The organism is Methylobacterium sp. NPDC080182 (genome assembly GCF_050281105.1).
GTDB lineage: Bacteria > Pseudomonadota > Alphaproteobacteria > Rhizobiales > Beijerinckiaceae > Methylobacterium.
The window spans coordinates 167,942-279,177 of the sequence record NZ_JBNNWO010000009.1 but is presented as its reverse complement, the minus strand read 5'-3'; the positions used below and the strand labels follow the sequence as shown (position 1 = coordinate 279,177).

Annotated in this window: 95 protein-coding genes (1 of these 95 cut by a window edge); 40 read left to right on the top strand and 55 right to left on the bottom strand. The window is 72.0% G+C overall.

Annotated elements, in window-relative coordinates:
• Positions 1–727: 727 nt before the first annotated feature.
• The 3 genes from ACQKQD_RS17655 to metB are packed head-to-tail and all read left to right on the top strand — an operon-like array spanning position 728 to position 3,647.
• Entirely contained in the window at positions 728–1,828 is a 1,101-nt protein-coding gene (locus tag ACQKQD_RS17655; protein ID WP_427509012.1) for a catalase family peroxidase, read from the top strand.
• Positions 1,825–2,427: a cytochrome b gene (locus ACQKQD_RS17650; RefSeq protein WP_427509011.1), complete on the top strand. Its 603-nt coding sequence runs from the start codon at positions 1,825–1,827 to the stop codon at positions 2,425–2,427. The genes ACQKQD_RS17655 and ACQKQD_RS17650 overlap by 4 nt, the downstream gene beginning before the upstream one ends.
• Before the next feature lie 59 nt (positions 2,428–2,486).
• Positions 2,487–3,647, top strand: coding sequence for a cystathionine gamma-synthase (gene metB / locus ACQKQD_RS17645; protein WP_427509010.1), 1,161 nt, complete (start codon positions 2,487–2,489; stop codon positions 3,645–3,647).
• Positions 3,648–3,656: 9 nt separating this feature from the next.
• Here metB and ACQKQD_RS17640 read toward each other — a convergent pair whose 3' ends face one another.
• On the bottom strand, positions 3,657–4,412 hold the full coding sequence (locus tag ACQKQD_RS17640; protein ID WP_427509009.1) for a hypothetical protein: 756 nt from the start codon (positions 4,410–4,412) through the stop codon (positions 3,657–3,659).
• A 153-nt stretch (positions 4,413–4,565) separates the two neighbouring features.
• Positions 4,566–6,695: a TonB-dependent receptor gene (locus ACQKQD_RS17635; RefSeq protein ID WP_427509008.1), complete on the bottom strand. Its 2,130-nt coding sequence runs from the start codon at positions 6,693–6,695 to the stop codon at positions 4,566–4,568.
• A 512-nt stretch (positions 6,696–7,207) separates the two neighbouring features.
• On the opposite strand from ACQKQD_RS17635, the gene ACQKQD_RS17630 reads away from it, so the two are divergent.
• The 3 genes from ACQKQD_RS17630 to ACQKQD_RS17620 all read left to right on the top strand — a co-directional run bounded on the left by ACQKQD_RS17630 (position 7,208) and on the right by ACQKQD_RS17620 (position 11,409).
• Positions 7,208–8,188: a hydroxyacid dehydrogenase gene (locus ACQKQD_RS17630; protein WP_427509007.1), complete on the top strand. Its 981-nt coding sequence runs from the start codon at positions 7,208–7,210 to the stop codon at positions 8,186–8,188.
• 297 nt (positions 8,189–8,485) lie between these two features.
• Positions 8,486–10,831, top strand: coding sequence for an Orn/Lys/Arg decarboxylase N-terminal domain-containing protein (locus ACQKQD_RS17625; protein WP_427509006.1), 2,346 nt, complete (start codon positions 8,486–8,488; stop codon positions 10,829–10,831).
• Positions 10,831–11,409, top strand: a complete 579-nt coding sequence (locus ACQKQD_RS17620; protein WP_020093947.1) for a GNAT family N-acetyltransferase — start codon at positions 10,831–10,833, stop codon at positions 11,407–11,409. The genes ACQKQD_RS17625 and ACQKQD_RS17620 overlap by 1 nt, the downstream gene beginning before the upstream one ends.
• Before the next feature lie 164 nt (positions 11,410–11,573).
• Here ACQKQD_RS17620 and ACQKQD_RS17615 read toward each other — a convergent pair whose 3' ends face one another.
• From ACQKQD_RS17615 to ACQKQD_RS17605, 3 genes are read right to left on the bottom strand one after another with little or no spacing between them, the layout of a single operon-like run.
• On the bottom strand, positions 11,574–12,146 hold the full coding sequence (locus ACQKQD_RS17615; protein WP_427509005.1) for a YceI family protein: 573 nt from the start codon (positions 12,144–12,146) through the stop codon (positions 11,574–11,576).
• Positions 12,143–12,748 (bottom strand): cytochrome b, encoded by a 606-nt coding sequence (locus tag ACQKQD_RS17610; protein WP_427509004.1) that lies wholly within the window; start codon positions 12,746–12,748, stop codon positions 12,143–12,145. The genes ACQKQD_RS17615 and ACQKQD_RS17610 overlap by 4 nt, the downstream gene beginning before the upstream one ends.
• Before the next feature lie 16 nt (positions 12,749–12,764).
• The gene (locus ACQKQD_RS17605) at positions 12,765–13,385 is read right to left on the bottom strand and encodes a YceI family protein (protein ID WP_056533770.1); all 621 of its coding nucleotides are present in this window, start codon (positions 13,383–13,385) and stop codon (positions 12,765–12,767) included.
• Positions 13,386–13,486: 101 nt separating this feature from the next.
• Here ACQKQD_RS17605 and ACQKQD_RS17600 point away from each other — a divergent pair, with 101 nt between their 5' ends.
• Entirely contained in the window at positions 13,487–14,443 is a 957-nt protein-coding gene (locus tag ACQKQD_RS17600) for a LysR family transcriptional regulator (protein WP_427509003.1), read from the top strand.
• A gap of 176 nt (positions 14,444–14,619) precedes the next feature.
• A complete protein-coding gene (locus tag ACQKQD_RS17595) occupies positions 14,620–14,982 on the top strand; it encodes a hypothetical protein (protein ID WP_427509002.1) in 363 nt (120 codons plus the stop codon).
• Positions 14,983–14,997: 15 nt separating this feature from the next.
• On the opposite strand, the gene ACQKQD_RS17590 is transcribed toward ACQKQD_RS17595, so the two are convergent.
• From ACQKQD_RS17590 to ACQKQD_RS17580, 3 genes are all read right to left on the bottom strand, one after another.
• Positions 14,998–15,537, bottom strand: coding sequence for a hypothetical protein (locus ACQKQD_RS17590; protein WP_042670104.1), 540 nt, complete (start codon positions 15,535–15,537; stop codon positions 14,998–15,000).
• Positions 15,538–15,900: 363 nt separating this feature from the next.
• Positions 15,901–16,107 (bottom strand): hypothetical protein, encoded by a 207-nt coding sequence (locus ACQKQD_RS17585; RefSeq protein ID WP_042670101.1) that lies wholly within the window; start codon positions 16,105–16,107, stop codon positions 15,901–15,903.
• Positions 16,108–16,204: 97 nt separating this feature from the next.
• Entirely contained in the window at positions 16,205–16,990 is a 786-nt protein-coding gene (locus tag ACQKQD_RS17580) for a spermidine synthase (protein WP_427509001.1), read from the bottom strand.
• A gap of 152 nt (positions 16,991–17,142) precedes the next feature.
• Between ACQKQD_RS17580 and ACQKQD_RS17575 the strand changes: the two genes are divergently transcribed.
• Positions 17,143–17,394 carry a hypothetical protein gene (locus ACQKQD_RS17575; protein ID WP_020093955.1) on the top strand — a complete coding sequence of 84 codons (252 nt, stop codon included), beginning with the start codon at positions 17,143–17,145 and terminating at the stop codon, positions 17,392–17,394.
• Between the two features lie 32 nt (positions 17,395–17,426).
• Here ACQKQD_RS17575 and ACQKQD_RS17570 read toward each other — a convergent pair whose 3' ends face one another.
• The 3 genes from ACQKQD_RS17570 to ACQKQD_RS17560 form a co-directional block, all read right to left on the bottom strand.
• Positions 17,427–17,882, bottom strand: a complete 456-nt coding sequence (locus ACQKQD_RS17570; RefSeq protein WP_042670097.1) for an SRPBCC domain-containing protein — start codon at positions 17,880–17,882, stop codon at positions 17,427–17,429.
• Positions 17,883–18,010: 128 nt separating this feature from the next.
• Entirely contained in the window at positions 18,011–18,304 is a 294-nt protein-coding gene (locus ACQKQD_RS17565) for a hypothetical protein (RefSeq protein WP_020093957.1), read from the bottom strand.
• A 42-nt stretch (positions 18,305–18,346) separates the two neighbouring features.
• Complete coding sequence (locus ACQKQD_RS17560; protein WP_042670095.1) at positions 18,347–19,633, bottom strand: Zn-dependent hydrolase; 1,287 nt, start codon at positions 19,631–19,633, stop codon at positions 18,347–18,349.
• A 461-nt stretch (positions 19,634–20,094) separates the two neighbouring features.
• On the opposite strand from ACQKQD_RS17560, the gene ACQKQD_RS17555 reads away from it, so the two are divergent.
• Positions 20,095–20,685: a PAS domain-containing protein gene (locus tag ACQKQD_RS17555; protein WP_091681025.1), complete on the top strand. Its 591-nt coding sequence runs from the start codon at positions 20,095–20,097 to the stop codon at positions 20,683–20,685.
• 54 nt (positions 20,686–20,739) lie between these two features.
• Here the strand turns inward: ACQKQD_RS17555 and ACQKQD_RS17550 are convergent, their stop codons facing one another.
• Both ACQKQD_RS17550 and ACQKQD_RS17545 read right to left on the bottom strand, forming a co-directional pair.
• Entirely contained in the window at positions 20,740–21,174 is a 435-nt protein-coding gene (locus ACQKQD_RS17550; protein ID WP_020093960.1) for a GlcG/HbpS family heme-binding protein, read from the bottom strand.
• A 112-nt stretch (positions 21,175–21,286) separates the two neighbouring features.
• Positions 21,287–24,592 (bottom strand): DEAD/DEAH box helicase, encoded by a 3,306-nt coding sequence (locus ACQKQD_RS17545; protein WP_427509000.1) that lies wholly within the window; start codon positions 24,590–24,592, stop codon positions 21,287–21,289.
• A 321-nt stretch (positions 24,593–24,913) separates the two neighbouring features.
• Here ACQKQD_RS17545 and ACQKQD_RS17540 point away from each other — a divergent pair, with 321 nt between their 5' ends.
• Together ACQKQD_RS17540 and ACQKQD_RS17535 are read left to right on the top strand one after the other, a co-directional pair.
• Positions 24,914–27,772: a PAS domain-containing protein gene (locus ACQKQD_RS17540; protein WP_427508999.1), complete on the top strand. Its 2,859-nt coding sequence runs from the start codon at positions 24,914–24,916 to the stop codon at positions 27,770–27,772.
• Between the two features lie 100 nt (positions 27,773–27,872).
• On the top strand, positions 27,873–28,178 hold the full coding sequence (locus tag ACQKQD_RS17535) for a hypothetical protein (protein ID WP_042669606.1): 306 nt from the start codon (positions 27,873–27,875) through the stop codon (positions 28,176–28,178).
• 171 nt (positions 28,179–28,349) lie between these two features.
• Here the strand turns inward: ACQKQD_RS17535 and ACQKQD_RS17530 are convergent, their stop codons facing one another.
• Positions 28,350–29,405, bottom strand: a complete 1,056-nt coding sequence (locus tag ACQKQD_RS17530; RefSeq protein WP_042669609.1) for a DUF2891 domain-containing protein — start codon at positions 29,403–29,405, stop codon at positions 28,350–28,352.
• 159 nt (positions 29,406–29,564) lie between these two features.
• Between ACQKQD_RS17530 and ACQKQD_RS17525 the strand changes: the two genes are divergently transcribed.
• Positions 29,565–30,344, top strand: a complete 780-nt coding sequence (locus tag ACQKQD_RS17525) for a CDP-diacylglycerol diphosphatase (RefSeq protein WP_042669605.1) — start codon at positions 29,565–29,567, stop codon at positions 30,342–30,344.
• 10 nt (positions 30,345–30,354) lie between these two features.
• Here the strand turns inward: ACQKQD_RS17525 and ACQKQD_RS17520 are convergent, their stop codons facing one another.
• Together ACQKQD_RS17520 and ACQKQD_RS17515 are read right to left on the bottom strand one after the other, a co-directional pair.
• Positions 30,355–30,882, bottom strand: coding sequence for an ATPase AAA (locus ACQKQD_RS17520; protein WP_042669604.1), 528 nt, complete (start codon positions 30,880–30,882; stop codon positions 30,355–30,357).
• On the bottom strand, positions 30,879–31,781 hold the full coding sequence (locus ACQKQD_RS17515; protein WP_042669603.1) for a LysR family transcriptional regulator: 903 nt from the start codon (positions 31,779–31,781) through the stop codon (positions 30,879–30,881). Before ACQKQD_RS17515 ends, ACQKQD_RS17520 begins: the two co-directional genes overlap by 4 nt.
• A 170-nt stretch (positions 31,782–31,951) precedes the next feature.
• On the opposite strand from ACQKQD_RS17515, the gene ACQKQD_RS17510 reads away from it, so the two are divergent.
• From ACQKQD_RS17510 to ACQKQD_RS17485, 6 genes are all read left to right on the top strand, one after another.
• On the top strand, positions 31,952–33,484 hold the full coding sequence (locus ACQKQD_RS17510) for an ABC transporter substrate-binding protein (protein WP_427508998.1): 1,533 nt from the start codon (positions 31,952–31,954) through the stop codon (positions 33,482–33,484).
• A 119-nt stretch (positions 33,485–33,603) separates the two neighbouring features.
• On the top strand, positions 33,604–34,521 hold the full coding sequence (locus tag ACQKQD_RS17505) for an ABC transporter permease (RefSeq protein ID WP_042669601.1): 918 nt from the start codon (positions 33,604–33,606) through the stop codon (positions 34,519–34,521).
• Between the two features lie 10 nt (positions 34,522–34,531).
• Positions 34,532–35,467, top strand: coding sequence for an ABC transporter permease (locus ACQKQD_RS17500; protein ID WP_427508997.1), 936 nt, complete (start codon positions 34,532–34,534; stop codon positions 35,465–35,467).
• A 155-nt stretch (positions 35,468–35,622) separates the two neighbouring features.
• The gene (locus ACQKQD_RS17495; RefSeq protein WP_427508996.1) at positions 35,623–37,044 is read left to right on the top strand and encodes a M20 family metallopeptidase; all 1,422 of its coding nucleotides are present in this window, start codon (positions 35,623–35,625) and stop codon (positions 37,042–37,044) included.
• Between the two features lie 4 nt (positions 37,045–37,048).
• Positions 37,049–38,653 carry an ABC transporter ATP-binding protein gene (locus tag ACQKQD_RS17490; protein WP_427508995.1) on the top strand — a complete coding sequence of 535 codons (1,605 nt, stop codon included), beginning with the start codon at positions 37,049–37,051 and terminating at the stop codon, positions 38,651–38,653.
• A gap of 188 nt (positions 38,654–38,841) precedes the next feature.
• On the top strand, positions 38,842–39,186 hold the full coding sequence (locus ACQKQD_RS17485; RefSeq protein WP_091681011.1) for a hypothetical protein: 345 nt from the start codon (positions 38,842–38,844) through the stop codon (positions 39,184–39,186).
• On the opposite strand, the gene ACQKQD_RS17480 is transcribed toward ACQKQD_RS17485, so the two are convergent.
• From ACQKQD_RS17480 to ACQKQD_RS17430, 11 genes are all read right to left on the bottom strand, one after another.
• Positions 39,159–39,611 carry a MucR family transcriptional regulator gene (locus tag ACQKQD_RS17480; protein WP_026605051.1) on the bottom strand — a complete coding sequence of 151 codons (453 nt, stop codon included), beginning with the start codon at positions 39,609–39,611 and terminating at the stop codon, positions 39,159–39,161. The genes ACQKQD_RS17485 and ACQKQD_RS17480 overlap by 28 nt on opposite strands.
• 227 nt (positions 39,612–39,838) lie before the next feature.
• Positions 39,839–40,927 carry a YeiH family protein gene (locus ACQKQD_RS17475; RefSeq protein ID WP_427508994.1) on the bottom strand — a complete coding sequence of 363 codons (1,089 nt, stop codon included), beginning with the start codon at positions 40,925–40,927 and terminating at the stop codon, positions 39,839–39,841.
• Between the two features lie 177 nt (positions 40,928–41,104).
• On the bottom strand, positions 41,105–42,037 hold the full coding sequence (locus tag ACQKQD_RS17470) for an ABC transporter permease (RefSeq protein ID WP_427508993.1): 933 nt from the start codon (positions 42,035–42,037) through the stop codon (positions 41,105–41,107).
• Positions 42,030–42,800, bottom strand: coding sequence for an ABC transporter ATP-binding protein (locus ACQKQD_RS17465; protein WP_020093977.1), 771 nt, complete (start codon positions 42,798–42,800; stop codon positions 42,030–42,032). Before ACQKQD_RS17465 ends, ACQKQD_RS17470 begins: the two co-directional genes overlap by 8 nt.
• 155 nt (positions 42,801–42,955) lie before the next feature.
• Positions 42,956–44,095, bottom strand: coding sequence for an amidohydrolase/deacetylase family metallohydrolase (locus tag ACQKQD_RS17460; RefSeq protein WP_427508992.1), 1,140 nt, complete (start codon positions 44,093–44,095; stop codon positions 42,956–42,958).
• Positions 44,096–44,227: 132 nt separating this feature from the next.
• Positions 44,228–45,244 carry an ABC transporter ATP-binding protein gene (locus ACQKQD_RS17455; RefSeq protein WP_042674806.1) on the bottom strand — a complete coding sequence of 339 codons (1,017 nt, stop codon included), beginning with the start codon at positions 45,242–45,244 and terminating at the stop codon, positions 44,228–44,230.
• Positions 45,241–46,254, bottom strand: coding sequence for an ABC transporter ATP-binding protein (locus tag ACQKQD_RS17450; protein ID WP_100252516.1), 1,014 nt, complete (start codon positions 46,252–46,254; stop codon positions 45,241–45,243). The genes ACQKQD_RS17455 and ACQKQD_RS17450 overlap by 4 nt, the downstream gene beginning before the upstream one ends.
• Positions 46,254–47,228 carry an ABC transporter permease gene (locus ACQKQD_RS17445; RefSeq protein ID WP_427508991.1) on the bottom strand — a complete coding sequence of 325 codons (975 nt, stop codon included), beginning with the start codon at positions 47,226–47,228 and terminating at the stop codon, positions 46,254–46,256. Before ACQKQD_RS17445 ends, ACQKQD_RS17450 begins: the two co-directional genes overlap by 1 nt.
• The gene (locus ACQKQD_RS17440; RefSeq protein ID WP_020093982.1) at positions 47,225–48,166 is read right to left on the bottom strand and encodes an ABC transporter permease; all 942 of its coding nucleotides are present in this window, start codon (positions 48,164–48,166) and stop codon (positions 47,225–47,227) included. Before ACQKQD_RS17440 ends, ACQKQD_RS17445 begins: the two co-directional genes overlap by 4 nt.
• 266 nt (positions 48,167–48,432) lie before the next feature.
• Positions 48,433–50,019 carry an ABC transporter substrate-binding protein gene (locus ACQKQD_RS17435; protein WP_042674812.1) on the bottom strand — a complete coding sequence of 529 codons (1,587 nt, stop codon included), beginning with the start codon at positions 50,017–50,019 and terminating at the stop codon, positions 48,433–48,435.
• Positions 50,020–50,498: 479 nt separating this feature from the next.
• A complete protein-coding gene (locus tag ACQKQD_RS17430) occupies positions 50,499–51,776 on the bottom strand; it encodes a polyhydroxyalkanoate depolymerase (RefSeq protein WP_020093984.1) in 1,278 nt (425 codons plus the stop codon).
• Positions 51,777–52,058: 282 nt separating this feature from the next.
• Here ACQKQD_RS17430 and ACQKQD_RS17425 point away from each other — a divergent pair, with 282 nt between their 5' ends.
• The 5 genes from ACQKQD_RS17425 (at position 52,059) to purQ (ending at position 55,546) form a co-directional block, all read left to right on the top strand.
• Positions 52,059–53,450: an ActS/PrrB/RegB family redox-sensitive histidine kinase gene (locus tag ACQKQD_RS17425; protein WP_020093985.1), complete on the top strand. Its 1,392-nt coding sequence runs from the start codon at positions 52,059–52,061 to the stop codon at positions 53,448–53,450.
• A gap of 46 nt (positions 53,451–53,496) precedes the next feature.
• Complete coding sequence (locus ACQKQD_RS17420) at positions 53,497–54,096, top strand: ActR/PrrA/RegA family redox response regulator transcription factor (RefSeq protein WP_012321283.1); 600 nt, start codon at positions 53,497–53,499, stop codon at positions 54,094–54,096.
• Positions 54,097–54,210: 114 nt separating this feature from the next.
• Positions 54,211–54,450 (top strand): hypothetical protein, encoded by a 240-nt coding sequence (locus tag ACQKQD_RS17415; protein WP_012321282.1) that lies wholly within the window; start codon positions 54,211–54,213, stop codon positions 54,448–54,450.
• Positions 54,451–54,626: 176 nt separating this feature from the next.
• The gene (gene purS / locus ACQKQD_RS17410; RefSeq protein ID WP_091681001.1) at positions 54,627–54,866 is read left to right on the top strand and encodes a phosphoribosylformylglycinamidine synthase subunit PurS; all 240 of its coding nucleotides are present in this window, start codon (positions 54,627–54,629) and stop codon (positions 54,864–54,866) included.
• Positions 54,866–55,546, top strand: coding sequence for a phosphoribosylformylglycinamidine synthase subunit PurQ (gene purQ / locus ACQKQD_RS17405; RefSeq protein ID WP_091681000.1), 681 nt, complete (start codon positions 54,866–54,868; stop codon positions 55,544–55,546). Before purS ends, purQ begins: the two co-directional genes overlap by 1 nt.
• A 425-nt stretch (positions 55,547–55,971) precedes the next feature.
• On the opposite strand, the gene ACQKQD_RS17400 is transcribed toward purQ, so the two are convergent.
• The 5 genes from ACQKQD_RS17400 to ACQKQD_RS17380 all read right to left on the bottom strand — a co-directional run bounded on the left by ACQKQD_RS17400 (position 55,972) and on the right by ACQKQD_RS17380 (position 62,776).
• Positions 55,972–58,407, bottom strand: coding sequence for a penicillin-binding protein 1A (locus tag ACQKQD_RS17400; protein ID WP_056533724.1), 2,436 nt, complete (start codon positions 58,405–58,407; stop codon positions 55,972–55,974).
• A gap of 170 nt (positions 58,408–58,577) precedes the next feature.
• Positions 58,578–59,837 carry an N-acetylmuramoyl-L-alanine amidase gene (locus tag ACQKQD_RS17395; RefSeq protein ID WP_427508990.1) on the bottom strand — a complete coding sequence of 420 codons (1,260 nt, stop codon included), beginning with the start codon at positions 59,835–59,837 and terminating at the stop codon, positions 58,578–58,580.
• A 136-nt stretch (positions 59,838–59,973) separates the two neighbouring features.
• Complete coding sequence (locus ACQKQD_RS17390) at positions 59,974–60,420, bottom strand: hypothetical protein (protein ID WP_427508989.1); 447 nt, start codon at positions 60,418–60,420, stop codon at positions 59,974–59,976.
• 397 nt (positions 60,421–60,817) lie between these two features.
• Positions 60,818–61,174 carry a phasin gene (locus ACQKQD_RS17385; RefSeq protein WP_026605054.1) on the bottom strand — a complete coding sequence of 119 codons (357 nt, stop codon included), beginning with the start codon at positions 61,172–61,174 and terminating at the stop codon, positions 60,818–60,820.
• A 330-nt stretch (positions 61,175–61,504) separates the two neighbouring features.
• On the bottom strand, positions 61,505–62,776 hold the full coding sequence (locus tag ACQKQD_RS17380; protein ID WP_427508988.1) for a glycosyltransferase: 1,272 nt from the start codon (positions 62,774–62,776) through the stop codon (positions 61,505–61,507).
• Between the two features lie 145 nt (positions 62,777–62,921).
• On the opposite strand from ACQKQD_RS17380, the gene ACQKQD_RS17375 reads away from it, so the two are divergent.
• Together ACQKQD_RS17375 and ACQKQD_RS17370 are read left to right on the top strand one after the other, a co-directional pair.
• Positions 62,922–64,187, top strand: coding sequence for a glycosyltransferase family 4 protein (locus tag ACQKQD_RS17375; RefSeq protein WP_427508987.1), 1,266 nt, complete (start codon positions 62,922–62,924; stop codon positions 64,185–64,187).
• Between the two features lie 211 nt (positions 64,188–64,398).
• Positions 64,399–64,575, top strand: coding sequence for a hypothetical protein (locus ACQKQD_RS17370; RefSeq protein ID WP_165923182.1), 177 nt, complete (start codon positions 64,399–64,401; stop codon positions 64,573–64,575).
• A 20-nt stretch (positions 64,576–64,595) separates the two neighbouring features.
• On the opposite strand, the gene ACQKQD_RS17365 is transcribed toward ACQKQD_RS17370, so the two are convergent.
• From ACQKQD_RS17365 to ACQKQD_RS17345, 5 genes are all read right to left on the bottom strand, one after another.
• A complete protein-coding gene (locus ACQKQD_RS17365) occupies positions 64,596–67,115 on the bottom strand; it encodes a putative bifunctional diguanylate cyclase/phosphodiesterase (RefSeq protein ID WP_427508986.1) in 2,520 nt (839 codons plus the stop codon).
• A 94-nt stretch (positions 67,116–67,209) separates the two neighbouring features.
• Positions 67,210–68,892: an acyl-CoA dehydrogenase family protein gene (locus ACQKQD_RS17360; RefSeq protein ID WP_100252510.1), complete on the bottom strand. Its 1,683-nt coding sequence runs from the start codon at positions 68,890–68,892 to the stop codon at positions 67,210–67,212.
• 232 nt (positions 68,893–69,124) lie between these two features.
• On the bottom strand, positions 69,125–69,331 hold the full coding sequence (locus tag ACQKQD_RS17355) for a hypothetical protein (RefSeq protein WP_012321270.1): 207 nt from the start codon (positions 69,329–69,331) through the stop codon (positions 69,125–69,127).
• Between the two features lie 116 nt (positions 69,332–69,447).
• The gene (locus ACQKQD_RS17350) at positions 69,448–71,010 is read right to left on the bottom strand and encodes an FAD-dependent oxidoreductase (RefSeq protein WP_427508985.1); all 1,563 of its coding nucleotides are present in this window, start codon (positions 71,008–71,010) and stop codon (positions 69,448–69,450) included.
• A gap of 126 nt (positions 71,011–71,136) precedes the next feature.
• Entirely contained in the window at positions 71,137–72,045 is a 909-nt protein-coding gene (locus tag ACQKQD_RS17345; protein WP_042675836.1) for a DMT family transporter, read from the bottom strand.
• Between the two features lie 229 nt (positions 72,046–72,274).
• On the opposite strand from ACQKQD_RS17345, the gene ACQKQD_RS17340 reads away from it, so the two are divergent.
• Positions 72,275–73,162, top strand: a complete 888-nt coding sequence (locus ACQKQD_RS17340; protein ID WP_020093999.1) for a YihY/virulence factor BrkB family protein — start codon at positions 72,275–72,277, stop codon at positions 73,160–73,162.
• 90 nt (positions 73,163–73,252) lie between these two features.
• Here the strand turns inward: ACQKQD_RS17340 and ACQKQD_RS17335 are convergent, their stop codons facing one another.
• Positions 73,253–75,028, bottom strand: a complete 1,776-nt coding sequence (locus ACQKQD_RS17335; protein WP_427508984.1) for a glucan ABC transporter ATP-binding protein/ permease — start codon at positions 75,026–75,028, stop codon at positions 73,253–73,255.
• A gap of 377 nt (positions 75,029–75,405) precedes the next feature.
• On the bottom strand, positions 75,406–75,885 hold the full coding sequence (locus ACQKQD_RS17330; protein ID WP_091926984.1) for a CAP domain-containing protein: 480 nt from the start codon (positions 75,883–75,885) through the stop codon (positions 75,406–75,408).
• A gap of 279 nt (positions 75,886–76,164) precedes the next feature.
• Between ACQKQD_RS17330 and ACQKQD_RS17325 the strand changes: the two genes are divergently transcribed.
• Positions 76,165–77,184, top strand: a complete 1,020-nt coding sequence (locus tag ACQKQD_RS17325) for a diguanylate cyclase domain-containing protein (RefSeq protein WP_427508983.1) — start codon at positions 76,165–76,167, stop codon at positions 77,182–77,184.
• Here ACQKQD_RS17325 and ACQKQD_RS17320 read toward each other — a convergent pair.
• Positions 77,137–79,854, bottom strand: coding sequence for a DUF3772 domain-containing protein (locus ACQKQD_RS17320; RefSeq protein ID WP_427508982.1), 2,718 nt, complete (start codon positions 79,852–79,854; stop codon positions 77,137–77,139). The genes ACQKQD_RS17325 and ACQKQD_RS17320 overlap by 48 nt on opposite strands.
• A gap of 521 nt (positions 79,855–80,375) precedes the next feature.
• On the opposite strand from ACQKQD_RS17320, the gene ACQKQD_RS17315 reads away from it, so the two are divergent.
• A complete protein-coding gene (locus tag ACQKQD_RS17315; RefSeq protein ID WP_020094004.1) occupies positions 80,376–80,924 on the top strand; it encodes an HNH endonuclease in 549 nt (182 codons plus the stop codon).
• A 16-nt stretch (positions 80,925–80,940) separates the two neighbouring features.
• On the opposite strand, the gene ACQKQD_RS17310 is transcribed toward ACQKQD_RS17315, so the two are convergent.
• From ACQKQD_RS17310 to ACQKQD_RS17300, 3 genes are all read right to left on the bottom strand, one after another.
• Positions 80,941–81,180, bottom strand: a complete 240-nt coding sequence (locus ACQKQD_RS17310) for a hypothetical protein (protein ID WP_427508981.1) — start codon at positions 81,178–81,180, stop codon at positions 80,941–80,943.
• A 26-nt stretch (positions 81,181–81,206) separates the two neighbouring features.
• On the bottom strand, positions 81,207–82,106 hold the full coding sequence (locus tag ACQKQD_RS17305) for an outer membrane protein (protein ID WP_427508980.1): 900 nt from the start codon (positions 82,104–82,106) through the stop codon (positions 81,207–81,209).
• Between the two features lie 275 nt (positions 82,107–82,381).
• Positions 82,382–83,356: an outer membrane protein gene (locus tag ACQKQD_RS17300; protein ID WP_427508979.1), complete on the bottom strand. Its 975-nt coding sequence runs from the start codon at positions 83,354–83,356 to the stop codon at positions 82,382–82,384.
• Positions 83,357–83,592: 236 nt separating this feature from the next.
• Between ACQKQD_RS17300 and ACQKQD_RS17295 the strand changes: the two genes are divergently transcribed.
• A complete protein-coding gene (locus ACQKQD_RS17295) occupies positions 83,593–83,934 on the top strand; it encodes an MmcQ/YjbR family DNA-binding protein (protein ID WP_056533693.1) in 342 nt (113 codons plus the stop codon).
• A gap of 50 nt (positions 83,935–83,984) precedes the next feature.
• Here the strand turns inward: ACQKQD_RS17295 and glmM are convergent, their stop codons facing one another.
• Both glmM and ACQKQD_RS17285 read right to left on the bottom strand, forming a co-directional pair.
• Positions 83,985–85,325, bottom strand: coding sequence for a phosphoglucosamine mutase (glmM, locus tag ACQKQD_RS17290; protein WP_026605059.1), 1,341 nt, complete (start codon positions 85,323–85,325; stop codon positions 83,985–83,987).
• A gap of 69 nt (positions 85,326–85,394) precedes the next feature.
• A complete protein-coding gene (locus tag ACQKQD_RS17285; RefSeq protein ID WP_427508978.1) occupies positions 85,395–86,207 on the bottom strand; it encodes a sulfite exporter TauE/SafE family protein in 813 nt (270 codons plus the stop codon).
• A 126-nt stretch (positions 86,208–86,333) separates the two neighbouring features.
• On the opposite strand from ACQKQD_RS17285, the gene ACQKQD_RS17280 reads away from it, so the two are divergent.
• A complete protein-coding gene (locus ACQKQD_RS17280; RefSeq protein WP_427508977.1) occupies positions 86,334–86,579 on the top strand; it encodes a hypothetical protein in 246 nt (81 codons plus the stop codon).
• Between the two features lie 207 nt (positions 86,580–86,786).
• Here ACQKQD_RS17280 and ftsH read toward each other — a convergent pair whose 3' ends face one another.
• The 4 genes from ftsH to pal all read right to left on the bottom strand — a co-directional run bounded on the left by ftsH (position 86,787) and on the right by pal (position 91,537).
• Positions 86,787–88,709 (bottom strand): ATP-dependent zinc metalloprotease FtsH, encoded by a 1,923-nt coding sequence (ftsH, locus tag ACQKQD_RS17275; protein WP_012321255.1) that lies wholly within the window; start codon positions 88,707–88,709, stop codon positions 86,787–86,789.
• Positions 88,710–88,757: 48 nt separating this feature from the next.
• Positions 88,758–89,795 (bottom strand): tRNA lysidine(34) synthetase TilS, encoded by a 1,038-nt coding sequence (tilS, locus tag ACQKQD_RS17270; protein ID WP_427509016.1) that lies wholly within the window; start codon positions 89,793–89,795, stop codon positions 88,758–88,760.
• A gap of 98 nt (positions 89,796–89,893) precedes the next feature.
• Positions 89,894–90,883, bottom strand: coding sequence for a tol-pal system protein YbgF (gene ybgF, locus ACQKQD_RS17265; protein WP_020094012.1), 990 nt, complete (start codon positions 90,881–90,883; stop codon positions 89,894–89,896).
• Between the two features lie 159 nt (positions 90,884–91,042).
• A complete protein-coding gene (gene pal, locus ACQKQD_RS17260) occupies positions 91,043–91,537 on the bottom strand; it encodes a peptidoglycan-associated lipoprotein Pal (protein WP_012321252.1) in 495 nt (164 codons plus the stop codon).
• A 349-nt stretch (positions 91,538–91,886) separates the two neighbouring features.
• On the opposite strand from pal, the gene ACQKQD_RS17255 reads away from it, so the two are divergent.
• Entirely contained in the window at positions 91,887–92,291 is a 405-nt protein-coding gene (locus tag ACQKQD_RS17255) for a response regulator (RefSeq protein WP_056533685.1), read from the top strand.
• 77 nt (positions 92,292–92,368) lie between these two features.
• Here the strand turns inward: ACQKQD_RS17255 and ACQKQD_RS17250 are convergent, their stop codons facing one another.
• A complete protein-coding gene (locus tag ACQKQD_RS17250) occupies positions 92,369–93,418 on the bottom strand; it encodes a WcbI family polysaccharide biosynthesis putative acetyltransferase (RefSeq protein WP_042675849.1) in 1,050 nt (349 codons plus the stop codon).
• A gap of 74 nt (positions 93,419–93,492) precedes the next feature.
• Here ACQKQD_RS17250 and ACQKQD_RS17245 point away from each other — a divergent pair, with 74 nt between their 5' ends.
• The 3 genes from ACQKQD_RS17245 to ACQKQD_RS17235 all read left to right on the top strand — a co-directional run bounded on the left by ACQKQD_RS17245 (position 93,493) and on the right by ACQKQD_RS17235 (position 96,416).
• The gene (locus ACQKQD_RS17245) at positions 93,493–94,560 is read left to right on the top strand and encodes a GSCFA domain-containing protein (protein ID WP_042675851.1); all 1,068 of its coding nucleotides are present in this window, start codon (positions 93,493–93,495) and stop codon (positions 94,558–94,560) included.
• Between the two features lie 288 nt (positions 94,561–94,848).
• Positions 94,849–95,448, top strand: coding sequence for a nitroreductase family protein (locus ACQKQD_RS17240; protein ID WP_020094016.1), 600 nt, complete (start codon positions 94,849–94,851; stop codon positions 95,446–95,448).
• Between the two features lie 155 nt (positions 95,449–95,603).
• Complete coding sequence (locus ACQKQD_RS17235; protein ID WP_427508976.1) at positions 95,604–96,416, top strand: SHOCT domain-containing protein; 813 nt, start codon at positions 95,604–95,606, stop codon at positions 96,414–96,416.
• A gap of 96 nt (positions 96,417–96,512) precedes the next feature.
• On the opposite strand, the gene ACQKQD_RS17230 is transcribed toward ACQKQD_RS17235, so the two are convergent.
• On the bottom strand, positions 96,513–97,538 hold the full coding sequence (locus tag ACQKQD_RS17230) for a KpsF/GutQ family sugar-phosphate isomerase (protein ID WP_056533680.1): 1,026 nt from the start codon (positions 97,536–97,538) through the stop codon (positions 96,513–96,515).
• 228 nt (positions 97,539–97,766) lie between these two features.
• Here ACQKQD_RS17230 and ACQKQD_RS17225 point away from each other — a divergent pair, with 228 nt between their 5' ends.
• Positions 97,767–99,200, top strand: coding sequence for an FAD-linked oxidase C-terminal domain-containing protein (locus ACQKQD_RS17225; protein ID WP_020094019.1), 1,434 nt, complete (start codon positions 97,767–97,769; stop codon positions 99,198–99,200).
• Positions 99,201–99,332: 132 nt separating this feature from the next.
• Here the strand turns inward: ACQKQD_RS17225 and ACQKQD_RS17220 are convergent, their stop codons facing one another.
• From ACQKQD_RS17220 to ACQKQD_RS17205, 4 genes are all read right to left on the bottom strand, one after another.
• Positions 99,333–99,872 (bottom strand): MucR family transcriptional regulator, encoded by a 540-nt coding sequence (locus tag ACQKQD_RS17220; RefSeq protein ID WP_091926972.1) that lies wholly within the window; start codon positions 99,870–99,872, stop codon positions 99,333–99,335.
• A 390-nt stretch (positions 99,873–100,262) separates the two neighbouring features.
• Complete coding sequence (locus ACQKQD_RS17215) at positions 100,263–101,483, bottom strand: ABC transporter permease (RefSeq protein ID WP_427508975.1); 1,221 nt, start codon at positions 101,481–101,483, stop codon at positions 100,263–100,265.
• 97 nt (positions 101,484–101,580) lie between these two features.
• On the bottom strand, positions 101,581–102,075 hold the full coding sequence (locus tag ACQKQD_RS17210; RefSeq protein ID WP_020094022.1) for a DUF4112 domain-containing protein: 495 nt from the start codon (positions 102,073–102,075) through the stop codon (positions 101,581–101,583).
• 177 nt (positions 102,076–102,252) lie between these two features.
• Positions 102,253–103,422, bottom strand: coding sequence for an aminotransferase (locus ACQKQD_RS17205; protein ID WP_427509015.1), 1,170 nt, complete (start codon positions 103,420–103,422; stop codon positions 102,253–102,255).
• A 366-nt stretch (positions 103,423–103,788) separates the two neighbouring features.
• Here ACQKQD_RS17205 and ACQKQD_RS17200 point away from each other — a divergent pair, with 366 nt between their 5' ends.
• From ACQKQD_RS17200 to ACQKQD_RS17185, 4 genes are all read left to right on the top strand, one after another.
• A complete protein-coding gene (locus ACQKQD_RS17200; protein WP_165923183.1) occupies positions 103,789–103,965 on the top strand; it encodes a hypothetical protein in 177 nt (58 codons plus the stop codon).
• 298 nt (positions 103,966–104,263) lie between these two features.
• The gene (locus ACQKQD_RS17195) at positions 104,264–105,670 is read left to right on the top strand and encodes an MdtA/MuxA family multidrug efflux RND transporter periplasmic adaptor subunit (RefSeq protein ID WP_427508974.1); all 1,407 of its coding nucleotides are present in this window, start codon (positions 104,264–104,266) and stop codon (positions 105,668–105,670) included.
• Positions 105,671–105,734: 64 nt separating this feature from the next.
• Positions 105,735–108,860, top strand: coding sequence for an MdtB/MuxB family multidrug efflux RND transporter permease subunit (locus ACQKQD_RS17190; protein WP_427508973.1), 3,126 nt, complete (start codon positions 105,735–105,737; stop codon positions 108,858–108,860).
• Positions 108,857–111,236: the 5' portion of an efflux RND transporter permease subunit gene (locus tag ACQKQD_RS17185; RefSeq protein ID WP_020094027.1), read on the top strand. Its footprint extends 1,088 nt past the window's final position; only the first 2,380 of its 3,468 coding nucleotides appear in the window; its start codon is at positions 108,857–108,859; the stop codon falls past the right edge of the window. The genes ACQKQD_RS17190 and ACQKQD_RS17185 overlap by 4 nt, the downstream gene beginning before the upstream one ends.

Here is a 111,236-nt window from a genome sequence, read left to right as displayed (position 1 = left end):
AGATCGGCACAAGTCTACTCACGCCAGGTCCTAAGACCCAGCCGCAAGGACAAACGCCGCCCGCGTCTCCCTTCCTCATTCCAACTTGTCAAAGATCAGTAATCACTCTCGTAATTACCGGTTGAGAAGAAGTCAAGTACCTCGGCTTTCGCCAGATCTACTTTTCTAAATCTCGGTAAGTCCGTCCAACCCGCCCCGTTTTTCTTCCGGACCGCGTCGGGAGGCGCCGTATAAGCTGCCCCGGACTTTCCTGTCAACCACCCTTTTCCCCGGCGACGGAACCGACCCGGCCGAACCGGATTTCAGTGCCTCCGTCGACAGGGCGCGACGCGGAACGGCCCGGAGGCCCTTCGGTGCGGCGCTGGACGATGGACGCTCCCTCACGCACCCGGTCCGGGTCGAGCCTGCGCTCGCGCCCGACAGCGTCGCGATCCGGAAGGATCGGTGCTGGCCGGTAATGCTGAGGAAGTTCCGGCGGACGGCGTGCCGTCGTGCCCGGTGAAGCGGATCTAAGGGTCCGAACCGCCTTGCGCAAGGGGCCGAGCGCGGGGCGGCCCCGACCGGGACGCACGGCTCGCGGATCGCGGCCGGCCGGCCCGCTCGCCGGCCCCCACCCCCACCGGTCGACGCGAGTGCTCCCCCCGGCGCTGCGCGCGACCCACACCGCCTGAAACCATCGCGGCGGGTGCGCGAAGAGGCGTGATCGCGGTTGATCCTGAGGGACTCGGTGACGCTGCTGCATGATCTCACGGGTGCGTCCCCCGGCATGACCGGGACCGCCCTGCTCCTGCGCGTCTCCGCCATCGGCGCGGCCCTGGCCGGGACCGCCGGCACCTTCGCGTATGCCGGCGGCTGGCTCTCGCTCGGCCAGCTCACGCCGGCCCGGATCATCGACCGGTTCGAGCAGGTGAACGGACCGCATCCCGGCTTCCGGCGCAACCACGCCAAGGGGATGTGCGTCGCGGGCCGCTTCACGGGCAACGGCGCGGGCGCGCGCCTCTCGAAGGCGGGCGTGTTCGCGGCGGGACGCGTGACGCCGGTCGAGGGGCGGGTGGCGCTGGCCGGCGGCCAGCCCTACGCGGCCGACGCCGCCGCCACCGTGCGCAGCCTCGCCCTGCGCTTCCGGCTGCCGGACGGCGAAGAGTGGCGCACCGGCATGAACAACATCCCGGTCTTTCCGGTGCGCACACTCGAGGCCTTCTACGCGCAGCTCCTCGCGGCCAAGCCCGATCCGGCCACCGGAAAGCCGGATCCGGAGCGCCTGAAGGCATTCTTCGCGGACCATCCGGAGAGCGCGAAGGCCGCCGCGCTGATCAGGGCGCGGACCGTGACCGCGGGCTTCGCCGACAGCACGTACTGGAGCCTCAACGCCTTCCGGTTCGTCGCCGCGGACGGCGCCGCCCGGCCGGTGCGCTGGGCCCTCGTCCCAGACCCGGCGCCGGCGGTCGAGGCCGCGCCGGGCGGCGCGAACGCCCTGTTCGACGCGCTCGCCGCGCAGCTGGCCCAGGGCCCCCGGCACTGGCACCTGATCGTCACGCTCGGCCAGGCCGGCGACCCGACCGCCGACGCGACGCGGCCCTGGCCGGCCGGCCGCGAGACGGTGGATGTCGGCACCCTGACGCTCACGGCGGCGACGCCGGAGGCCGCCGCCACCTGCCGCGACGTCAACTTCGATCCGCTGGTGCTGCCGGACGGCATCGCGCCGAGCGACGACCCGCTGCTGAGCGCCCGGTCGGCGGCCTACGCGCGATCCGTCACCCGCCGGTCCGGCGAGGCCAAGACCCCGAGCGCGGTCACCGGCGCCGCGATCCACGGAGCCGCCCTGTGACCGAGCCCGACCGCTTCGAACGGCCCGCCCGCCTGCTCCACTGGACCATGGCGGCGCTGATCCTGGCCATGCTGCTGATCGGCGTCGCCATGGTGGCGTCGCTCGCCGAGTACGGCGCCCTCGTGGCCCTGCACCGGCCGCTCGGGATCCTGATCCTGGTCCTCGCCGGGCTCCGACTCGCCTATCGCTGGCGCCACGCGCCGCCGCCCCTGCCGGCCGATCTTCCGAGTTGGCAGAAGCGCGCGGCCCACACCTCGCACATCCTGCTCTACAGCCTGATGCTGGCCATGCCGCTGATCGGCTGGGCGATGCTGTCGGCGGCGCGCTACCCCGTTATCCTTGCCGGTTCGGTGGTCCTGCCGCCGATCCTGCCGCAGGACCCGATGCTGTACGCGGCCCTGCGCCGGCTCCACACCGCGCTGGCCTACGGGCTGTTCGCCCTGATCCTCGCGCATCTGGCGGCGGCGCTGCTGCACGCGCTGATCCGCCGGGACGGTGTCTTCGCCAGCATGGCGCCCTGGCGGTCGACGCTGGCGAGGACCACCGAGGCGCCGAAACGACCCTCTCGTTCTCTTGAAAGTCTGATCCGTTCTCCATAAAGAACGCTCGCCCGCCTCGGTCGAACGGTGCGGGCGATCTCTGCGTGGAGGACGAGGCGATGTCAGAGGGATTAGCGGCGCGTACCGTCGCGGCGGCCAACGGCGTGGCCCAGGACGCGGCCTTCGGTGCGGTGATCGCGCCGATCCACCTGTCGACGACCTTCAAGTTCCCGGCCTTCGAGCAGCCCGGCCCCTACGATTACTCGCGCCTGGGCAACCCGACCCGGGACGCGCTGGCCGACACGATCGCCAAGCTCGAGGGCGGCGCCCGCGCCGTCCTGGTGGCGAGCGGCATGGCGGCCCTCGACCTCGCCCTGTCGAGCCTGCGGCCCGGCGATCTCCTGGTCGCGCCGCACGATTGCTACGGCGGAACGCACCGCCTGCTCAGCTTCCGCGCGGAGCGGGGCCATTACCGCGTCGCCTTCGTCGACCAGACCGATCCGGACGCGCTGGCGGCGGCCCTGGCCCAGGGACCGAAGGTCGTGCTGATCGAGACCCCGAGCAACCCGCTGATGCGCGTGGTCGATGTCCGGCGGATCACCGCGGACGCGAAGGCGGCCGGCGCGCTGGCGGTGGTGGACAACACCTTCCTATCGCCCGCCCTGCAGCAGCCGATCGCTCTCGGGGCGGATCTCGTCGTCCACTCCACCACCAAGTTCCTGAACGGCCATTCCGACGTGATCGGCGGGGTCGTGATCGCCGCCGACAAGGCGATGGGTGAGGACTTCGCCGCCTGGGCGAACACGATCGGCATCACCGGCTCGCCCCTCGACGCCTACCTGACGCTTCGGGGCCTGCGCACCCTGTTCGTCCGTGTGGAGCAGCAGCAGCGCAACGCCGCGGCCCTGGCGGCCTTCCTCGACGCCCATCCGGCGGTGGCGCGGGTCCACTATCCGGGCCTGCCGACGCATCCGGGGCACGCCCTGGCCAAGGCGCAGCAGGCGGGCTTCGGGGCGATGCTGAGCTTCGAGCTGGCCGGCGGCCGCGACGCGGTGAGGACCTTCGTGGAGGCCCTGCGGGTGTTCACGCTGGCCGAGTCGCTCGGCGGCGTCGAGAGCCTGATCGCCCATCCGCCGACCATGACGCACGCGGCGATGGACCCGGAGGCCCGCGCCATCGCGGGCATCACCGACGGGCTGCTGCGCCTGTCGGTCGGCCTGGAGGCGGAGGCCGACCTGCTGGCCGACCTGTCGCGGGCCTTCCGGGCCCTGGACAGCTGAGCCGGCCGGTCACTCCTCCTCGACCACGCTGAACCCGGACTCGTCCTCGACCACCCGGAAACGGGCGAGCTGCACGGTCCGGGAGCGCTCGGCCGCCTCGTCGCGGCACTTGTCGAGATGGGCGGCGCGGTTGACCACCCGCAGGTTCGGCGCGCCCCAGTAGCCGAGAAGCTCCGGCCAGGGCGCGTCGCGGTGCTCGCGCCAGACCCGGTAGAGCGGCAGCAGGTGGTCGACCTCGGCCGTCCTCAGCAGGCGCTTGCCGGTGGTGGTGCAGCGGTGGCGCTGGCGGAGCTTGAGCGCCCGGACCTGGGCGTGCGGCGCGATCCAGAACTTCCACGCCGCGACACAGGCCGCGTGCCAGCCGGCATTGGTGTTGGGCGCGCCGCGCCCCCAGAGATCCCGGTGCCAGCCAAACCGGAAGACCGACTGGCCGCAGATGCAGCAGGCGCCGCGGCCGCGGGCGAAGGCCGGATCGCGGAACGGCGCGGGCGGCGTGCGGAAGCTCCCGGCCCGCCCCTCGGCCCCGATCTGCCACGCCCAGCCCTCGGGCGTGCCGGAGCGGGTCGCCAGCGCCCGGGCGAGCCGGTCGGCCCGGAGGATGTGGTTGCGCCAGTAGCTCTCGACGGCGAGCCGCGGCGTCGGCGGGATCAGGGGCCGCGCGAGGGCGTGCTGCAGGACCGGCGCCGGGAAGATGGCCGGCAGGGCCTTCTCCAGCCGCGCCCGGGCCTGCACGTTGCGGAGGGTGCGCCAGCTCGATGTGGTCATGGTGGACCGGTGGTAACCCGGCCGGCGCCGCGCCGCGACGGCGCCGCTGCAACAGCTCGCCGGTCCCGCGCGGCCGCCCCTCAGGGTTAAGAAAATGTTTCCCGTGAAACATCGCGCCGTCCGACGGATCCGGCGCCGCCGCGCCGGCCCGGCTCAGAGATCCACCGCCATCGACAGCAGGTAGGTGCGCGGCGCGCCCTGGAAGAAGGTGCCGAACGAGGCGACCCCGGTCCAGTACCGCGCGTCGGTCACGTTGAGGATGCTGGCCCGGAAGGTCGTCGGCCGCTCGGCGACGCGCGTCGTGTAGCGCAGGCCGAGGTCGAGGCGGGCCCAGTCCGGCAGGGCCTGGGTGTTCGCGAGGTCGACGAACTGCCGCCCGGTATAGATGACCGCTCCGTTGAGCGTCAGGCCGGGCAACCCGGGCAGGTCCCACTCGGCCCCCAGGCTCGCCTGGACCTCCGGCACGCCGATCGGCCGATTCCCGCGATTGGCCGCGAGCGCCGTCCTGACGAGGCGTCCGTCGAGCAGGGTCACGCCGCCGACCACCCGCACCTGCGGGGTGATCTCGCCGAACAGGCTCAGCTCGAGCCCGCCGACCCGCTGCTCGGCGGTCGCCGCGAAGCGCCCCTGCGGGCCAAGCTCGCCCGCGGGCTTCGTGATCCGGAAGGCGCCGAGCGTGGCGCCGAACCGGCCGAGATCGAGCTTCACCCCCGCCTCGACCTGTCGGGCCACGTAGGGCTCCAGGATCGTACCGGAATTGGTCGCCACCGCCGGGGCCACGTCGCCGCGGCTCAGGCCCTCGATATAGTTGCCGTAGAGCGAGACCGAGTCCCAGGGTCGCACCACGAGGCCGACCATCGGGGTCGTGGCGCTCTTGTCGTAGGACGAGGTGAGCGTGCCGACATTCGATAGGTAGTTGTGCGCCTCCACGCGCTGGCGGCGTACGCCCAGGGTCAGCAGGATCCGCTCGTCGAGGGCCGACAGCGTGTCGGCCACCGCGATCCCCGACAGGGTGCTGTCGGACAGGCGGGGCCGGCCCACGCCGTAGATCGGCGCGATGTACGGGACGAGGGCCGGCGCGTAGAGGTTCGACAGGTAGGCGCCCCGGCCGGGCGAGAACCGCCGTCCCGTCGCCTCGTCGTACACGGAGCCCTGCACCGTCAGGGCGTGCCGGATGAAGCCGGTCTCGAACCGGGCCCGGACGCCACCGTCGTAGGTGAGCCGGTCGACGCCCAGCGCGTAGAATTGCGGCGTGCTGGTCGTGTCGCCGCGGCCATTGAGGATCGTCGGCGCCGACTGGAAGTAGCGCTCTACGCCGGTCTGCCCGCCACCGACATCCGCGAACAGCGTGACTTGATCGGTCAGGTCGTACTCGGTGCGCAGCAGACCGCCGCGATCGTCGACGTCCGAGTATTCCCAGGGCTGAGTCAGGTTCAGGCGGCCGTCGGGCGCCCGCGGCACGGGCACGCCGGCCCGCAGGAGGAACGGGCGCAGCGGCGCGTTGAAGCGGTCGGTCTGTGCCAGCAGGTAGAGCCACGCGCGGAACCGGTCACCCTGGTAGTCGAGGGCCAGGGCCCCGACGCCGGTCGTCTCGGTCTGGCGGTCGAAGGGCGTGGCGCCGCCGTGCAGGCTGCCGACGACGCGGGCGCCCCATTCCCGGCCCGGCCCCCAGCGGCGGGCGACGTCGACCTGGCTGCCGCCCCAGGCGGTCGAGCCGTAATCCAGGGTGACGCGGGTCAGGTCCGCGCCGGCGCGCTTGGGGACGATGTTGACCACGCCGCCGACCGCGCCGTTCGGCGACACCCCCGTGAGGGCGGCGGACGGGCCCTTCAGGACCTCGATGCGCTCCACGTAGTCGGTGAAGATGCGGAAGCTCGGGGCGACGCCGTAGAGCCCGTCGAAGGCGACCTCGCCGCTGGTGTTCTCGTTGGACGGGAAGCCCCGGATGGAGAAGGAGTCGAACGGCGCCCCCGTGGTCTGGGTGGCGCGCACCGACGGGTCGAGGACCAGGGTCTCGGACACCGTCCGCGCCTGCCGGTCTCGGATGAGCGTGTCGGTGTAGCTGGCGATGCTGAAGGGCGCCTTCTGGGTCTCGGTATCGCCGAGGAGGCCGAGGCGCCCGCCCCGCGCCACCTGACCACCGGCATAGGCCGGGACTGGGCCGCGCGGCGCGGCCGCGCCCTCGACCGAGAGCTCGTCGAGCTGGACGTCCCGGCCGGCCCCGGCCTCCTCCGCGCGGGCGGCGTGCAGCCCGGACCCGACGAAGCCCAGCAGGACGGCCATCGGGAGAATCGGCCGGGCCGCGCGCCGCCGGCGCCGGTTCCGCGTGGAAACAGGTACTGAGAAGTCGTGGGACCGCATTGTCGTGACGAAGGCTCCGAATCACGGAGCAAGGCAGCAAATATCTCTACATGTGTCAAAAATGCATTTGGAGTAATTACAATTCTATTTGGCGAAGGCAGGACGGATCTGCGGGATCGCTATTGATAACGCTCTAAACTGACTTTACACGCCGAACGATATCTTTGTCAGTGTCTCGACCATCATCGCACGGTCGAGCCGGCGCTTTCGCGAAAGGCCGGACCGGATTTCGGCCGAGGCGCGCGGCCGGGATCGTCGGGCCGGGCGGGGGCGCGGGGCTCGACCCGGCCGCGATCGGGTGTGGATCGTGCGCGTCCGATCGGGTCGCCGCGGCGGAGACCGGGGCGCCCGGTTGCCAGGGTTGCCCACCCCGCCTAGACGGGCCCGGCGCGAAACGTGCCTGTCACCCCTCCTCTAGTGCAGAGGTTTTCCCCGTGATCACCGGTCCGTGCCTCATCGTCCAGCCGATCCACGCGGCGGGCCTCGACCGGTTACGCGCGGCCGGGCTGGAGCCGCGCCCGGCGAGCGGGACCGATCCCGAGACGCTGGCGCGCGAGGTCGCCGACTGCGTCGCCGTCATCACCCGCAACACCGGCTTCCCGGCCCGCGCCATCGCGGCGGCGCCGGCCCTGCGGGTGATCGGGGTGCACGGCACCGGCACCGACCACGTCGCCACGGCCGAGGCGACCGGGGCCGGGATCGTGGTGGTGAACACGCCAGGCGCCAACGCCGTCTCGGTGGCCGAGCAGACGCTGGCGCTGATCTTCGCCCTGGCCAAGGCCCTGCCGGAGGCCGACCGCTCGGTCCGGGCCGGCGACGACAGCTTCAAGTTCACCGCCCGGCTGATCGAGCTCGCCGGCCTGACGCTGGGCCTCGTCGGCTTCGGGGCGATCGGGCAGGCGACCGCCCGGCTCGGCGCCGCCCTGGGCCTGCGGGTGCTGGCCTACGGCCCGAGCCGCCCGGACGCGGACTTCGCCAACGCCGGCGCCCTGCGGGCCGCCTCGGTCGACGCGCTCCTGGCGGAATCCGACATCGTCTCCCTGCACGTGCCGCTGACCCCGGGCACACGCGGCCTGATCGGCCGGGACCAGCTCGCCCGGATGAAGCGGGAGGCCTTCCTGATCAACACCAGCCGCGGCGGCCTGATCGACGAGGCGGCCCTGGTGGAGGCGCTGGCGGCGGGCACGATCGCGGGCGCCGGGCTCGACGTCTTCGCCCAGGAACCGCTGCCGGTCGACCACCCGCTGGCCCGCCAGCCCCGGGCGATCCTGACGCCCCATGTCGGCGGCTCCACCGGGGCGGCCCTGATCCGCACCGCCGAGACCGCCGCGACCCGCGTGGTCGACGTCCTCGCCGGCCGGCGGCCGGGCGGGCTGGTCAACCCGGACGTCTGGGAGCGGCGCCGCGGGGTGTGAGGGTCCCCCTCTCCCGCACGGGAGAGGGTTGGGGTGAGGGACGAGAGGCTTCGGGATCAAGCACCCGATCGACGCGATTCGAGGGGGAGCCTCGTCCGGTAAGGTCTCACCCCTCACCCTGTCCCTCTCCCGCACGGGAGAGGGGACCCGCGGCCGATCCTGACGGCGCGGCGGTCGTGGCCGGCCCGGTTCACGGTGTTTCGTCCGGACCGCGACCGCCCGCCGCGCGCCGTGTCATGCAATCGTCGCAGACGGGCCGGAAAGCCACCCGCTGCATCCGAGGCCAGAGAGGGCTCCATGGACTTCCACCGTCGCTTCACGGTCCTGATGTGCGCCCCGGCCTTCGACCCGGACGATCTCGAGGGCGCGCGCGTCAACCAGATCGTGGCGGCCGTGGAGCAGCGCGGCTTCGAGGTGGTGCGCGCCCGGCGCGTCGAGGACGCGGCCATCGCGGTCCAGACCGACGCGGCGGTCGGCTGCCTCGTGGTCGACTGGGGCAAGCGCGGCCTCGACGGCAAGGCCGCCGCCCTCATCGACATGATGCGCCGGCGCGGCCTGGAGATGCCGATCGTCATCATGGTCCGCCGCAAGCGGCTGGAGGACATCCCGGTCGAGCTCCTCGACTTCATCGACGGCTACATCTTCCTCGCCGAGGAGACGCCGGAATTCATCGCCCGCGGCCTCGTCAGCCGGGTCACGCAGTACGCCGAGACCCTCAAGACCCCGTTCTTCGGCGCGCTCGTCGACTACGCCGAGAAGGGCAACCAGCTCTGGACCTGCCCGGGCCACAACGGCGGCATCTTCTACAACCGCTCGCCGATCGGCCGGATCTTCGTGGAGCACCTGGGCGAGGCGATCTTCCGCGACGACCTCGACAACTCGGTCCTCGACCTCGGCGACCTCCTGACCCACGAGGGTCCGGCGCTGAAGGCCCAGAAGGAGGCCGCCAAGATCTTCGGGGCGGAGAAGACCTACTTCGTCCTCAACGGCACCTCCGCCTCCAACAAGATCGTCCTGTCCTCCCTGGTGGCCGAGGACGACCTCGTCCTGTTCGACCGCAACAACCACAAGGCGGCCCACCACGGCGCCCTGTTCCTCGGCGGCGGCATCCCGATCTTCCTGGAGACCGACCGCAACGCCTACGGACTGATCGGGCCGATCTTCCACGAAGCTCTCGACGAGACCCGGATCCGGGAGAAGATCCGCCGCAACCCGCTGGTGACCGACCCGGAGGCGTGGCGCCGGGAGCGGCCGTTCCGCGTCGCGGTGATCGAGCAGTGCACCTACGACGGCACAATCTACGACGCCCAGGAGATCCTGGAGAAGATCGGCCACCTCTGCGACTACATCCTGTTCGACGAGGCCTGGGCGGGCTTCATGAAGTTCCACCCGCTCTACGCAAGGCGCTTCGCCATGGGGCTGACCGGCCTCGACGAGACCTCGCCGGGCATCGTCGCCACGCAATCGACCCACAAGCAGCTCGCGAGCTTCTCCCAGGCCTCGCAGATCCACACCCGGGACGGCCATATCCGCGGCCAGACCCGGCGGGTCGAGCACAAGCGGCTCAACGAGAGCTTCCTGGTCCACGCCTCGACCTCGCCCTTCTACCCGCTCTTCGCCTCCCTCGACGTCGGCGCCCAGATGATGAAGGGCCGCTCCGGGATGATCCTGTGGGACGACACGATCCGGCTCGGGATCGAGTGGCGCAAGAAGGTCCGGGCGATCCGGCGCGAGTTCGAGGAGAACGAGCGCGATCCCGCGCGGCGCTGGTTCTTCGACCCCTTCGTGCCGGACGTGACGGTGAACGTCGACGGCGCGGAGGTGCCGTGGGAGAGCGTGCCGACGGACGAGCTCGCCGCGACGCCGCGCCACTGGGAGCTGAAGCCGGGCGCGCGCTGGCACGGCTTCAGCCACGTGGCGCCGGGCTACGCCATCACCGACCCGAACAAGCTCACCGTGCTGACCCCCGGCTTCGACCGGCACACGGGGGCCTACGCCCAGCACGGCGTGCCGGCGCCGATCGTGGCGCAATACCTGCGTGAGAACCGGATCGTCGCCGAGAAGAACGACCTGAACTCGCTGCTCTTCCTGCTGACCCCGGGGGTGGAATCCTCCAAGGCCGGCACGCTGATCTCGGGCCTCGTCGCCTTCAAGCGGCTCCACGACGACAACGTCCCGCTGGAGGAGGCCATGCCGGAATTCGTCAACCGCCGGCCGAACCGCTACCGGGGCGTGCGCCTGCGCGACCTCTGCGGCGAGTTCCACGCGTTCCACCGGGAGGCCGGCACCTCGACGCTGCAGCGGCGGCAGTTCGCCCCCGAGCACCTGCCCGAGATGGTGATGCCGCCCAAGCGGGCCGCCCAGCTGCTGACGCGCAACAAGGTCGACTACGTGCCGATCGCCGAGGCCGAGGGGCGGATCGCCACCACGCTGATGCTGGTCTATCCCCCGGGCATCGGCACGGTGCTGCCCGGCGAGCGCCTGGACGACCGAGCCAAGCCCATGCTCGACTATTTCAAGATGTTCGAGGCGTCCGCCAACCTGTTCCCGGGCTTCGAGGCCGAGATCCAGGGCGTCTACCGCGAGGTCGACCCGGACGGGCGGATCCGCTTCCACACCTACGTGGCGCGGGAGGGCGCCTGATGGAGATCGAGGCCGAGACGCCCGGCCTGCTCCCGGCCCGGTCCTGCCCCGACATCGTCATCCGCGCCTCCTCGGACGCCGATGTCGAGGCGATGGTGGCGATCTACGAGCACCATATCGGCAAGGGCGTGACCGATGTCAGCGTCGCCGAGGAGGACCGGCTGCTCCCCGACGACCTGAAGCGGCGGCGCAAGACCATGCGCAAGAAGCGCCTGCCGCACCTCGTGGCCGACCGGGACGGCGCGGTGGCGGGCTACGCCTACGCGGTGCCGTTCCGGAAGCGGCCGGCCTACCGCTACACCCTCAAGCACTCGATCTACGTGCATCCCGACCACCTGCACGCGGGGATCGGCCGGCGGCTGCTGCCGGCCCTGATCGAGGCTTGCGCGGCGGGCGGCTACCGCCAGATGATCGGCTACATCGACGCCGAGAACGCGGCCTCCCTGCGGCTCCACGAGGCCTGCGGGTTCGAGCGGGTCGGCTACCTGCGGGCGGTGGGGTTCAAGTACGGCCACTGGTCGGACAGCGTCATGGTCCAGCGCGCGCTGGGAACCGGGTCGGAGGACAGGCCGGGGTAGCGGGCCGGGACCGGGCAGCCTCCGACGCCCGGCCGCCGTCATCGCGAGCGAAGCGAAGCGATCCAGTCGCGCCACACTTACGGAGGGCGCGCTGCCCTGGGTCGCTTCGCTGCGCTCGCGATGACGGAGCGCGCGACGTCCGAAGGATCCGACCCGAGCCAACCTCAGTGGCCGGCCGCCGGGTTCGGCGTGGCGATGAGGTCGACCTCGACGCCGACCTCGAGCGCCACCCACTGGCCCGAGGCCCAGGCCCCCTGCCCGACGCCGAACTCGGTGCGGACCAGACCGACGCGCCCCGCGGCGTGCGCCGCGCCGCCCTCGAGGGTCAGGTGGAACGGCAGCGTCACGGGCCGGCTCGTGCCGCGGATCGTCAGAGTCCCGACCGCCACGTAATCGCCCTGCCCCTTGTCGACGAAGCGGGTCGCCTCGAAGCGCGCCTCGCTTCCCGCCTTGACGTCGAACCAGTCCTTCTGCGGCAGGGCCTCGTCGCGCTGGACGTCCCCGGTCCGCGCGCTGGCGAGGTCGACCAGCACGAGCGCGCGCCCCGCCTCGGGCTTGGCGGGGTCGAAATCGATGTCGGCCTTGAACCGCTCGAACCGCCCGGTGAACGGGACGCCGACCTGCACGCCGGAGAACCGGATCGCGCTCCTGGCCGGATCAACCGCCCACTCGGCGGCGGCGGCCGGCAGGGTGACGGCCTGGAGAGCCGCCAGCAGGCACAGGTGACGCGCGTTCATCGGGGCGGCTCCACATTGGGGGCAGTCGACGCCCGGCGCCCCGGCAGCATGCGGCGCAGCACGTCGTCGCGCAGGAGGAGGTGGTGGCGCAGGGCCGCCGCTACGTGGACCGCGAGAAGGGCCGCCAGGAACCACGCCCCCAGGGCGTGGACCCGCTTCAGGACGGCCTCGGCGGAGCCCGGGTCGGGGACGATGGCCGCCAGCGGCAGGTGCGGCCAGGGCACGATCCCGTACAGCACCGTCGGGATGTTGAACGGCGACAGCGAAACCACGGCCCAGCCGGTCAGGGGCAGCCCGACGAGCAGCAGGTACAGCAGGTGATGGGCTGCCGCGGCCGCCCGGCGCTCCCGCGCCGGCATCCCGGCCGGGTGCGGCGGCGGCCGGTGGGTCAGGCGCCAGAGGACCCGCAGGGCCGTCAGCGCCAGCACGGTGATCCCGACCGACTTGTGCCACTGGTAGAGCTGGAACTGGCGCAGCGGCGCCAGGGCCGCGTGCGTCATGGTCAGGCCGAGGCCGATCAGGACGAGCACGCCCAGCGCGCTCGCCCAATGCAGCAGGATCGCCACGGCGGAGTACCGCCGCGCGGAAACCCCTCGCGCCATGGCGGATTCTCCCAGGTCAGTCCTGCTTCTCGAAGGCGCCCGCGATGGTGAGGTGCAACTCGTCGCCGATCAGCGGCACGTAGGTCTTCACCCCGAACTCGGAGCGCTTGAGCGTGCCGGTGGCCTCGAAGCCGACCGTGTACTTCTTGCTCAGCGGGTTCACGCCGGCGCCGACCAGGGTGACGTCGAGGGTCACTGGCTTGGTCACGCCGTGGAGCGTCAGGTCGCCCGTCACCTTCGCGTGGTCCTTGCCGGCCGGCACGACCTTGGTGGACACGAAGGTCATGTCGGGGAACTTGGCGGCGTCGAGCCACTGGTCGCCCTTGAGCTCGTCGGTGAGCTTGGCGCTGGTGGTCGTCACCGAGGCGACCGGGATCTTCACCGAGAGCTTGGCGGCGGCCGGGCTCTTCGGCTGCAGCTCCAGCGTGCCGGACACGTCCGAGAAGCCGCCGGCGTAGTTCGAGAAGCCCATGTGGGAGACGCGCCAGCCGACCTGGGTGTGGCCGGGATCGACCGCGTAGGTGCCGGCCTGGATCTGGGCCGGATCGCGGGTCGGTGGGGTCTGGGCCAGCGCGGGGGTGGCGACCGGGGCGGCGACCAGCAGGGCCAGCAGGCCAGAGGCGAGAATCGACTTCAAAGGTGTCTCCTGCAGAGCAGACGGCCGAGCGCGATTCGCTGCGCCGCAGCCGCCGTGTAGACCCGTTCACGGCACTGGTTGAGCCTGCTATCCGGCACCGCATGGTTGCGAGAACGGAAACCTTCCGGGGCGGGCTCGACGACGTGCGGGCCTTCTGCGCCGTCGTGGATCTCGGCACGGTGACGGCCGCGGCCACGACGCTGCAGGAGACCAAGGGCAGCGTCAGCCGTCGGATCTCCCGCTTGGAGCGGGCTCTGGGCGTCCGGCTGATGGCCCGGACCTCCCGGGCGGTCTCGCCGACCGCCGAGGGCCTCGCCTTCTACGCTAAGGCCCAGGAGAGCCTGACGCTCCTCGACGAGGCGACCGAGACCGCCCGCGACGCCCGCACGGTGCCGGCCGGGCACCTGCGGATCACGACCTCGATCGATTTCGGGATCGAGGTGATGCCCGAGATCGTCGCGAGCTTCCGGGCCGCCTACCCGCAGATCACCGTGGAGATGCTCAACACCGACGCGCGCCTCGACCTCGCGGCCAACCGGATCGACCTCGCCCTGCGGTTGGGCGGCGCGGAGGAGACCGGCTACCGCGCGATGGTCCTCGCGACCCTGGCGCTCGCCCTCTACGCCGCCCCCGCCTACCTGGAGCGCCGCCCGGCCCCGACGTACCTCGCGGGCCTGCGCGACCACGACCTGATCCTCGCCCGGGAACGGATCGGCACGGCCGGGCTCACCCTCTCCGACGGGCAGGGCCGCACGGAGCCGCTCACGCTGAGCCCGGCGATCCGGGTCAGCGACTTCGCGACCGCGCTCCGCCTCACCCTCGCGGGCGCCGGGATCGGCCATCTCCCGAGCCTCGTGGCCGCCCGGGCCGTGGAGGCCGGGCAGATCGTGCGCGTGCTCGGGCCCTGGGCGACCCGCAGCAGCACCTTGCGCGCCGTCACCCTGGCCGGGCGCGAGCTGCCGGCCCGCGTCCAGGTCTTCCGCGAGCATGTCCGGACCGTCCTGGCCTCGCGTGGATGCCCCCGCGACAGCGCGGGATCAGACGGCGAATACAGATAAATAGATTTTTTTATCTGTATATGCGCTCTACAGCGGCCCAACTCGATAAATTTTTACCGAATATCGTAGCCCCCGGTTGAGAGGCTGCGCGCATGCTGCGACGCGGCGGCAAGCTCGGCCGCACGGCCAGGGCCCCGAGGGTCCGGCCCGCAGCGCGTCACGTCTGGATCTCGGTCATGTCCCTCCGCAGCCGGTGCCTGCGCGCCCTCGTGTTCGCCGGGATCCTGGCGCTGATCGGGACAACCATCGGTCTCGGGACGGCCCGGGCCTCGCTGCCGGCCACGACCCGGATCGTGCTGCAGAAGGCGGGCCGGTACATGCCGACCGACCTGTACCTGCGCCGCGGCGACACCATCGCCCTGCGCAACGGCGACGCGCGCCTGACTCACTACGCCTTCATCGAGGCGGACCGGTTCTCGTTCGACGCCGGCACTCAAGAGCCCGGCACCGAGACGCGGTTGACCCTGGCCGAGCCGGGCGATTTCGTCATCCAGTGCGGCATTCATCCGAAGATGAAGCTCACCCTCCACGTCGAGTAGGGCTCCGGGAGCCCTTCAGCCGTCGCGGCCGAATCCGAGACCGCGGATGATGTCGCCGATGGGATCGATCTTCTGCGACGGGGCAGCTGCCGGCGCGGGCTGCGGCGCCGCGGCGGTGACGGTCGGCCGGTCGGATTCGGCGGTGCGGACGAGGGCGGCGTGGCGGAGGCGGGCCGCCCGGTGGACGCCGCGCTCCGTCCCCTTCGCGCGGTGCGCCGCGGTCCTGCGCGGCGGCCCGGCCGGGCGCGCCATCTCGGCGGGGAGCGGGGCAGCCGGCATCGCGGTGTCCGGGACCGTCGCCGCGACCCGCGGCGCCGGGGCGGCTGCCAGGGCACCCGTGGTCTCCGGCGCGGCGAGCTTGGCCGGCGGGTCGACCCAGGCGCTCCGCGTGACCGGTGCAGCGGCCGGCTTCGAGACCGGCGCGGCGTCCGTCACGGCAGGACGCGCGGGACGCGTCTGCACCTCGTAATTGCCCGGATGCAGAATATGCGCGGCCGCCACCAGCCCGAATACGGCAACGGCAGTCGTCCCAAGTGTGGAGCGATAGTGTTCCATGGCGGAAAAACGTACCGCCAAGCTCCGGGTTCCGCGCGGTCGAGACGTCGGGGCGCGGTCCGCGCGGCGTGTCGGCCGGCGGAAAGAAAAAAGGCCACTCCCGAAGGAGCGGCCCGAAGTCTAGGGAGGAAACGCCCAAGAAGGGCAGCGGGATCGCGACGCCATCGCCATCCCGCAGTGCAAAGATAGGATACCGCATTGCGGCATGCAATGGATCGGGCGCCGCGGAGGCATGCATATGTACCCGGGTCCGACCGCACACCCATGCGAACTACGCATGGCGCCGCGCCGGCCCACGAGCGGGCCGGGATCACGAGACGCGATGCCCTTCGGGCGGACCTGAAATCGCCCCACGCGGCGGGTCTAGGCGCCGCCGGACCGGCCGTCCTGGCCGATCAGGCGCTCGACCTCGGCTTCCGCGACGGCGCGCGCCGCGTGCTCGGAGGTGTGCGGGCGGTACGACCCCCGGACCAGCTTGCCGCGGTCGCGGATCGCCCAGGTGAAGTGACCGGGATCATGCCGGCTCGGCCTGACCTCGACCGTGTAGAGATGCCCGCCCGTCGCACCCATGCCGGGAATGTGCGGAGGCGTCCGGCGCCGGGACAGGGGGTGCGACCGTGCGCGGCAGCCCCGTCCTCCGGACCGCCGCAGCCCGCGCTGAAGCCGCCTAGCGTCCCGGCCGGCGTCGGCCCTGGGCCGGTCCGCGCGGTCTCGGGCCGCCCGCCGCCCGGTCGTCGCTCGGCCTCCCGTCGCTCTGACCCGGGCCCTCGACCCGGCCCTCGGTCCGGGTCCCGAGCCAGACCACGTGCTTCGGGCCGCTGCCCCGGCCGCTCGCGTGGACGCGCTGCTCGTCGACCGCGAAGCCGGAGCGCTGCAGGCGGCTCTTGAACTTCCGGTCCGGGGCGCCCGACCAGACGCCCAGGATGCCGCCCGGCCGCAGGGCCCAGCGGGCGCGCTTCAGCCCCCAATTGTCGTAGAGCCGGTCGTTCTCCTTGCGCATCAGCCCCTCCGGGCCGTTGTCGACGTCGAGCAGGATCGCGTCGTAGCGCTCCGGTCCGGCCTGGATCAGGCGGTTGACGTCGGCCTCCTGCAGGTCGACCCGCGGATCGTCCAGGCAGCCGGCGAAGACGTGGGCGAGCGGCCCCCGGGCCCAGGCGACCACGGCGGGCACCAGCTCGGCGACCACCACCTGCGCCTGCGGCCCGAGGCCCTCGAGCGCCGCCCGCAGGGTGAAGCCCATGCCGAGGCCACCGATCAGGACCCGGGCGCGGGGCCGGTCCTGGAGCCGCGCGCAGGTCATCGCCGCGAGCGCCACCTCCGAGCCGCTGCGCCGGTTGTTCATCAGCTCGATCGTGTCGGCCATGATGGCGAACTCGTCGCCGCGCCGCATCAGGCGCAGGTCGGTGCCGCCGCCGGGCACGGATCCGGTATCGAGATGAACCCAGGGTATCACGCGCGCGTCCTCGTTTGCCGGCGCCCTGTCATGCGGGCGGCGGAGGGATCGCGGCGGGAGCGGGGCGGCGCGCGGGCCCGGCCGTGCGCGCCGCGCACCCCCGCCCGGCACCGCGCCTTGCCGCGACCGATTCCGGCGGCGTATCAGCACCTATGGCCAAGCGCATCAAGTCGAGACCGCAGGAGCGGGGCTCCGTTCTGTTCGATATCGTCTTCGCGGACGGGTCCCGGGCCTCGAACCGGCGCGTGCCGGCCGAGATCCTCGGCGGCCTCGACGGCGACGAGCCCGCCCGGCAGCTCATCGCCGAGCAGGAGGAGGAGATCGCCCGCAAGGCCGGGCGGCCGGGGCGCGCGATTGAGAGCCTGACCCGCTCGCCGATCGTCAAGCCGAAGCCGGTCGCCTGACCGCGTCGGCCCGGAGCGGCCGAGACCGGCCCTCAGGCGCTCTCGGCCAGCCGGCGCGCGACCTCCTCGCGCAGGGCCTCGTTCATCGCGGCGAACCGGGCCTGCATGCGCGTCCGCAGCCACGGGAACAGACCGGGGGCGAGCAGGCCCGCGACGGTCTCGGCCTGGACGAGGCGGACGCCGTCGGCGGTCTCGGTGATCCGGATCTCGTGCTCACCGATGAGCAGGGGCGGCGTCGGGATGCCGCCGCGCCACGTGAGCCGCCGGCCGGGCTCCCAGCAGGTCACCGTCACCTGGCGCGCCCGGTAGGCGCGGCCGTTCAGGGTCCGCTCCAGGCGCCAGCGCGCGCCCTCGCGCAGGCGGCCCTCGGCCTTGCGGATGTACGGGTTCCAGGCCGGGTAGGAATCGAGGTCCGTCAGCACGGACCAGACCAGTCCGGCCCGCGCGGGGATCGCGATCTCCGTGCTGCTGATCCGAGCGCCCGTCATCCGTCCCTCCCGGCGATCCGGCGACCGTTCGCGCCGGCCGCTCCCGCTTTCCGAGAACGCGCACCGCCCGCTCCGCGGTCCAGACCGCAGCGCAGACCGCGGTTCAGCCGGCGAATCCAGCGCGCGGCTCAGACCGCGCCCTCGACCACCTCCAGCGCCCGCAGGATGGCGAAGCCGATCCGCTCGGCCTCGGCCTCCGCGTCGGCGGGGAGCAGCGCCACGGTCTCGACCCCCGGCTCGTCCTCGGGCCCGACCACGATGCGGATGACGTCGCCCTCGACCGCCGACGGGTCATGGATCAGGCCGACCCGGTGGCCGGCCCCCGTGCCGAAGACGCGCAGGGGCGCCTGGGCCGGATCGGGCTCCGGCGCCGGGTTGCGGGGGACGCCGAAGGCGGGGCGGATGACGTTGTCGTCGGACATGCGGGAACCCGGTCTCCGTTCGTGCGCGGCCGGCGGCGCGGCTCATTCCGGCCCGGTCCGGGGGCCGGCGAGGCCCGCCGTCGCCAGCACGGCGTCGGCCAGAACCTCCAGGCCGGCCCCGGCCCAGGCCGGCGTGATGCTCTCGGCCTCGTTGTGGCTGATCCCGCCGTGGCAGGGGCAGAACACCAGGGCCGCCGGCACCGCGCGGGCGCAGTAGACGGCGTCGTGGTAGATCGCGGTCGGCATCCGCGTCCAGGCATGGCCCCGCGCCTCGGCCGCCGCCTGGACGCGGTCCACCAGGACCGGGTCGAACGGGGTCGGGGGGGCGCGCCAGAACTCCGCGACCTGGACGGTGACGCCGCGCTCCGCCGCCAGGGCGTCGGCCCGGGCCCGGATCCGCGCCCCCATCGCCTCCAGCTGCGCGGTGTCGCCGTGGCGGGTGTCGAGGCTGAACCAGACCCGGCCGGGCGTGATGTTGCGGCTCGCCGGCTCCGCCCGCAGCACGCCGACGGTGGCGCGGCCGCGCTCGCCGCCGGCGCCGACCGCCGCCTCCGCGATGCCCTCGAGCGACGCGATCAGCGCCGCCGCGGCCATCATCGCGTCGCGCCGGCCCGCCATGGGGCTGCCGGCATGGGCCTCCTCGCCCAGCACGGTGATCTCGTACCAGATCTGGGCGAGGGCCCGGTCGACCACCCCGACGGTGAGCCCGGCCTCCTCCAGACGCTTGCCCTGCTCGATGTGAAGCTCGAAATAGGCGCCGATCTCCCGCAGGGCGGCCGGGTCCGCCGTCCCCTGCCAGCCGATGCGCCGCAGCTCGTCGCCGAAGGCGTGGCCCGCGAGGTCCCGGGTCGCCAGGATGTCGGCCTCCGGGACGATGCCCATGGCGACGCCGCTGCCGCTCATCGGTGGCGCGAAGCGCGCGCCCTCCTCGTTGCACCAGTTGATCAGCAGGAGCGGGGCCTCGGTCTCGATCCCGGCCTCCTGCAGGGCGCGCATGATCTCCAGCCCGGCGAGGACGCCCAGCGGCCCGTCGAACTTGCCCCCGGTGGGCTGGGTGTCGAGGTGGCTGCCGACGGCGACCGGCTTCCGGCCCGGATCGCGCCCGGGCCGGTGGAAGACCATGGTGCCGACCCGGTCCACGGTGAGCGTCAGCCCCGCCGCCTCGCCCCAGCGCTGGAACAGGGCGCGCCCCTCGGCGTCGCGGTCGGTCAGGGCCTGCCGGTCGTTGCCGCCGTTGGGCAGCGCGCCGATCCGGGCGAGCTCCATCAGGCTGTCCCAGAGCCGCTCCCGCGAGAGCGGGAGGTTGGTGCGGTTCACCGTGCGGTCCATGGCGTCTCTGCTGCTGGCCTCCCGGCGGGATGCCTACCGGAAGGTGCAGGTTACGGCGCAGCGGCAACCCGCACCAGGGCGGGCCCGGCGCGAGCCACGGGCTTCGCGGGCCGGCGGCGCCCGATGGCGCCCGACGGTGGAGCGATCCACGGGCCGAAGTGCGGATTTCCGCCGGATCGCGGCGTCTACCGATCATTTGTGATCGAACTGTCCGCGCGGCGGCGCTGTGAATCCGGTCTTTGCGCCGCACCGGAGCGGCCCTGCATTGTCGAGAACGGGATTGTCCGGAACCGAAGTCTTGATCATCCGCAATGCAACCCGGTGGCGGGGGGCCGCGACGCCGTGTCAAAAGCCGTTCGCGCAGCCGATACTGGACTTCGGGCTCGCGGACAGCATGTGTTGCGGATCAGTCTGTCCGCCATCGTACAATCGTCGATTGTAGCCAGTTCGGAGGGGATTCCATGGTGCTGGCTTCCACGACAGCCTCGGCCCTGCAGGCCGCCGGATTCATCGGGATCTGGGACACGGACGTCCGGGCCGGCCGGTCGATGCTGGATTCGGGCGCGGCCTCGCTGATGGCGGGGGATCCGGGGCTCGCCGGGACGCCGCTGCCGCTGGACACGGCCCTCGGCCGGATCCACCCGGCCGACCGGGACTGGGTGTTCGGCCGGATCCGCCACGTCCGCCAGACCGGCGGCCCGGTCTCCCTCGAGTTCCGCGTCGTGACCGGGGCGGGCGAGATCCGCTGGATCCTCAACCGCGGCTGCCTGACGCCCGATTCGGACGGCCTGCTGCGCGGGCGCGGCGCCTACATCGACGTCACGGACCTCCACCGGCACGGGATCCAGTCCGGGGCCATGAACGGAGCCGTGAACAGCCCTATGAACGGCGTCACGCACGGCACCACCGACGGGGCGGACCTGAACACCGCGGCCGACCACGGCATCCAGATCCACGCGGCGCTGGAGCGCCACGGCGACCCCTATCTCCGCTCGGTCTCGGGGATGCTGCTCCACGGGATCGGCCGCGCGCTGGCGCGGCGCGACCCCTGACGCGCGCCCCGGGAAGAGGCCCTGGGAAGAGCTCTCGGGAATAGCCCCGGCGGCTCAGGTCCGCCAGGGATGGGCCGGCAGCTCGGTCCGGCCGATGGCCTTGGCGCCGGCCTCCGCGACGGTGTGGTCGTTCTCGACCGTCGAGCCGCTGACCCCGATGGCGCCCGACATGACGCCGTCGGCGTCGACGATCGGGATCCCGCCCGGGAAGGTGATCAGCCCGTCGTTGGAGTGCTCGATCCCGTAGAGCGGCCCGCCCGGCTGCGACAGCTGGCCGATCTGGCCGGTCATCATGCCGAAGAACACCGAGGTCTTGGCCTTCTTTTGGGCGATGTCGATCGACCCGACCCAGGCATCGTCCATGCGGTGGAACGCCTTGAGATTCCCGCCGGAATCGACCACCGCGATGCACATCTGGGTGCCGAGCTCCACGGCCTTGGCGCGGGCGGCCGCGATCGCCTTCTCGGCCTGCTCGATCGTCACGTGCATGGGTCACTCCCCTTCGCGTTGTTGGCGCGACAGCCTGTGACGGTTTGAAGCGGTCGATGCAAGATCAACCGCAGATCGGCATCATGCTCGACTGGCGCGCTCGGGCCTTTGCTCAGGCCTCACGTTCCCGGGCGGCGCGGATCCGCTCCAAGAGGTCGGTCGCGAGCGCCGCGCAGGCGGCGGAATCCGGGCAGGGCCGCTTCCACACCACCCGCCCGTCGCGGAGCACGATCCCCGCCTCGGCGGCCATCGCGGTCAGCGGCCGGTCGGGCCTCAGGTCGGCCGCGACGCCCTGCGGCCCGCCCCGGAGCCGGGCGACGCCCAGCGCGCAGCAGGACGCGCGCAGCCGCGCGAGGTCGAACAGGGCGAGCACCGGCGCGGGGGCCGCGCCGAACCGGTCCTCGACCTCGCCGGCGAGCGCCTCGATCGCCTCGGGCTCGCGGAGGCGCAGCAGGCGCGTGTAGAGGCTGAGGCGGATCTCCGGCTCGGGGACGTAGTCTTCGGGGATCCGGCTCGGCAGGCCGAGCTCGATCTCGGGGCTCCAGTCCTCGGCGCGCTCGCCCTTGGCGGCGGTGAGCGCCAGCTGCAGCAGGTGCTGGTAGAGGCCGAGCCCGACGAGCTTGGCGTGCCCCGCCTGATCCTCGCCGACGAGGTCGCCGGCGCCGCGCAGGTCGAGGTCCCGGGCGCTGACCGCGAAGCCGGCGCCGAGGCGGTCGAGGGCCTCCAGGGCGCGCAGGCGCTGCAGCGCCGCCGCTGGCGGGGGCGCGGCCGGGTCGCTGAGCAGGTGGACGGTGCCGCGGCGCTGGCCGCGGCCGACGCGGCCCCGGAGCTGGTGGAGCTGTGCCAGCCCGAACCGGGCGGCCTCCCAGACCAGCATGGTGTTGGCCCGCGGCACGTCGAGGCCGCTCTCAACGATGGCGGTGGCGAGCAGGACGTCGCCGTCGCCCTCCGCGAACCGGACCATGACCTCGTCCATGGCGGAGGGCTTGAGGTCCCCGTGCGCCACCAGGATGTCGAGGCCCGGCACGAGGGCGCGCAGGCGCTCGGCCATGGGGCCGATGTCCTCGATCCGCGGGCAGACCACGAAGCTCTGGCCGCCCCGGCGGTGCTCGCGGACGAGGGCCTCGCGGACCGCCTCGGCGTCGAAGGGCGCCACCACGGTCCGGACCGGCTGGCGCAGAGCCGGCGGCGTGGCGAGCACGCTGAGACTCTGGAGGCCGACGAGGGCCGCCTGGAGGGTGCGGGGGATCGGCGTCGCGGTGAGCGTCAGCACGTGGCCGCCATCCGCGAGGCGGCGCAGGTCGGCCTTCATCTTCGCGCCGAAGCGCTGCTCCTCGTCGATCACGGTCAGGCCGAGATCCGCGAACGCCACCCCGCTGCCGGCGAGCGCGTGGGTGCCGACCACCAGCCGGATCGAGCCGTCCGCGAGCCCCGCCCTGACGCGCTTGGCCTCGGCCGGCGCCACGAGGCGCGAGAGCTGCGCCACCTCGACGCCGAACCGGCCGAAGCGGCGGCGCAGCGTCTCGGCGTGCTGGCGCGCCAGCACGGTGGTGGGGGCGATCAGCGCCGCCTGCCGGCCGGAGAAGATCGCGGCCGCGAGGGCCCGGAGCGCCACCTCGGTCTTGCCGAAGCCGACATCGCCGCAGACCAAGCGGTCCATCGGCCGGCCGGAGGCGAGGTCGGCCATCAGCGCGTCGACCGCCGCCGCCTGATCGGGGGTCGGCGCGAAGCCGAAGCCGGCGGCGAACCGCTCCATCTCGCGGGCCGGCGGCGCCAGGACCGGCGCCTCGGTCTCCCGGCGGGCCCGGGCGGCCTCCAGCATCAGGCGGGCCGTCCGCGCCATGGTGGCCTCGGCCTCCAGGCGGCGCCGCGGCCACGTGCCGCCGTCGAGCTTGTCCAGGGTGACGGCGTCGGGCTCCGACCCGTAGCGCCAGATCCGGTCGGCCTGGGTGACCGGCACCATCAGGATCGCGTCGCCGGCGAAGCGCAGGCGCAGGGCCTCGGAGGGCTCCCCGTCCTGCGCGGCACCCGGCGCGGAGACCGGCTCAAGCCCCTCGAACACGCACAGGCCGTGGTCCCGGTCGACCGCCACGTCGCCGGGGCGCAGGTCGACCTCGCCCATCGGCAGGATCGCACGGGCGGCCCCGGTCACGGCGGCCTCCGGGCCGAACAGGTCGGCCGCCGCGATCACGGTGGCGCCCTGCTCGGGCACCCGGAAGCCGGCCGCCAGCGGGGCCTCCAGGGCGAGGACGTCGCCGGGCGCCGCCTCGGCGACGTCGGCCCAGGCGTCGATCAGGCGGATCGGGCGCTCGGCGATCTTGCCCGCTTGGCGCACGAGGCGTCGGAGCGGCCGGACCGAGCCGGCGAGCACGACGACGTCACCGGCCTTCAGACGGGCGCGCAGGACCTTGGCGAAGGCCGTGCCGGGCCGGCGCTCCCCGGCGAAGCGCGGCATGGCGCGGGGTTCGCCGGCCGCCTCGGTGGCGGCGAGCCGGCCGCGATCCGCCACGACGGCGCGCCACGCCTCCGGCGTCAGGTAGAGGCCGGTGCCGGGCCCCGCCGGCGCGTCGCGGGTCTTCAGCCGGCCCCGGGCCTCGTCCATCTGCTCGAAGAAGGCGTCGATCCGGGCCTGCGTGCCGTCCTCGACCGCGAGGCGTGCCTCGGGCACGTAGTCGAGGAGCGTGACGAGGCGCGGGTAGTAGCGGTCCAGGCGATGCTCCTGGCCGGTGAACGGCTCGAAGCTCTGGCCGGAGCCGGGCTCCAGGACGATCTCGGTGGCCGGGTCGATGACGAGTTCGTCGGCCTCCGCCACCGAGCGCTGCGAGATCGGGTCGTAGGAGCGGATCGCCGTGACGCGGCCCGCCGCGTGCTCGATCCGGCAGGGCCGCGGCGCGGCGGCGGGGAACACCTCCACGGTGCGCCCGCGGACGGCGATCTCGCCGGGCTCGTCGACCCGCTCGTCGAGGATGTAGCCGAGGCGCTTGAGGTCGGCGGTCGCGGCCGCGACGTCGAGGGGATCGCCGACCCGGAGCGTCACGCGGGCCGACGCCCAGGTTTCCGGCGGCGGCACGCGCTGCACGAGGGCGGGGGCGGTCGTCAGCACGAAGTCCGGCAGCGCGTCCCTGTCGGTCAGCCAGCGCATCACGGCGGCCCGGGCGCCCATCGTGGCCCGCGACGGCGAGGCGTGATCGAAGGGCAGGCAGTCCCACTCGGGATAGACCGCGACCCGGGCGTCGGGATCGAGCGCCCGCAGGGTCGCGGCGAGGTCCTCGAGGCGGCGGGCGTCCCGGGCGACGTGCACCACCGGCCCGGGCCCCTCGGCGAAGGCCAGGAGCGCCACCGCCAGGGCGCCGGTGGGCATCAGCGGTGCGTCCTCCAGCCCCTGTCGGGCGCCCGCCTTCGTCCTGCGCTTGGCCATGCCTGATCCGAACCCATCCCTCGTGAGCCGGCAACGCCGCACCGGCCCCGCGGGCTCCCGGCCGCGGCGATCCGATCCACAGCCGCCGCGCGGGGCCCGCCCGAGCTCTTCGCGCGGCCCGCGACGGGCGAGGCAGGAAGAGATCCCGGCGGGCGCCCGAAGCCCGGCCGGCCGGACCAGCAAGACTTGAACGGCGCGCGTGAAATCGCACCCCCACCGATGATCCGGCGGGAATGTCTAGTATTGAACGATCGCGGAATGCTTGCCCTGGTCCCGCCGCCGGACGCGCGATGCAGAGTTTCACTAGGGAGAAGCGAAAGCTTGAGCTATGACGGCTCCGTGTCGCCGAACGAGACAGTATCCCGACCGTCGGGTTTCGAGCCCCAGCATCCCCAGCGGCTCGCCGCCCTGCGCGCCTACGCGATCCTCGACACGCCGCCCGAGCGCGCGTTCGACGAGATCGCCGAGATGGCCGCCCAGGCCTGCGGCACGCCGATGGCCCACATCAACTTCGTCGACGCCGACCGGCAGTGGATCAAGGCCGCGTTCGGCCACGCCGCGCGGGCGATGCCGCTCGCGTTCGGCTTCTGCACCGAGGCCATGCGCGCGGACGGCGCCCTCGTGCTGCCCGACCTGACCGCGGAGCCGGAGAGCGCCGCCAACCCCCTCGTGACCGGCGACCCGCACCTGCGCTTCTACGCCGGCGTGCCCCTGGTGACGCCGGACGGCTGGGCCATCGGGACGCTCTGCGTCCTCGACCGCGTCCCGCGCACGCTGACCGACCAGCAGCTCTTCATCCTGAAGGCGCTCGCCCGGACGGTGATGACGCAGCTGGAATCCCGGAACGCCGAGGCGGCCCTGCGCCGGAACGAGGAGCGCTACCGCTCGCTGTTCACCTTCATCGATGCCGGCTTCTGCCTGATCGAGGTGGAGTTCGCCGACGGCGACCGGCCCGTCGACTACCGCTTCCTGGAGGTCAACCCCGCCTTCGAGCGGCAGACCGGCCTGCGGGCCCCGGTGGGCCGCCGGATGCGGGACCTCGCCCCCGACCTCGAGCAGCACTGGTTCGACCTCTACGGCCGGGTCGCCCTGACCGGCGAGCCGGTCCGATTCGAGCAGGCCGCCGCGGCGCTGGGCCGCTGGTACGACGTGCACGCCTACCGGGTGGACGGGCCAGCGCGGAACCGCGTCGCGATCCTGTTCAACGACATCACCGAGCGCCGCCGGAGCGAGAACGCGCTCCGGGCCCGGGAGGCGGAACTCCGGCTGGTCGCGGACGCGATGCCGGTCCTGATCGCCTTCATCGACCGCGACCTGACCTACCGGTTCGCGAACGCCGCCTACGAGACCTGGACCGGCCAGGCGCCCGACGCCGTCGTCGGGCGGACCGTCGGCGACCTCCTCGGCCCCGGCGCGTTCGAGGCCCGGCGCGCCGGCATCGAGCGGGCGCTCGCCGGTCAGGAGGTCCGCGAGGAATGGGCCTGGACCTTCCCGAACGGCCAGGCCCGGATCGCCGACACCCGCTACCTCCCGCGCCGCGGCCCGGACGGACGCGTCGACGGGTTCTACGTCTTCGCCCACGACGTCTCCGAGCGGAAGCGGAACGAGGTCCTGCTCCAGTCCCGGGCGGAGCACTTGGAGGCGCAGGTCGCCGCCCAGACCCGCGACCGCGACCGGGTCTGGACGCTGTCGCCGGTGCTGAAGCTCGTCTCGGACCGGACCGGGCGGGTCCAGTCGGTGAACCCCTCGTGGAGCCGAGCGCTGGGCTGGTCGGAGGCCGAGACGGTCGGCCGGCCGGCCCTGGACTTCCTCGCCCCCACCGAGCGCGCGGCGGCCGAGGCGGCGCTGCGCCCGCTCTGCGCGGACAGCCGGGTCGAGGATGTCGAACTGGCCTGCCTGACCCGCGCCGGCGACCGGCGGCGGGTGCTCTGGACCGTCGTTCCGGAGGACGGGCTGTTCTACGGCTTCGGGCGCGACATCACCGAGCAGCGCCAGGCCGAGGAGGCGCTGCGCCAGTCGCAGAAGCTCGAGGCCATCGGCCAGCTCACCGGCGGGGTGGCGCACGACTTCAACAACCTCCTGACCATCATCCGGTCGTCCGTGGAGTTCCTGCGCCGGCCGGACCTGGCCGAGACGCGCCGGCGCCGCTACCTCGACGCCGTCTCCGACACCGTCGACCGGGCGGCCAGGCTCACCGGCCAGCTCCTCGCCTTCGCCCGGCGCCAGGCGCTGAAACCCCAGGTGTTCGACATCGGCGCGCGCCTGCGCAGCATCGCCGACATGCTCGATTCGGTCACCGGCGCGCGCATCCGCGTGGCCATCGACCTGCCGGCGACGCCCCGCTACGTGCGCGCCGACCAGAGCCAGTTCGAGACCGCGCTGATCAACATGGCGGTCAACGCCCGCGACGCCATGGACGGGGAAGGCAACCTGACCCTGCGGCTGGAGGGCGATAGCCCGATGCCGCCGATCCGCGGGCATGCCGGCGCGAAGGGACCGTTCGTGGCCGTGCGGGTCTCCGATACCGGCGCCGGCATCCCGGACGCGGATCTGGGACGGATCTTCGAGCCGTTCTTCACAACAAAGGAGGTCGGCAAGGGCACCGGCCTCGGCCTCAGCCAGGTCATCGGCTTCGCCAAGCAGTCGGGCGGCGACATCGACGTGGCGAGCGCGCTCGGCCACGGCACGACCTTCTCGCTCTACCTGCCGCAGGTCGCCGCGCCCGCCGCGGCGTCCGAGGCCGACCGCGAGGCCCGCCCGGAGGCGGAGCCGCGGCGGGGCCTGTGCATCCTCGTCGTGGAGGACAATCTCGGGGTCGGGCGCTTCTGCACCCAGATCCTGGAAGATCTGGGCCACGCGCCGGTCTGGGCGAAATCCGCCGAGGAGGCGCTGGCCGAACTCGACCGGGCGCCGGACCGGTTCGACGCGGTCTTCTCCGACGTGGTCATGCCGGGGATGGGCGGCTTCGCCCTCGCCCGGCATCTCCGGACCCGCCGCCCCGACCTGCCGGTGGTGCTGACCTCGGGCTACAGCCACGTCCTGGCCGAGGACGACGCCCACGGTTTCGCCCTCCTGCGCAAGCCCTACTCGGCCGAGCAGCTCGCCCAGGTCCTCTCCGAGGCGGCGCGGCGGGGCGGGCAGCCGGACGCCCGCGCACGACCGGAACCCGCTTCCGATTAACAGTCTTCGCCAGAATTCATCGGCGTATCATCCGGAAATCTTCCCGCGGACGGGATCCGGATGTAGTCTATCCCCATCCACCACCGGGGCCTCGACCGCCATGACGCTGACCGGACGTTTCTGGTTCCGCCGGACCTGGACCGGCAAGCTGGTCCTGCTCGTCGAGGAGGAGCGCGGGCGCTGGTTCCGGCGCCGCCTCGGCCGCACCCTGCGCTGGCGCGACGCGCGGCTCCTCGATCTGGCCGAGGGGCCCCTGCGGGGGCTCATGACGCTGGAGCGGACCTACCGCGCCGAATTCGGCCCCGGCGAGCCGCGCCGCTCCGCCGGCCTCACGGCGGCCCCGGGCGGGCTGGCCCTGCCGCGCGGCGGGCCGGAGCCAGGAACAAGGCCGTCCCTGTCGGGTTGACGGCAGGCAAGACAGCGACGGCGTCGCTGTCTTGCAGCCCCTCGTGGGCGTTTCCTCCCTAGACTTCCGGACCGTTCTCCTGAGGGCGGTCCTTTTTTTGTTGTCGTCGGTCAGTCGCCGCGCAGTCGTCGACATGGCCCGCGACGGACAGCTCTCAAGAATCTCTCAGATTTACTTCCCGCCGTCCTGGGCCTCGCCCAGAGCAACGGTCTCGGCACCGGCCTCAAGGGCCAGCAGCGCGAAGGTCGCGAGCCAGTGCTCGCCCATGTAGTCGCCGGTGACGTGCGGGAGCCCGGCCGCGAGGTGCGCTTCCGCGGCCGCCCGGAGCGGCGGCCGGCGGGGATCGTCCGGGCCGAGGGACGCGGCGAGCGCGCGGAAGCACCACGCGCGGCTGAGGTTCAGCCCGTCGAGATGGGCGATCTTCCCGTCGGAGCGGTCGGTCACGCCCGCGGGGCGGAACAGGGTCGCGGGCCGGGACGCCGCGAGACCGGGCAGGAACCGGTCGAACCAGGGCGCGAAGCGGGCGGGCGGCAGCAGCCGGCGCATGCACTCCGCCTCGATCAGCGCCGAGGAGAGGAAGTCGTCGCCGCCGGGCTCGCCCCAGGCCGGGCAATCCGCGTCCTCCCCGTACCAGCCGACGGCGGTGTCGTGCAGCAGAGTGGTCAGCCCGGCATCCCCCGCGCCCTCCGCGTAATCGGCCGCCAGGCGCAGCGCGAAGGCGGTGTTGAAATGGGTCCCGACCCGCACCGGGTAGGACGCCACCGGCAGGAACTCCGCGAAGCGCCGGACGATCACCGCGGCCAGCGGCGCCAGGGCCTCGGACCAGCGGCGCTCGGGGAGCGCGGCGAGCGCGTCGGCGAGCTTCAGCAGCCAGCCCCAGCCGTAGGGCCGCTCGAAGCCCCGGGCGGTCGGGGCGGCGAAGTAGGCGCATTCCCCCGCCACCGTCGCGGGAGTCAGCTGCACGTCGAGCCGGGCGCGGATCGCCGGGGCCTGCGGGCCGTCCGGGAACAGCCGCAGCACCCGCGCCAGCAGCCACGTACCGTGGACGCAGGAATGCCAGTCGTAGCTGCCGTGAAAGGCCGGGTGTAGGGCCGCGGGGGTGCGGGCATCCGCCGGCCCGGCCAGAACGTGCCCCGGCTTGTTCGGATATTCGCGGCCGACATGGCCGAGGGCGACGGCGGCGAAGCGCGCGGCGATGTCGGGGGTGAGCGTGGGCGCGGGCGTCATCGCGGCATTCCGGCGGGCGTTCTGCGGGGACTCGGCGACCGCCGGCATAGCGGTTTTCCCGGTGCGGCGTCAGGGCCCGCGGATCCTTTGCCGGCACGGCCCCGGATCGGCTATCGCGGTGAGGCCGGGCCGGACGCGCCGGCCCCAGTGAGAGCCCCCATGCGCCGCGCGCCGCCCGCAGCCCTCCTCGTCGTGGCCCTCGTGGCGGCCCTGTCGGCCGCAGCGGCACCGGCCGAAGCCGCGCCGGACCCGAGCCGCGACGTGCTGTGGGCCGCCCTGAAGACCTGCGTGCTCGCCAAGCGGCTCGCCAACCGGACCTTCCCGTGCCTGTCGGTCGATCTCGGGGACGGTGACCGTCCGGGCTCGGCGGTCCTGCGCGCGCCCGGCGAGCCGACCCACAGCGTCGTCATGCCGACCGACACCGTGCCGGGCCTGGAGGCGCCGGTCCTGCGGGGACCGCGCGGTGCCGCCTACTGGCGGGCGGCCCTGGCGGCGCGGCCGCTCGTGTCGGACGTGCTGAAGGGGAGGCTCACCCCCGCGGAGGTCGGGCTCGCGGTCAACTCGGCCCGGGGCCGCAGCCAGGACCAGCTCCACATCCACCTCGACTGCCTGAAGCCGAGCGTGCTCAAGGCGATCCGAGCGCACGGCCGGCAGGTGCGCCACACCTGGAGCCGCTTCCCGGTGCCGCTGGCCGGCGACCGGTACTACGCCCTGCGCGTGCCGGAGGCGGAGGCCGCGCAGTTCAACCCGTTCGCGGCCCTGCACACCCTGCCGGGCGCCCGGCCGGACCTGCACCGGACGAGCTTCGCGGCGCTCGCCACGCCCCCGGGCGATCCCGAGCCGGGCTACATCCTGCTGGCCTACCGGGCGCCGAGCGCCAGCGCCGAGGACGTGATGGACCACAGCTGCACCGTCGCTGCGTCCCGCGGCGGCGCTTGAGCGGGCCCGGTCACCGGCTCAGTCCCTCCGCGCGGTAGAAGCCGGCCAGGCCGGCCCCCGCGGCGAGCCGGATCTTGGGCAGGGCGACGCGGTCGAACAGGGCCGCGTCGCGCGCCCGGTTCCCGCGCTCGGTGACGGCGATGTGGTAGATCATCGCCCATTTCACGCTGTCCCGGCCGCCGTCGAGGGCGCCGAGCCGGTCGCGCACGAACCACGACCGGCGCAGGTAGCGGATCAGGCCGGTGGCGGTCGGGACGTCGAGAAGGATCACGCCCGTCGCCCGCTCCAGACGCTGCGGCAGGCACCGGGCATAGGTGCCGTCCATGACCCAGCGCGGCTCGCGGATCGCCGCGTCGTGCAGGGCCTGGAACTCCGCGAAGGGCCGCGGATCCCAGTCGGTGCCCGGCTGGTGGTACAGCCGGTCGAGGTGGACCGGCGGCAGGCCGCGCGCCCGCGCGATGGCGACCGCCAGGGTGGACTTACCGCTGTTCGACGGCCCCAGGATGCAGAGCCGCGGGCCGAGCGCGTCGAGGGTCACGGCGAGCGCGGCGGTGGCAGCGCGTCGAGCAGCTGGCGCAGGAATGCCCGCACCGCCTTCGGCAGCCGCCGGTCGCGCATCGCCTGGATCTTCACGCTCCGGGCGAGGCTCGTCCGGGACTGGATCGGCAGGCTGACAAGCTCGTTGAGCCGCAGGGGCGTCTGCACCGACAGCGCCGACATCAGGGCGATGCCGCGGGAGCGCCGCACGAAGGGCAGCAGCGCCGAGAGCGTGTTGGAGGTCAGCACCGGCTCCACCGCGATGCCCTCGTGCGCGCAGGCGGCGTCGAAGACCTGCCGCAGGGTCGTGTCCCGGGTCGGCAGGGCGACGGGATACTCCAGCAGGTCGACGAGGCGCAGGGCCGGCGCCCGCGCGAGGGGATGGTCGGGCGCGGCCAGCGCCAGCATGTCGACCTGCCCGTCGTAGAGCACCTCGACCTGCGCGGTGGGTGTCAGCGCGAAGGTGATCCCGAGATCGGCATCCCCCACCGACACCGTCTGGGTGACCTGGGCCGGGGGCTGGACCGTGACCTCGAAGCGGATGCCGGGATGGGCCGCGTGGAAGGCCGCGATGGCGTTCGGCACGATGTCGAGGGAGAAGCCCTCCGAGCAGGCGACCCGGATCAGCCCGCGGGCGAGCCCTTCCAGCTCCCGGATCTGGGTGACCACCTGCTCGGAGCGGATCAGCACCTGATGGGCGTGCTGCGCCAGCAGCTCACCGGCCGGGCTCGGCACCATGCCGCGCGGGCGGCGCTCGAACAGCACGCAGTCGAGCTCGGCCTCCAGATTGGCGATCTGCCGGCTGATCGCCGAGGCCGCGACGTTGAGCTGGGACGAGGCGGCCGCGATCGACCCGGTGCGGGCCACAGCCAGGAAGTAGCGCAGGCCCGTACTCTGCATTATCGTGCTCGATGCGCTGTATGGTGCCGTGCACATTGCCGATACGGCAACGCAGCACTCGCTAAATTCTACTTGTTGCGATCCCAGATGCACAACACCATGGCAGGGTGAAAAACGCGGCAGCCGCGGAACCGTCCGCCGGGCCTGTCCGCCGCGCCGTCGGAGCCTGCATGCCGCTACGGACCCTCACCCGAGCCGCCACCCTGGCCGCCTCGTTCGCGACCCTGATCGCTGCCCACCCGGCGCTGGCCGGCAAGGCCAACGACACATTGGTCTACGCGTCGGACAGCGAGCCCGAGAACGTCAGCCCGTACCACAACAGCGCCCGCGAGGGCGTGATCCTGGCCCGGAACTGCTGGGACACGCTGCTGTACCGGGATCCCAAGGACGGCACCTACAAGCCGTTCCTGGCGACCGCCTGGAAATGGGCGGACGACACAACCCTCGACCTCACGATCCGCGAGGGCGTGGTCTTCCACAACGGCGACCCGCTCGGGCCGGAGGACGTGGCCTTCACGTTCAACTACGTGCTGACCCCCGAAGCGCGCACGGTCACCCGCCAGAACGTCGACTGGATGAAGTCGGTGGAGGTGACCGGCCCGCACAGCGTGCGCATCCACCTGAAGGCCCCGTTCCCGGCGGCGCTGGAATACCTCGCCGGCCCGACCCCGATCTTCCCGGCCAACTACTTCAAGAAGGTCGGCCTCGACGGTTTCGCCAAGGCGCCGGTCGGCAGCGGCCCGTACCGGATCACCAAGGTCGACAGCGGCCGCGGCGTCTCCATGGAGCGGTTCGACAAGTACTGGGCCGAGAGCCCTCTGGGTAAGCCGAAGATCGGCAAGCTGCAGTTCCGCGTCATCCCGGACGGCGAGAGCCGGATGGCCGAGCTGATGACCGGCGGCGTCGACTGGATCTGGCGGGTGCCGAGCGACCAAGCCGAGCAGTTGCGCGCCGCGCCCAACATCACGGTCCTCAATTCCGAGACGATGCGGGTCGGGTTCCTGCAGTTCGACACGCTGGGCCGGGCGAAGGAGAACTCGCCGCTCAAGGACGTGCGCGTCCGGCAGGCGATCTCCTACGCCATCGACCGCAAGGCGATGGTCGACAACCTCGTGCGCGGCGCCTCGCGGGTGATGAACGCGCTGTGCTTCGTCGACCAGTTCGGCTGCACCGACCAGGGGGTGATGCGCTACCCCTACGACCCCGCCAAGGCCAAGGCGCTGCTCAAGGAAGCCGGCTACCCGAACGGGTTCGAGATCGACCTCGGCGCCTATCGCGAGCGCGACTACGCCGAGGCGGTGATCGGCTATCTCGGCGCCGTCGGCATCAAGGCGCGGCTCAACTACCTGCGCTACGCGGCGTTCCGCGACGCGCTGCGGGCCGGCAAGACCTCGATCGGCTACCAGACCTGGGGGTCGTTCTCGGTGCTCGACGTCTCGGCCTTCGACGGTGTGTATTTCCGCGGCGGCGAGGAGGACCTGACCAAGGATCCGCAGGTGATCGCCGACCTGCAGGAGGGCGACAGCTCCATGGATCCCGAGAAGCGCAAGGCCGCCTACGCCAAGGCGCTCCAGCGGATCGCCGCGGAGGCCTACGCCCTGCCGATGTTCTCCTACTCGACCAACTACGCCTTCACGTCGGACCTCAACTTCACCGCCCAGCCCGACGAGGTGGCGCGCTTCTACGCGGCGTCGTGGAAGTGACGGCGGTGGCCGTAGCGCGCCGCGCCCCCTCTCCCGTGCGGGAGAGGGCACCCGCGATCCGGCCGGGTTCCGAAGGCGGCAGCCGATCCGGTCCGCATCGCCGAAAAGGAGCCTGAGCCATGCTGGCCTTCACGTTCCGGCGCGTGCTGGTCGCCCTGGCGGTGGCCTTCACGGTCTCGGTGGCGAGCTTCCTGCTCCTCCATCTCTCGGGCGACCTCGCCACGGCCATCGCCGGCCCTGAGGCCACCGGGCCGCAGATCGCCCAGATCCGCCAGGATTACGGCCTGGACCAGCCGCTGCTGACCCAGTTCCTCACCTGGGGCTGGCGGGCGCTGCACCTCGACTTCGGCAACTCCTTCTATTTCCGTGAGAGCGTGATCGACCTGCTGGCCGCCCGCCTGCCGATCACCCTCTATCTCGGCATCATCGCGCTGGCCGTGGCGCTGTTCGTGGCCATTCCCCTCGGCGTCGTCGCCGCCGTGAAGCGGGACACGTGGATCGACCGGACGGCGCTCGCCGTCTCGGTGCTGGGCCAGGCGATGCCGAGCTTCTGGTTCGGCCTGACGCTGATCCTGATCTTCTCCGTCAACCTCCGCTGGCTGCCGGTCTCGGGCAACGCCACCTGGAAGAACTTCGTCCTGCCCGCAGTGGCGCTCGGCTACTACGCGATGCCGGCGGTGATGCGGCTCACCCGCAACGGCATGCTGGAGGTGCTGGCCTCCGACTACGTCCGCACCGCCCGCGCCAAGGGGCTGCCGCCCCGGAAGATCCTAGTGCGGCACGCGCTCCGCAACGCCGTGATCCCGGTGATCGCCCTGTCGGCGGTGCAGTTCGGCTTCATGCTCGGCGGCTCGATCGTGATCGAGGCGGTGTTCTCGCTCCAGGGCCTCGGGCAGCTCGCCTGGGAATCCATCGCCCGCAACGACTTCCCCGTCGTCCAGGCGATCGTGCTGGTTCTGGCCATGATCTACATCGGCCTGACGCTGGCGGCCGACCTCCTGAACGCCTTCCTCGACCCGCGCCTGCGCCAGTCGTGAGGATCCGCCGATGAGCCTCCCCCCCGACACGGCGGCGCTCGCCGCCCCGGCCCTGCCCCCGGACGCGCCGGTCGCGCTCGCGCCGGTGCCCTCCCCCACCCGCCTGATCCTGCGGCGGGGCCTGCGCCACACCGGCTTCCTGATCGGGGCCGGGATCCTCGGGCTGATCGTGCTGGCGGCGCTCGCCGCCCCGCTCATCGCGCCGCACGACCCCTACGCGCAGGACGTGTCCCGCCGCCTGATCCCGCCGGTCTGGCAGGCCAAGGGCACCTGGGAGCACGTGCTCGGCACCGACAAGCTCGGCCGCGACTACCTCAGCCGCCTGCTCTACGGCGGCCAGATCTCCCTGCTGATCGGGATCTCGGCGGCGCTGATCTCCGGGCTGATCGGCACGACGCTGGGTCTCTGCGCCGGCTATTTCGGCGGCTGGGTCGACTCGGTGGTGAGCTACGTGGTGACCACCCGGCTCGCCATGCCGGTGGTGCTGGTGGCGCTCGCCATGGCGGCGCTGGTCGGCGGCTCCCTGAAGGTGGTGGTGCTGGTGCTGGGCTTCCTGCTCTGGGACCGCTTCGCCGTGGTGACCCGGGCCGCGACCCAGCAGATCCGCAACCAGGACTTCATCTCGGCCGCCCGCGCCGCCGGGCTGACCGACCTGCGGATCATCGGCCAGGAGATCCTGCCCAACATCATGAACGCGCTGATCGTAGTGGCGACCCTGGAGATGGCCCACGCGATCCTGCTGGAGGCCGCCCTGTCGTTCCTCGGGCTCGGCGTCCAGCCGCCCCTGCCCTCCTGGGGCCTGATGATCGCCGAGGGCAAGCAGTACATGTTCTTCCAGCCCTGGGTGATCACCATCCCGGGCGTGGCGCTCCTCCTCCTCGTGCTGGCGATCAATCTCTTAGGTGATGGCCTGCGCGACATCACCGCCCCCGAGGCACGCCATTGATGCCGTCGTCTTTGCGAGCGCAGCGAAGCAATCCAGGGCGGCGCCACGCTGCCGGGAGGTCCCGCTTCCCTGGGTTGCTTCGCTACGCTCGCAATGACGGGTGGGGCCGCCCGCGCGAACAAATGACACCCCTTTCCTTCGCCTGAGATCACACCATGACGCGAGACGCCGCCATCGCGCGCGCCACTGACAGCTTCGATTCGGGCGCGTTCCTCGCCCTCTTGCGGGAGGCGGTGGCGATGCCGACCGAGAGCCAGGCCCCCGGCCAGGAGGCGGCGCTCCGCGCCTATCTCGACGCCTTCATCGCGCCGCTGGTCGCCCGCCTCGGCTTCGAGACCCCGAAGATCTTCCCCAACCCCGACGGGGTGCACGGCCCGTTCCTGATCGCCGAGCGGCGCGAGGGCGCGGACCTGCCGACCGTGCTGATCTACGGCCACGGCGACACGGTGCGGGGCTATCCCGAGCAGTGGCGCGAGGGCCTGGGCCCCTGGGAGATCGTGGTCGAGGGCGACCGCTGGTACGGGCGCGGCACCGCCGACAACAAGGGCCAGCACGTCCTCAACCTCGCCGCCCTGGAGCAGGTGATCGCGGCCCGCGAGGGCCGTCTCGGCTTCAACGTGAAGCTGCTGATCGAGATGGGCGAGGAATCGGGCTCCCCGGGCCTGCGGCCGTTCTGCCGCGAGCAAGCCGAGGCCCTCCGGTCCGACGTGCTGATCGCCTCGGACGGCCCCCGCCTCAACGGCGAGCGCCCGACCCTCTTCCTCGGCTCCCGCGGCGCCTACAATTTCGAGCTGAGCCTGAACCTGCGGGAAAGCCCGCACCATTCCGGCAACTGGGGCGGGCTGCTGCGCAACCCCGGCACCGTGCTGGCCTCGGCGATCGCCTCGATGGTCGACGCAAGGGGCGCCATCCTGGTCGAGGCCCTGCGGCCGCCGCCGATCCCCGAGGGCGTGCGCGCGGCGCTCGCCGACATCCGGGTCGGCGAGGATCCGACCGCGCCCACGATCGACACCGACTGGGGCGAGCCGGGCCTCACCCCGGCCGAGCGGGTCTTCGCCTGGAACACGCTGGAGGTGCTGGCCTTCAAGACCGGCGACCCGGACGGGCCGCTCAACGCCGTGCCGCCCCACGCCAAGGCGACCCTGCAGCTGCGCTTCGTGGTCGGCACTGACTGGCAGAACCTGATCCGGAACGTGCGCGCCCATCTCGACGCGCACGGCTTCCCGATGATCGAGGTCCGGCCGGCCCGCGCCGCGGAAGTCTTCCAGGCGACGCGGCTGCCCGTGGAGGATCCCTGGGTCGAGTGGGCGCTCCAGTCGATCGAGGCGAGCAGCGGAAAAAGGCCGGCGCTGCTGCCCAATCTCGGCGGCTCGCTGCCGAACGACGCCTTCTCGGAGATCCTCGGCCTGCCGACCCTCTGGGTGCCGCATTCCTACCCGGCCTGCCGCCAGCACGGGCCCGACGAGCACATGCTCGCCTCCGGCACCCGCGAGGGCCTGGCGATCATGGCCGGCCTGTTCTGGGATCTGGCCGAGGCCGGACCCGACATCCTCCGCCGCCGCACAGCGAGGGCCTGACACGATGAGCGAGCCGGTCGTCCGCATCCGCGATCTGACGATCGCGCTCCCCAAGGGCGCCGATCGCCCGCACGCGGTCGAGGGCCTGAACCTCGACCTGGAAGCCGGAAAGATCCTCTGTGTGGTCGGGGAATCGGGCTCGGGCAAGTCGATGAGCGCCTACGCGCTGACCGGCCTCCTGCCCCGGGCCCTGAAGCCGACGGCCGGCACGATCCTGTTCGAGGGGCGGGATCTCCTGACCCTCGACGAGCCCGCGTGGCGCAGCTTGCGCGGGCGCCGCATCGCCATGGTGTTCCAAGAGCCGATGACGGCGCTGAACCCGGTGATGCGGATCGGCGACCAGATCGCCGAGATGTTCGAGGCGCACAACCTGCTCACCCGCAGCGAGCGCTGGGCCCGGGCAGTGGCGCTCGCCACCGAGGTCGGGCTTCCCAACCCCGAGGAGGCGGTGCGGGCCTACCCGCATCAGCTCTCCGGCGGCCAGCGGCAGCGGGCGATGATCGCCATGGCGCTGGCGCTGGAGCCCTCGGTGCTGGTCGCCGACGAGCCGACCACGGCGCTGGACGTCACCACCCAGGCCCAGATCCTCCGGCTGATCCGCGACCTGCAGCGGAAGCGCGGGATGAGCGTCCTGTTCATCACCCACGATTTCGGCGTGGTGGCGGAGATCGCCGACCACGTGGCGGTGCTCCAGCGCGGACGGCTGGTCGAATCCGGCACCGCCGAGGCCGTGCTGCGCAATCCGCAGGCGCCCTACACCAGGGCGCTGCTCGCCGCCGTCCCGAGCCTGACGCCGCCGCCGCGCCCGCCCCTGGAGGCGGCCCCGGTCGCGCTCTCCGTGAACCGGTTGTCCAAGACCTATTCCGGGCGCTCCGGCCTGTTCGGCAAGCCGCGGGTCGTCGCGGCCGTCAAGGAGGTCTCGTTCGACGTCCGCCGCGGCGAGACCCTGGGGATCGTCGGCGAATCCGGCTCCGGCAAGTCGACCACGGCGCGGCTCGCGATCCGGCTGATCGAGCCCGACGGCGGCACGGTCCGGCTGGGCGAACTCGACTACACGGCGCTCAAGAGCGGCGACCTGCGCGACAAGCGCAGCCGGATCCAGATGATCTTCCAGGACCCGTTCGCGTCGCTGAACCCGCGGCGCACCGTGGAGCAGATCATCACGGCGGGCCCGATCGCCCACGGGGTCCCGGCCGCCGAGGCCCGGGAGCGGGCGCGCAGCCTCCTCGACCTCGTCGGTCTCGATCCGAAGGCCGCCGCCCGCTACCCCAACGCCTTCTCGGGCGGGCAGCGCCAGCGCATCGGCATCGCCCGAGCGCTCGCGATGGAGCCGGACGTGCTGGTGGCCGACGAGGCGGTCTCGGCGCTGGACGTCTCGGTCCAGCGGCAGGTGCTGGACCTGCTGGAGGACCTGAAGCAGAGATTGTCGCTGGCGATGCTGTTCATCACCCACGATCTGCGGGTGGCCGCCACGATCTGCGACCGGATCGCCGTGATGCACCGCGGCGCCATCGTGGAGATGCGGGGCACCGCGGACCTGTTCGCCGCGCCGGAGCACGCCTACACCCGCACCCTGCTCGCCGCGGTGCCGGGCGCGCGCGCCTCCTGAGCCGTTCCGGCCCCGGACGGGCCAATCTGGGACGCAGAGACAAGTTTTTTGGACGGGACCGCCCTGTCCGGATCCTGCAAGTTCAGTAGGATAGCGCCGTTGTCGAGGGTGGAGCACCCCGGCGGATCCACGGCTGCACCCGCTATCCGTCCCCGCCCGCACCTCGCACGGGGACAGGGTTATCGAGCGTGTCGATCTCAGACAAGACCGACGACATCAGGCCGAACCGCAAGCGCAGCGAGACGAATCTGCCGCCGGTGCTCCGCCGCGGGCGCGAGCACCGGATCGTGCGCTGGATCGGCGCCGCGAACCGCAAGGCGCCGCGCCCCGCGGAGGAGCCCGCGGCCGCGGACAACCGGGTGATCAAACTGAGCTGGGCCGACACGTTCGGCCGCCCGGGCCGCGCCGAGCCCGGCCGATCCGAGCCGGCCCCCGCGCAGGTGCTGCCGTTCCTGGGGCGGCGGAGCGAGACCGCGCCGCGCGCGGCCCCGCGCCGCGCCGCCGATCAGCCGCCGGTGCCCGTCCTGCGCTGATCGACGCGCCCGCCGGGCACGCCGAGGCCGATCGCCTTCGCCAGCGCGGAGCGCTGCGCGGCGTAGCCCGGCGCCGTCATCGGGTAATCGTCCGGCAGACCGTAGCGCTCGCGGTACCGCTCCGGCGTCAGGCCGTGGGCGGTGAGGTGGCGCTTCAGGGTCTTGTAAGTCCGGCCGTCGATGAAGCTGACGATCCCGTCCTCCTGGACCGACTTGCGGATCTGGGCCGGCGTCGGCCGCTCCACGGCCGGCTCGACCGCGGCCGCCGGCGCCTGCCCGTCGAGGGATGCCAGGGCCGCGTGCACGCTCGCCATCAGCTCGGGCAGGGCCGTCGGCGGAACGGAATTGTTCGAGACGTAGGCGGCGACGATCTCGCCCACCAGCGTGACCAACCTGAGGCTGTTCTCGGGATTCTTTTCAGGCACTGCGCGAGTCCACACGAAGCTTTCGACGACGATGCCTGCGGTTCCAAAGCAAAAACCGCGTATGTGTCAAGACGGTCTTGACTGAGGGATGATCACCCGAAGCGCTTTTCGGTTCGGATGGGCCGGATCGCCGGCGCGAAAGGCTCCGGTCACCTGCACAAAGGTGCCGATGGAATGCCTGTTACACGGGTCGGGAGCCCGCGCGGCGGGAAAGACCGCGCGCGGCGTCACCCGATCCCGAGGGCGCGGATCAGCGTCAGGCTGAGGGCGATCAGGACCGCCAGGGAGGCGGTGACCGCGAGGGTGACCCGGCCGCCGACCCGGGCCAGGACCCGGACGTCGACCCCGAGGCCGAGGGCGGCCATGGACAGGACCGTGAGCACGCCGGCGAGCTGGGTCAGCGGCTTCACCGCCGGGTCCGGGACGAGGCCCAGGGAGCGCAGGGTGGCCAGCGCCAGGAAGCCGAGGATGAACCAGGGCACCAGCTTGGTGAAGCCCGGACGGGACGGCGGCGGCGGCGCCCCCGCCGCCTGCGGCAGACGCGGGGCGATCAGCGAGAACACCACCACGACCGGGCCGAGCATCAGCACCCGCACCAGCTTGACCAGGGTGCCGACCTGGGTCGACAGCAGGCTCACCGGGACGGTCGCGGCCAGGACCTGCGGCACCGCGTAGACGGTGAGCCCCGCCAGCACCCCGTACTGGTTGTCGGTCATGCCCGCGAGGGGCACGAACAGCGGCAGCCCGAGCACCATCAGCACGCCGAGGACGGCGGTGAACGCGATGGCGGCGGCGATGTCCTTCGCCTCCGCGCCGATCACGGGCGCGACCGCCGCGATGGCCGAGTTGCCGCAGATGGCGTTGCCGCAGGCCACCAGGATCGCCATCCGGGCCGGCAGCCCGAGCGCCCGGCAGATCGCCACGCTGGCGGCGATGCCGAGCACCACGGTCCCGACGATGCCGGCCAGCAGCGCCGGGCCGGAGGCGAGGATCGCCGCGAGGCTCAGGGAGGCGCCGAGCAGCACCACGGCGACTTCGAGGAGCTGCTTGGCCGAGAAGGCGATGCCGGTGCGGAACTGCGCCGGGGGCGTCCAGGCGGTCCGCACCGCGATGCCGATCAGGATCGCCAGGACCAGGGCCTCGATGTAGGGGTGACCGGCGACCCGCTCCTCTACCGCCTGCGCGGCCATCGCCACCGCGGTGATCACCGCGCACAGGCCGATGCCGGGCAGGACCGAGGCGGCCGTGTCCGACCGGCCACCCCGTTCGGGGCGGGCCGGCGTCGGGGCCGTCTTGGATGGGGCGTCAGGGCTCACGGGAACGGGCTCCGGGGGTCGTAAGCGGAGCCTATAGGAAGAAAACGTTCGCCGCACCGTCGCAACAGAGAAGTTCGATCTCTATTCGAGCAACATGCGAGAAGACACGTCTCCGCAGAGATCGGGGCCGGCCTCGGGCGGAGCGCGGCCGGAGCGCTCCGCCCGGCCCGCCCCCGCTCAGGCCTGCATGCCCCAGCGCTGGACGGTGCGCCGCTCGATCGTCTGGAAGATCAGGTTCTCGACCACGAGACCGATCAGGATCACGGTGAGCAGCCCGGCGAACACGTTCGGGATGTCGAGCATGTTCTTGTTCTCGAAGATGAACCAGCCGAGGCCGCCCGCCCCGGACGACACCCCGAAGACCAGCTCGGCGGCGATCAGGGTGCGCCACGCGAAGGCCCAGCCGACCTTCAGGCCGGTGAGGATCGACGGAAAGGCCGCCGGGATCAGGATCTTGCCGATCAGCCGCGGGCCCGACAGTCCGTAATTGCGCCCGACCATCTTGAGCGTGCGGCTGACCGACAGGAAGCCCGAATGGGTGTTGAGGGCGATCGCCCAGGTCACCGAGTGGACCAGCACGAAGATCAGGCTGCCGTTGCCCAGGCCGAACCAGATCAGCGCCAGGGGCAGGAGCGCGATCGCCGGCAGCGGGTTGAACATCGACGTCAGCGTCTCGAGCAGGTCGGTCCCGATCCGCGACGCGATGGCGACGCCGGTGAGCACGGTCGCCAGGGCGACGCCGGCGGCGTAGCCCATGAGCAGTACCTTCAGCGAGCTCCAGGCCCGGGCCGGCAGCGTGCCGTCCGCGATGCCCCGGAAGAAGGCCTCCACGGTCGCCGTGAAGGTCGGGAACAGGAGGTCGTTGTCGAGGTAGCGCCCGTAAGCCTCCCAGATCCCGGCGAGGAGCACGAGGATCACGACCTTGCGCAGCCACGCCTGGTTGTAGAGCCGCTCGGCGACCGACAGCGGCTTCTCCACCACGGTGGCGCCGTGGGCGTGGCCGGTCTCGCGCACGATCTCGGGCCGGCCGGACGGCGGCAGGGCCGCGAGGCGCGGCGCCGGGCCCGTCCCGGCCAGCGGGGCGCCGCTCAGGGCTTGCGCGCTAGACATTCTCCGCCTCCTGGATCTCTTCCGAGAACAGCATGTGCTGGATCCGGCCCTCGAGCTGCAGCGCCGCCTCCGGCGACGCGGCGCTGTTGAGCTCGGCCTTCACCTCGCCGGGATGGGGCGAGAGCAGCAGGATGCGCGAGCCGACCTTGATCGCCTCGGGGATCGAGTGGGTGACGAACAGCACGGTGAAGCGCGTGCCCTCCCACAGGGCCAGCAGCTCGTCCTGCATGCGCCGCCGGGTCAGCGCGTCGAGCGCCGCGAAGGGCTCGTCCATCAGCAGGATGTCGGGCTCCATCGCCATGCCGCGGGCGATGGCGACGCGCTGCTTCATGCCGCCCGACAGGGTGTGGGGGTAGCTGTCGGCGAATTTCGTGAGGTTGACCTTGTCGATGTAGAGGTTGGCCCGGTCCAGGGCCTCGCGGCCTCTCAGCCGGCCCGAGGCCTCGAGGGCGAAGACCACGTTCTGCCGGACCGTCTTCCACGGCAGGAGCTGGTCGAATTCCTGGAACACCATCATCCGGTCGGGGCCGGGCTCGGTGACCGGGCGCCCCTTCAGGCGGATCTCGCCCTCGGTCGGCGCCATGTAGCCGCCCACCGCCTTGAGCAGGGTCGACTTCCCGCATCCGGACGGCCCGAGCAGGACGAAGCGGTCCCCGGGCCAGACCCGGAAGCTCACCCGGTAGGTGGCCGTGACGAGGTGCTCGGGCGTCTTGTAGCGGAGCGTGACGCCGTCGACCTCCAGCAGAGGCTGACCCGTGTCCATCCATCCTCCCTGGCGCCGCGGTTTGAACCGCGTTTCGCTGAGGGCCGGAGATGGTCCGCCCCTCACGGGAAAGTGTATCGGCCCGCGGAAGAGGCTGTAAAGGTCGATATTTTGTATGCGATGGGATCTTCGTCCCGATCGTCAGGCCCGACGGGTCAGGCCGGGTGCCACCACCGGCCCTTCAGCACCACGCCCTCGGCGGTGATCCGCCGGTCGCCCGTCATGTGCTCGCCCCGGGTGTCGACGTAGTCGAACGCGCCGTCCCGCACCGCCAGCACCGTGGCGTCGCCGAGCGCTCCGACCTTCAGGGTCCCGTACTCCATCCGCTTCAGCGCCACGGCGGCGTTCACCGTGGAGGCGGCGACGACCTCGGTGAGGCTCATGCCGAGGCAGAGCATCTTCGACATGGTGGTGACCTGGTCGAAGGCCGGCCCCTCGATGCAGAGCTGGTGCACGTCCGACGAGATCGTGTCGGGCAGGAAGCCGCCCGCCAGCATGGCCCGCGCCGTCCTGAAGGCGAACGAGCCCTTGCCGTGGCCGATGTCGAAGATCACGCCCCGCGCCCGCGCCTCGCGGAGCGCCGGCTTCACGGCGCCCTGGGCCGTGATGGGCGAGTTCGGGAAGGGCCGGAACGCGTGGGTCAGCACGTCGCCGGGCCGCAGCATGGCCAGCACCTCCTCGTAGCTCGGCGGCGGCTCGTCGATATGGGCCATCAGCGGCAGGCCGGTCTCCTCGGCGACCTGCAGGGCGATGTCGAGCGGCGCGGTGCCCTGGTCGCCCGAGGCGTGGCGCCCGACCCGGACCTTGATGCCGACGATCACGTCCCGGTTGGCGTCGGCGACCTCGACCGCCTCCCGGGGCGCCATGAGCCGCGGGTCCTCGCTCTCGCCGACCATGATGGTCTTCGAGAAGCCGAAGATCCCCGCGAAGGAGACGTGCAGGTATGCGAGGATCCGCGCCTGCGACCGCTCGATCACGTGGCTGCGGAAGCCCGCGAAGTTGCCCGGCCCGGCGCTGCCGGTATCGACCGAGGTTGTCACCCCCGAGGTCCGGCAGAACTCGTCGGCGTCGATGCCGAGCGAGGTGCCGCCCCAGTAGACGTGGGTGTGCAGGTCGATCAGGCCCGGCGTGACGATCGCGCCTTCCATGTCGCGCACCTGCGTGCCGGGGCCCGCCGGCAGGTCGCGGCCGAAGCCCGAGACGCGGCCGTCCGCGAAGGCGACGTCGCAGATCCCGTCGTGGTTCTGCGACGGGTCGATGACCCGGGCGCCCTTCAGGATGAGGTCGTGCTGCACGGTTGTCTCCGGATGTGGTTCGCGAAAGGCTCAACCGTCATCGCGAGCGCAGCGAAGCGACCCAGAGATCCGCCACGCTCGGAGATCGCGCGCGACACTGGGTTGCTTCGCCGCGCTCGCAAAGACGGATGGTCAGGCCGCCCGGGCGGGCACGGCCGTGTCGTTGAGGTGGCAGGCGGCGAGATGGCCGGCGCCCACCGCGTCGAGGCCCGGCACCTCGGTCCGGCAGCGGTCGAAGGCGTGCGGGCAGCGGGTGTGGAAGCGGCAGCCGGAGGGCGGGTTGATCGGGCTCGGCACGTCGCCCTTGAGCACGATGCGGGTGCGCCCGGCCCCGGGCTCGGGGATCGGCACCGCCGAGAGCAGCGCCTGCGTGTAGGGGTGCTTGGGCGCCAGGAAGAGATCCCGGCGGGGGCCGATCTCGACGATCTTGCCGAGATACATCACCGCGACGCGGTGGGTCATGTGCTCGACGATGGCGAGGTCGTGCGAGATGAACAGCATCGCGAGGTCGAGCTCGCGCTGCAGGTCGCGCAGCAGGTTGACGATCTGCGCCTTCACCGAGACGTCGAGGGCCGAGACCGCCTCGTCGCAGATGATCAGGTCCGGCTCGGCGGCGAGCGCCCGGGCGATGCCGATGCGCTGGCGCTGCCCGCCGGAGAACTCGTGCGGGAAGCGCCCCAGCGCCTCGCGCGGCAGGCCGACCCGCTCCATCAGGCTGGCCAGCCGGCTCTCCAGGTCGGCGCTGTTCCGGGCGAGGCCGAAATTGCGGATCGGCTCGGCCAGGATCGCCCGCACCCGCATCCGCGGGTTGAGCGACGAGAACGGGTCCTGGAACACCATCTGGATGTGGCGCCGCAGGGGCCGGAGCGCCCCGGCCGAGAGGTCGTCGATGCGGCGCCCGTCGAGCACCACCTGGCCGGCGGTGGGCGCATAGAGGCGCATCAGCGCCTTGGCGACGGTGGACTTGCCGCAGCCGGACTCGCCGACGAGCGAGAGGGTCTCGCCCCGGGCCACCGTGAAGGACAGGCCGTCCACCGCCTTGAGCACGCGCTTGGACTGGCCGAACAGGCCGCCGCCGAGGGCGAAGTGCTTCTTGAGGTCGTTGACCTCCAGCAGGGTGCGGGCGGCGGGTGCGGGCGTGGCGCTCATGCCGCGAGGGCGTCCTTCGGCGCGTAGTGGCAGGCGGCGAGGTGGCCCGGCGCCTTCGGCTCCAGGGCCGGCGCGTAGGCGCGGCACAGGTCGGTGACGTCCGGGCAGCGCCCGGCGAAGACGCAGCCCTCGATCCGGCCCTTCAGGCTCGGGACCATGCCGGGGATCTCGGCGAGCCGCGCGTCGGCGCCGTGCTCGACGGCGCCGAGCTTCGGCACCGCCCCCATCAGGCCGCGGGTGTAGGGGTGGCGCGGCGACCGGAACAGCTCGCGGACCGGCGCCTCCTCGACCTTGCGGCCGGCATACATCACCACCACCCGGTCGGCGACCTCGGCCACCACGCCGAGATCGTGGGTGATCAGCATGATCGCGGCCCCGACCCGGGCCTTCAGGTCGCGCATCAGGTCGAGGATCTGGGCCTGGATGGTCACGTCCAGCGCCGTGGTCGGCTCGTCGGCGATCAGGAGCTTCGGCGAGCAGGCGAGCGCGATGGCGATCATTACCCGCTGGCGCATGCCGCCGGAGAGCTGGTGCGGGTATTCCCGCACCCGGCGCCGCGGCTCGGGGATGCCGACCAGCGTCAGCATCTCCACGGCCCGCTCCTCGGCCTCCCGGCGGCCGAGCCCCTGGTGCAGCCGCAGGGTCTCGCCGATCTGGCGGCCGACCGTCAGCACCGGGTTCAGCGAGGTCATCGGCTCCTGGAAGATCACGCTGATGTCGTTGCCGCGGATCTTGCGCATGGCGCTGTTCGGCAGGTCGAGGAGGTTCCTGCCCTCGAACTTGATGGCGCCGGCGATGCGGGCCGGCGGCTCGGGCAGGAGCCGCAGGATCGACATCGAGGTCACCGACTTGCCGCAGCCGGACTCGCCCACGATCGCCAGGGTCTCGCCCGACTGGATCGCGAACGAGACCCCGTCCACCGCCCGGTTCACCCCGTCGGGGGTGCGGAAATGGACCTGCAGGTTCTCGATCGACAGGAGGGGGGTGCCGCTCATGCTGCCGGTCCTCATCAGACGTCTTTCGCCATGCGGGGGTCGAGGGCGTCGCGCAGGCCGTCGCCGACGAGGTTCACGGCGAGCACCGTCATCGAGAGGAAGATGGCCGGGAACAGGATGATGTAGAACTTCACCTGCCAGAGGGCCCGGCCCTCGGCCATGATGTTGCCCCAGGAGGGCGTCGAGGGCGGCACGCCCGCGCCGATGAACGACAGGATCGCCTCGGTGATCATCGCGGAGGCGCAGATGTAGGTCGCCTGCACGGTCATGGGCGCCAGCGTGTTGGGCAGGATGTGGCGCCAGATGATCGCCGGCATCCGGGTGCCGGTGGTGACCGCCGCCTCGACGTAGGGCTGCTCGCGCAGCGACAGCACCACGCCGCGCACGAGGCGGGCGACGCGCGGGATCTCCGCGATGGTGATCGCGATGATCACGTTCTGGACCGAGCCGCGGGTGAGCGCCATCAGCGCGACCGCGAGCAGGATCGGCGGGATCGACATCATGCCGTCGACGACCCGCATGACGATCCCGTCGAGCCAGCGCACCATACCGGAGACGAGGCCGACCGCGAGCCCGGCGACCGAGGCGAGGAACGCCACCGAGAAGCCGACCAGCAGCGAGACCCGGGCGCCGTAGACCACCCGCGAATAGACGTCGCGGCCGAGCATGTCGGTGCCGAACCAGTACTGCGCCGACGGGGCCCGGGTGCGCTTGGCGGGCGCCAGGGCGGTCGGGTCGACGGTGCCGAGATAGGGGGCCAGCACCGCCATCAGGAAGACGATGAGGAGCAGCACGCCGCCGACCACGATGGTCGGGTTGCGGCGTACATAGGTCCAGACCCGGCCCCGGCGCTTGCGGGCCGGGATGACGTCGGGCAGCGGCGCCGCGACGGCGAGGCCCGGCGGCGGGGGCGCCTTGGGGGTGATCCCCTCGGGCGGGGCGCCCGTCTGCGGGGCGCTGCTGGGGAAGGGCGCGACGGTCGCGGTCAATAGCGGATCCTCGGGTCGAGCACGGTGTAGAAGAGGTCGATGGCGAGGTTCACGAGCACGTAGACGAAGCTGAACAGCAGCACGACGCCCTGGATGACCGGGTAGTCGCGCCGCAGGATCGCGTCGACGGTGAGGCGCCCGAGGCCGGGGATCGCGAAGACCGTCTCGGTCACCACCGCACCGCCGATCAGCAACGCGATGCCGATGCCGATCACGGTGACGATCGGCACCGCGGCGTTCTTGAGGGCGTGGACGAACAGGACCGGCCCCTGCGACAGCCCCTTGGCCCGGGCCGTGCGCACGTAATCCTGCTGGAGCACGTCGAGCATGGTCGCGCGGGTCACCCGGGCGATCAGCGCGATGTAGACGAGGCCGAGCGTCACCGCCGGCAGGATCAGGTTGGACAGCCAGGGCCACACGCCCTGCTCGATCGGCGTGTAGCCCTGCACGGGCAGCCAGCCGAGCTCGAGGGCGAAGACGTAGGCCAGGATGTAGCCGACCACGAAGACCGGCACCGAGAAGCCCGTCACGGCGAGCCCCATCACGAGGCGGTCGATCAGGCTGCCGGCCTTCCAGGCGGCGACGACGCCCAGCGGCACCGCCACCACGATGGCGAAGACCAGGGTGACGAGCATCAGCGAGACGGTGGGCTGCACCCGCTGGCCGATCATGGTGGTGACCGGCAGGTTGGTGAAGATCGAGGTGCCGAGATCCCCGTGGAGGATCTGCCAGGACCATTCCCAGAACCGCACCAGGAACGGCCGGTCGAGGCCGAGCGTGGCGCGGATGCGGGCGACGTCGTCGGGCGTCGCCTGGTCGCCCGCGATGATCGCCGCCGGGTCGCCCGGGGCGAAGTAGAGGAGGCTGAAGACGAACAGCCCGACCACCGCCATGACCGGGATGGTGGCGAGGATGCGCCTGCCGATATAGCCGAGCATGGGGCCTCGCTAGGCTGTGGGCGGGAGGGCGCGGCGGGTGCGGCCGCCCCTGCCCCCCTCGCGGGTGCCGACCTTCACGCGTCCGGGTCGGGCGCGAACGCCGGCGGCGGAGCGCGACGCGCCCCCTCTCCCGTGCGGGAGAGAGACAGGAGAAGGGACCCGCGCCCGGTCCCGCGACCGCGTTGCCGAGCGCGGTATCCGAAGCCGGGAGCCCGCCCGAGAGACCGGGCGGGTCGGGCAACCCGACGTGGCGAGAGCGGGCGCCATCACGCCTTCGACACGCCCCAGGTGAAGGGGATCGGCCCCTTCACGATGCCCGAGACGTTCTTGCGCCACGCCTGGTAGCCGAGGAAGAACCCGGTGGGCACGTAGACCACGCCCTCGCAGGCGGCGGCGTTGACCTTGTCGATGGCGGCCTTCTCGGCGGCCGGGTCGGCGGCGTCGAACCACTCGGCGATGGCGGTCTCCACCGGCGGGATGTTCGGCCAGCCGAACCACGCCTTGTCGCCACTCGCCCGCACCGCCGGGTAGCCCGCCGGGTTGATGCAGTCGGCGCCCGCGTGCCAGGTGTGGAACATGTTCCAGCCGCCCTGGGACGGCGGCGCCTTGGAGGCCCGGCGGGTGCCGGTGGTGCCCCAGTCGGTCGCGACGAAATCGACGTTGAAGCCCATCTTCTTCAGGAGGTCGGCGGTGATGTCGCCCTGCGCCTTGGTGATCCCCTGGTCCTGCGCCACGATGCAGACCACCGGCTCGCCCTTGTAGCCGGCTTCCTTGAGCAGCTTCTGGCCGAGCTTGATGTCGCCCTTGCCGACATTGCCGCCGCCCGCCTCGCTGTAGAGGGGTGTGCCCGGCGTGAAGAAGCCCGGCAGCGTCTTCCACAGGCTGTCGTCGTCGCCGACGATCGCCCGCATGTAATCCTCCTGGCTCATCGCGGTCATGACCGCCTGGCGGATCTTCGGGTTGTCGAAGGGCGGGTGCAGGTGGTTCATCCGGAACGACCCGACATTGCCGAGCGGATCGGCGATGTCGACGTTGAGGTTGCTGTTCTTGCGCAGCAGCGGCACGAGGTCGGAGATCGGGTTCTCCCACCAGTCGACCTCGCCGTTCTGCAGGGCCGCCGACGCGGTGGCGGCGTCCGGCATGATCACCCACTCGACCCGGTCGACCAGCATGCGCTTGCCGCCCGCGAGCCAGGAATTCGGCTCGTCGCGGGGCTTGTAGTCGGTGAAGGTCTCGAACACCGCCCGGGCGCCCGGCACCCACTCGTTGCGGACGAACTTCATTGGGCCCGAGCCGACATACTCGGAGATCTGCGTGAACGGGTCGGTCTTGGCGATCCGCTCCGGCATCATTAGCGCCATCGGCGCGTTGGTCTTGCCGAGCGCGTAGAGCAGCTTCGGGAACGGCTTCTTCAGGCGCCACTGGAAGGTCCTGTCGTCGGTCGCCGCGAGGTCGTCCTGGATGCCGCGGATCATCAGGCCGATCGGGTCCCGGGCCATCCAGCGGGTGAGGCTCGCCACCACGTCCTTGGCGAGAACCGGCTCGCCGTCGTGCCACTTCAGGCCGGGGCGCAGCCGGAAGGTCCAGGTGAGCTTGTCGCCCGAGACCTCCTCGGACTCGACCATCTGGCGCTGTGGCTTCAGCTGCGCGTCGACGCCGTAGAGCATGTCCCAGACGAGGGTGCCGGCGTTGCGCACCACGTACTGGGTCCCCCAGATCGGGTCGAAATTCGCGAGGTTCGCCTGCGGCACGAAGCGCAGGACCTTGCCCCCCTGCGCCAGGGCCGGCCGCGCGAGCTGCGGCGCAGCCAAACCGAGCGCAGCCGAACCCTTGAGAAAGGTCCTGCGGTCCATCGTCTTCTCCCTGGCGGTGCGGATCTCAAGCATCGGTCGCCGGCCCGCACCTTGCGGGCGAGTTTGAACGGTTCTGATGCGCGGGCGCAATGGCCCGTGGTGACAACGACGTCCGGGCGCGCGTCCGCATCGCCGCCGGCCTCGGGGCGACGGCGGCATGGAGAGGGGCTGTGTCGGTGCGGCTCGAACTCACGGGCCGCGTCTCGCAAGGCCCGCGCCAGCCCGGCCGTCACTGCGTTATGTATTCATGATCGCGGAGCGCGCGGCATCTCGGTCGACATGTCCCGCACCGTCATCGCGAGCGCCGCGATGACGGCTGTGCCGACTTCATCGATCGGAAACGGGATCGCACAGCGTTTCGCGGCTCGGGATCGAGCGTGAGGCCGGAGATCCCCTCGCCCTTCGGCCTGCGCTGTGTGAGTCCGCGAGCCCGCCGCGGAGGAGGGCCAGCCGGGGCGGCGGGCGCCGGAATGGACGCCTCAGCCCACCTGCCGCAGGTGGCCGCCCCGCGCGCCCGGAACCGCCTGCATGGCGCGGATGAAGGCCGCGATGCGGGGGGCGATCACCGACCGGTAGCGCGAGCCGTTGAACACCCCGTAATGGCCGACGCCGGCCTGGAGGTGGTAGGCCTTGCGCGCTTCCGGAAGGTTCGGCGTCAGGTCGAGGGCCGCCTTGGTCTGGCCGACGCCGGAGATGTCGTCGTTCTCGCCCTCGACCGCCAGGATCGCGCAGCGGCGGATGGCGCCGAGATCGACCGGCGTGCCGCGGTGCGTCATCTGTCCCGTCGGCAGGGCGTGGTCGACGAACACGGTCTGCACGGTCTGGAGGTAGTACTCGGCCGTCAGGTCCATCACGGCGAGGTACTCGTCGTAGAACTCGCGGTGCTTCTCGGCCGAGTCGCCGTCGCCCGTCACCAGATGGTCGAACATATCCGAATGGGCGGTGACGTGGCGGTCGAGGTTCATCGCCATGAAGCCCGACAGCTGCAGGAAGCCCGGATAGACCCGGCGCCAGGCGCCCGGGTAGATCGGCGGCACGAGGCTGATCGTGTTCTGCTCGAACCACTTCTGGCCACGCTCCTGCGCGAGGCAGTTCACCGCGGTGGGCGAGCGGCGGGTGTCGATCGGGCCGCCCATCAAGGTCATGGAGGTCGGCACCGCCGGCTCGTCGGCCGCCTCCATCAGCGCCACCGCGGCGAAGACCGGCACCGCCGGCTGGCACACCGCCATGACGTGCAGGTCCGGCCCCAGGACCGCGAACATCTCCTGCAGGTAGTCGATGTAGTCGTCGAGATCGAACTGGCCCGCGAAGAGCGGCACCATCCGGGCGTCGGTCCAGTCGGTGATGAACACGCGATGGTTCGGCAGCATCGCCTCGACGGTGCCGCGCAGCAGCGTGGCGTAGTGCCCCGACATCGGCGCGACGATCAGCAGCTTGGGCTGCGGCTCCGCGGGGGCCGCCGGGAACGCGCGGTCGAAGGCGATCAGGCGGCAGAACGGCCGCTCCCAGACCACCCGCTCGGTGACCGGGACCGCCGCGCCGTCCACCACCGTCTCGGTGAAGCCGAAGGCGGGCTTGCCGTACTGGCGGGTGACGCGCTCGAACATCTCGCAGCCGGCGCTGACCGCGCGGGCATAGGGTCCGTAGGCCAGGGGATTGCCCGGCATCTGCAGCCCGTAGCGGGTGAGGTCGGCGGCGACGCGGGCGGGCGCCATCAGGGCGCGCGCGCCCTCGTACAGGGAATAGGCCAGCAGCATCGTCACCTCGCGGTCTCGCTCCGGCCGCGGGCATCGAGCCGCGCGGCCCATACCCCCTGCAACCCGAGTCGGTAGGATAATGCTCCACCCTGAACGCGGGCGGAACATCCCGGAGCTGCGGCGACTTGCCTGTGACCACGTCCGCGGGCGATCGTCCGCCAGCGACGACGTGTCCGGGGCGGTGAGCCGGGATTCCCATCGCCGCGTCATGCGAAGGGAGTCCACGGGACGCCGCGCCGGCGGGTCCGTCCGGCGACGCACCGATACAGCCCGTTACAGCCCATGCCCGATACCGATCTCAGCGGCCTCGGTCGCGACGCGCGACACCTGCGGCTCGACACCTTCGTCCGCCTGCGCTGGCTCGCCATCACGGGCCAGAGCGCGGCGGTCGTTGGGGCGCAGTTCGGCCTCGGCCTGCCGCTGCCGTTCGGCTGGTGCTTCCTGGTGATCGCCACCTCGTCCTGGCTGAACCTCGCCCTGCGGATCCGCTTCCCGGCGAGCTACCGGCTCAGCGACGATTCCGCGGCCCTGCTCCTCGCCTTCGACATCGTGCAGCTCGCGGCCCTGCTGTTCCTCACGGGCGGGCTCCAGAACCCGTTCTCGCTGCTGTTCCTCGCCCCCGTGCTGATCTCCGCCACCGCCCTGCCCCCCGAGCGGACCCTGGCGCTGGGCCTCCTGGCGGTGGGCCTCGCGACGCTGCTCGCCCTGGTGCACCGGCCCCTGCCCTGGTTCGCGGACGGGCGGATCGAGCTGCCGTTCCTGTACGTCTCCGGCGTCTGGACCGCGATCCTGCTCGGCACCGCCTTCACGGGCGTCTACGCGTGGCGGGTCGCCGAGGAGACCCGGCTCCTCGCCCAGGCGCTCGCCGCCACCGAGCTGGTGCTCGCCCGCGAGCAGCACCTGTCGCAGCTCGACGGGCTCGCGGCCGCGGCTGCCCACGAATTGGGCACACCGCTGGGCACGATCATGGTGGTGACCAAGGAGCTGATCCGCCAGCTCGGCCCCACCGCCTCGCCGGCGGTGGCGGAGGATCTCAACCTGCTGCGCGAGCAGGTCGACCGCTGCCGCGGCATCCTCGGCAAGCTGACCTCCCTCGATGGGGATGGGGCCGGGGCCGGCTTCCTGGAGACGGTGACGTTCAGCCACCTCGTGGAGGAGCTGGTGGCGCCGCAGCGGGCACTCGGCGCCGCCCTCGCCGTCACCAGCGCCGGCGAGGGGCCGGAGCCGGCCTGCCGGCGCAACCCGGGCGTCATGTTCGGGCTCGCCAACATCCTCGACAACGCCGTCGACTTCGCCGAGGCCGGCGTCACCGTCGAGGGGCGCTGGACGCCCGACCGGGTCTGGATCGAGATCCGCGACGACGGCCCGGGCTTCTCCAGCGAGGTGCTGCTGCGGGCGGGCGAGCCCTACGTGACCACCCGCAGCCACGACCGGCCGCAATCCGGTGGGACCGTGGGGGCCGGCCTCGGCCTCGGGCTGTTCATCGCCAAGACCCTGATCGAGCGCTCGGGAGCGCAGCTCGCCCTGATGAACGTCGCGGCGCCGGACGCCCACGGGGCGATCGTGCGCGTCTCCTGGGCCCGGCACATCTTCGAGCGCGGCGCCGCGCCGCGACATTCTCCGGAACTCAGTATCCGCGCCCCCCTGCCACCGGGCGATGCCGTACCTATATGAGGGACAGACCAAGAACCCGACGACGAAAACCCGAAAGGAGTACCGGATGCTCACGCAGCCCGGGACCTCGGCGGCGACCGACCCCGCCGTGATCAACGATGCCGATCCGCTGGCCGCTTTCTCCGACCGCAGCCTGCTGATCGTCGACGACGACAAGCCCTTCCAGACCCGGCTCGCGCGCGCCATGGAGAGCCGCGGCTACCACGTGCAGGTGGCCGACAGCGTCGCGGACGGCGTCTCCGCCGTCGAGGCGCGCGCGCCCGCCTTCGCGGTGATCGACATGCGCCTCGGCGACGGCAATGGCCTCGACGTGATCGCCCGCCTCAAGGAGCGCCGGCCCGAGGCCCGCGGCGTGATCCTCACCGGCTACGGCAACATCGCCACCGCGGTCACCGCGGTGAAGCTCGGCGCCTTCGACTACCTCGCCAAGCCCGCCGACGCCGACGAGATCCACGGCACGCTGATGGCGCAGCCGGGCGAGCGGGCCGACCCGCCCGAGAACCCGATGTCGGCCGACCGGGTCCGCTGGGAGCACATCCAGCGCGTCTACGAGCTGTGCAGCCGCAACGTCAGCGAGACCGCCCGGCGCCTCAACATGCACCGGCGGACCCTGCAGCGGATCCTGGCCAAGCGCGCGCCGCGCTGAGGCTGGACCGCTCCGGCGCCGTCCGGTCGGTTGCATCGCCCCGCCTCTGTGGGCTAGCTGCGCGGGTCCCGGACGGTTCGTCCGGGGCCCGAAATCTTTTCGAGGGCGGATCTCGTGAACGGGCGCAACGCCATCACCATCATCAGCATGATGGTCCTCGTCGGCACCGAGGTGTTCGCCGTGGCCATCGCGGCGGGCTGGGCCATCGCGGGCATCTTCGATCTCGGCGACCGGGTCGGGCACGTCCTGATGGGGCTGTTCAGCCTGTTCGCGGCCTGGATCATGCTCCAGCTCTGGCGCCGGGCGACCAGCATCGAGCCCCTGCGGGGCCCGGCTCCGGCGGCGCATCGCTGAACGAGCGCGCACGGGCGACTTTTCCGTTCAAGTTGCATCCAGCAGCGGAATGATCCCTATGCGTGCGGCGTGTTCGACAGTGCGCCGGCCTTCCTGTTAGAAGCGACCGGCGACGGTCTGTGTGACGTTGTCGCAGGTCACACCCCCGTCCTGACACGCGTGAGACCCGTAGATCCATGAAAGCCCGTATCATCGTCACCCTGAAGACCGGTGTGCTGGACCCGCAGGGCAAGGCGATCGAGGCCGCCCTCAGGTCCCTCGGCATCGAGGGCGTCGACGGCGTCCGTCAGGGCAAGGTCTTCGACATCGAGGTGTCGGCGGCCGACGGCGCCGCCGCCGAGACGACGCTGCGCACGGCCTGCGAGAAGCTCCTGGCCAACACCGTCGTCGAGAACTACGCGATCGAGATCCTCTGATGCACGCCGCGGTCGTCGTCTTCCCGGGTTCCAACCGCGAGTCGGACGTCGTCCGGGCCCTGCGGCGCTCCGGCGCGCAGGTGAGCCTCGTCTGGCACGCGGACCACGCACTCCCCGCCGGCACCGACCTCGCCGTCCTGCCCGGCGGCTTCTCGTACGGCGACTACCTGCGCTGCGGCGCCATCGCCGGCCGGGCCGCGGCCATGGACGCGGTCCGGGCCCACGCGGCCCGCGGCGGCCTCGTGCTCGGTATCTGCAACGGCTTCCAGATCCTGTGCGAATCGGGCCTGCTGCCCGGCGTGCTGATGCGCAACATCGACCGGCGCTTCATCTGCCACCGGCAGACGCTCCGGGTGGAGCGCACCGACACCCGCTTCACCAGCGCCTACACTCAGGGTCAGGTGATCGACGTCTGCGTCGCCCACGGCGAAGGCAACTACTTCGCCGATCCCGAGACGCTGGCGCGGATCGAGGGCGAGGGCCGGGTCGCCTTCCGCTACTGCGACGCGACCGGGGCGATCACCGTCGAGGCGAACCGCAACGGCTCCCTCAACGCCATCGCGGGCGTCCTGTCGGAGACCGGGAACGTCCTCGGGATGATGCCGCACCCGGAGAACTTCGTCGAGGATCTGGTCGGCGGGACCGACGGGCGCGGGCTTTTCGACAGTCTGGCGGCCTGAGATCGACGGGCGAGAACGCACCTTAACTCCGCATTAAGGTTTTCGAGGCATAAACAGGCATCCAGTGATCTGGATGTCGAGTTGGACATGTTTGTCCGCTCTGTTTTGATGCCTCCCTGATGACTCCTCGAGCCGCTCCCTCCGGGGCGGCTTTTTTCTGTGCGCCTGCGGAGCGCGACGCGGGTCGGTGCCGAGGGGCGGGTCTCGCCCGAGAACGGCCCGCGCGGACATGGCCGCCCCGCCATCCGGCCCTTCGGGCAAAGCTGCGCGCTCCCGGACGGCGTCGGTCACGGTCGCGGGCCGCTCGACCCGGCGATGCCCCGTCCGTCGCACCGGATCCGTAACGCGAAAGCCCAGGCCGGGCGGACCCGACCTGGGCTCAGAGCGATCTCGGCGGAGTGCGAACTGAGCGGGGGCGAGCCGCCTCAGTACAGTCCGCCGGCCTGTGCGGCCCGGTCGGGATCAGGCGCGACCGCCGCGGGGGCAGCCGCCTGGCCGCCGCCGCCGCCGGAGGACGGCGCCGAGTAGGAATCCGGCGGCGCGGTGCCGGGCTTGAACGCCTCCAGGATCGTCCCGGCGCCCTCCCCCGAGCCGGCGCGGGTGCCGCTCGCGAGGTTGATGCGGATCAGCTTGATGCCCGGGGGCACGCGGAACGGCGTCGGCGGCTTGTCCTTGAGGGCCGTCTTGAGGAATTCCAGGGCGATCGGCGCCGCTAGGCCGCCGCCGGTGGCGCGGTCGCCGAGCGAGCGGGGCTTGTCGAAGCCGATATAGATGCCGACCGCCAGATCCGGCGAGAAGCCCACGAACCACGCGTCCTTGGCGTCGTTGGTCGTGCCGGTCTTGCCGGCGAGCGGCTTGCCGATCTGCTTCAGGATCGTGGCGGTGCCGCGCTGGACCACGCCCTCCATGATCGAGACCATCTGGTAGGCGGTCAGCGGGTCGAGCACCTGCTCGGAATCGTCCACCAGCTTCGGCTCGTCCTGGCCCGACCACTTCTCGGCGTCGCAGCCGATGCACTTGCGGTTGTCGTGCCGGTAGATCGTCTCGCCGATGCGGTCCTGGATCCGGTCGATCAAGGTCGGCCGGATGCGCCGGCCGCCGTTGGCCAGCATCGAGTAGGCGGTGACCATGCGCATGACCGTGGTCTCGCCCGCGCCGAGCGACATGGGCAGCACCGGCAGCATGTCGTCGTAGACGCCGAAGCGGCGGGCGTACTCGGCGATGAGCGGCATGCCGACATCCTTGGCGAGCCGGACCGTCATCAGGTTCTTCGAGTGCTCGATGCCGTAGCGCAGGGTGTGAGGGCCGCCCGACTTGCCGTCGTAGTTCGAGGGCGTCCAGGCCTCCTGGCCGGGGCCGGCCTCGATGGTGATCGGGGTGTCCTGGATGATCGAGGCGGGGGTGTAGCCGTTGTCCAGCGCCGCCGAGTAGACGATCGGCTTGAACGAGGAGCCGGGCTGGCGCATTGCCTGGGTGGCGCGGTTGAACTCGGACTCGTCGTACGAGAAGCCGCCGACCATCGCGTGCACGCGGCCCGTGTTCGGGTCCATGGCCACGATGGCGCCGGAGACCTCGGGCTTCTGGCGCAGGCGGAACTGGCCGCGGCCGCCGTCCATCGCCTCGACATAGACCATGTCGCCGGGCTGGAGGTTGGCGCGGCCGGCCCAGCGCATGCCCTCGGGGACGATCACGCCGGTCTCGCGGTCCTTGCCGACCTGGCCGGAGGCCTCGCGCCGGGGCTGCAGGCCGATCTGCACGCCGCCGCCGCCGTTGCCCAGCACCACGGCGAGCCGCCAGGGCGCCACGTCGCCGAGCGCCGGAACCTCGGCCGCCGCCATGCCCCAGTCGCGCCCGGTCAGGTCGACCTTGGTGACCGGACCGCGCCAGCCATGGGCCTGGTCGTAGCGCACGAGGCCGTCGACCAGCGCCTTGCGGGCCCAGGCCTGCATCTTCGGGTCGAGGGTCGTGCGCACCGAGAGGCCGCCCTCGTAGAGCTTCTTCTCGCCGTAGCGCTCGGAGATCTCGCGGCGGACCTCCTCGGTGAAGTAGTTGGCGTTGGCGGCGTTCGGGAAGGCGACGCGCGGGTTGACGCCGAGCGGCATCTTCTTGGCGGACTCCGCCTCCTCCCGGGTGATGTAGCCGTTCTCCGCCATCAGGCGGATGATCTCGTTGCGGCGGTCGAGGGCCGCCTGGGTCTTGCGGTAGGGGTGGTAGTTGTTCGGACCCTTCGGCAGGGCGGCGAGGTAGGCCGCCTCGTTGATGGTCAGCTCGTGGACCGACTTGCCGAAATAGTCGAGCGCGGCGGCCGCGACGCCGTGCAGGTTGCGGCCGGGCACGATCGTGCCGAGGAAGATCTCGTTGAGGTAGAGCTCGAGGATCTTGTCCTTCGAGTAGGCCGCCTCGATGCGGAGCGCCAGCAGCGCCTCCTTGATCTTGCGGTCGTAGGTCTGCTCTGAGGAGAGCAGGAAGTTCTTGGCGACCTGCTGGGTGATGGTCGAGGCGCCCTGCCGCTTGCCCGACTTGGCGTTGGTCAGGAAGGCGCGCACGATCCCCTCGGGGTCGATGCCGCCGTGCTTGTAGAAGTTCTTGTCCTCGGCCGACAGGAAGGCCGCCACGACGATCTTCGGCATCGCCTGGATCGGCAGGTACAGCCGGCGCTCGCGGGCGTACTCGGCCAGCAGCGAGCCGTCCGCCGCGTGGACGCGGGTCATCACCGGCGGCTCGTAATTGGAGAGCGCGGCGTGGTCGGGCAGGTCCTGGCTGTACTTCCAGTAGAAGTAACCGCCCACCGCCGCGCCGACCACGAACAGCACCGCGGCGGCGCTGAACAGGATCCCAAAGAAACGGAGGATCAGACGCATCCGGTGTTCCGCTCGTCGCTGGCCCGGCCGAATGCCGGAATCGGCTCATCCGGCGCGTGCACCCCGCGCGCTGCGCGGCCGGCCCCCGGACGGTCCCGTGAGACCCCCTCGGAATGCCGGTTTCGGCGGCCGTGCGACGGGGCGTCGGACGTCCCGTATCGACACTCTATCTATGGTGAAACTGGGGCGGCGGCCGCCGAGCGGCGCGTCGGGGCCGGCCGGCCGAGCGTGGCGCGGTTGGTGAAGAACTGGTCGATCGCCTTGGCCATGGAGCCGGTGACGTCGGCCCGCCACTCCGGCGATTGCAGCATCTCCAGGTCGCGCTTGCTGGAGAGGTAGCCGAGCTCCACGAGCACGCTCGGCACGTCGGGGGAGCGCAGCACCACGAAGCGCGCCTCGCGGTGGGGCTTGGCGCTCATCTTCATCACGGGGGCGAGCTGGCCCATCAGCGTGCGGGCGAAGCCCGACGAGAAGCCCCGCGTCTCGCGCAGGGTCAGCTCCTGCAGGATGTCGGCGATGTCCGGCGGCGCCTCGGCGGCGTCGACGCCCGCGGCGGAATCCGCCCGGTTCTCGCGCTCGGCGAGCTTGGCGGATTCGGCGTCCGTGGCCTTCTCGGAATTGGTGTAGATCGTGGCGCCGCTCACCTGGGGCGCCGCCGAGATCGAGTCCGCGTGGATCGACACGAACAGGTCGGCCCTGGCGTCGCGGGCGAGGCGCACCCGCTCGGCCAGCGGCACGAAAACGTCGCGGTCGCGGGTCATCCGGACCCGGTAGCGGCCGCCCGCCTCCAGCTTCGCCACGAGGGCCTGGGCGAAGCCGAACACGATGTCCTTCTCGAACACGCCGCCCACCGCGATGGCGCCGGGATCGGTGCCGCCGTGGCCGGCATCGACCATGATCAGCGGCCGCTGGTCGGCGGGCTCCGGCGCAGCGGCGCGGGCCTGGGCGGGGGCGGGATCGGCGGTGGCGGCGGCCTTGCGGAACGCGTCGCGGTCGGCGCGCTGCAGCGGGATCGTGAGCAGCACCGCGCCGTCGCGCGGCCGCGTCGCGGTCTCGATCTTCCCGACGATGGCGGGCGCGGTGAGGTCGATCACGATGCGGGACCGCCCGGGCGCGAACAGGCCGTAGCGGAAGCTCTGCACGAGGCCGTCGCGGCGGCTGCCGGTCCCGGAATCGAGCTGGAAGTTGACCTCGGGCAGGTCGATCACCGCCCGGTCGGGCCGCTCCATCACGAAGCCGCGGGCCTCGACGGCCCGGGACAGCGTCAGGGTGAGGCGCGTGGTGCCGGCCTGGCTCGCGAGGTCGGCCCCGATGGCGACGGCCGGCTTCTCGCCGTTCTGCGCAGCAGCCGGCGCCCCCGCCAGCGCCGGCAGCAGCGCGACGGCGAGGCGGAGCCATGCGGAACGGATCAGGCGCGCGCAGTTCGGCATCGGTCCGGTGTCGTCTCCCGTGCCCTCCGTTAAGGCATGGGACCGGCTTGGTTAACGGGCCGTTGCCGTCGCGGGTTCGATCGGGCCGGCCTTGTGGCCGGGATGCGACAAGTCCCGGCCGCCCGGGCGCCGCGCCTCAGCGGTACGCGACGGCCCGGCTCGCCTGCCCGACCACCGTGACCCAGCAGGTCAGGGACGCGTCGGCGGCCCGCTGGACCTCGCCGACCTGCAGGCGGATGACGTCGGCCGGCGAGCGGGCGCCCGAGAGCGCCCGCAGATGCGCGACGGCCGCCTCGCCCTCGCCGCGCACGTAGCGGGCGATGATCGAGCCGATCTCGACGACGTCGAGGCGGTCGGGGGTGAAGCTGTTTCGGTTCGCGGCCGCGGCGCGTCCCGGCCCCGCGCCCGGCACCGGCGGGGGGGCGATGTCGATCACCGCCTCGTCTCCGGAGTCGGCTTCGAACTCGGCTTCGGACGTCGTCGCGGCGGCTGTGGCCTCCTGGTCGGACGGGACGTCCACCGCGCTGTCGGGCGCGGTCTCGGCCGCGGCTTCGGACGCCCCACCGGGTACCGCGGCGGTCATGACGGCGTCCACCGTTTCGGCGCCGGTCCGGTTGGCCTCGGCGGAGTGGTCAGGCGCCGGAGCGGGCGCTGTTGCGGGCGCTTGAGCGGGTTCATCCGCCGCGATCGGGGCGGCTGCGGCCTGGATCTCGGGGGGGGCCGACGCGTCCTGCAACGGCTGGGGCGTCCCGGCGGGACGGCTCCTCGGTCGACGCGGCTTTCCCATCGCGCGATCTCCTCCTGTCGGCGTCGGCCCGTCTCGACGGAGCGGCGGCCGGAGGTCGTGCGCGGCCGGCTCGCCGGCGGTGTCGGCGCCGGGCCCGTGACGCCCGGGCGTCAGAGCGGGGGATCCGGCGGGCCTGGACGGCCCTGCCGGATCCCGGTCTTCGTGCCCCGATCGCGGACCGGGGCGGCCGGCCTCAGCGGGCGGCGGCGTTCTGCGCCAGGGTGCCGTAATCCTTGGCCTGGGCCTGGAGCGCGGCGAACTGGCTGCGGACGAACTCGGACTGGAGCTCGAACGCCTCGCGGAGATCCTTCGTGCGCACCAGCTTCTGGGCGAAGTCGAAGGTCGCGTTGGCGTTGGCCTGCGCGTGATCGAACCCCTTCGCGACCGCGGCGCTGAGGGTCGACTGGAAGGTCTGGCCCGAGGCCTGGACCTGCTCGGCGGCCTTCACGGCGTTCGCCATCATGGTGCCGACGGCGGTCCGGGCCTGATCGACGCTCTTGTCGGCGAAGTCGCGCATCTCGGTCGGGATCTCGAAGTTCGGGGTCTGCATCGATGTCTCCAGCATCATCCTTGGAGCGGGACGCCGCATGCGTCCGCGTTGACGCCCTTCTATATGTTGCACTGCAACAAGAAGTCAAGTGCAGGTTCGGGGCGCACTCACGGATCCGGAGGCCCGATAAAGTTCCGATCCGATGATGTCACGAAGTCATCGACACGGTGCCACGGCCCGATAGCAGGTTGCGAGCAAGCTACACCATTGACTCAGGCGGCTAAGATTGCTGATCCCGGCGAAAGTCCGATTGGCAAAAAACTATCTCCCTGTCCAGAGGGGCGCGAACGGATCGTGAATTCTTCTGGTATACCAAGCGCATCGGACGAGTCAGGACCGTTGCTCCAGGGCGAGCGCGGGTGGATGCTGCATCGCACCGGCCGCCGATTCGGCCAGGCCGGCGTAGAGCGCGCGGAGCGCCGCCGTGTGCGCCGCCAGACCCATCGGGGCCACCCGGAAGAGGCCGCGCGCCTCGGCCCCGAGGGCGGCCGCCAGGGCGTCGTCCCGGAGCGCCGCGAACGCCTCGGCGAGGGGCGCGATCTCCGGCGCGACCACGAAGCCGGTCCGGCCGTGCCGGACCTTCTCGGCGGCGCCGGAGCGGTCGGAAGCCACGACCGGAATGCCGGCCGCCAGCGCCTCGTAGACCGTGAGCGGCCCGGTCTCGTACCAGCGGGAGGGCGCGGCGAGCGCTCGGGCGCGGGCCCGGAGCGTCGCCCAGACCGCCTCGGGCCGCTGCCAGCCGATCACCTCGACGCCGTCCCGGGCGCGCAGCTCCGCCTCCAGGGGCCCGGCGCCGATGAACAGGGCCGGGAGCCCGGCGGCGCGGGCGGCGTCGGCCACGAGGTCGGCGCCCTTCTCCCGGGTGAGGCGCCCCACATAGGCGACGGCGTCGCCGCGGGCGGGCTCGGCCGCCGGCCCCTCCGGGAGCCGGACGGGATTGTCGATCCTGTGATGCGCTAGGGCGTAGCCGCCGAGGAGGGCGCCGAGCCGCTGGCGGCTGGCGTCGCAGACATGGACGACGTGGAGCGGGCGGCGCCGGCTGGCCCGGCCGACGACGTGACGCAGCGCCGCGGCGCGGGCGACGCGCACGGCCTTGTGCACCCGGCTGCGCGGGTCGCAGGGCGCCGCCAGGCAGGCGGCCGACATGGGCGCGAGCCCGCAGGGCTCGGCCCGGTCGAAGCGGTAGTAGACGCCGTTCGGGCAGGCCAGGGCGTAGTCGTGCAGCGTGACGACCAGCGGCACCCCGGTCTCCGACAGGACCGGGACGATCGCCGGCGACAGGGTCCGGGTCCACTGGTGCAGGTGGATGCAGTCCGGCGGCGCGGCTAGGCCGGCGAGGGCGTCGGCGAGCCGGCGTGCGGCGGCCGCGTGCCAGATCCCGGCGGCGGCGGCCCGCGCGGCGCCGAGCGACCAGATGTCGGGCAGACCGAGGTCGATCCGGCGGATGCCGGCATGGTCGAGGAGCGGGTCGACGGGACCCGGGATCGCCTGGATGTAAGTGACGCCGAGGCCGGCCTCGGCGAGCCCGCGGGCCGATTCGAGCGCGACCTTCTCGGCGCCGCCGCTGGCGGCCGCGAACTCGGCCAGGATCACGACGTGCACGGTGAACCCTCCCGGGGATCGCGTCGGTCCCGATCGGTCCCGATCGCTCTCGCGCGCCGGGAGGATGGGGCAGACCGGTTTACGGGCGATCAACCGCGGCCGGATACAGCTGTCGGTCCCGGATAGCAGCGGCGGAAGTCCTGACGTGCACGTCGTCCTCGTCGCAGACCACGCCGCGATCAACGGCGGCCAGGCCAAGGTCGCCATCGAATCCGCCCTGGGGCTCGCCGCCCGGGGGGTCCGCGTCAGCCTGTTCGCCGCGGTCGGCCCGGTGGACCCGCGGCTCGATCCGGCCGGCGTCCGGGTGGTCTGCCTAGACCAGGACGACGTCACCACGGCGCGCAGCAAGCTCGCCTTCGCGGCCCAGGCGATCTGGAACGGGCCGGCCTGCCGCGCCCTGGCGGCGGAACTCGCCGCCTGCGATCCCCGCGACACGCTGATCCACGTCCACGCCTTCGCCAAGGCGCTGTCGCCGTCGATCGGCACCGCGCTCCGGGCCTCGGGGCTGCCCTGCCTCTACACGATGCACGAGTTCTTCCTCGTCTGCCCGACCGGCGGCTTCTACGCCTACCCGGAGCAGCGGATCTGCCACCGCACCCCGATGTCGCCCGCCTGCATCGTGGCGAACTGCGACGCGCGCAGCTACCCGCGCAAGGTGGCCCGGATGGTCCGCCACGCCGGCCTCGCCCACGTGGCCCGGCTGCCGGAGCTGTTCGCCCACGTCATCACGATCAGCGACCTGCAGGAGAGCGTCGTGCGGCCGCTCCTGCCCCGCGGCACCGCCTTCCACCGGGTCGACAACCCCATCGCGGTGGCGCCGGCGCCGGTCCACGACGGGCCGCCGGGCGACTTCCTGTTCGTCGGGCGGATCTCCACCGAGAAGGGCGCGCCGATCTTCGCCGAGGCGGCCCGCCGGGCGGGCGTGCGGGCGGCCTTCGTGGGCGACGGCCCCGAACGGGCCGACCTCGCCGCGCGCTATCCCGAGGCGGTGATGCTCGGCTGGCGCGACGCCGCGGCCGTGCAGGCGCTGATGCGGCGGGCCCGGGCGCTGGTCTTCCCGAGCGTCTGGTACGAGGGCCAGCCGCTCACCGTCTACGAGGCGCTGGCCTGCGGCGCGCCGGTGATCGTGAGCGACGCCTGCGCGGGCCGCGAGGCCGTGGCCGACGGCGAGACCGGATTCTGGTTCCGCTCGGGCGACCCGGACGACCTCGCCGCGCACCTGCGCCGCCTGTCCGACGACGGCCTCGCCGCCCGGATGGGCCGGACCGCGCACGAGCGCTACTGGGCCGCGCCCCTGACCCTGGACACCCATCTCGACCGTCTCGAAGCCGTCTACGGGACGGTCCTGCGCGAGGCCGCGGCCCGCGTGCCGGCCCGCGGCCCGCTCGGGCGGCCGTTCGCGACCGCCTGAGGATGATTCCGCTGCGCACGTCCCTACGAGCGCAGCGAAGCAATCCAGGGCAGCGGGACGCCGCGGCACGCGGCGCGGTTCTGCGTCGCTCCGCTGCGCGCGCGATGACGGGGCGCACCGATCAGGCCCGAAAGATCGGAAACACCCGCCCTCCCTCGCGTTGATGCCCACCGGCACCCTTGCGTGCCTCCGTCACGGACGAGCGAGCGACATGGCCGAGACCCACAAGCCGAACGAGACCAAGCCGGGCTTCCAGCAGGGCAGCGCCAAGCCGGGCGACGCCAAGAACCCCGACAACAAGCAGGAGAAGCTGAACGAGCGCCTGGACGACGCCCTAGAGGAGACCTTCCCGTCGAGCGACCCGGTCTCGGTGAAGGTCACCAAGTAGGTCCCGCGCGGGAGGGCGGATCAGGCCGCCCGGTCGTCCGGGACCGCCGCCCGCGCGCGGTCGATCAGGCGGCGGGCCTCGGCGCCCGGGACCGGGCGGCTGAACAGGAAGCCCTGCACCTCGTCGTAGCCCTCGGCGCGGAGCATCGCGAGCTGCTCGGCGGTCTCGACGCCCTCGGCGGTGGTGGCGATGCCGAGGCTGGTGCCCAGGCTCGCCACCGCGCGCACGATCGCCGTGCAGTGGGTGTTCTCGCCGACCTGGCTCACGAAGGAGCGGTCGAGCTTGATCTTGTCGAACGGGAAGCTGCGCAGGTAGCCGAGGCTGGAATAGCCGGTCCCGAAATCGTCCATCGCGATCCGGATGCCCATGGCCCGCAACGCGTGCAGCGTCGCGAGGTTGGCGGCGCTGTCGGCGAGCAGGACCGATTCGGTGATCTCCAGCTCGAGGCGCCGCGGGTCGAGCCCCGCGGCGGCGAGCGCCCCGCGCACGGTCTCGACCAGGTCGCGGTTGCGGAACTGGATCGGGGAGAGGTTCACGGCGAGCCGGATCGCCTCCGGCCAGGTCGCCGCCTCGGCGAAGGCGGTCTGCATCACCCAGGCGCCGATCGGCACGATCAGGCCGGTCTCCTCGGCGAGCGGCACGAACTCGGCCGGAGAGACCGGGCCGTGCTCCGGGTGGTGCCAGCGCAGCAGCGCCTCGAAGGCGAGGATCCGACCGGCGCGGGCATCCATCAGCGGCTGGTAGACCAGCGAGAACTGGCCGCGGGCGAAAGCCTCGCGCAGCTCGTTCTCGCGCCGCCGCCGCGCCTGCACCCAGGCATCCATCTCCGGCTCGAAGCACCGGAAGGTGCCGCCGCCCTCGGCCTTCGCCCGGTAGAGGGCGAGGTCGGCGTTCTTCATCAGCGTCTCGGGATCGGTGCCGTCCCGGGGCAGGCAGGCGACGCCGATGCTGGTGCCGATGTGGCAATCCTGGCCGTCCAGCCGGAAGGGGCGGCCGAGCTCGGCGATCACCCGCGCGACCAGCCCGTCGGCCAGCGCCGGGAGGTCCGGCCCGCGCACCAGGATGGCGAACTCGTCGCCGCCGAGCCGGGCCACGAGGTCGTCCTCGCGCAGGCAGCGGGCGATCCGCTCGGCCGCCTCGCGCAGCAGCGCGTCGCCGACCGGGTGGCCCAGCGTGTCGTTGACGATCTTGAACTTGTCGAGGTCGAGGCAGAGCAGCACCGCCGCCTCGCCGTCCCGGGCGTGGCGGGCGATCGCCTCGGCGAGGCGGTCCCGGAACAGCACGCGGTTCGGCAGCCCGGTGAGCGCGTCGTGATGGGCCATGTGGGCGATGCGGGCCTCGGCCCGGCGCCGCTCGGTCATGTCGATGGCGGCCTCGAGCACGGCCTGCCGCCCCTCGAACGGCATCGCCCGCTGGAACAGGGACACCTCGATCGCCGAGCCGTCGGCGCGGCGGTGGAGGGTGCCGGTGGGCGGCAGGCCGGGTGCCGGCGCCGCGTCGGCGGCCATGGCGAGATCGGCCGGCGCCCGCTCCAGGAACTGCTCGCGGCTGTAGCCGTAATGGGCGATGGCCGCGTCGTTGACCGCCAGGAACCGGTCGCGCGCGTCGGCCACGACCCACATCGGCACCGGGTTGTTCTCGAACAGGAGCCGGAACGAGGCCTCCCGGGCCTTGATGTCGCCGACATCCGTCATCGTGACCGAGACGAGATCGCCGACGCAGCCCGCCTCGACCTTGAGGTAGAGCGTGCCGCCGTCGGAGCGGGGACGGCTCAGCTCGAAGGCCGCGCGCCCGCCCCGCTCGACCATGGCGGCGAGCGTCGCGATCGTCCGCGCGGTGACGGCCCCCGGGAAGAGCTGGCCCACGCGCTGCCACTGCAGGGCGGCGGCGGGGCGTTCCAGCAGGCGCTCGGCCCCGCGGTTGAGGGCGACGATCTTGAAATCGACCGGCCGGCCGGCCGCGTCCCGGACCGTGCTGAGGGCCAGGATGCCCTGGTCGGTGGCGGTGAACATCGCCTGGACCAGCTCGGTCCGGACGCTCGCCCCGTCGAACCCGACCAGCACGAACGGCTCGCCCCAGCGGTTGCCCAGGGGCACGCCGACGAGGCGGGTCGACGTCACCACCCCGGCGGCGAGGCGATCGCACCGGGCGTAGGCGGGCTGGCCGGACGTGAGGGCGGCCGCGACCATCTCGTCGACGGGCTCGCGCAGCTCGATCGGGAGCGCGTCGACTGGGAGGGTCTCCGTCGGGATGATCTCGGCCGGGACGATCCCGGACAACGCGCCCTCCGCGCCTTCGGCACCCTGCGCGAGCCAGGCGCCGAAGACCTGGCCCGCCCAGAGGATCCGGGCGGCCCGCCCGTCGCGGGTCGTCACCAGGGCGGCCCGGTCGGCGAGGCGGCCGAGGCTCCCGAGCACGACGGCCTCGTAGGACGGGATCGGCGCCCCCGGCGTCCGGCAATCCTGCCAGTGCCGGAGGAGGTTCTTGCCCGTCTGTCCGTCGTCGTGCTGCGCGCTCACCGAGCCGCCCCAGTTGTTCACCAGGTGCCAGGAAGCAGGGACTTCGTTTAAGCCGGGTTCATATGCCGACTTATAATCCCATGATACGTACTATTCCCCAGCTCTAGCCAGGATTTCAGGCAGACTCGAGCAGCCGGCGGGCGATCACCTGCGCCTGGATCTCCGCAGCGCCCTCGAAGATCGAGAGGATGCGCGCGTCGCACAGGATCCGGCTCACCGGGTACTCGAGCGCGAAGCCGTTGCCGCCGTGGATCTGGAGGGCGTTGTCGGCCGCCGCCCAGGCGACGCGGGCGCCGAGCAGCTTCGCCATCCCGGCCTCTAGGTCGCAGCGCTTGCCCTCGTCTTTCTCGCGGGCCGAGAAGTAGGTGAGCTGGCGGGCGATGTTGATCTCCACCGCCATCATGGCGAGCTTGTCGGCCACCCGCGGGAAGTTCACCAGCGCCTTACCGAACTGGACCCGCTCCTCGGCGTAGCGCAGGCCGACGTCGAGGGCCGACTGGGCGACGCCGATGGCGCGGGCCGCGGTCTGGATGCGGGCCGACTCGAAGGTCTGCATCAGCTGGGCGAAGCCCTTGCCCTCGACCTCGCCGAGCAGGTTGCCGCCCGGCACCTCGAAGCCCTCGAAGGCGAGCTCGTACTCCTTCATGCCGCGGTAGCCGAGCACCTCGATCTCGCCGCCCGACAGGCCCTGGACCGGGAAGGGATCCTCATCCGTGCCGCGGGGCTTCTCGGCGATCAGCATGGAGAGGCCCTTGTGGCCCTTCTCCTCGGGCTTGGTGCGCACCAGCACCGTCATGATGTCGGCGCGGACCGGGTGGGTGATCCAGGTCTTGTTGCCGGTGATCTTCCAGACGTCGCCCTCCTTCACCGCGCGGGTGCGCAGGCTCGCGAGGTCGGAACCGGTGTTCGGCTCGGTGAAGACAGCGGTGGGCAGGATGTCGCCGGAGGCGATCTTCGGCAGGAAGCGCTGCTTCTGCTCCTCGGTGCCGCCGCACAGGATCAGCTCCGCGGCGATCTCCGAGCGGGTGCCCAGCGAGCCGACGCCGATATAGGCGCGGGACAGCTCCTCCGAGACCACGCACATGGCGGTCTTCGGCAGGCCCATGCCGCCGTACTCCTCGGGGATCGTCAGGCCGAAGACGCCGAGTTCGGCCATCTTCTGCACGATCTCCATCGGGATGTAGGCGTTCTTCAGGTGCCACTCGTGCGCCTGATCGACCACCTCGGCCTTGCCGAAGCGGCGCATCTCGGAGCGGATCGCCTCCATGTCCTCGTCGAGGCCCGAGGCGCCGACGGTCGCCGAGCCGCCGCCGTCGCGCATCAGCGCCACCAGGGCGGCGCGGTTCTCGGGGGTGTTGCCCTCGGCGATCAGAGTCTCGACCGCGTCCGTGCGGTACGGGGCCACCTCCTTGGCGGAGAGGCCGAGCGACCCGGTGACGCGGACCATCTCGCCCTGGCTCATCGGGATGCCGGAGAACAGCTGGTCGAGATACTCGCCGGCGCCGATCCGGACGAGGAGCGCCTCGGTCTCGCCGAACCGGCCCTCCCCTTGCAGGCGCTCGGCGTAGCCGCCGAGCTCGTTCACCGCCTCCGCGTAGGTCGCGAGCCACGCGAGCCCGTGGGCGGCGTGCTGCTGGCCCTCGAGCTTGGCCGCGTCGATCCGCCCGTCCGTCCCGAGGATCCGCGTGCGGACCCGGCGCGTGGCCTCGGCGGCCAGCGCCTTCGCGCTCTCACCGGCGGCCTTGGTGAGGGCCACGAGATCCTGCGGCTCGGTCTGGATGGCGGGGGATGCGGACATGGTTCTCTGCTCGCGTGGCGTCTTCTTGGATCGGGTCTTTTAACCTGCCGCGGTCCGGAGCCGAAGCAGATTTCGTTTGTCCCGCCTTGAACTGAAGTTGAATACCGGGGCTGGCGGGCCGGCGCGCAGCCCTGCGAAGTCAAGGCCTGACCGGCGCGGCGACGCGCGACGCTCCGGACACTGATGATCGTGCCTTCAGCCTACCGAAACCTACTCGCCGGACGGCCCCGGCTCAGCGCCTCTGCTCGCACCGGGTCTTCAGGTAGGACCCGTCCTCGCCCTTGAAGCCGGCATTGGCCGCCAGGACCGGACCCTGGACGAGGCATTCCTGGAGCGTGTGGGCCGGGCCCGTCACCACGTCGATAGCGGTCTCGCGCGAGCAGTCCGGGGCCTGGACGGAGGCGGCGCAGATGAGGGCGACGACGATGATCTGGTTCATGGGGCCTCCCGTGCGGGCCCGGCTCACGAGACGGCGGGCGGCGTCTACCGAAAGATGGACCGCCCGACCTTGTTCCCTTGGTCCGGCCGCCCCGACGTGGCGCCGATGTCGCGCCGTCACACCAGCCCGGCGAGATCCGCACCGGCCTCGATCCGGTCGGGGGCGGGCACGCGGCCCTCGCCCAGCAGGTGGAGGAACGCCGTGAAGGCGGGGTTGCGGCCGATGCTGCAGGCGGCCACCGCGCGGTTGTCGCGGACGTAGTAGGCGATGAAGTCGAGCGCCGCCGGGTCGCCCTGCAGGATGATCCGCTCGAAATCCGGCGCGTAGCCGCCGTAATCCAGGCGCTTGTCGCCCTGGTTGCTCCAGAAGAACGGCGCCCCCGCGAAGGCGCCGGTGGCGCCGAGCATCGCCCGGGCGACGTGCGTGCCGTGCTGCTGCGCCAGCCGCCAGTGCTCGATCCGCGCCGTGACGCCGCTGCCGCGCTCCGGGAAGGCCGCGATGTCGCCCGCGACCCAGACGTTGTCGGCGAGCTTCAGGTCGGCGCCGACCGGGAGGCCGCCGGACTCGTCCGGCTCCACCCCGGCGACGATCCCGGTCTCCGGCGCGGCGCCGGCGCCGATCAGCACGAGGTCGGCCGGAAGCCGCGCGCCGTCCTCGATCTCGACGGCATCGACGGAGCCGGTGCCGGCGATCCGCGCGACCGTGCCGGTCACGAAGGTCACGCCGTTGCCGGCGTGGTAGCGCTTCAGCGCCGCGCCCACGGCCTCGCCGAAGCGCTTGGCGAAGGGGACCTGCTCCCGGGACAGGACCGTCACCGACAGGCCGCGCTTGGTCAGGAAGGCCGCGGCCTCCAGGCCGATGAAGCCCGCGCCGATCACCACCACGCGCGTCGCCCGTTCCGCCGCGGCGCTGAGGCGCACCGCGTCGTCGAGGCTGCGCAGGGTCATCACGCCGTCGAGATCCCTTCCCTCGAAGTCCGGCACCACCGCGCGGCTGCCGGTGGCGATCAGCAGCGCGTCGCCGGTGAGTGTGCGCCCGTCCGCCAGCGCGACGCTCCGGCCGGCCGGATCGATCCGGGTCGCCTCGGCCTCGACCCGCTCGACCCGGTGGGCGGCGGCGAAATCCGGCTCCAGCAGGGTCTTCTCGGCCGGGGTGGGCTTGGCCAGGAACTGCTTGGACAGCTTGGTCCGGTCGTAGGGCGGGTGGCCCTCGCGGCCAACCAGGGTGATCGCCCCCGCGAAGCCCTCGCGCCGGAGCGTGGTGACGCAGGCGGCGGCGGCCGCACCGGTGCCGACGATCAGGACCGTCCCGACCGGGGTCTCGGCCTCTCGCCTCGGGGCCGGCTCGGGCGTCAGCGTCGCCACCGCCTCGCCGCCCTCGATCCGGACGGGATAGCGGGTCAGCGCCTCCAGCGCCGGCGGCTCCTCTAGGCTGCCGTCGGCGACCGCGAAGGCCGCCTTGTGCCAGGGGCAGTAGAGCCGGCCGCCGCAGATCTCGCCCTTGGCCAGCGGCGCGCCGAGATGCGGGCACTTCGCCTGGAAGGCGCGCACCCCGTCGGCGTCGCGCACGAACAGCACCGCGTCGTCGCCCGCGGCCCCCTCGCCCTTGCCCTCGGCCTTGCCGCCGAGAGGGATCGCGTCGAGGGCGAGGCGGATCTCGCGGGGCTTGTCCTGGTTCATCCTCGCCTCGCGCGGTGCCGGCCCGGGCCGATCCGGCCCGCGCGCATCAAACCGCGAGGGCGCGAAGGGTTTCCGCGCCTTCCGTCGCAGGGGTCGCGGCCTCGGCGGCGACCGCCCGCGGCCATCTCAGCCGCGGCTCGCCACCGCCACGCCGAGGGCGGCGAGCGCCATGCCGGCGCCCTGCACGGGGGTCAGCACCTCGCCGAACAGCAGGTAACCGAGGACGGCCGCGACCGGCGGCACGAGGAAGAACAGGGCGGCGACGCCCGCCACCGCGCCCCGCCGGATCAGCACCAGCAGCAGCAGGATCCCGGCGACCGAGTTGACCAGGACCGCCCAGCTGAGGCCGAGCCACAGGGCGGGCGCCGGATCGAACGCGGTGCCGCCGAAGGCGAGCGCCAGCGGGATGGCGCAGGCCATGCCGCCGACGAACTGGAGGGTCGCGCCGGCCAGGAGATCGACCTGGCCGCCGGTGCGCTTCTGCCAGAGCGTGCCGAGGGTCAGCGCCAGCACCCCCAGGAGGCTGACGGCGAGCGCCGCCGGCGGGATCCCGGACGGGTCCGTGGCGCCGAGCTTCGGGGCGAGCACGAGGCCGGTGCCGACGAAGCCCATGAGGATCCCGAGCGCCCGCCGGCCGCTGACGCGCTCGCCCAGCAGCGGCTGCGCCAGGAGCGCGGTGAGCAGCGGCTGGAGGCTACCGACGAGCGCCGCGATGCCGGCCGGCAGCCCGTGGCTCACCGCCCAGAAGACGCCCGACAGGTAGACGCCCTGCATCAGGAAGCCCGCGACGACCGGGTCGCGCCACCCCGCCCGGTCCGCCGGCCAGCGCACCCGGGCGGCCGCGGCGATCAGGGCCAGCACCAGGGCGACGGCCGTGAAGCGGATTGCGGTGAAGGCCAGCGGATCGACGTGCGGCACGACCGCCCGGGCCGAGATGAAGCCCGTGGCCCAGATCGGGATGAACAGCGCCGGGAGAGCGCCGGACGCGAGCGTCGACGGGCGGGAGAGTGTAGGCATGGCCGCCGGACGGAGCATGCCGGCGCGCCCGGCGCAACGGTGATCTTGCCCACGGGGCGCGACCGGCACCGGCGTGGCGCGGACGCGTCACCGGCCGCCGATCGGGACCGGAGCGGGCCGACGGCGTTGACGCGCGGGTGCCGGCGCCGTTCATCGGCGGACCTCTCCCGGAGAGGGCCGCCCCGAGGATCGCGCGATCGAGGATCGTTGGACACCCGTGAAACCCCTCCGCAGCGGATTACAGGTCATGGGCGTCGCCGCGCAGCGCTTCGTCTCCCATGACGGCTGGGCGATCGCGAGCCACATCGCGCTCTCGAGCCTGACCTCGCTGTTCCCGTTCCTGATCCTGCTGGCGGCGCTCGCCGGCCTGTTCGGCACCCAGTCGCTCGCCGACGAGGCCGGGGTGCTGATCTTCGACGCGTGGCCGCGGGAGATCGCCAAGCCGATCGTCGGCGAGGTGCACCGGGTGCTCACCGAGCAGCGCAGCGGCGTGCTGACGCTCGGCGCGCTGTTCGCCCTGTACTTCTCCTCCTCGGGCGTCGAGAGCCTGCGGGTCGGGCTGAACCGGGCCTACGGCCTGCGCGAGAGCCGGCCCTGGTGGCTGACCCGCCTCGAATCGATCGGCTACGTGATCTGCGGCGCCTTCGCGATGCTGGCCTTCGCGCTGCTCGTGGTGCTGGGGCCGCTGATCTGGCGCAACGTCGTCCTGGTGGCGCCGGGCCTGGAGCCCCTGAGCCTCACGGTGGCGATCGGGCGGATCGGCGTCACGGCCCTGCTGCTCGCCGTCGTGCTGGTCATCGCCCACAAGTTCGTCGCGGCCGGGCGGCGCTCGATCCTGTCGGTGCTGCCGGGGATCGGGGTGACGCTGCTCCTGTGGTTCTTCGCCGGCCTCGGCTTCGGCTACTACCTCGACCGATTCTCCAACGCCTACGCGTCGACCTACGGGGGGCTGGCCACCGCGATGGTGTTCCTGGTCTTCCTCTACTGGCTCGCCGCCATGTTCCTGTTCGGCGGCGAGATCAACGGCACGGTGATCGCCGCCCGCCGCGCCCGCCTGCAGGCGAAGATGCTGGCGCGCCGGGCCGAGATGGAGGGCCGCAGGTCCGGGACGGGCGCCCCGGGACCGGGCGCCTGATCCCGGAGCGTCCCGGTCGCACCTCACCGTCTCCCGCGCGGGAGAGGGGTTCGCGCCCGGACCCGACGACGCGGTGCGCCCGGCGGCGTCTCACGCCGCCAGCGCCAGCCCCTCGTCTTCCTCCGCCTGGGCCGCCATGAACTGCGCCCGGGCGAGCTTGGCGAACCTGCCGTCCTGCGCGACCAGGTCGTCGAAGGTGCCGGCCTCGACGATCCGGCCCTCGTGGAACACCAGGATGCGGTCGGCGTCGCGGATCGTCGCGAGGCGGTGGGCGATGACGAAGGTGGTCCGCCCCTCCATCACGGTCTCCAGGGCGCCCTGGAGCTTGCGCTCGGTGGCGGCGTCCAGCGCCGAGGTCGCCTCGTCGAGGATCAGGATCGGCGGGTTCTTCAGGAGGGCCCGGGCGATCGAGAGCCGCTGGCGCTCGCCGCCCGAGAGCGACCGGCCGCGCTCGCCGATCACCGTGTCGAGCCCGTCGGCCTGGCGCGCCATAAAGGCGCTGGCCTGGGCGCGCTCCAGCGCGTCGAGCATCTCGGCGTCGGTGGCGTCGGGGCAGCCGACCTGCAGGTTCTCGCGGATCGAGCGGGCGAACAGCATCGGCTCCTGGAACACCACGCCGATGTTGTGGCGCAGCGAGGCGAGGCCGACGTCGCGGATGTCCATCCCGTCGATGCGGATCGCGCCGGAGGCCGGGTCGAAGCTGCGGTGCAGGAGGCCGAGCGTCGTCGACTTGCCCGAGCCGGTGGTGCCGACCAGCGCGATCGTCTCGCCGGGCTTGGCGGTGAACGACACGCCGTCGAGCGCCGGGCGCCTTCCGTCGTACGAGAAGGCGACGTCCTCGAAGGTGACCGCGCCCTCGAAGCGGGCGACCTGCCGGGCGTGCGGCCGGTCGGCCACCGCCGGGACGGTGTCGTAGATCTCGAAGAACTCGGCGATCTTCGGCGCCTGCTGGAACAGGCCGTTGACGAAGCCGACCACGTGGTCGAGCCGGGCCACGAAGGCGGTGGCGAGGCTCATGAAGGCCACGACCTCGCCCACCGTGGTGGTGCCGGCCTGGTAGAGCCAGATGCCGGTGACGAAGATCGCCGTCATGGTGATGGTCGCGGAGGCGCGGGTCGCCACGTTGGCGAGCGCCCACCAGGACAGGACCGGAATCTGCGCGGCGAGCAGGTTGGTGATGATGCCGCGCATCGCCTCCTTCTCGGCCTTGGCGCGGGTGAAGGACTGGATCACCGCGACGTTGCCGAGGGCGTCGGAGGCATGGGCGGCCAGCCCCGAGTTGAATTCCTCGACCTGGCCCTGGAGCGCCTCGGTCCGGCGCATCACGAAGGTGGTGAGCGCCGTGAAGGCCAGCACCAGCACCACCAGGATCGCGCCGAGCTGCCAGTTGATGAACAGGGTCATCGGCAGGAGCACGCCGAGCGAGACCAGGGCGACGAGGTGATCGCGGAAGAAGCCGAGCCACAGCCACGCCATGCCGTTCGTGCCCTCCAGCATCGCCTTCAGGACGCGGCCGGAATGGTTGGCCGAGTGGAAGGCGAGCGGCAGGTCGAGGACGTGCTCGAAGTAGCTCGCCATCGACGACAGGCGGTTGCGGTGCGCGAGCCGGTCGGCGTGGAGCGCGATGAACACGCCCGCCGCGATGGTGAAGAAGCCGAACGCCACCCAGGCGGCGAGCAGGGGCAGCATCGTGCCCATGGCGTCGCCGCCGCGCTTGAGATGGGTCAGCTGGTCGATGATCCGGCCCATCAGCAGGGGCTCGGCGAAGGCCGCGATCGCCAGGACCACGTTGGTGACGGCTAGGCCTATCGCCAGCCGCCGCTCCGCCTTCAGAAATCCCAGGACCCGCCCGTACAGACGAACCATCGTACCGCTCCGCCACCCCTGGCGCGGCCCGTGTGACCCGGGTCTCACGCCTTCACCGAGGAGGTCCGCGCGGCCGGCATGCGTGCCGGATCCGCGTCAAACCCCTCGTACGAAACGGGTATGCCAGCGCCTGCCTGAACGGGCGATGACGGGCCGATACAGGTTCGAAACAGTCGCCTTTACGGTTGCTTCAGCAAAGTTTCCCGAAGCTTAGCCCGGATCCGCCGCGCCCGGGACGCGCGGGCGGTGCCCGACGGCTCGGGGGCGTCGAAGCGGCGTTCGCGCCGTTCATGATCGACGGCGTCTGGCTGTCCGGACGACCGATTCGCCCCCCGCCGGCGAGGCCCCCTCCATGCCGGCCGACCGGCGGGGTGCCGCTACTTCGCGGTGAGGAGCGCCCAGTAGACCTTGTACTTCGAGCCCGGGGCGTAGGCGGTGGCGATCCCCATCCGGGTCGCCCCGGGCGCCAGCATGGTGGCGTCGTGGGGCGGGCTCTCGCGCCAGCCCGAGAAGGCCTCGGCCAGGGTGTGGTAGCCCGCCGAGAGGTTGGCGTTGACGCTCGCGTAGCCGAGCCGCTCGACGGCGGCCTTGACGGTCTGGGCCCGGCTCGGCCGGTCGGCGAGCGCCATGGCGGCCGCCTCGGCCTCGGCGAGGCGCTGCAGTTCGGGATCGACCGTCAGCGGCGGCGCGCCGCGGTTGCGGCGGTAGGACGAGATCATGTCGCGGGCCGCCTCGACGTCGATATGCGCGCTGTTGCTGGCGAGCGGCAGGTAGATGCTCGGCAGCCCGGCGCTGCTCGGCGGCTGGGCGGCGCAGCCGCCGAGAAGCGCCACCGCCAGCGCGGCCGGACCGACCATCCGGGCTCCGGTCCTGATTTGGGCGCGCCCGCGCCCCGCATGTCGACCGTCCCGATCGCGTCTCGTCACGTTTCATCCATCCCTGCGACGGCCCCACCGCCCAGCCGCCATATAGGGGCTGCCGCTCGGCCGCGCATCGGACAGTTAGGGCTTCCTCAAAGGCCCTCCGTCTAAAATTGCACACCGATGACGACCGCGCGTTCCCTGACCCCGGTGGATCCACCCCGCGACCGACCCGTCGGCGGGTGCGCGGACCCGTCGGCAGCGTCTGAGGCGGCGTTGGAGGCCGCGGCCGCGCGCGCCCTCCAGCGGACGATCCTTCGCCAGCAGGCCGGCCTGCTGGCGCGGCAGGAGCGTGCCCTGGCGGCCGCCGGGATGGGCCTCTGGTCCTGCCGCCTGCGCGACGGCGCCCTCGACTGGTCCGGGGGCGTCCACGACCTGTTCGGCGTCCGCCGGGGCGCGGCGCTGCACCGGCCCCAGATCCTGGACCTCTACGAGCCGACCTCGCGGCGCCTGCTGGAGGCGCTCCGGCACCGGGCGATCGCCGGGAGCGGCGCCTTCGTGCTCGACGCCGAGATCCAGGCCGGGGGCCGGCGGCGCTGGATCCGGATCCGCGCCGCGGTCGAGGCCGAGGACGGGCGCCCCGCCCGCCTGTTCGGAACCAAGCAGGACGTCACCGAGGAGATCGCCCGGCTGGCCGAGCTGAGCCGGCGCGCCGAGCGCGACCCGCTCACCGGGCTGGCGAACCGCCGCGGCTTCGAGGCGCGGTTCGAGGCGCGGTTCGAGGCGCGGTTCGAGGCCGGGACAGACGGCGCCGGTCCGGATCCCCTCGGCGCCCTGCTGCTGATCGACCTCGACGGGTTCAAGCCGGTCAACGACGTCCACGGCCACGCGGCCGGCGACCTGTGCCTCCGGCGCTCGGCCGCGCGGCTCGCCGCCGTCTGCCGGGACGCGGCCCTCGTGGCCCGCATCGGCGGCGACGAGTTCGCCGTGCTTCTGCGGGCGCCCGTCGACCCGCTCGCGCTGGTGGAGCGCGGCCGGCGCGTCGTCGCCGCCCTGAGCCGGCCGATCCCGTATCGCGGCCGGGAGTTGCGGATCGGCGCCTCCGTGGGGATCGCGGTGGGAGACGCCGCGGGGATGTCCAGCGGGCGCGGGGGCCGCGCCCGGCTGTTCGACCGGGCGGACGCGGCGCTCTACGCCGCCAAGGACGCGGGCGGGAACGCCGTCCGGATCGTCCTCGGCGGCGGCCGGTCAGGCACCGGCGCTGCGCAGCCCGCGGTCGCGCTGGGGGCGGGCTGATTCGCCGCCCTCGGGAACCGCGGCCGGCTGGATGAAGCGGCTGGCGATCTCGCCCATGGCGCTCTGCATCGTGTCGAGGCCCTGCACGGTGACGATGCTGGAGCCGGGCCCGAGCGGCGGGATGAAGCCCGCCTCCGAGAGGGTCGCGAACACCGAGAAGTTCAGGTCGGTCACCACCTTCTGGCCGAGGCTCACGTCCACGATCCAGACGAGCAGCTCGAATTCCAGGAACGGGTCGCCGATCTTCTTGAACACCACCCGGGGCGGGGGCTCCTTCAGGATGTCGGAGTGGCTCTGCGCGCAGGCCGTGATCATCTCGGCGGCGCGCACCGGGTCCTGGTTGCGCAGGACGCTGACCGTGATGCTGACGCGCCCGGTCCGGTCGCCCCGCACCCGGTTCTTCACCACCCCGGAGATCAGGTTCGAGTTCGGCACGATCACGGCCGAGCGGTCGAAGGTCTGGATCTCAGTGGAGCGCACCGAGATCCGCTTCACGATGCCCTCTGAATCGCCGATCACCACCTGGTCGCCGACCCGGATCGGGCGCTCCCACAGGAGCAGCAGGCCGGAGACGAAGTTGTTGACGATCGACTGGAGGCCGAAACCGATACCGACCGACAGGGCGCCGGCCACGATGGTGAGCTTCTCGAGGCTCAGGCCGAGATACGAGAAGGCGAGCGCCAGCGCGATCAGGAAGCCGCAATAGCCCGCCACCGTGGTGATCGAGTTGCGCAGGCCCGCGTCGAGGTCGGTGGCCGGCAGGTAGGTGTTCTCCAGCCAGCGCTGCACCCCGCGGGTGATGAACACGCCGACCACCAGGATGCCGATCCCGAAGGCGATGCTGGAGAGCGAGATCGTGACGTCGCCGACCTTGAAGCCGAAGAAGGCCTGCCGGACCGACGAGACGATGTCGGTGGAATCGAGCCCCCAGGGCGCCAGCACGAGGACCGCCGCCGCCAGGAACAGGATGAGCCGGGTCGCGCCGGTCGTCAGGACCGAGATCTGGTTGAGCGAGCGCTTGCGCAGGCCGGTATTGGCCTGGAGCGTGGTGGCGAGCCGCGTCTCGTCGCTGAGCGCGCGGCCGACGAAGATGTCGACGCTCTGGACCAGCAGGTAGAGCAGCACGAGGACCGCGGCGTCCCAGATCAGCTGGTCGATCAGGAAGGCCGCGAAGGCCACGTAGCCCACCAGCGCGCCGAGCCCGATCAGCGCCACCGCGGCCCAGCCCAGGAGCCGCGCCGGCCCGCCGATGCCTGTCGTGGTCTTGGTCGGCACGTAGGGGCCGAAGCAGGCCTCCTCCTCCTGCTCGGTGTCGGCGAACCGGTGGAGGCCGACCGCGAGGATCAGCGCGGTGGCGACCGCCCCGATGCCCCGCGTGGCGATGGAGATCGGCAGGGCCGCCGAGATCCCGGAATTCAGGGCCTCGACGGACTTCACCACGGTGATCACCGTGGCGATGCCGACGGCGAGCCGGGTCAGGCGCGTGGCCGCCGCGTCGCTCACCGGGGCGGGCCGCCACGCCGGCTTCTCGGGGCTGAGCAGCCCGTCGCAGAGGGCCTCCACGAAGGCGATGAAGGCCAGCCCTCCGAGGATCGCGGCGGCGACCGGCAGGAGCCGGGACGGCAGCAGGTTGGTGGAATCGAGGGCGTAGTAGACCGCGTAGGATCCGGCCACCGCCGGCACCGTGCCGAGCAGGATCACCCGCCAAGCGGCGAGCATCACGGCGCGCCGCGACGGGTCGGTCTTGGTGGCGTCCCGGCGGGCGCCCTTGGGGGCGATGTTGCGCCGGCCGAAATACAGCGCCACCGAGATCCCGAAGGCGAGGCCCAGGAACAGCAGGTTGGCGAGGTTGCCGTTGCGGGAAAACAGCAGCCCGATATCCGACACGGCGCTCTGCAGGGCGCGCGTGTCCCGGGGGACGTCGCCCATCACCTTGGTCCAGAGACCGGGGCCGACCAGCGGCTGGGAGCGCTGGAGCAGGTCGCGGGTGAACGATTCGCGGCGGCGATTCGAGACACGGTCGACGATCTGGTCGCCCTGCACCACCAGGGAGCGGGCGAGGCGCTGGGTCTCGTCGATGCGGGTGACGGCGGCCTCGCGCTCGGCGCGCTCGGCGGCGACGTCGGCGCTCTCCTGGGTATCCTTGGGTTTCGGCCCGAGCTGGGCCAGGCGCTCGCGCGCGGCCTCCAGCGGCGCGTCGAGCCGGGTGACCAGGGTGCGGATCTCGTCGGTGACCGTCACGGCGCTGTCGCGGATGGCGGTGAGGTCGGCCACCGTCAGCTCCGTGTGGCCGAGCTGCTTCTCGCGGGCGTCGAGCTCGGTCTTGGCGGCGTCGAGCTTGGCTCGGACCTTCTTGAACTGCTCGGGAACCTCGGCCTTGGCGGCCGGCGGGGGCGCGGGCTTCGCGTCGGCGGGTTTCGCGTCGGGCGCCTTCGCGTCGGGCGCCTTGCCGTCCGCGGGCTTGGCGTCGGGCGCGGCCTTAGTGTCGGCGGACTTAAGATCGGCGGGCTTCTGATCGGAAGACTTGGCGGCGGGCGCCGGATCCTGGGCGAAGGCCGGCAGGGTCAGGGCCGCCGGGGTCGCGAACACCAGCGCGGCGAGCAGGGCGAGTGCGCGGGACGGGCGCGGCGCGCCCTCCGGCTTCCGGGTCCGCGCTGGGATACGATGCATGAGCAACCTCTCGTCGGGCGCGCGGCGGCCGGCCGGAGTCCGGCATCGGCGAATCGGCGGCGATCGGGGACCGGGCGGGCCTCCTGGCGGCCGGGCGCTCTGGGCGAGCAATAGGGCGAAACCGTGCCGCTGCCCACCCCGGGCCTGATCCCGCGCCGGGTCCCGACTCCTCGAGCCCGCTGTGGGTGCGTCCCCGGGGCTCATCCGGAAAAGCTTCACAAGGGTGTCACGCTGGGATTAGATGAACACCTGATGGACAGGGCCTTTTCGTTGCTACGCGAAAGGGCGCGGCCGGTGGCGATACCGGCCCGGCCCGGCCGCGTTCCGGATGCTACCGCATCGACCGGCGCCCCCGCGCGCCGGCCCGCCGCCCTGTTGTTCCCTCCGTCTCTCCCGTCAAGCCGTCGCTCCGCGCGCCGGCTCGTCCTGCATCGGCCCCGGGCCGGTTCGGACGGGCCGGCGGGGCGGCGGCATGGTCCCGCGCGTCTCACGCGCCAGAGCTAGTCCGAAGAGTCGCGCCGATGATGGATCTCCAAACCCTCGTCCTCAACGCGGATTATCGGCCGCTCTCGTACAATCCGCTCTCCCTCTGGTCGTGGAAGGACGCCTTCACGGCCCTGTTCCTCGACCGCGTCACCCTGGTGGCGAGCTACGACGTCGAGGCGCGCTCGCCCTCGCGCGCCCTGCGGGTGCCGAGCGTCGTGGCGCTGAAGAACTACGTGGCGCTGGCCCGCAGCCCGGCCTTCACCCGCTACAACATCTACCTGCGCGACGGTTTCAGCTGCCAGTATTGCGGCCTGCGGCTGCCCTCAGGCGGCCTGACCTTCGACCACGTGGTGCCGCGCTCCCGGGGCGGCCTGTCGAGCTGGGAGAACGTCGTGGCGGCCTGCTCGCCCTGCAACCTGCGCAAGGCCAACCGCACGCCGGACGAGGCGGACATGCCGCTGATGACCGAGCCCCGGCGGCCGACGCGCTACGAGCTGCACCACCGGCAGCCCGAGTTCGACCACCGCCAGTACCATCACACCTGGCTCGACTACCTGTACTGGGACAGCGAGCTGGAGAGCTGAGGGCGGCGCGGAGGCCTCACCAGGCCGGCTCGCAGCGGGGCGGCTCGTTGTACATCGGGACGTTGTGGTTGCGCGGCAGGTAGCCCCGCACCAGGACGGGCGGGCGGACGGCGGGAACGGACGGCACCGGACTCCGGTATCGAACGCTGCGCGGCGGATGCGGGTCGCGCGGCCAATCCGCCGCGACGGCGGGGTCGAGGAGCGGGCCGGCACCGAGCAGCAGGATGGTGAGCCGGATGGTGCGTGCGTACTGCATGAACAGGCTCCCGCCGAAGCGCGGCATCAGAACTTGACGGCCGCGCCGGCCCGGACGGTGTTCAGGTTGACCTTGTGCCCGTCGAAACTGCTGAACAGCACGTACTGATACTCGGCGCGCAGGAGGATGTTCGGCGTGATCGCGTACTCGACGCCCGCTCCCGCCGCCACGCCGGCGGTGACCTTGGTCCTCGACTGCGTCTGGATCGAGGTGAACGGGGTCCCGTTGTAGGGCGCGCTCTGGTTGAAGCTCGTGTAGCCGTAATTGTTCACGTAGGTCGGCGTCCCGGCCAGAGTCGCGTTGTAGGCCGTCAGATTGAAGCCATAGTTCTGATAGCTCGTCGTATCGGCGACGCGCGCCCGACCGATGGCGATGCCGCCAGTGACATAGGGCAGGAAATTGCCCAGGGCGTAGCCGATCCGCGCGCGCAGCGTGCCGTAATCGTTGACCCGCGTCGCCGTGGATCCACTCAGGCTCACGGTATCGTAGCTGCCGGCGGCCGACATTTGGGTCCGCGCAAGACCATCGCTCGACACGCCCATCCGGCCGAAATTCGTGTAGTCCCCCTCGATGCCGAAGACGAACTCGTCGAACTGAACGTTGTAGCCCGCGAAGGCGCCGAAACTCGTGTCGCCGACTCGCCGCGACGGCGGGCTGAGGAGCGTCGAGGCGTGGAAGTCGGACTCACCCGTCGTGTTGTGCGAGTCCCGGTAGATCAGCGGTTGGAACGCGCCCTTGCTCCCCATGAGCGCGGAGGTGTAGCCGCCGTGGCCGCCGACATACACGCCGCTCCAGTCGACCACCGGGGCCGGGACCGGGTCGTAATCCGCGCCGCGCAGGTAATCGTAATCCAGATCCGCGGCGCGCGCGGTGTTCACGCCGCAGAGACCGAGAACCGCCAGCAGCGGGAAAGTGACGGTACGCATCGGGATCGTCCTGGGACGGAAGAGACGGACGGCGGATCGAGCCTCGACACGGTGATACGCCGGTAACCTTAATTCTCCGTTGCTCGACTGCGAGAGGTACGTCTCGATCCGGGGATGCCAGTCCCGGGACGTCGTGGCGGTTATTGGGTCGGGCAAGGACGGGCTGAGGACAGGCCGAGAACCGGACCTGTCGCGACGGGGCGCCGAAACGCGAGACGGCGCGGAGACCCTCCGCGCCGTCGTCGTCCGTCAGGGGAATCGCGGTCGAGGCGCGATCAGTACTTGCGCACCAGCGGGCCGGGGATGGGCTCCGGCATCAAGGGCGGCAGCGGGGCCGCCACGAAGCCGCCGAGGTAGTAGCGCAGGCCGATCTTCACGTCGTGCGCCTCGATGTCCTTGATCTTGATCGCCTGCAGGCTGCCGGTGCAGCACGGGACGAAGCCCGGGCCGGTCTCGGCCTTGCCGAGGTTCAGGTAGCGGTAGGCGAGTTCGATCTTCAGCGCGTCAGTCACGTTGTAGGCGAGACCGGCGTGGAGCGCCCAGGCGAGGCTGCCGGTGGTCTTGTCCTTGTAGAACTTGCTGCCGCTGTTGGTGTTGTAGACCGGATTGCCGTTCGGGTCGTAGACCGGGGCGTACGGGATGCAGCCGCAGCCGGAATTCGTGTAATCGTACGCGTAGGTCGGGCTGGTGAACTGCTGGTTGGTCGAGTAGCTCGAGACGTGGTTGAACGCGTAGCCGACGCCGCCGCCGATGAACGGCGTGATGCCGTACCACGTGCCGAGGTCGAAATACGCGTTGGCCAGCACCACTGCGGAGTCGAAGTTGCCGCTCGACTTGTTCACGCCGTACGATCCGAGCCCGTTGTCGAAATCCGGACCCTTGTAGTACTCGCTGCCGCGCAGGCCGGTGGAGTAGCGGTACTCACCGGTGATGTCGCCGCGCAGGAACGGGGTGAACTGGTAGCCGACGCCGACGCCCGCGAAACCGCCGCCGCCGACCGCGTTGCCGAAGGCGCGGTTGGACTCGGCGTAGCCGGTGTAGTCGTAGGCGTCGCTGTAGCGCGGACGGGTGTAGATGCTCGCGCCCACGTCGCCGCGCAGGTACCAGCCGCCGCCGACCTCGATCGGCGGGGGCGGCGGGGGCGGGGGCGGCGGGAGCATCAGATCCGCGGCCGCGGCGAGGCAGGGCGCACCGACGCTCGCCGCGAGCGTCAGGCTACGCACCAAAGCGTTCAGCTTGGAGCGGGCCATGAGGATTCCTTCACTGGACTCGTGAGCCGGACGCGCGGCGCGCGGTCCCGGGGTACGAGGGCAGGATGGAAGGAACGTCTTAAATCCGGCTTAACGTTAAATGTTAGGCTTGCGCATCCGTTGCCGAACTGTCGAAACGGATATCCGGGCGAGACTTGCTTGTTTCGGCTGCGCTGCGCCGCCGGGGTCAGCGCAGTTCTTCTGTGGGGGCCGGACGGCGCGGGGGCTGAGGCCGCATGGGACCCGACGACGTGCGCATCCTGGCGCTGATGCTGCCCGAGGCGGTAGCGGGCGCCCACAGCGGCAACCCGGATTTCCGGGTCGGCGGCCGGGTCTTCGCGACCCTCTGGGTCGAGGAGGCGCGGGTCGTGCTGCGCCTCGCGCCCGCCGATCAGGCCGCCCTCTGCGAGGCCGAGCCGGACCTGTTCGCGCCGCTCGACGGCGCCTGGGGGCGGCGGGGCTGGACCAATCTCGACCTCGACCCGTGCGCGGAGGAGATTCTGCGGGCGGCGCTGCTGGCGGCGTGGCGGATGACCGCACCCGCGGAGCTGCGCGCCGCCTACGCTGATCTGGGCTGACTCGGGCTGCCCCCTGCGGAGTCGAGCCGCGCCCCTCCGGGGCTCCGGCCTCAAGCCGCCGCGCGGGTGACGGCGTCGACCACCTCGTCGACCACCGCGTTGACGAGGCCGCGGTCGTCGCCCTCGGCCATGACGCGGATCACCGGCTCGGTGCCCGACGGGCGGATCACGAGGCGGCCGGCGTTGCCGAGCCGCTCGCGGGCATGCTCGATGGCGCTGACCACGCTGTCCTCGCGCAGGGGCTCGCCGCTCCGGTAGCGGACGTTCTTGAGGATCTGCGGCAGCGGGTCGAAGCAGTGGCAGACCTCGCTCACGGGCCGGTTCTGCCGCTGCACCACGCTCAGCAGCTGCAGGGCGGCCACGAGGCCGTCGCCGGTGGTCGTGTAGTCCGACATGATGATGTGGCCGGACTGCTCGCCGCCGAGATTGTAGCCGTGCGCCCGCATGTGCTCGAGGACGTAGCGGTCCCCCACCGCCGTGCGGGCCAGGGTCAGGCCGAGACCGCCGAGGAAGCGCTCCAGGCCGAGATTCGACATGATCGTCGCCACCACGCCCGGCTGCGTCAGGCGCTCGTCCTCCTTCCAGGAGCGCGCCACGACGGCCATGAGCTGGTCGCCGTCGACCACCTGGCCCTTCTCGTCCACGATCAGCACCCGGTCGGCGTCGCCGTCCAGCGCGATGCCGATATCGGCCCGGCGCTCGCGCACCATGTCGATCAGGGCCGCGGGCGCGGTCGAGCCGACATCCCGGTTGATGTTGAACCCGTCCGGCTCAGTGCCGATGGCGATGACCTCGGCGCCGAGCTCCCACAGGGTCTCGGGGGCGACCCGGTAGGCCGCGCCGTTGGCGCAGTCGACCACGACCCGCAGCCCGTCCAGCGTCACCTGCCGCGGCAGGGTCCGCTTGGCGAACTCGATGTAGCGGGCGTGCACGCTCTCGATGCGCTTGGCCCGGCCGAGGTCGTTCGAGCCGGAGAGGCGCTTGTGCATGTCGGCGTCGATCAGCCCCTCGATCTCGTGCTCGATCGCGTCGTTGAGCTTGAAGCCGTCGGGCCCGAACAGCTTGATGCCGTTGTCCTCGAACGGGTTGTGCGAGGCCGAGATCATCACGCCGAGATCGGCCCGCATCGAGCGGGTCAGCATCGCCACGGCCGGCGTCGGCACCGGCCCGAGCAGGAGCACGTCCATGCCCACCGAGGTGAAGCCGGCGACGAGCGCGGTCTCGATCATGTAGCCCGAGAGGCGGGTGTCCTTGCCGATCACCACCCGGTGGCGGTGGTCGCCGCGCTGGAACACGAGGCCGGCGGCCTGACCGACCTTGAGGGCGAGTTCCGGCGTGATCACGCCGTTGGCCCGGCCCCGGATGCCGTCGGTTCCGAAATACTTGCGCACCATCACGTCTCCGGCGCCCGGTCTCGCGGACCCGGCACAGCTTAGCAGATTATCGCGCCCGCCGGCGGCTCACCGGCCGGCAGAGTCAACGGGGTGCTCCCCGACAAAGGCGGTCGAAATGGGGCGCCCGGCGCGCTGCAGGAGCCGCGGCGCCGAGGCCGAGACCAGCGCGAGGCCCGAGACGGTCAGCAGGCCGAGCACGAGCCGGCGGAAGGCGACCTCGCTGAGGCCGAGATAGATCCGGGTGCCGAGCAGCGTCGGGACCAGCATCGCCGGCAGGACCACCGCCAGGATCGGCAGCGTCGCCCGGGTGACGAGCCCCGCGGCGAGGTAGGTCGCCAGGGTGACACTGAGCATCGCGAGGTTGAAGTTCTGGATCACCGAGCGCTGCACGTCGCGCTCGTAGCGGCGCAGGGTGCACCAGAGGGTCGGCAGCACGCCCGTGAAGCCGCCAAGCCCGCCCATCATCCCGCCGCCGAGGCCCACCGCGGCGTCGGCGAGCCGGCCGCCGGCCGCGATCCGCGGCAGGTTCCGGGCGAACAGCATGGCCGGGCACCAGACGATCAGCAGCAGGCCGAGGAGCGTCTTAAACCAGTCGGCGTCGAGCCGCGGCAGCAGCAGGACGCCGAGGGGGATGCCGGCGAGGCCGCCGAGGATGAAGGGCGCGAGGCGCCCGGTCTCGAACCCGCGCCGGACCGAGACCGCCGCGATGACCTGGCCCGTGAAGGCGCCGGAGACGGCCAGCACGGCGGCGAGCTGCGGGTCGATCACCCAGGCCCAGAACGACAGGGCCGTGAGCCCGAAGCCGAAGCCCGACAGGCCCTGCACGAAGCCGGCGACGACGGCGCCGAGGGCGACGACGAGGTAGGTCGAGACCGGCATCGGGGCTTCTGGATGCGCTGCGGCGATGAACCCTGTGTTTCCGATTCGACGCGACAGGCCGAGGCTCCGGCCGAGCTTGACGCGGCGATACGCCGACATGGGAAGCGGTTTGTCACGGAGCACGCGATGGGCCGCCCCGCTCAGCGGGACTGGGTCGGGGATCCGGTCTGCCCGGAGAAGGCGCGACCGAGCCACACGTCGACGATGTGCTCGATCCTGGGACTCCTCATACGGTTTCCGGCTGAATGCTTCGGTCTGCGCAGCCTGTTCCGTCATCGCGAGCGCAGCGAAGCGACCCAGGGCTGCGCGCGCGACCCGAGCGTGGCGCTGCTGGATCGCTTCGCTGCGCTCGCGATGACGGCACCGATCTGATCAAGCGGAAACCGCATCATCCCTCACCCCAACCCTCTCCCGCCCGGGATTGGGGGGCCGTCGCGCTCTGCCCCCCAGCGGCGGTGCCCGGCGGAGCGGTGCGAACATCGTAGCCCAATACGGGGGATTGGTGCGTTCGGCACCGGGCCTCCCCGTCCACGAAAAAGGGCGCCTCGCGGCGCCCCCTTCGATCGTCCTCTCGAGGCCTCAGGCCTGCGGCTGCGGCTCCAGGCCGCCGTCGCTCTCCTTCGGCCGGCCGCGGCCCGCCGAGGGGACCGAGGAGCCCCGGGCCGGGGTCGGCGGCACGTCGCCGCCGTCGCGGATCGGGGGCTGGCCCTTGAGCAGGTTGCGGATCTCCTCGCCCGAGAGGGTCTCGTACTCGAGGAGCCCCTGGGCCAGGGCCTCCAGGTCGTCCTTGTGCTCGGCCAGGATGCGGCGCGCCTCCTCCAGGCCGGTCTCCACGAGGCGGCGGACCTCGGCGTCGATCTTCTGGGCGGTCGACTCGGAGACCGACTGCTGCCGGCCCATCGACATGCCGAGGAAGACCTCGTCGTTGTTGTCGCCGTACGCGACGGTGCCGAGCTCGGGGCTGAAGCCCCAGCGGGTCACCATCATCTTGGCGAGCCGCGTCGCCTGCTCGATGTCCGACTGCGCGCCCGAGGTCACCTTCTCGCGCCCGAAGATCATCTCCTCGGCGATGCGGCCGCCCATCATGATCGCCAGCCGCGAAGTCATCTGCTCGAAGCTCATGGAGAGCTTGTCGCGCTCGGGCAGCTGCATGACCATGCCCAGCGCCCGGCCGCGGGGGATGATGGTCGCCTTGTGCACCGGGTCGGTCGCCGGGACGTTGAGGGCGACGATGGCATGGCCGCCCTCGTGGTAGGCGGTGAGCCGCTTCTCGTCCTCGGTCATCACGAGGGTGCGCCGCTCGGCGCCCATCATGACCTTGTCCTTGGCGTCCTCGAACTCGTGCATCGTCACGATGCGTTTTCCGCGTCGAGCGGCGAGGAGCGCCGATTCGTTGACGAGGTTCATCAGGTCGGCGCCCGAGAAGCCCGGGGTGCCGCGCGCGATGGTCTTCAGGTCGACGTCGGGGGCCAGCGGCACCTTGCGGACGTGGACACGCAGGATGCGCTCGCGGCCGGTGACGTCCGGGTTCGGCACCATGATCTGGCGGTCGAAGCGGCCGGGACGCAGCAGCGCCGGGTCGAGCACGTCGGGGCGGTTGGTCGCCGCGATGATGATGACGCCCTCGTTGGCCTCGAACCCGTCCATCTCCACGAGGAGCTGGTTGAGGGTCTGCTCGCGCTCGTCGTTGCCGCCGCCGAGGCCGGCGCCGCGGTGGCGGCCGACCGCGTCGATCTCGTCGATGAAGATGATGCAGGGCGCGTTCTTCTTGGCCTGCTCGAACATGTCGCGCACGCGGCTGGCGCCGACGCCCACGAACATCTCGACGAAGTCCGAACCCGAGATGGTGAAGAACGGCACGTTGGCTTCGCCCGCGACCGCCCGGGCGATCAGGGTCTTACCGGTGCCGGGCGGGCCGACGAGCAGCACGCCGCGCGGGATCCGACCGCCGAGCCGCTGGAACTTCTGCGGGTCGCGCAGGAACTCGACGATCTCCTGGAGATCCTCCTTCGCCTCCTCGACGCCGGCGACGTCGTCGAACGACACCCGGCCGTGGGCCTCGTTCAGAAGCTTGGCCTTCGACTTGCCGAAGCCCATGGCGCGGCCGGCGCCGGACTGCATCTGGCGCGAGAGGAAGATCCAGGCGCCGATGAAGACGAGGATCGGCAGCCAGCTCACGAGGAGCTGGATGAACCACGGAGTGTTGTCGGACGGCGGGCGGGCGGTGATCTGCACGCCCTTGCCCTGGAGCTTGGAGACCAGGCTCGGGTCGTTGGGCGCGTAGCTCGTGAAGTTGCCGCCGCCCACGTAGGTGCCGGACACGTCCTGCCCGGAGATCACCACCGACTGGATCTTGCCGGCATCGGCGTCGTTCAGGAGCTGGCTGTAGGCGATCTCGCTGCCGCCACCCCGGTGACCCGGGTTCTGGAACAGGGTGACGAGGGCCAGCACCAGCAGGAAGATGACGACCCACAAGGCAAAGTTGCGAAAATTCGGGTTCATCGATCAATCCCTGGCGCGTGCGACCCCCAGGACGGACCCGCCACGCGGCTATTCCGATCCATCCGTGCACACTCCGCCAATGTAGGCGGGGGGCTCTCCCTTGCCAAGTAAGTCGGGAGACCCTGCGGCGAGGGCAGCACCTGCGAGTCCGTGCCGGCGCGGCGGCGCCGGGGCGAGGTTCACGCCCCCGCCCGCGTCGGCGGCGACGAGGATCCCCGCGAGGGTGCGGCGGACCGGCTCCCGGCGGCGCAGGGCCGGCAGGAGCGATTCGAGGACGAGGGCCTCGAGGCGCTCGAGCCGGCGCGGCGCCGCGCCGGCTCGGGCCAGGGCGAGATCCAGGCAGCGCAGGGCCACGGCGTCCGGCAGGGCCGCCAAGGCGCGCCCGTCGAGCCGCAGGCCCGCGCCCGTCTCCGACCCGGGCCGCCGCGCCGCGTCGAGGGCCTGCTCGGCCGCGCTCCGGAGCGCGGCCTCGTCGCGGGCGGCGCGCTCGGCGAGCCGGGCGAGGCGCGCCCGGGTCAGGCCCTCGCGCTCCAGGGCCGGCCATGCCGCCCGCAGGCGGCCGCGGGCGAAGCGCGGGTCGCCGTTGGCGGGATCGCGCAGGTAGGCGAGGCCGCCCGCCGCGCACCACGCCACCAGACTGGCCTTCGGCAGGTGCAGGAACGGGCGTCCGAGGACGAGGCCCGGGCCGAGGTCCCGCTCGGCGCGCATGCCGGCGAGGCCCGCGGGGCCGCTGCCGGCCGCGAGCCGGATCAGGACCGTCTCGGCCTGGTCATCCCGCGTGTGGCCCGTCAGCACGAGCCCGGCGCCGACCGCCCCGGCATGGGCGGCGAGGAGTGCGTAGCGGACGGTGCGGGCCGCGTCCTGCAGGCCGGTGCCGGGCTTCGCGCCCGTCCAGGTCAGGGTCGCGTGGGGCAGGTCCAGCGCCCGGGCGGCGCGGCCGACGCCCTCGGCCTCCGCGCCGGATTCCGGCCGCAGGCCGTGATCGACGGTCGCCACGCGCAGGGACGCGCCGGTCGCGTCGCGCAGGCGCGCGGCGGCGTGCATCAGGGCGCTCGAATCGGGACCGCCCGAGACGGCGAGGAGCACGCCCCGCCCGCCGCGCGCGGCCCGGTCGAGCCAGGGGCGGAGGGCGCCGAGGACCGGGTCGCCCGAGTCGCCCAAGTCGCTCAGAGCGCCCGAGACGCTCAGGCGCCGCAGCGGGCGCGCTTCTGCTCGCGGGCGACGCCCTGGCGGACGCCGGTGCCGGCATTCGGGAACTTCCGGTCCAGCTCGGCCAGGGTCGCGCAGGCCTGCTCGCGGGCGCCGAGCGCGTTGAGCGTGACGCCGAGCTTCAGCATGGCGTCGGGGGCCTGGGCGGAGCGGGCGTAGTCGGTCGAGACCTTCAGGAACTGCTCGGCGGCCTCGCGGTTGCGGCCGCGGGCGAGGTAGCTCTCGCCGAGCCAGTAGGTCGCGCCGGCGACGCGGTTGTCGCGCGGGTGCGACTGGATGAACTGGCGCAGGCCCATCTCGGCCTGCTCGTACTGCTTGGCGCGGTACAGCTCGACCGCGGCGTCGAAATCGGCGGCCGGATCTCCGGTCCGGGTCGCCGCCACGCTCTCGGAGGGCCGCGCCGGGATCGCCCCGGTCCGGGCCGGCGGCCGCAGGTCCACGGGCTCGTCGTAACCGGAGGTCCCGGCCTCCGAGTCGTCCTCGCCGGACTCGTTGAGCGCGCCCTGGGGCAGGCGCTGCGGCCGGGGCGCCGCCTCGGCGGCCTCCTCAGCCTCGCGGGGCGGCAGCGGCGCGGAGGGCTGCGTGCTGCCGAGCTGCATCGGGGCGCCCGGGGCGCCGGGGGCCTGCGACGGGTCAAAGGCGTCGCCGCGCTTCCCGGGGCGGCCGGCGCCCGGATTGCCGCCGTTGACGGGCCCCGACGGCGCGGGCGCGGCCGAGGGTTTGCCGCCCTTGCCCTCGTTCAGGCGGTACTCGACGTCCTCCTGGAACTTGCGCAGCTGCTCCTTGAGCTGGCGGTTCTCGTACTGGAGGGTCTCGATCTGCCCGGCCATCATCCGGGACTGGTTCTCGATGCGGCCGAGGCGCACGACCAGTTCCGAAGCGTCCTGCGCGGCGGCCGGGTGGGCGAGGAGCACGGCACCGACGGCGGTGGCGAGGGCGAGGCGGGTGCGAAGGCGGGCGGGCATGGTACGGCTGCGGTCCGGTGTCGGCGCGAGGCCCTATCAGATGCGCCGCACCGCGGCAAAACTGCGGCGCGGGTCGAAGGAGTGATCGAAGGCCGTGATCGAGAGCATCGATCGGAGGCGGCGGCCGAGAGCCGCCTCCGGGGTCGTTCGCGCGGCGGCCTACGCGCCGGCGCCGCGGTCGAGGACGATCACCGCGCGGCGGTTCTGCGACCAGCAGGAGATGTCGTTGCACACCGCCACCGGCCGCTCCTTGCCGTACGACACGGTCCGCATCCGGCTCGCCGCGATGCCGCGGGTGGCGAGGTAGTCGTTCACCGCCTGGGCCCGGCGGGCGCCGAGGGAGAAGTTGTACTCGCGGGTGCCGCGCTCGTCGGCGTGGCCCTCGATGATGAAGGTGTAGCGCGGGTAGCGCTGCAGCCACGCGGCCTGCTTGTCGAGGGTCGCGGTCGCGGTCGGCGTCAGGTCGGTGGAGTCCGACTCGAAGAAGACCCGGTCGCCGATATTGACGACGAAGTCCTGCGCGCTGCCCGGGGTGGCGGCGCCAGCCCCGAAGGCGGAGGCGTCGGCGAGGTCCTTGTCGTTGCTGCAGGCGCCCAGGCCGAGGGCGGCGACGAGCGCGAGGCCGAGGGCGGCGGCGCGGAAACGCTGGGGCATGGTCTGAAAAACTCCTCGAGCGGTGCCGAAGGCCGGCTGCTGGTCTTCGAGGCGGGTCCGCGTATTCCTGGCGCCGTTGGTAGGCGGGGTTGGTTAAGCGACGGTTCCGCCGGGCGGCGCGGGGGCGTGGTGACGGTCCGCACCGATCGACGGCGTGCGCTGACGCACCCGGACGCGCCCGGAATGCGGCGGCGGCGGGGCGGCGGGCCGCGACGCGCCATTTCGGCCGCTCCGGTTGCGGCGCTGCAACAGGCGCCGGGCCTCCGCCGGTAACGGTCGCGGGCCGGGCTTTAAGAGATCCTCAACCCTATCGGCCCCTTATCGGCGGGCCGAAGACCGGACTTCCCGCATGCGCCCCGCCCAGAGCGTCCTCATCGTCGAGGACAGCTACCTGCTCCTCGAGATCGTCGCGAGCCTGTGCGAGACGCACGGCATCCGGGTGATCGAAGCCTCGACGGGCGAGGCCGCGCTGACCGTCCTGCGCGACCGGGGCGCGGCGATCGACTGGCTGTTCACCGACATCCACCTGCCCGGACTGATCGACGGCTGGACGGTGGCCCACGCCTTCCGGGCGATCCATCCGGACCGGCCGGTGGTCTACACCTCGACCGACACGCACGGCCGCAGCGGTGTGCCGGGCAGCCTGTTCCTGCGCAAGCCCTTCCAGATGCAGGAGGTCAACCGCCTGGTCCGGATGATGGTCGAGGGTCTGGGCGAGGCTGGCTCCGACAGCCGGCTCTGCGCGGCGGGCTGAGTCACGGACCCTTCCGGGCGGGACCGTCGTCGCGCGCCGCGAAGCGACCCGGGACGCCGCGGCGCCCGGAGGCGGCCTCAGCCGCCCCGGAACAGCGCGACGATCTCCGGCGCGGCGAGCCACGCCTCGACCCGCGGGCAGGCGAGATCCCCGGGGGGCATCGCGTCGTAGAGGGCGAAGCTCGCCGCGACGAAGCCCGGCAGGTCGTAGAGCACCGGGAAGTCGTCGCCCCGCGGCTTGGTCTTGAACAGGTACGAGCCGGTCAGGCCGAAATGCTCGGCGATGGGCGGGTAGATCGGCCAGACCACGTCCTGGGCCAGCTCGTCGCCGAGGTAATCCTCGATCTCCACGGGCTCGGGCGTGAGCCCGTTCTCCTGCAGCAGCCGCCTCGCGATGTCGCCGAGGACGTGGACCTTGGGATGGTTCATCAGGTGCATGAAGGCGCCGCGGCGCGCCCAGCGGGTCACCTCGCGCTCCAGCCCGAAACCCAGGGCGTCGGCCGCGCCGACGAGCTCGCGCACCGCCGGGTCCCAGTGGTCGAGGTAGCCCAGGCGGGCGAACACGTCCTCGCGGAACAGGGCGGCCGTGCGGCCGGCATCGAGGCCGAGCCGGTGGGCGGTGACGACGATCGCCGAGTGGTACTGGCCCAGCGGCGACGGCGTCAGCTTCAGCGCGGCGAGGTCCGAGGCCTGCCCGACATAGACCATGTCCGGGTGGAAGGCCGAGAACACGATCGACGGGAACAGCTTGAGCCGCGGGTCGGCCGCGCGCACAGTGGCGGCGTCGCCGCCGGGGATCAGCCCGGCCGGGAAGGCCTGCGAGAAGACGTGGTCGTGGGCGCGCAGGGTCCGGATCAAGCCGTCGACATGGCCGTGGTCGCGCTTCAGCGAGCCCATGGGCAGGTAACGGACCGGGCTCTTCGGCGCGAGCAGGCGCATGGCCCGGGCGATGCCCCGGGCCTGGCAATTGCCCAGCACCGCGATGCTCGGCCCGTCACGGGTCGTGGCGGTGCGGGCGCGGTTCCGCCATGGTGTCGCCCAGGTGGGGGCCCAACGGGTAGGCGTCCAATCGGTCGCCGAGCGGGTGAACGCGCTGCGGGCGCGCCGGGGCAGGTCGTTCAGGGCCACGTCGCGTGCCGGTGTCAGCGGACGGAACAGCGCCCCCGAGGGCCTGCCGCCGTCGTGAAGAAGAGGGTTCGAAGATGGCGTTGAATCCGTATACGGGTCTACCGGCCGAGCGATTCTGGCGCAAGGTCGTCACCAACGTGCCGCCCTTCGCGGTCAATCCGCACCCGAAGGACACGTTCGTGATCGGACCGACCGACAAGGTCGCCACCGGCGGCTCGTGCTTCGCCCAGCGGGTGGCCGAGGCGGTGCGCGGCGCCGGGTTCAACTACTATCTGACCGAGCCGCCGACCCCCGGCATGAGCGCCGAGGAGGCCAATGCCCGCCAGTTCGGCACGTTCTCGGCGCGCTACGGCAACCTCTACTACACGCGCCAGTTCGTGCAGCTGTTCGACCGGGCCTACGGCACGTTCGAGCCGGAGCTGAAGGCGTGGCTGCGCGACGACGGCCGCTACGTCGACCCGTTCCGCCCGACCGTCGAGCCGGCGGGCTTCGCCAGCGAGGCCGAGGTGGTCGCGGCGCGCGACGCGCACCTCGCCGAGGTGCGCCGCCTGTTCGAGACGCTCGACGTGTTCGTGCTGACGCTCGGCCTCACCGAGGGCTGGCGCTGGCGGGCCGACGGCGCGGCGCTGCCGCTCGCCCCCGGTGTCGCGGGCGGCACGTTCGACCCCGCGCTCTACGAGTGCGTGAATGCCGGCGCGGGCGAGGTGCTCGGTGACCTCAACGGCTTCCTCGACCGGCTCTGGAGCGTGAACCCGAAGGCGCGGGTGATTTTCACGGTCTCGCCGGTACCGATGATCGCCACCTACATGGACCGGCACGTGATGGAGTCGAACAGCTACTCCAAGTCGGTGCTGCGGGTGGCGGCCGGCGAGGTGGTCGGCCGCGGCGACCCGCGGGCGGTCTACTTCCCCGCCTACGACATCGTCACGAGCAACGTGAATGCCGGGCGCTACTACAACGAGGACCAGCGCACCATCAACGACGCGGGCGTGCGCCACGTCATGCGCCTGTTCCTGGCGACCTTCGCCCGCGACCGGGTCTCGCCGGCGCCGACCCACGCCCCCGTCGACCTCGCGGCCGAGTTCGAGGGCAATGCCGGCGTGATCTGCGACGAGGAGGAGATCGAGCGCAGCGTGGCGTGACGGGGGGCCGAGATCGTCACCGGAGCGGCCGCGGCCATCGGGCGGCCTGCATCGTCTTCACGAGCGTAGCGAAGTGACCCAGTGTAACGCGACATCGACAGTCGTGGCGCTGCCTGGATTGCTTCGCTCCGCTCGCAAAGACGGCAACGCTCCGAAGATCCCGCCGGGCAACCGCTCGAGCCCTTCGCGACCGTCACGGCGGCCGGGGCGATCCCGCGTTTGCCTCCAGCCCGGCCTTTCGGGCAAGCTCGGCCGCCCGGGCGCTCGCGCCTATCGGAGACGAATCCCTTGAGCCTGCCCCCGCCCCGCCGCGCCGACCACGACATCGATCCGGTCTTCGTGAAGCGGCACTCGCCCCGCGCCTTCACGGGCGAGGCCGTGCCCGAATCCGAGCTGATGCGGATGATCGAGGCGGCGCGCTGGTCGCCCTCCGCCTACAACTCGCAGCCCTGGCGCTTCCTCTACGCGCTCCGGGGCGACGCCCACTGGGACACGTTCTTCGACCTGCTGGTGCCCGGCAATCAGAAATGGGTGTCCGGCACCGGCGCGATCCTGTTCCTCGTCTCGAACGGGCTCATGAAGGTCGGCGACGAGCTGAAGCCCTCCTACAGCCACTCCTTCGACGCCGGCACCGCCTCGCTGGCCTTCCAGCTCCAGGCGATCCACCAGGGCTGGCACGCCCACGGCATGGTCGGGTTCGACCACGTCCGCGCGCCCGCGGTGCTGCGTCTGCCCGAGAACCACCGGATCGAGGCCGCCTTCGCGGTCGGCCGCAAGACGCCCGAGGCGGACCTCACCGAGGAGCAGCGGCCCCGCGAGACCCCGAACGGCCGCCGGCCGATCACCGACTTCACCATCGCGGGACCGTTCCCGCAGGCCGCCGGCTGAGACGGGCCGGAACCCGCTCGGACGGCCGGGGATTGGCTCCGCATCGCGACGCCGTCGCAGGTCCGTGGGCGCAGGCCCACGGGCTCGACCCGGGCCGGCAGGGGGCCGCCGCCCCGCGCCTCCTGTCCGCCCTCCGACGCTTCGGGAGCTGGCTCATGGATCCGTCCGACACCGCCGCGTCCGACCCGTTCCGGGATGACGGGCCGTTCGACCCCGTCCCCGGGCTGCAGACCGTCGCCGACCGCCACGGGGTCAGCCCGGACGCGGTGCGCCACCTGGTCCGGGCCCTCGAGCGTGGCCACGGCACGATGGCGCAGTTCGACCATCCCGATCTCGGCGGGATGGGGCAGTGGTTTTCCGGCGGGATGGTGATGGTCGGCCGGATGTTCGACGACGCGCTGAAGGCGCGGGTCGACGCGCTCTGCACCGAGCTGGCCGGGGCGCTCCCCGCGGGGGGCTTCTCGGAGGCCGCGCCCGCGGCGCGGCGCGGCGGCGGCGGCGAGTGGTGGCCGGCCGGCCTCGGGGATCCGGCCAGCACCGGCGCGCAGGACGGGCTGCGCTACGCCTATTTCCCGGACAGCCGGCGGCTCGCCGTCGACGCGGGGTCCGGGGTCGCGCTGTACGATACCGGCGAGCACCGCATCACCGGAGTTTCCCAGGCGAACGGCAGCCTCGGCTTCACGGGACCGTCCGGGGCCGTCGCCCTCGACCGCCTGCGTCGGATCGAGGCGGAGGTCGCGGCGCCGCGCCAAGCGGACCCGGGCCGAGCGGACCCGGCCGAGATCCCGGCGAAGGCCGCCCCCGCCGCTTCGCCGGCCGCTGCGGCTGCCCCTTCGGCGGCCCCGGACCGGTCGTCTCCGGACGCGATCCTCGCGACCATCGAGCGGCTGGCCGACCTGCACGCGCGCGGCGTGCTCACCGACGCGGAGTTCGCGACCAAGAAGACGGAGCTGCTGGCCCGGCTGTGAGGGGCGCCCGGTCGCCGTACCCGCCGGCCCCGTCCCGAGGCGCGGAGGCCTCGCGGGATGCGGGCGCGGATCGGACCCTGCCGGGTCCGGACGGCCTCAGGCGATGCCGACGCGCAGCAGGTCGTGGACGTGCACGATGCCGACCGGCCGGCCGTCGGTGACGGCGAAGACCGCCGTGATCAGCCGGCGGTTCATCAGCTCCAGCGCGGCCTGGGCCAGCTTGTGCGGCTCCACGGTCACCGGGTCGCGGGTCATGACGGTCGAGACCGGCGTGTCGAGGAGCGCCGGACCCATGTGGCGGCGCAGATCGCCGTCCGTGACGATGCCGACGAGGCGGCCGGCCGCGTCCGTGACGCCGACGCAGCCGTAGCGTCGCGCCGCGATCTCGATCATCACCTCGGACATGAGGGCGGTCTCGTGCACCAGCGGCATGTCCTGGGGCCCGTGCATCACCTGCTGCACGGTCCTGAGGCGGGCCGCGAGGGTGCCGCCCGGATGCAGGGTGTGGAAGCGCGCCGAGGTGAAGCCGCGCCGCTCCAGGAGCGCCACCGCCAGGGCGTCGCCCAGCGCCAGCTGGATCAGGCTGGAGGAGGTCGGCGCGAGGTCGTGCGGGCAGGATTCCCGCACGCGGGGCAGTTCCAGCAGCACGTCGGCGGCCTTGCCCAGGGTGCTCTCGCCGTTGCGGGTGATCGCCACCAGAGGGATCGAGAACCGGCGGCTGAAGCCGACGAGGTCGGACAGTTCCGCGGTCTCCCCCGACCACGACAGCGCGATGATGACGTCGTCCCGGGCGATCATCCCGAGGTCGCCGTGGCTCGCCTCGGTCGGGTGGACGAAGAAGGCGTGCGTGCCGGTGGAGGCCAGCGTCGCGGCGATCTTGCGCCCGACATGCCCGCTCTTGCCGATGCCGCTGACGATGACGCGGCCCTTGCTCTGCAGGATGGTCTGCACCGCCTCCTCGAAGGCCGCGCCGAGCCGGCCCTGGAAGGCGGCGCTCGCCTCCTGCAGGGCCGCGATGCCGAGTTGGAGGCTGCGGATCCCGAGGTCGCGGGTGGTGGCGAGATGCGCCGACGGCGCGTCGTAGCGGTCGTCGCGCAGGGCGCTGGAGGCGGGAGCGTTCATCGTGTCCGTTCTTGACCCGTCGACCGGATCCGGCACCGGGGGCCGGAATCGGGGAGCGGCGCAGCGAGGCGTCTCCGGCGACGCTAGGCAGCCGTCGTGGTTGAAATGTGACGCGGGGACGACGCAGCGCCGCACGCCGGTTGAAGGCGCGGCCGCCGGGGTCCATGCTCCCGGCACGCCACCCCGCGCGCCGTCCCGCGCCGCGGGCCCCAGGAGGGCAAGAGCCCCATGACCATCCGCTTCCCCGACCCCGATCCCGCGATCCTCGCCCGCCGCGAGGCGATCCTGGCCGGCCTCGCGCCCCTGGTCGCGCCGGAGGCGCTGGTGGTCAGCGAGGACGAGCGTCGGGCCTTCGAGACCGACGGGCTCACCGCCTACCGGCAGATGCCGCTCGCCGTGGTGCTGCCCTCCACCACCGCGGAGGTCGCCGCCGTGATGGCCTACTGCCACGCCAACGGCGTGCGGGTCGTGCCCCGGGGCGCCGGCACCTCGCTCGCGGGCGGCGCCATCGCGCAGGCCGACGCGATCATCCTCGGCGTCGGCAAGATGACCCAGGTCCTCGACATGGACTTCGCCAACCGCACCGCCCGGGTGCAGAGCGGCATCACCAATCTGGCGATCTCCGGGGCGGTCAGCCACGAGGGCTTCTTCTACGCTCCCGACCCGTCGAGCCAGCTCGCCTGCACGATCGCCGGAAACATCGCGATGAATTCGGGCGGCGCGCACTGCCTGAAATACGGCGTGACCACCAACAACCTGCTCGGCGTCACCCTGGTGCTCAACGACGGCACCGTGGTGGAGATCGGTGGCCAGCACCTCGACAGCGGCGGCTACGACCTGCTCGGCCTCGTCTGCGGCTCGGAGGGGCAGCTCGGCATCGTCACCGAGGCGACCGTGCGGATCCTGCGCGCCGCCGAGGGCGCGCGCCCGGTGCTGGTCGGCTTCTCGAAGGTCGAGGATGCGGGCGACTGCGTCGCGGCGATCATCGCGGCCGGGATCATCCCGGTGGCGATCGAGTACATGGACCGCGAGGCGATCCTCATCACCGAGGACTTCGCCCAGGCCGGCTACCCGCGCGACGCCGAGGCGATGCTGATCATCGAGGTCGAGGGCTCGGACGCCGAGTGCGACGCGATGCTGGCCCGGATCGAGACGATCGCCCGGGATTTCCGCCCGACCAGCCTGCGCGTCTCGCGCTCGGAGGCGGAATCGGCCGCGATCTGGAAGGGCCGCAAGTCGGCCTTCGGCGCCACCGGCCGGATCTCCGACTACATCTGCATGGACGGGACGATCCCCACCGGCCAGCTCGGGCCGGTGCTGGAGCGGATCGGCGCCATCTGCGCCGAGAAGGGCCTGCGCGTCGCCAACGTGTTCCACGCGGGCGACGGCAATCTGCACCCGCTGATCCTGTTCGACATCAACACGCCCGGCGAATTGCAGAAGGCCGAGGCCGCGGGCGACGAGATCCTGAAGCTCTGCGTCGAGGTCGGCGGCTGCCTCACCGGCGAGCACGGGGTCGGCATCGAGAAGCGTGAGTTGATGCGCTTCCAGTACGACCAGGTCGATCTCGAGCAGCAGATGCGGGTCAAGGCGGTGTTCGATCCGGACTGGATGCTGAACCCCGCCAAGGTGTTCCCGCTGGACGGGCGCCTCGCGGCCTGAGCCGCGCCGCACGAGGGGTCCGGCCGAGAGCTTGGCCGAGAGCCCGGCCAAGAGGTCTGGCGAACAAGTCCGGACCGGTGCGGGTGCGATCGTCTCCGATCGCACGCCCCCGTCCGGGCCTCGCGGCCGCGCTCAGGCGGCCTCGACCTTGCGGCTCGCCCGGGTCTTGGTCGCGGCGGTCTTGCGGCGACCGGAGGCAGGGGCGGAGGCGGGGGCGGCAGCCTCCTCCTCGGCGGCGGCCTTGTCGGACGCCGGGGACCGGCCCGGCTGGCCGAGGCCGAGGCTCTTGGCGAGCGCCGAGCGCTGCGCTGAGTAGTTCGCCGAAGTGGTCGGGTAATCGGCCGGCAGGCCGTAGCGCTCGCGGTAGGTCTGCGGATCGAGACCGTGCTTGGTCAGGTGACGCTTCAGCGTCTTGTACGACTTCCCGTCGATGAAGCTGACCAGCCCGTCGGGGCGGATCGACTTGCGGATCTGGGCGGGCGTCGGCCGCTCGACGCTCTCGGTCGCCGGAGCGACGGGGCCGGCCCCGATCGTGTTCAGCGCCTCGTGGATGCTCGCGATCAGGGCCGGCAATTCGGCCGAGGGCAGCGAGTTGTTGGAAACGTAGGCCGCGACGACGTCCACGGTCCGCTCGATGAAATCCAATTGCGATGTCGGCGCAGCTTCTGACATTCTCTCGTTCCTCGGCACAAATGCCTGATGGGATCCCCACTTTCGCGAGTTAAGTCAGCGTCCGAAAAATGCAAGCCGCGCCATACAATTATCTGTGATGAGACCGAAGTCTAACTCTGCATCACGCGGCGAGGCTTACAGGGTATGGTTGCATTGGCGCCACTTAATGGACACTTCTGAGAGGCTTTATCGGTGTCCGCCCGGCGAATGCTAGTCGCTTCCTCGAAGCGGGTTTTCGCAACCGGCAGAGACCTTTACCCCCGGGTCAGGGGCCGGCTCTAGACGGTCGTATACGATTGCCGCCCGGTCGTGCGGGCACAATGCGCAATCTTCGTACAGTTGTGCGAGCGCGGGGCGAGGCCCTGCGTCATTTTCGCAACCCGCGCGGCCTCAGGCGAAAGTCTTGCGCGGATCGAAGGCGTCCCGCACGGCCTCGCCGGCGAAGACGAGCAGGCTCAACATCACGGCGATGACCAGGAAACCGGTCAATCCGAGCCACGGCGCGGTCAGATTGTCCTTGCCCTGCGCGAGAAGCTCTCCGAGGGACGGCGAGCCCGGCGGCAGGCCGAAGCCGAGGAAGTCGAGCGAGGTCAGGGTGGTGATCGAGCCGTTCAGGATGAACGGCAGGAAGGTCAGCGTCGCCACCATGGCGTTCGGCAGCAGGTGGACCGTCATGATCCGGATATTCGACAGCCCCAGCGCCCGGGCCGCCCGGACATACTCGAAGTTCCGCGCCCGCAGGAACTCGGCGCGCACCACGCTCACCAGCGCGACCCAGGAGAACAGCAGCATGATCCCGAGCAGGACGAAGAAGCCCGGGGCGATGAAGGCCGAGATGATGATGATCAGGTAGAGGGTCGGGATGCCGCCCCAGACCTCGATGAAGCGCTGGAAGGCGAGATCGACCCAGCCGCCGAAATAGCCCTGCACGGCCCCCGCGATGACCCCGATCACCGACGAGACCGCGGCCAGGATCAGACCGAACAGGACCGAGATGCGGAAGCCGTAGATCACCCGCGCCAGCACGTCCCGCGTGGTGTTGTCGGTGCCGAGCCAGTGCTGGGGAATGTCCGCGCAGGTCGAGCCGCCGAGCTTCTCGGCGACGGGCTTGCACTGCGCGTCCGTGAGCATCCAGGTCGGCGGCGACGGCGACGGCGTCGGCAGGTCCTCGTTGATCGTGTCGTACGCGTACGGGATCGGCGGCCACAGCGCCCAGCCGTTCGCCGCGATCTCCCGGCGGATCTCGGGGGAGCGGTAGTCGGTCGTGGCGAGGAAGCCGCCGAACTTCTCCTCCGGATAGTCGACCAGGACCGGGACCAGCCACTCGCCCTTGTAGGACATCACGATCGGGCGGTCGTTGGCGATGAACTCCGCGAACAGGCTGAGCACGAACAGGACCGTGAAGATCACGAACGATCCGTAGCCGAGCCGGTTGCAGCGGAAATTGTCGAGGCGGCGCCGGTTGAGCGGCGACAGCCGGGCGCGCCGGCCGGCGGCCCCGGGCAGGACCGGCGGCGGCGCGCCCTCGTCCGGCCGCAGGACCAGCGGCTGGGCGCCGGGCATCGGCGCGGGCACGACCTCGCTGTCGCCGGGACGCGTGACCTCGTTCATCCGTGCTGCCTCCCGAGCCGCGTCGCGCGCGCGCCGGCCGCCCCGATATCCGGGCGGCCCCGCGACCGGTCGGCCGCGGGACGGAGGCCGGGAACGCTCAGCCGTCGAGCCGGGTCGCGGTGCCGTCGATCTCGGTGGGACGCAGGTTGCCGCTGCGCTCCAGCCAGCGGCGCAGCAGCCGGACGTTGCGGCGGTTGGCCTTGAAGGCGGCGTCGAACAGGTCGCCCGCCACCGGCACGGCGCCGATCAGCCCGTCGAAGGCCACGTTCAGGCCCATCCGGGCCACCAGCCAGCGCGGCGCCCCGAGGCGCTTCGCCTCGTAGACGATGAAGGACGAGATCACCATGCCGGCCAGGTCGCCGATCACCGGCACGAGGCCGATCAGCGCGTCGAACCCGACCCGCCGGTTGATGCCCGGGATGACGAAGGCGGTGTCCATCAGGTGGGCCAGCGTCTCCAGCCGGGCGAGGCTCGCCTCCCGTCCGAGATCCGCCGACAGGTAGGGGGGCCGGGTGCCGGCGCGGGTCTCGCCCCCGGGGAAGGTCTCGGCACGGGCGAAACGCCCGGCCTGGGCAGCCTGGGTGAAGTCCATGGTCGGGATCCGTCGGGAAGCCATCGTCCCCAACGATGTGGCCCCCCGCCCGGATCCCCGCAAGGACGGCGCCCGCTCGGCGCGCGCGGTCCGCCGTGATGCCCGCCGTGATGCCCGTCGTGCTGCCCGTCGTGCTGCCCGTCGTGCTGCCCGTCATGCCGTCCCTCGAGCCGACCCTCATGCCCCGGCCCCCGGGAGCCCGCGCATGCGGTCGAGCGCCGCATCCAGGGTCGCGTCGTCCTTGGCGAAGCAGAGCCGGACGAGGCCGCGCACGGAGGCGTCCGGGTAGAAGGCGCTCACGGGGATCGCCGCGACGCCGTGACGGGTGACCAGGGCCTCGCAGAAGGCCACGTCGTCGGCGTGGCCGCGGGCGGCGATGTCGATGTTGAGGAACCACGTGGCCCGGGCCGGCAGCACGGTGAAGCCGAGCCCGCGCAGGCCGTCCGCGAGCCGGTCGCGGGACCGGGCGTAGCCGGCGCGCATCGCCTCGAACCACGGGGCCGGCTTGCCCAGCCCGTAGGCCACCGCCTCCTGGAGGTTCGGGGGCGTCGTGAAGGTCAGGAACTGGTGCGCCTTGGCGAGCCCGCGCATCAGCCGGGCATCGGCCATCACGAAGCCGACCTTCCAGCCGGTGAGGGAGAAGATCTTGCCGGCCGAGCCGATCTTGACGGTCCGCTCCCGCATCCCGGGCAGCGCCATCAGCGGCCGGTGGCGCGCGCCGTCGAACACCACGTGCTCCCAGACCTCGTCGCAGAGGGCGGTCACGTCGAAGCGCTGGCAGTAGCGGGCGAGCAGGTCGAGGTCCTCGGGCGCGAACAGGGTGGCGCTCGGGTTGAGGGGGTTGTTCAGCACCACGACCCGGGTCCGCGCCCCGAAAGCCTCCGCGAGCGCGGCCTCGTCGAGGCGGAAGGCCGGGGGCCGGAGCGCCACGGTCCGCGGCACGCCGCCCGCCCGCCGGACCAGGGGCAGGTAGGCGTCGTACATGGGCGCGAACAGCACGACCTCGTCGCCGGGCTCGATCAGCGCCAGGAGCGCGCCGGCCAGGGCCTCGGTCGCCCCGGAGGTGACCATCACCTCGGTCTCCGGGTCGAGGGCGAGGCCCTGGTGCTGCGCGTAATGGGCGGCGACCGCCTCGCGCAGGGCCGGCAGGCCCATCATCGGCGGGTACTGGTTCCAGCCGTCCAGGAGCGCCCGCGCGCCCCGCTCGCGGACATCCGCCGGCCCGGCATCGTCCGGGAATCCCTGGCCGAGATTGATCGCACCGTGGACCCGAGCGAGACGCGACATGGTCTCGAACACGGTCGTGGGCAGCGCGTCGAAGATGGGGTTGATGACGGCGGACCTCATGCGGCGCGGCACGGGGTACGGCACGCGGCGCCGGGCATCGAGAAAGTCGGCATGGCGGGTCTCGGCATCGCCGGCCTGTAACATGGCCGTCGCGCGTTGCGGAATGTGCGCGGTCGCACAGACCCGGCCTCCGGCGCGCCGGGGCCTGCTGACGAATGTTGACATTCATCACCCGTCTCTTAGGTTCGGATCACGGCCGGAGCGGCGCACACGCCGATGGAGCTTCGCCCCCTCGCTCCGTCAGCGGGGCGCCGCTCCGGTCCCCAGAAGGGCCATCGACTTGCGGGTCGGTGGCCCTTTCGGCATGTCCGGACGCGGCCGCACCCGCTCACGCCCCGCTCGCTGGGTCGGCCACCGGATACGACGATGCGGCCCTCCTCACGCGCGTTCCTCGGCTGCCTGGTGCTGGCGCTGCTGGTCGGCGGCCTCGGACTCGGCCTGCGCCGCGCCGTGGCCGTTACCCCGGTCGATCCCGCGTTCCGGGCGGTGCTGCGCGCTTATGCGGTACCGGACGCGTCCGGCGGGCCCCAGCAACACGAGTGAAACGTCGCCGCCCTAGTGACGGCGCATTGGCCGGGCACCGGTGGAGGGCGCCGCGAGGTGCGCGAGCGGCGCGGCCGCGGGTGTCCATGACGCCGCGGTAAGGAGCCGTTCGGGGCCCGGACAGCTTTATGGGCTTACGCTCCCGTACACGGGATCGGAGCCGTCGGGTCCCGCGGGACCGGGCGGCTTCAGGACGGGCTTCCGGGACGCGGCGTTCCGGGGGCGGCATGGGGGCTTGGACAGCGAGGGATAGGGTGCCGCCGGTCGCGCAGACGACCGTCCTGTGCTCTAGTCAGGCATGAACGAGAGTTCACCGATCCGGACCGACACGGCCCGCGCCTACCAGCCCGGCGAGGCGCCCGCGCGCGAGGTCCGGACGCGGCGCTTCCGCCCGATCCGCTGGCTCGTGATCCTGGTGCTGCTCGCCGGCGCCGGGGCGATCGGCCACCGCTGGTACGAGGCCCGCACCGGCAAGGGCGCCGAGCCGGCGACGGCGCATCACACCGGCGGCCACGGTGGCCGGCGCGGCGGGGCCGACATGCCGCAGGCGGTGGGCATCGCCAGCGCCACGACCGGCGACATGCCGGTGGTGCTCCAGGGTCTCGGCACCGTGACGCCGCTCGCCACCGTGACGGTGAAGTCGCAGATCAGCGGCTACCTCACGCAGGTGCAGTTCCGGGAGGGCCAGAACGTGAAGGCGGGCGACGAGCTCGCCCGGATCGATTCCCGCCCCTACGAGGCGCTGCTCGCGCAGTACCAGGGCCAGCTCGCCCGCGACCAGGCGCTGCTCCAGAACTCGAAGCTCGACCTGCAGCGCTACCAGACGCTGAACCGGCAGGACTCGATCTCGAAGCAGAACGTCGACACGCAGGCCGCCCTGGTGAAGCAGAACGAGGGCACGGTCGCGGCCGACCAGGCGCTCGTCGACCAGCAGAAGCTCAACATCGCCTACACGCACATCGTCTCGCCGGTGGACGGCCGCGTCGGCCTGCGCCAGGTCGACCAGGGCAACTACATCTCGGCCGCCTCCACGGCGATCGTGGTGGTGACCCAGCTCCACCCGATCTCGGTGGTGTTCACCCTGCCGGAGGACGACGTGTCGCGGGTGATGCGGCAGGTGCGGGCGGGCGCGAAGCTCACCGTGCGGGCCTACGACCGCGGCGACGCCCACGAGATCGCCACCGGCCGCCTCGACACGGTCGACAACCAGATCGACACGACCACCGGCACGGTGAAGCTGCGCGCGCTGTTCGACAATTCCGACGAGGAGCTGTTCCCGAACCAGTTCGTCAACGCCAAGCTGACCGTCGACACGGTGCGGGGCGCGACGCTGGTGCCGAATTCCAGCCTGCTCCAGGGCACGCCCGGCACCTACGTCTACCTGATGGACGGGGACAGCAAGGTCACGGTCCGGCCGATCAAGACCGGCGAGACTGACGGGACCCACACGGTGGTGGTCTCCGGGCTGAACCCGGGTGACCGCGTCGTCACGGACGGCACCGACCGGCTGAAGGACGGCGCGCCGGTGCGCATCACCGAGGGCGCGCCGGCGGCCGCCGGCGACGGTAAGGCCGCGGCGGCGAAGCCGGACGGCAAGGCTGACGGCAAGGGGGAGGTGAAGCCCGGCGCGCCCGCCGACGCGGCGGCGGATTCCCAAGGGACAGCGGAGGGCGGTCGTCGGCACCGGCGCCGTCAGGCGCAGTGAGGACGGCTCTGGCGCGACGCTCCCTCTCCCCCCTCTGCGGGGGAAGGGATAACGGGAGCGCGTCATGAACCCGTCCCGCCTGTTCATCCTGCGGCCGGTGGCCACGACGCTGCTGATGCTGGCGATCCTGATCGTCGGCGGCGTGTCGTACCTGAACCTGCCGGTCTCGGCGCTGCCGGCGGTCGATTACCCGACGATCCAGGTCCAGACCTTCTATCCCGGCGCCAGCCCCGAGGTGATGACCTCCTCGGTGACGGCGCCGCTGGAGCGGCAGTTCGGCCAGCTCGCCAACCTCAACCAGATGACCTCGCAATCCTCCGCGGGCGCCTCGGTCATCACCCTGCAGTTCAGCCTGGACCTGCCGCTGGACATCGCCGAGCAGCAGGTCCAGGCGGCGATCAACGCCGCCGGCAACCTCCTGCCCTCCGACCTGCCGGCGCCGCCGATCTACGCCAAGGTCAACCCGGCCGACGCGCCGGTCCTGACGCTGGCGCTGACCTCCAAGACCCTGCCGCTCACCCAGGTTCGGGATCTGGCGGAGTCGCGCCTCGCGCAGAAGATCAGCCAGGTGGCGGGCGTCGGCCTCGTGAGCATCTCGGGCGGCCAGCGCCCGGCCGTGCGGGTGCGGTTCAACGCGCGGGCGCTCGCCGCCTACGGGCTCAACATCGACGACCTGCGCACCACCATCACCAACCTCAACGTCAACACGCCGAAGGGCACGATCGACGGGCCGAAGCAGTCCTACGCGATCAACGCCAACGACCAGATCCGCGACCCGAAGGCCTACGACGCGGCGATCATCGCCTACCGCAACGGCGCCCCGGTGATGCTCTCGGAGGTGGCCGACGTGGTCGAGGGGCCGGAGAACACCAAGCTCGGCGCCTGGGCGGACGCGACGCCGGCGGTGATCCTGAACATCCAGCGCCAGCCCGGCGCCAACGTCATCGCGACCGTCGACAAGATCAAGTCGCTGCTGCCGCAGCTCCAGGCGAGCCTGCCGGCCGCCGTCGCGGTGGCGCCGCTCACCGACCGGACCACCACGATCCGCGCCTCCGTGGAGGACGTGCAGTTCGAGCTCGGCCTCGCCATCGCGCTGGTCGTCTTGGTGATCTTCCTGTTCCTGCGCAGCCTGTCGGCGACCCTGATCCCGAGCCTGTCGGTGCCGCTGTCGCTGGTCGGCGCCCTGTCGGTCATGGACCTGTACGGCTTCTCCCTCGACAACCTGTCGCTGATGGCGCTCACCATCGCCACCGGCTTCGTGGTCGACGACGCCATCGTGGTGATCGAGAACATCGCCCGGCACGTGGAGGCGGGCGACTCGCCCCTGGAGGCGGCGCTCAAGGGCTCCCGCGAGATCGGCTTCACCATCATCTCGCTGACCGTCTCGCTGATCGCCGTGCTGATCCCGCTCCTGTTCATGGGCGACGTGGTCGGGCGGCTGTTCCACGAATTCGCCATCACGCTGGCGGCCACGATCATCATCTCGGCGGTGGTCTCGCTGACGCTGGTGCCGATGCTGTGCGCGCGGCTCCTGAAGCACGTCCCGGAAGCCGGCCACCGCCGCCGCGAGGGCGTCCTCTCCCGCCTCGGCCGGCGCGCCGTCGACGGCACGATCGAGTCCTACGGCCGCTCCCTGCGGGTGGTCCTCAACCACCAGGGCCTGACGCTGCTGGTGGCGCTCGGCACGCTCGGGCTCACGATCTACCTGTTCGCGGTGATCCCGAAGGGCTTCTTCCCCGTGCAGGACACGGGCGTCATCCAGGGCATCACCCAGGCCGACCAGTCGGTCTCCTACGCCGCCATGGCCGAGCGCCAGCAGCGGATGGCCGAGATCGTCCTCAAGGACCCGGACGTGGCCAGCCTGTCGTCGTTCATCGGGGTCGACGGCCAGAACGTCACGCTCAATTCCGGCCGGATGCTGATCAACCTGAAGCCCCGGGACGCGCGCACCGCGACGGCCAGCGCGATCATCCGGCGGATCTCGGCAGCGGCGGCCAACCAGCCCGGCATGCGGCTTTACATGCAGCCGGTCCAGGACCTGACCATCGACACGGCGGTCTCGGCGACCCAGTACCAAGTGATCCTGGAGAGCCCGAACATCGACGATTTCGAGACCTGGGTGCCGCGCTTCACCGAGGCGCTGGCGAAGTCGCCCGTGGTGATGGACGTGGCGAGCGACCACCAGGGCCAGGGGCTCGCCGCCTACGTGACCATCGACCGGCCCACCGCCGGCCGCTACGGCATCACCCCGGCCACCATCGACAATGCCCTCTACGACGCTTTCGGCCAGCGGATCATCTCGACGATCTTCACCCAGTCCAACCAGTACCGGGTGATCCTGGAGGCCGACCCGAAGCTGCACACGACGCTCCGCAGCCTCGACGCGATCTACCTGCCCTCCTCCACGGCGACCAACGGGCAGGTGCCGCTCTCGGCGGTCGCGCGGATCAGCGAGCGGCGGGCGCCGCTGCTGATCTCCCATCTCGGCCAGTTCCCGGCCACCACCGTGTCGTTCAACCTCGCCCCCGGCGCGGCGCTGGGGCAGGCGGTCGAGGCGATCGACAAGGTCAAGGCCGAGATCGGCCTGCCGCCCTCGTTCCGGGTGGTGCCGCAGGGCTCGGTCTTCGCCTTCCAATCGGCGCTCGGCAACGAGCTGTTCCTGGTCCTGGCGGCGATCGTGACCGTCTACATCGTGCTGGGCGTGCTCTACGAGAGCTTCATCCACCCGATCACGATCCTCTCGACCCTGCCGTCGGCGGGGATCGGGGCGCTGCTCGGCCTGATGCTGTTCGGCCTGTCGCTCGACATCATCGCGGTGATCGGCATCGTGCTGCTGATCGGCATCGTGAAGAAGAACGCCATCATGATGATCGACTTCGCGCTCCAGGCGGAGCGCGAGGATGGGCTCGAGCCCCGCGAGGCAATCTTCCAGGCCTGCCTGCTGCGCTTCCGGCCGATCCTGATGACGACGCTGGCGGCGCTCTTCGCGGCGGTGCCGCTGATCCTCGGCACCGGCGTCGGCTCCGAGCTGCGCCAGCCGCTCGGCATCTGCATCGCGGGCGGCCTGATCGTCAGCCAGGTGCTGACGCTGTTCACCACGCCGGTGATCTACCTGGCCTTCGACCGGCTGGAGCGGCGGATCTCGGGGCGGCGGGGGCCGGATCTCGCGCCCGGCGAGGCGCTCCCGTGAACATCTCCGAGCCGTTCATCCGGCGGCCGGTGGCGACCACGCTGCTCACGATCGGCGTGCTGCTCGCCGGGCTGTTCGCCTTCCTGAAGCTGCCGGTGGCGCCGCTGCCGCAGATCGACTTCCCGGTGATCCTCGTCCAGGCCCAGATGGCCGGCGCCTCGCCCGACACCATGGCCACCACCGTGGCGGCGCCCCTGGAGCGGCGGCTCGGCGCCATCGCGGACGTCAACGAGATGACGTCCACGAACTCCCTCGGCTCGACCCGGATCGTGCTGCTGTTCGGCCTCAACCGCGACATCGACGGCGCGGCCCGCGACGTCCAGGCCGCCATCAACGCGGCGCGCGCCGACCTGCCCGCCTCGCTCCGGCAGAACCCGACCTACCGGAAGTTCAACCCCGCCGACACGCCGATCATCATCCTCGGCATGACCTCGGAGACGCTGACCCGCGGCCAGGTCTACGATTCCGCCGCCACCGTGGTGCAGCAGAAGCTGTCGCAGCTGCCGGGCGTCGGCAACGTCGATATCGGTGGCTCGTCCCTGCCGGCCGTGCGGGTCGAGCTCGATCCCACGGCCCTGTTCAACTACGGCATCGGCCTCGAGGGCATCCGGGCCGCGCTCGCCTCCGCGAACGCGAACTCGCCCAAGGGCGAGATCGACGCGGGCGACCGCCGCTACCAGCTCTACGCCAACGACCAGGGCCGCAAGGCCGCCGATTACCGCGACATCATCGTGGCCTACCGCAACGGCGCCGCGGTGAAGCTCACCGATGTCGGGCAGGTGCTCGACGGGGTCGAGGACAAGCGCAACCTCGGCATCGTCAACGGCAAGCCGGGCGTGCTGCTGTTCGTCTACAAGCAGCCCGGCGCCAACGTGGTCGAGACCATCAACGCCGTGAAGGAGGCGCTGCCGCAGATCACCGCCTCCCTGCCCGGCGGCATCGACATCAAGCTCACCGGCGATCGCAGCGCCACGATCCGCGCCTCCCTCGCGGCCACCGAGGAGACGCTGCTGGTGGCGGTCGGCCTCGTCATCCTGGTGGTGTACGGCTTCCTGCGCTCCTGGCGGGCCACGCTGATCCCGGCGGTCGCCGTGCCGATCTCGATCGTCGGCACCTTCTCGGCGATGTACCTGCTCGGCTACTCGCTCAACATCCTGTCGCTGACCGCGCTGATCATCGGCACCGGTTTCGTGGTCGACGACGCCATCGTGGTGCTGGAGAACGTCCAGCGGCACATCGAGGAGGGCAAGCCCCGGCTCCAGGCGGCGCTGATCGGCGCGCGGGAGGTCGGGTTCACGGTGATCTCGATGAGCCTGTCACTCATCGCGGTGTTCCTGCCGATCCTGCTGATGGGCGGCCTCGTCGGCCGCATCTTCCAGGAATTTTCGGTGACCCTGTCGCTGTCGATCCTGATTTCCTTGGTGCTCTCGCTCACGACCACGCCGATGATGTGTGCCCGGCTGCTCCGGGCCGAGGGGCATGGCCCCAATGGCGAACCGCCGGCCGGCCGCCGGCCGAACCTGCTGATCCGGATTTTGGAGGGCGGCTTCGCCCGGCTGCTCGGGGCCTACGCGCGGACGCTGGAGGTGGCGCTCGCCCATCCGCGCCTCGTCCTGCTGAGCCTGCTCGCCACGGTCGGGCTCAACGTCTACCTCTACATCATCGTCCCGAAGGGGTTCTTCCCCGAGCAGGATACCGGGCAGATGATGGGCGGCATCCAGGCCGACCAGCGCATCTCGTTCCAGTCGATGGAGAAGAAGCTCACGCAGGCGACCGCGATCGTCGGGGCGGATCCGGCGGTCGAGAGCGTCGTCGGCTTCACGGGCGGCCGCGGCACCAACTCGGCCAACGTCTTCGTCGGCCTGAAGCCGCTCAACGAGCGGGCGCCGATCTCGGCCGTGATGGCGCGGCTGCGGCCGAAGCTCGCGCAGGTCGCGGGCGCGCGCCTCTACGTCTTCCCCCGCCAGGACCTGCAGATGGGCGGCCGCCAGAGCTTCGCCCAGTACCAGTACACCCTCCAGGGCGACACGGCCGAGGAGCTGTTCGCCGCCGCCCCGAAGCTGGTGGCGGCCCTGCAGAAGGACCCGACCTTCGCGGACGTGACCTCGGACCAGCAGGAGGGCGGGTTGGAGAGCCGGGTCGTGATCGACCGGGCGACCGCGTTCCGCTACGGCATCACGCCGAACAAGATCGACAACACCCTCTACGACGCCTTCGGCCAGCGCCAGGTCTCGACGATCTACAACCCGCTGAACCAGTACCACGTCGTGATGGAGATCGCGCCGCGCTACCTGGAAACGCCGGAGACGCTCAAGCAGATCTACGTCTCGACCTCGGGCGGCAACGCGCCGGGCTCGGCCACCACCAACGCGGTCG

Coding starts and splice junctions, on each gene's coding strand:
- metB (WP_427509010.1), top strand. CDS start 2,487: ATGTCAGAGGGATTAGCGGCGCGTACCGTCGCGGCGGCCAACGGCGTG.
- ACQKQD_RS17640 (WP_427509009.1), bottom strand. CDS start 4,412: ATGACCACATCGAGCTGGCGCACCCTCCGCAACGTGCAGGCCCGGGCG.
- ACQKQD_RS17635 (WP_427509008.1), bottom strand. CDS start 6,695: ATGGCCGTCCTGCTGGGCTTCGTCGGGTCCGGGCTGCACGCCGCCCGC.
- ACQKQD_RS17625 (WP_427509006.1), top strand. CDS start 8,486: ATGGACTTCCACCGTCGCTTCACGGTCCTGATGTGCGCCCCGGCCTTC.
- ACQKQD_RS17620 (WP_020093947.1), top strand. CDS start 10,831: ATGGAGATCGAGGCCGAGACGCCCGGCCTGCTCCCGGCCCGGTCCTGC.
- ACQKQD_RS17615 (WP_427509005.1), bottom strand. CDS start 12,146: ATGAACGCGCGTCACCTGTGCCTGCTGGCGGCTCTCCAGGCCGTCACC.
- ACQKQD_RS17610 (WP_427509004.1), bottom strand. CDS start 12,748: ATGGCGCGAGGGGTTTCCGCGCGGCGGTACTCCGCCGTGGCGATCCTG.
- ACQKQD_RS17600 (WP_427509003.1), top strand. CDS start 13,487: ATGGTTGCGAGAACGGAAACCTTCCGGGGCGGGCTCGACGACGTGCGG.
- ACQKQD_RS17595 (WP_427509002.1), top strand. CDS start 14,620: ATGTCCCTCCGCAGCCGGTGCCTGCGCGCCCTCGTGTTCGCCGGGATC.
- ACQKQD_RS17590 (WP_042670104.1), bottom strand. CDS start 15,537: ATGGAACACTATCGCTCCACACTTGGGACGACTGCCGTTGCCGTATTC.
- ACQKQD_RS17585 (WP_042670101.1), bottom strand. CDS start 16,107: ATGGGTGCGACGGGCGGGCATCTCTACACGGTCGAGGTCAGGCCGAGC.
- ACQKQD_RS17575 (WP_020093955.1), top strand. CDS start 17,143: ATGGCCAAGCGCATCAAGTCGAGACCGCAGGAGCGGGGCTCCGTTCTG.
- ACQKQD_RS17570 (WP_042670097.1), bottom strand. CDS start 17,882: ATGACGGGCGCTCGGATCAGCAGCACGGAGATCGCGATCCCCGCGCGG.
- ACQKQD_RS17565 (WP_020093957.1), bottom strand. CDS start 18,304: ATGTCCGACGACAACGTCATCCGCCCCGCCTTCGGCGTCCCCCGCAAC.
- ACQKQD_RS17560 (WP_042670095.1), bottom strand. CDS start 19,633: ATGGACCGCACGGTGAACCGCACCAACCTCCCGCTCTCGCGGGAGCGG.
- ACQKQD_RS17555 (WP_091681025.1), top strand. CDS start 20,095: ATGGTGCTGGCTTCCACGACAGCCTCGGCCCTGCAGGCCGCCGGATTC.
- ACQKQD_RS17550 (WP_020093960.1), bottom strand. CDS start 21,174: ATGCACGTGACGATCGAGCAGGCCGAGAAGGCGATCGCGGCCGCCCGC.
- ACQKQD_RS17545 (WP_427509000.1), bottom strand. CDS start 24,592: ATGGCCAAGCGCAGGACGAAGGCGGGCGCCCGACAGGGGCTGGAGGAC.
- ACQKQD_RS17535 (WP_042669606.1), top strand. CDS start 27,873: ATGACGCTGACCGGACGTTTCTGGTTCCGCCGGACCTGGACCGGCAAG.
- ACQKQD_RS17530 (WP_042669609.1), bottom strand. CDS start 29,405: ATGACGCCCGCGCCCACGCTCACCCCCGACATCGCCGCGCGCTTCGCC.
- ACQKQD_RS17525 (WP_042669605.1), top strand. CDS start 29,565: ATGCGCCGCGCGCCGCCCGCAGCCCTCCTCGTCGTGGCCCTCGTGGCG.
- ACQKQD_RS17515 (WP_042669603.1), bottom strand. CDS start 31,781: ATGCAGAGTACGGGCCTGCGCTACTTCCTGGCTGTGGCCCGCACCGGG.
- ACQKQD_RS17510 (WP_427508998.1), top strand. CDS start 31,952: ATGCCGCTACGGACCCTCACCCGAGCCGCCACCCTGGCCGCCTCGTTC.
- ACQKQD_RS17505 (WP_042669601.1), top strand. CDS start 33,604: ATGCTGGCCTTCACGTTCCGGCGCGTGCTGGTCGCCCTGGCGGTGGCC.
- ACQKQD_RS17500 (WP_427508997.1), top strand. CDS start 34,532: ATGAGCCTCCCCCCCGACACGGCGGCGCTCGCCGCCCCGGCCCTGCCC.
- ACQKQD_RS17495 (WP_427508996.1), top strand. CDS start 35,623: ATGACGCGAGACGCCGCCATCGCGCGCGCCACTGACAGCTTCGATTCG.
- ACQKQD_RS17490 (WP_427508995.1), top strand. CDS start 37,049: ATGAGCGAGCCGGTCGTCCGCATCCGCGATCTGACGATCGCGCTCCCC.
- ACQKQD_RS17470 (WP_427508993.1), bottom strand. CDS start 42,037: ATGTCTAGCGCGCAAGCCCTGAGCGGCGCCCCGCTGGCCGGGACGGGC.
- ACQKQD_RS17465 (WP_020093977.1), bottom strand. CDS start 42,800: ATGGACACGGGTCAGCCTCTGCTGGAGGTCGACGGCGTCACGCTCCGC.
- ACQKQD_RS17455 (WP_042674806.1), bottom strand. CDS start 45,244: ATGAGCGCCACGCCCGCACCCGCCGCCCGCACCCTGCTGGAGGTCAAC.
- ACQKQD_RS17450 (WP_100252516.1), bottom strand. CDS start 46,254: ATGAGGACCGGCAGCATGAGCGGCACCCCCCTCCTGTCGATCGAGAAC.
- ACQKQD_RS17440 (WP_020093982.1), bottom strand. CDS start 48,166: ATGCTCGGCTATATCGGCAGGCGCATCCTCGCCACCATCCCGGTCATG.
- ACQKQD_RS17435 (WP_042674812.1), bottom strand. CDS start 50,019: ATGGACCGCAGGACCTTTCTCAAGGGTTCGGCTGCGCTCGGTTTGGCT.
- ACQKQD_RS17430 (WP_020093984.1), bottom strand. CDS start 51,776: ATGCTGCTGGCCTATTCCCTGTACGAGGGCGCGCGCGCCCTGATGGCG.
- ACQKQD_RS17425 (WP_020093985.1), top strand. CDS start 52,059: ATGCCCGATACCGATCTCAGCGGCCTCGGTCGCGACGCGCGACACCTG.
- ACQKQD_RS17420 (WP_012321283.1), top strand. CDS start 53,497: ATGCTCACGCAGCCCGGGACCTCGGCGGCGACCGACCCCGCCGTGATC.
- purS (WP_091681001.1), top strand. CDS start 54,627: ATGAAAGCCCGTATCATCGTCACCCTGAAGACCGGTGTGCTGGACCCG.
- purQ (WP_091681000.1), top strand. CDS start 54,866: ATGCACGCCGCGGTCGTCGTCTTCCCGGGTTCCAACCGCGAGTCGGAC.
- ACQKQD_RS17400 (WP_056533724.1), bottom strand. CDS start 58,407: ATGCGTCTGATCCTCCGTTTCTTTGGGATCCTGTTCAGCGCCGCCGCG.
- ACQKQD_RS17395 (WP_427508990.1), bottom strand. CDS start 59,837: ATGCCGAACTGCGCGCGCCTGATCCGTTCCGCATGGCTCCGCCTCGCC.
- ACQKQD_RS17390 (WP_427508989.1), bottom strand. CDS start 60,420: ATGACCGCCGCGGTACCCGGTGGGGCGTCCGAAGCCGCGGCCGAGACC.
- ACQKQD_RS17385 (WP_026605054.1), bottom strand. CDS start 61,174: ATGCAGACCCCGAACTTCGAGATCCCGACCGAGATGCGCGACTTCGCC.
- ACQKQD_RS17370 (WP_165923182.1), top strand. CDS start 64,399: ATGGCCGAGACCCACAAGCCGAACGAGACCAAGCCGGGCTTCCAGCAG.
- ACQKQD_RS17360 (WP_100252510.1), bottom strand. CDS start 68,892: ATGTCCGCATCCCCCGCCATCCAGACCGAGCCGCAGGATCTCGTGGCC.
- ACQKQD_RS17355 (WP_012321270.1), bottom strand. CDS start 69,331: ATGAACCAGATCATCGTCGTCGCCCTCATCTGCGCCGCCTCCGTCCAG.
- ACQKQD_RS17350 (WP_427508985.1), bottom strand. CDS start 71,010: ATGAACCAGGACAAGCCCCGCGAGATCCGCCTCGCCCTCGACGCGATC.
- ACQKQD_RS17345 (WP_042675836.1), bottom strand. CDS start 72,045: ATGCTCCGTCCGGCGGCCATGCCTACACTCTCCCGCCCGTCGACGCTC.
- ACQKQD_RS17340 (WP_020093999.1), top strand. CDS start 72,275: ATGGGCGTCGCCGCGCAGCGCTTCGTCTCCCATGACGGCTGGGCGATC.
- ACQKQD_RS17335 (WP_427508984.1), bottom strand. CDS start 75,028: ATGGTTCGTCTGTACGGGCGGGTCCTGGGATTTCTGAAGGCGGAGCGG.
- ACQKQD_RS17330 (WP_091926984.1), bottom strand. CDS start 75,885: ATGGTCGGTCCGGCCGCGCTGGCGGTGGCGCTTCTCGGCGGCTGCGCC.
- ACQKQD_RS17320 (WP_427508982.1), bottom strand. CDS start 79,854: ATGCATCGTATCCCAGCGCGGACCCGGAAGCCGGAGGGCGCGCCGCGC.
- ACQKQD_RS17315 (WP_020094004.1), top strand. CDS start 80,376: ATGATGGATCTCCAAACCCTCGTCCTCAACGCGGATTATCGGCCGCTC.
- ACQKQD_RS17310 (WP_427508981.1), bottom strand. CDS start 81,180: ATGCAGTACGCACGCACCATCCGGCTCACCATCCTGCTGCTCGGTGCC.
- ACQKQD_RS17305 (WP_427508980.1), bottom strand. CDS start 82,106: ATGCGTACCGTCACTTTCCCGCTGCTGGCGGTTCTCGGTCTCTGCGGC.
- ACQKQD_RS17300 (WP_427508979.1), bottom strand. CDS start 83,356: ATGGCCCGCTCCAAGCTGAACGCTTTGGTGCGTAGCCTGACGCTCGCG.
- ACQKQD_RS17295 (WP_056533693.1), top strand. CDS start 83,593: ATGGGACCCGACGACGTGCGCATCCTGGCGCTGATGCTGCCCGAGGCG.
- ACQKQD_RS17285 (WP_427508978.1), bottom strand. CDS start 86,207: ATGCCGGTCTCGACCTACCTCGTCGTCGCCCTCGGCGCCGTCGTCGCC.
- ACQKQD_RS17280 (WP_427508977.1), top strand. CDS start 86,334: ATGGGCCGCCCCGCTCAGCGGGACTGGGTCGGGGATCCGGTCTGCCCG.
- ftsH (WP_012321255.1), bottom strand. CDS start 88,709: ATGAACCCGAATTTTCGCAACTTTGCCTTGTGGGTCGTCATCTTCCTG.
- ybgF (WP_020094012.1), bottom strand. CDS start 90,883: ATGCCCGCCCGCCTTCGCACCCGCCTCGCCCTCGCCACCGCCGTCGGT.
- pal (WP_012321252.1), bottom strand. CDS start 91,537: ATGCCCCAGCGTTTCCGCGCCGCCGCCCTCGGCCTCGCGCTCGTCGCC.
- ACQKQD_RS17255 (WP_056533685.1), top strand. CDS start 91,887: ATGCGCCCCGCCCAGAGCGTCCTCATCGTCGAGGACAGCTACCTGCTC.
- ACQKQD_RS17245 (WP_042675851.1), top strand. CDS start 93,493: ATGGCGTTGAATCCGTATACGGGTCTACCGGCCGAGCGATTCTGGCGC.
- ACQKQD_RS17235 (WP_427508976.1), top strand. CDS start 95,604: ATGGATCCGTCCGACACCGCCGCGTCCGACCCGTTCCGGGATGACGGG.
- ACQKQD_RS17230 (WP_056533680.1), bottom strand. CDS start 97,538: ATGAACGCTCCCGCCTCCAGCGCCCTGCGCGACGACCGCTACGACGCG.
- ACQKQD_RS17225 (WP_020094019.1), top strand. CDS start 97,767: ATGACCATCCGCTTCCCCGACCCCGATCCCGCGATCCTCGCCCGCCGC.
- ACQKQD_RS17220 (WP_091926972.1), bottom strand. CDS start 99,872: ATGTCAGAAGCTGCGCCGACATCGCAATTGGATTTCATCGAGCGGACC.
- ACQKQD_RS17215 (WP_427508975.1), bottom strand. CDS start 101,483: ATGAACGAGGTCACGCGTCCCGGCGACAGCGAGGTCGTGCCCGCGCCG.
- ACQKQD_RS17210 (WP_020094022.1), bottom strand. CDS start 102,075: ATGGACTTCACCCAGGCTGCCCAGGCCGGGCGTTTCGCCCGTGCCGAG.
- ACQKQD_RS17205 (WP_427509015.1), bottom strand. CDS start 103,422: ATGAGGTCCGCCGTCATCAACCCCATCTTCGACGCGCTGCCCACGACC.
- ACQKQD_RS17200 (WP_165923183.1), top strand. CDS start 103,789: ATGCGGCCCTCCTCACGCGCGTTCCTCGGCTGCCTGGTGCTGGCGCTG.
- ACQKQD_RS17195 (WP_427508974.1), top strand. CDS start 104,264: ATGAACGAGAGTTCACCGATCCGGACCGACACGGCCCGCGCCTACCAG.
- ACQKQD_RS17190 (WP_427508973.1), top strand. CDS start 105,735: ATGAACCCGTCCCGCCTGTTCATCCTGCGGCCGGTGGCCACGACGCTG.